The sequence below is a fragment of the Pseudomonas sp. LARHCG127 genome, from assembly GCF_052871455.1.
Genome location: NZ_JBIXJT010000009.1, coordinates 57,672 through 167,182 on the forward strand (window position 1 = coordinate 57,672; position 109,511 = coordinate 167,182).

110 protein-coding genes (2 of these 110 cut by a window edge) are annotated in these 109,511 nt (G+C 61.4%); 49 read left to right on the plus strand and 61 right to left on the minus strand.

The features are described from left to right. The 7 genes from ACIPQ1_RS16685 to ACIPQ1_RS16715 all read left to right on the plus strand — a co-directional run. A protein-coding gene (locus tag ACIPQ1_RS16685; RefSeq protein WP_250964614.1) for an isochorismatase family cysteine hydrolase crosses the window boundary here: on the plus strand, positions 1–494 show its 3' portion. It extends 151 nt beyond the left edge of the window; only the last 494 of its 645 coding nucleotides appear in the window; the start codon falls outside the window, past its left edge; its stop codon occupies positions 492–494. Further along, positions 491–1,843, plus strand: coding sequence for a glutamine synthetase (locus ACIPQ1_RS16690; protein WP_411385113.1), 1,353 nt, complete (start codon positions 491–493; stop codon positions 1,841–1,843). Before ACIPQ1_RS16685 ends, ACIPQ1_RS16690 begins: the two co-directional genes overlap by 4 nt. Further along, on the plus strand, positions 1,827–2,579 hold the full coding sequence (locus tag ACIPQ1_RS16695; RefSeq protein WP_186730699.1) for an N-formylglutamate amidohydrolase: 753 nt from the start codon (positions 1,827–1,829) through the stop codon (positions 2,577–2,579). Before ACIPQ1_RS16690 ends, ACIPQ1_RS16695 begins: the two co-directional genes overlap by 17 nt. Positions 2,580–2,644: 65 nt before the next feature. After that, the gene (locus ACIPQ1_RS16700) at positions 2,645–3,994 is read left to right on the plus strand and encodes an APC family permease (RefSeq protein ID WP_250964611.1); all 1,350 of its coding nucleotides are present in this window, start codon (positions 2,645–2,647) and stop codon (positions 3,992–3,994) included. Between the two features lie 110 nt (positions 3,995–4,104). Beyond that, positions 4,105–5,121 (plus strand): arginine N-succinyltransferase, encoded by a 1,017-nt coding sequence (locus tag ACIPQ1_RS16705; protein WP_186730701.1) that lies wholly within the window; start codon positions 4,105–4,107, stop codon positions 5,119–5,121. 61 nt (positions 5,122–5,182) lie between these two features. Next, on the plus strand, positions 5,183–6,217 hold the full coding sequence (gene astA / locus ACIPQ1_RS16710; RefSeq protein WP_411385116.1) for an arginine N-succinyltransferase: 1,035 nt from the start codon (positions 5,183–5,185) through the stop codon (positions 6,215–6,217). Between the two features lie 173 nt (positions 6,218–6,390). Further along, positions 6,391–7,260, plus strand: a complete 870-nt coding sequence (locus ACIPQ1_RS16715; RefSeq protein ID WP_250964608.1) for an isocitrate lyase/PEP mutase family protein — start codon at positions 6,391–6,393, stop codon at positions 7,258–7,260. Between the two features lie 142 nt (positions 7,261–7,402). Here ACIPQ1_RS16715 and ACIPQ1_RS16720 read toward each other — a convergent pair whose 3' ends face one another. Continuing rightward, complete coding sequence (locus tag ACIPQ1_RS16720; RefSeq protein WP_053120907.1) at positions 7,403–8,632, minus strand: acyl-CoA dehydrogenase; 1,230 nt, start codon at positions 8,630–8,632, stop codon at positions 7,403–7,405. A 177-nt stretch (positions 8,633–8,809) separates the two neighbouring features. Here ACIPQ1_RS16720 and ACIPQ1_RS16725 point away from each other — a divergent pair, with 177 nt between their 5' ends. The 3 genes from ACIPQ1_RS16725 to ACIPQ1_RS16735 all read left to right on the plus strand — a co-directional run bounded on the left by ACIPQ1_RS16725 (position 8,810) and on the right by ACIPQ1_RS16735 (position 11,384). After that, complete coding sequence (locus ACIPQ1_RS16725) at positions 8,810–9,739, plus strand: LysR family transcriptional regulator (RefSeq protein ID WP_250964607.1); 930 nt, start codon at positions 8,810–8,812, stop codon at positions 9,737–9,739. A 187-nt stretch (positions 9,740–9,926) separates the two neighbouring features. Then, positions 9,927–10,328, plus strand: a complete 402-nt coding sequence (locus ACIPQ1_RS16730) for a MerR family transcriptional regulator (RefSeq protein ID WP_186730703.1) — start codon at positions 9,927–9,929, stop codon at positions 10,326–10,328. A gap of 156 nt (positions 10,329–10,484) precedes the next feature. Then, positions 10,485–11,384, plus strand: coding sequence for a hydroxymethylglutaryl-CoA lyase (locus ACIPQ1_RS16735; protein WP_411385117.1), 900 nt, complete (start codon positions 10,485–10,487; stop codon positions 11,382–11,384). A 653-nt stretch (positions 11,385–12,037) separates the two neighbouring features. On the opposite strand, the gene ACIPQ1_RS16740 is transcribed toward ACIPQ1_RS16735, so the two are convergent. Continuing rightward, positions 12,038–13,735, minus strand: coding sequence for an AMP-binding protein (locus ACIPQ1_RS16740; protein ID WP_446534459.1), 1,698 nt, complete (start codon positions 13,733–13,735; stop codon positions 12,038–12,040). A 355-nt stretch (positions 13,736–14,090) separates the two neighbouring features. On the opposite strand from ACIPQ1_RS16740, the gene ACIPQ1_RS16745 reads away from it, so the two are divergent. From ACIPQ1_RS16745 to ACIPQ1_RS16760, 4 genes are read left to right on the plus strand one after another with little or no spacing between them, the layout of a single operon-like run. Then, complete coding sequence (locus tag ACIPQ1_RS16745) at positions 14,091–15,254, plus strand: isovaleryl-CoA dehydrogenase (RefSeq protein WP_250965215.1); 1,164 nt, start codon at positions 14,091–14,093, stop codon at positions 15,252–15,254. Between the two features lie 11 nt (positions 15,255–15,265). Next, positions 15,266–16,873, plus strand: a complete 1,608-nt coding sequence (locus tag ACIPQ1_RS16750) for a carboxyl transferase domain-containing protein (protein ID WP_446534460.1) — start codon at positions 15,266–15,268, stop codon at positions 16,871–16,873. 13 nt (positions 16,874–16,886) lie between these two features. Then, positions 16,887–17,705 carry a gamma-carboxygeranoyl-CoA hydratase gene (locus tag ACIPQ1_RS16755; protein ID WP_446534461.1) on the plus strand — a complete coding sequence of 273 codons (819 nt, stop codon included), beginning with the start codon at positions 16,887–16,889 and terminating at the stop codon, positions 17,703–17,705. Continuing rightward, positions 17,702–19,651 (plus strand): acetyl/propionyl/methylcrotonyl-CoA carboxylase subunit alpha, encoded by a 1,950-nt coding sequence (locus ACIPQ1_RS16760; RefSeq protein WP_446534462.1) that lies wholly within the window; start codon positions 17,702–17,704, stop codon positions 19,649–19,651. Before ACIPQ1_RS16755 ends, ACIPQ1_RS16760 begins: the two co-directional genes overlap by 4 nt. A gap of 29 nt (positions 19,652–19,680) precedes the next feature. Here the strand turns inward: ACIPQ1_RS16760 and ACIPQ1_RS16765 are convergent, their stop codons facing one another. Continuing rightward, positions 19,681–20,328, minus strand: coding sequence for a LexA family protein (locus ACIPQ1_RS16765; protein WP_250965211.1), 648 nt, complete (start codon positions 20,326–20,328; stop codon positions 19,681–19,683). A 130-nt stretch (positions 20,329–20,458) separates the two neighbouring features. Between ACIPQ1_RS16765 and ACIPQ1_RS16770 the strand changes: the two genes are divergently transcribed. Next, on the plus strand, positions 20,459–20,800 hold the full coding sequence (locus ACIPQ1_RS16770) for a DUF6124 family protein (protein WP_250965210.1): 342 nt from the start codon (positions 20,459–20,461) through the stop codon (positions 20,798–20,800). 493 nt (positions 20,801–21,293) lie between these two features. Beyond that, entirely contained in the window at positions 21,294–22,445 is a 1,152-nt protein-coding gene (locus ACIPQ1_RS16775) for a M14 family metallopeptidase (RefSeq protein ID WP_411385123.1), read from the plus strand. Between the two features lie 178 nt (positions 22,446–22,623). On the opposite strand, the gene ACIPQ1_RS16780 is transcribed toward ACIPQ1_RS16775, so the two are convergent. Together ACIPQ1_RS16780 and ACIPQ1_RS16785 are read right to left on the minus strand one after the other, a co-directional pair. Further along, entirely contained in the window at positions 22,624–23,160 is a 537-nt protein-coding gene (locus ACIPQ1_RS16780) for a cytochrome b (RefSeq protein ID WP_250965208.1), read from the minus strand. Then, a complete protein-coding gene (locus tag ACIPQ1_RS16785; RefSeq protein WP_250965207.1) occupies positions 23,157–24,239 on the minus strand; it encodes a catalase family peroxidase in 1,083 nt (360 codons plus the stop codon). The genes ACIPQ1_RS16780 and ACIPQ1_RS16785 overlap by 4 nt, the downstream gene beginning before the upstream one ends. A 168-nt stretch (positions 24,240–24,407) precedes the next feature. On the opposite strand from ACIPQ1_RS16785, the gene ACIPQ1_RS16790 reads away from it, so the two are divergent. Beyond that, positions 24,408–24,914 carry a sigma-70 family RNA polymerase sigma factor gene (locus tag ACIPQ1_RS16790; protein ID WP_250965206.1) on the plus strand — a complete coding sequence of 169 codons (507 nt, stop codon included), beginning with the start codon at positions 24,408–24,410 and terminating at the stop codon, positions 24,912–24,914. Beyond that, positions 24,911–25,663, plus strand: coding sequence for an anti-sigma factor family protein (locus ACIPQ1_RS16795; protein ID WP_250965205.1), 753 nt, complete (start codon positions 24,911–24,913; stop codon positions 25,661–25,663). Before ACIPQ1_RS16790 ends, ACIPQ1_RS16795 begins: the two co-directional genes overlap by 4 nt. Positions 25,664–25,805: 142 nt before the next feature. Here ACIPQ1_RS16795 and ACIPQ1_RS16800 read toward each other — a convergent pair whose 3' ends face one another. Next, positions 25,806–26,642: an IclR family transcriptional regulator gene (locus tag ACIPQ1_RS16800; RefSeq protein ID WP_411385124.1), complete on the minus strand. Its 837-nt coding sequence runs from the start codon at positions 26,640–26,642 to the stop codon at positions 25,806–25,808. A 246-nt stretch (positions 26,643–26,888) separates the two neighbouring features. On the opposite strand from ACIPQ1_RS16800, the gene ACIPQ1_RS16805 reads away from it, so the two are divergent. The 8 genes from ACIPQ1_RS16805 to ACIPQ1_RS16840 all read left to right on the plus strand — a co-directional run bounded on the left by ACIPQ1_RS16805 (position 26,889) and on the right by ACIPQ1_RS16840 (position 35,189). Next, positions 26,889–27,914 carry an ABC transporter ATP-binding protein gene (locus ACIPQ1_RS16805; protein ID WP_411385125.1) on the plus strand — a complete coding sequence of 342 codons (1,026 nt, stop codon included), beginning with the start codon at positions 26,889–26,891 and terminating at the stop codon, positions 27,912–27,914. Continuing rightward, positions 27,911–28,780: an ABC transporter permease gene (locus ACIPQ1_RS16810; RefSeq protein ID WP_446534463.1), complete on the plus strand. Its 870-nt coding sequence runs from the start codon at positions 27,911–27,913 to the stop codon at positions 28,778–28,780. Before ACIPQ1_RS16805 ends, ACIPQ1_RS16810 begins: the two co-directional genes overlap by 4 nt. Before the next feature lie 6 nt (positions 28,781–28,786). Continuing rightward, positions 28,787–29,581: an ABC transporter permease gene (locus ACIPQ1_RS16815; protein WP_186710008.1), complete on the plus strand. Its 795-nt coding sequence runs from the start codon at positions 28,787–28,789 to the stop codon at positions 29,579–29,581. A 7-nt stretch (positions 29,582–29,588) separates the two neighbouring features. Then, entirely contained in the window at positions 29,589–29,879 is a 291-nt protein-coding gene (locus ACIPQ1_RS16820; RefSeq protein WP_003199964.1) for a (2Fe-2S)-binding protein, read from the plus strand. A gap of 166 nt (positions 29,880–30,045) precedes the next feature. Continuing rightward, a complete protein-coding gene (locus ACIPQ1_RS16825) occupies positions 30,046–31,401 on the plus strand; it encodes an FAD/NAD(P)-dependent oxidoreductase (RefSeq protein WP_250965199.1) in 1,356 nt (451 codons plus the stop codon). Beyond that, positions 31,398–32,513 (plus strand): NAD(P)/FAD-dependent oxidoreductase, encoded by a 1,116-nt coding sequence (locus ACIPQ1_RS16830; RefSeq protein WP_250965198.1) that lies wholly within the window; start codon positions 31,398–31,400, stop codon positions 32,511–32,513. The genes ACIPQ1_RS16825 and ACIPQ1_RS16830 overlap by 4 nt, the downstream gene beginning before the upstream one ends. Positions 32,514–32,531: 18 nt before the next feature. After that, the gene (locus ACIPQ1_RS16835) at positions 32,532–33,593 is read left to right on the plus strand and encodes an ABC transporter substrate-binding protein (protein ID WP_411385128.1); all 1,062 of its coding nucleotides are present in this window, start codon (positions 32,532–32,534) and stop codon (positions 33,591–33,593) included. A 243-nt stretch (positions 33,594–33,836) separates the two neighbouring features. Then, positions 33,837–35,189, plus strand: a complete 1,353-nt coding sequence (locus ACIPQ1_RS16840; RefSeq protein ID WP_446534464.1) for a leucine-rich repeat-containing protein kinase family protein — start codon at positions 33,837–33,839, stop codon at positions 35,187–35,189. Positions 35,190–35,292: 103 nt separating this feature from the next. Here ACIPQ1_RS16840 and ACIPQ1_RS16845 read toward each other — a convergent pair whose 3' ends face one another. After that, entirely contained in the window at positions 35,293–35,997 is a 705-nt protein-coding gene (locus tag ACIPQ1_RS16845; protein WP_003199952.1) for a YebC/PmpR family DNA-binding transcriptional regulator, read from the minus strand. A gap of 218 nt (positions 35,998–36,215) precedes the next feature. Between ACIPQ1_RS16845 and ACIPQ1_RS16850 the strand changes: the two genes are divergently transcribed. Together ACIPQ1_RS16850 and ACIPQ1_RS16855 are read left to right on the plus strand one after the other, a co-directional pair. After that, positions 36,216–37,622: a type VI secretion system Vgr family protein gene (locus ACIPQ1_RS16850; protein WP_446534465.1), complete on the plus strand. Its 1,407-nt coding sequence runs from the start codon at positions 36,216–36,218 to the stop codon at positions 37,620–37,622. A 125-nt stretch (positions 37,623–37,747) separates the two neighbouring features. Beyond that, positions 37,748–38,296, plus strand: a complete 549-nt coding sequence (locus tag ACIPQ1_RS16855) for a cytochrome b (RefSeq protein WP_186710601.1) — start codon at positions 37,748–37,750, stop codon at positions 38,294–38,296. 6 nt (positions 38,297–38,302) lie between these two features. On the opposite strand, the gene ACIPQ1_RS16860 is transcribed toward ACIPQ1_RS16855, so the two are convergent. Beyond that, on the minus strand, positions 38,303–39,211 hold the full coding sequence (locus ACIPQ1_RS16860) for a 1-aminocyclopropane-1-carboxylate deaminase/D-cysteine desulfhydrase (protein WP_411385131.1): 909 nt from the start codon (positions 39,209–39,211) through the stop codon (positions 38,303–38,305). A gap of 191 nt (positions 39,212–39,402) precedes the next feature. Beyond that, positions 39,403–41,442 carry an oxidoreductase gene (locus ACIPQ1_RS16865; protein ID WP_446534466.1) on the minus strand — a complete coding sequence of 680 codons (2,040 nt, stop codon included), beginning with the start codon at positions 41,440–41,442 and terminating at the stop codon, positions 39,403–39,405. Between the two features lie 240 nt (positions 41,443–41,682). Between ACIPQ1_RS16865 and ACIPQ1_RS16870 the strand changes: the two genes are divergently transcribed. The 3 genes from ACIPQ1_RS16870 to ACIPQ1_RS16880 all read left to right on the plus strand — a co-directional run bounded on the left by ACIPQ1_RS16870 (position 41,683) and on the right by ACIPQ1_RS16880 (position 45,243). Beyond that, complete coding sequence (locus ACIPQ1_RS16870) at positions 41,683–42,900, plus strand: DUF3422 domain-containing protein (protein ID WP_446534467.1); 1,218 nt, start codon at positions 41,683–41,685, stop codon at positions 42,898–42,900. 172 nt (positions 42,901–43,072) lie between these two features. Then, positions 43,073–44,203 (plus strand): carbon-nitrogen hydrolase family protein, encoded by a 1,131-nt coding sequence (locus ACIPQ1_RS16875; RefSeq protein WP_250964285.1) that lies wholly within the window; start codon positions 43,073–43,075, stop codon positions 44,201–44,203. Between the two features lie 2 nt (positions 44,204–44,205). Beyond that, positions 44,206–45,243 (plus strand): AraC family transcriptional regulator, encoded by a 1,038-nt coding sequence (locus ACIPQ1_RS16880; RefSeq protein WP_250964284.1) that lies wholly within the window; start codon positions 44,206–44,208, stop codon positions 45,241–45,243. Positions 45,244–45,291: 48 nt separating this feature from the next. Here the strand turns inward: ACIPQ1_RS16880 and ACIPQ1_RS16885 are convergent, their stop codons facing one another. The 11 genes from ACIPQ1_RS16885 to ACIPQ1_RS16935 form a co-directional block, all read right to left on the minus strand. Further along, entirely contained in the window at positions 45,292–45,426 is a 135-nt protein-coding gene (locus ACIPQ1_RS16885; protein ID WP_264083855.1) for a hypothetical protein, read from the minus strand. Between the two features lie 118 nt (positions 45,427–45,544). After that, positions 45,545–46,435, minus strand: a complete 891-nt coding sequence (locus ACIPQ1_RS16890; protein WP_446534468.1) for a DUF2242 domain-containing protein — start codon at positions 46,433–46,435, stop codon at positions 45,545–45,547. A gap of 229 nt (positions 46,436–46,664) precedes the next feature. Next, positions 46,665–46,937, minus strand: a complete 273-nt coding sequence (locus ACIPQ1_RS16895) for a DUF971 domain-containing protein (RefSeq protein WP_446534469.1) — start codon at positions 46,935–46,937, stop codon at positions 46,665–46,667. Beyond that, a complete protein-coding gene (locus tag ACIPQ1_RS16900; protein WP_446534470.1) occupies positions 46,934–47,896 on the minus strand; it encodes a HEAT repeat domain-containing protein in 963 nt (320 codons plus the stop codon). The genes ACIPQ1_RS16895 and ACIPQ1_RS16900 overlap by 4 nt, the downstream gene beginning before the upstream one ends. Then, positions 47,893–48,741: an ABC transporter ATP-binding protein gene (locus tag ACIPQ1_RS16905; RefSeq protein ID WP_446534471.1), complete on the minus strand. Its 849-nt coding sequence runs from the start codon at positions 48,739–48,741 to the stop codon at positions 47,893–47,895. The genes ACIPQ1_RS16900 and ACIPQ1_RS16905 overlap by 4 nt, the downstream gene beginning before the upstream one ends. Further along, positions 48,741–49,523 (minus strand): ABC transporter permease, encoded by a 783-nt coding sequence (locus ACIPQ1_RS16910; protein ID WP_446534472.1) that lies wholly within the window; start codon positions 49,521–49,523, stop codon positions 48,741–48,743. Before ACIPQ1_RS16910 ends, ACIPQ1_RS16905 begins: the two co-directional genes overlap by 1 nt. Before the next feature lie 127 nt (positions 49,524–49,650). Continuing rightward, positions 49,651–51,057, minus strand: coding sequence for an ABC transporter substrate-binding protein (locus ACIPQ1_RS16915; RefSeq protein ID WP_411385138.1), 1,407 nt, complete (start codon positions 51,055–51,057; stop codon positions 49,651–49,653). A 238-nt stretch (positions 51,058–51,295) separates the two neighbouring features. Continuing rightward, positions 51,296–51,541, minus strand: coding sequence for a 4Fe-4S dicluster domain-containing protein (locus tag ACIPQ1_RS16920; protein ID WP_003180418.1), 246 nt, complete (start codon positions 51,539–51,541; stop codon positions 51,296–51,298). Between the two features lie 24 nt (positions 51,542–51,565). Beyond that, a complete protein-coding gene (locus ACIPQ1_RS16925; RefSeq protein WP_446534473.1) occupies positions 51,566–53,296 on the minus strand; it encodes a fumarate reductase/succinate dehydrogenase flavoprotein subunit in 1,731 nt (576 codons plus the stop codon). Further along, the gene (locus tag ACIPQ1_RS16930; protein WP_411385139.1) at positions 53,293–54,045 is read right to left on the minus strand and encodes a GntR family transcriptional regulator; all 753 of its coding nucleotides are present in this window, start codon (positions 54,043–54,045) and stop codon (positions 53,293–53,295) included. Before ACIPQ1_RS16930 ends, ACIPQ1_RS16925 begins: the two co-directional genes overlap by 4 nt. Before the next feature lie 84 nt (positions 54,046–54,129). Then, a complete protein-coding gene (locus tag ACIPQ1_RS16935) occupies positions 54,130–55,173 on the minus strand; it encodes an AraC family transcriptional regulator (RefSeq protein ID WP_446534474.1) in 1,044 nt (347 codons plus the stop codon). 207 nt (positions 55,174–55,380) lie between these two features. On the opposite strand from ACIPQ1_RS16935, the gene ACIPQ1_RS16940 reads away from it, so the two are divergent. After that, positions 55,381–56,325 (plus strand): SphA family protein, encoded by a 945-nt coding sequence (locus tag ACIPQ1_RS16940; protein ID WP_250964273.1) that lies wholly within the window; start codon positions 55,381–55,383, stop codon positions 56,323–56,325. 195 nt (positions 56,326–56,520) lie between these two features. Here ACIPQ1_RS16940 and ACIPQ1_RS16945 read toward each other — a convergent pair whose 3' ends face one another. The 3 genes from ACIPQ1_RS16945 to ACIPQ1_RS16955 all read right to left on the minus strand — a co-directional run bounded on the left by ACIPQ1_RS16945 (position 56,521) and on the right by ACIPQ1_RS16955 (position 59,530). Beyond that, entirely contained in the window at positions 56,521–57,915 is a 1,395-nt protein-coding gene (locus ACIPQ1_RS16945) for a D-arabinono-1,4-lactone oxidase (RefSeq protein ID WP_446534475.1), read from the minus strand. A 17-nt stretch (positions 57,916–57,932) separates the two neighbouring features. After that, positions 57,933–58,307, minus strand: coding sequence for a c-type cytochrome (locus tag ACIPQ1_RS16950; protein WP_411385141.1), 375 nt, complete (start codon positions 58,305–58,307; stop codon positions 57,933–57,935). 338 nt (positions 58,308–58,645) lie between these two features. Continuing rightward, entirely contained in the window at positions 58,646–59,530 is an 885-nt protein-coding gene (locus tag ACIPQ1_RS16955) for a LysR family transcriptional regulator (protein ID WP_186710588.1), read from the minus strand. 130 nt (positions 59,531–59,660) lie between these two features. On the opposite strand from ACIPQ1_RS16955, the gene ACIPQ1_RS16960 reads away from it, so the two are divergent. Both ACIPQ1_RS16960 and ACIPQ1_RS16965 read left to right on the plus strand, forming a co-directional pair. Further along, a complete protein-coding gene (locus ACIPQ1_RS16960; RefSeq protein WP_446534476.1) occupies positions 59,661–61,304 on the plus strand; it encodes a GMC family oxidoreductase in 1,644 nt (547 codons plus the stop codon). A gap of 281 nt (positions 61,305–61,585) precedes the next feature. Beyond that, positions 61,586–63,208, plus strand: coding sequence for an MFS transporter (locus tag ACIPQ1_RS16965; protein ID WP_446534477.1), 1,623 nt, complete (start codon positions 61,586–61,588; stop codon positions 63,206–63,208). A gap of 43 nt (positions 63,209–63,251) precedes the next feature. Here the strand turns inward: ACIPQ1_RS16965 and ACIPQ1_RS16970 are convergent, their stop codons facing one another. The 4 genes from ACIPQ1_RS16970 to ACIPQ1_RS16985 all read right to left on the minus strand — a co-directional run bounded on the left by ACIPQ1_RS16970 (position 63,252) and on the right by ACIPQ1_RS16985 (position 67,813). Further along, complete coding sequence (locus ACIPQ1_RS16970; protein ID WP_446534478.1) at positions 63,252–65,729, minus strand: TonB-dependent siderophore receptor; 2,478 nt, start codon at positions 65,727–65,729, stop codon at positions 63,252–63,254. A 96-nt stretch (positions 65,730–65,825) separates the two neighbouring features. Next, positions 65,826–66,785: a FecR domain-containing protein gene (locus tag ACIPQ1_RS16975; RefSeq protein WP_446534479.1), complete on the minus strand. Its 960-nt coding sequence runs from the start codon at positions 66,783–66,785 to the stop codon at positions 65,826–65,828. Further along, entirely contained in the window at positions 66,782–67,303 is a 522-nt protein-coding gene (locus ACIPQ1_RS16980) for a sigma-70 family RNA polymerase sigma factor (RefSeq protein ID WP_053184044.1), read from the minus strand. The genes ACIPQ1_RS16975 and ACIPQ1_RS16980 overlap by 4 nt, the downstream gene beginning before the upstream one ends. A 102-nt stretch (positions 67,304–67,405) precedes the next feature. Further along, positions 67,406–67,813, minus strand: a complete 408-nt coding sequence (locus tag ACIPQ1_RS16985) for a response regulator (RefSeq protein WP_186710484.1) — start codon at positions 67,811–67,813, stop codon at positions 67,406–67,408. Positions 67,814–68,053: 240 nt separating this feature from the next. On the opposite strand from ACIPQ1_RS16985, the gene ACIPQ1_RS16990 reads away from it, so the two are divergent. Both ACIPQ1_RS16990 and ACIPQ1_RS16995 read left to right on the plus strand, forming a co-directional pair. Beyond that, entirely contained in the window at positions 68,054–70,000 is a 1,947-nt protein-coding gene (locus ACIPQ1_RS16990; RefSeq protein WP_446534480.1) for a DNA topoisomerase III, read from the plus strand. Positions 70,001–70,674: 674 nt separating this feature from the next. Beyond that, positions 70,675–71,004, plus strand: a complete 330-nt coding sequence (locus ACIPQ1_RS16995) for a hypothetical protein (RefSeq protein ID WP_186710489.1) — start codon at positions 70,675–70,677, stop codon at positions 71,002–71,004. 217 nt (positions 71,005–71,221) lie between these two features. Here the strand turns inward: ACIPQ1_RS16995 and glsB are convergent, their stop codons facing one another. Beyond that, a complete protein-coding gene (glsB, locus tag ACIPQ1_RS17000; protein WP_186710491.1) occupies positions 71,222–72,130 on the minus strand; it encodes a glutaminase B in 909 nt (302 codons plus the stop codon). A 322-nt stretch (positions 72,131–72,452) separates the two neighbouring features. On the opposite strand from glsB, the gene ACIPQ1_RS17005 reads away from it, so the two are divergent. Further along, a complete protein-coding gene (locus ACIPQ1_RS17005; RefSeq protein ID WP_053123348.1) occupies positions 72,453–72,647 on the plus strand; it encodes a hypothetical protein in 195 nt (64 codons plus the stop codon). 9 nt (positions 72,648–72,656) lie between these two features. Here the strand turns inward: ACIPQ1_RS17005 and ACIPQ1_RS17010 are convergent, their stop codons facing one another. The 12 genes from ACIPQ1_RS17010 to ACIPQ1_RS17065 form a co-directional block, all read right to left on the minus strand. Beyond that, positions 72,657–73,661 (minus strand): hypothetical protein, encoded by a 1,005-nt coding sequence (locus ACIPQ1_RS17010; RefSeq protein WP_446534481.1) that lies wholly within the window; start codon positions 73,659–73,661, stop codon positions 72,657–72,659. Between the two features lie 215 nt (positions 73,662–73,876). After that, complete coding sequence (locus tag ACIPQ1_RS17015) at positions 73,877–75,283, minus strand: saccharopine dehydrogenase C-terminal domain-containing protein (RefSeq protein ID WP_446534482.1); 1,407 nt, start codon at positions 75,281–75,283, stop codon at positions 73,877–73,879. Positions 75,284–75,398: 115 nt separating this feature from the next. Beyond that, the gene (locus ACIPQ1_RS17020; protein WP_446534483.1) at positions 75,399–76,208 is read right to left on the minus strand and encodes a DUF3618 domain-containing protein; all 810 of its coding nucleotides are present in this window, start codon (positions 76,206–76,208) and stop codon (positions 75,399–75,401) included. Further along, entirely contained in the window at positions 76,205–76,636 is a 432-nt protein-coding gene (locus tag ACIPQ1_RS17025) for a phage holin family protein (protein ID WP_411385150.1), read from the minus strand. The genes ACIPQ1_RS17020 and ACIPQ1_RS17025 overlap by 4 nt, the downstream gene beginning before the upstream one ends. Beyond that, positions 76,636–77,289: a hypothetical protein gene (locus ACIPQ1_RS17030; protein WP_186710501.1), complete on the minus strand. Its 654-nt coding sequence runs from the start codon at positions 77,287–77,289 to the stop codon at positions 76,636–76,638. The genes ACIPQ1_RS17025 and ACIPQ1_RS17030 overlap by 1 nt, the downstream gene beginning before the upstream one ends. A 350-nt stretch (positions 77,290–77,639) precedes the next feature. Further along, positions 77,640–78,140: a YciE/YciF ferroxidase family protein gene (locus tag ACIPQ1_RS17035; protein ID WP_250964258.1), complete on the minus strand. Its 501-nt coding sequence runs from the start codon at positions 78,138–78,140 to the stop codon at positions 77,640–77,642. A 153-nt stretch (positions 78,141–78,293) separates the two neighbouring features. Beyond that, positions 78,294–79,223 (minus strand): ZIP family metal transporter, encoded by a 930-nt coding sequence (locus ACIPQ1_RS17040; RefSeq protein ID WP_250964257.1) that lies wholly within the window; start codon positions 79,221–79,223, stop codon positions 78,294–78,296. A gap of 64 nt (positions 79,224–79,287) precedes the next feature. After that, on the minus strand, positions 79,288–80,169 hold the full coding sequence (locus ACIPQ1_RS17045; RefSeq protein WP_411385152.1) for a manganese catalase family protein: 882 nt from the start codon (positions 80,167–80,169) through the stop codon (positions 79,288–79,290). Positions 80,170–80,427: 258 nt separating this feature from the next. Beyond that, positions 80,428–80,805: a general stress protein gene (locus ACIPQ1_RS17050; protein WP_186710506.1), complete on the minus strand. Its 378-nt coding sequence runs from the start codon at positions 80,803–80,805 to the stop codon at positions 80,428–80,430. A 525-nt stretch (positions 80,806–81,330) separates the two neighbouring features. Beyond that, positions 81,331–81,579, minus strand: coding sequence for a metallothionein (locus tag ACIPQ1_RS17055; RefSeq protein WP_411385153.1), 249 nt, complete (start codon positions 81,577–81,579; stop codon positions 81,331–81,333). A 26-nt stretch (positions 81,580–81,605) separates the two neighbouring features. After that, on the minus strand, positions 81,606–81,872 hold the full coding sequence (locus tag ACIPQ1_RS17060; protein WP_446534484.1) for a hypothetical protein: 267 nt from the start codon (positions 81,870–81,872) through the stop codon (positions 81,606–81,608). A 62-nt stretch (positions 81,873–81,934) separates the two neighbouring features. Next, on the minus strand, positions 81,935–82,444 hold the full coding sequence (locus tag ACIPQ1_RS17065; RefSeq protein ID WP_186710509.1) for a ferritin-like domain-containing protein: 510 nt from the start codon (positions 82,442–82,444) through the stop codon (positions 81,935–81,937). A gap of 177 nt (positions 82,445–82,621) precedes the next feature. Between ACIPQ1_RS17065 and ACIPQ1_RS17070 the strand changes: the two genes are divergently transcribed. Then, on the plus strand, positions 82,622–83,449 hold the full coding sequence (locus ACIPQ1_RS17070; protein WP_446534485.1) for an NAD-dependent protein deacetylase: 828 nt from the start codon (positions 82,622–82,624) through the stop codon (positions 83,447–83,449). A gap of 117 nt (positions 83,450–83,566) precedes the next feature. On the opposite strand, the gene ACIPQ1_RS17075 is transcribed toward ACIPQ1_RS17070, so the two are convergent. Then, positions 83,567–84,457, minus strand: a complete 891-nt coding sequence (locus tag ACIPQ1_RS17075; RefSeq protein WP_207966690.1) for a LysR family transcriptional regulator — start codon at positions 84,455–84,457, stop codon at positions 83,567–83,569. Positions 84,458–84,697: 240 nt separating this feature from the next. Between ACIPQ1_RS17075 and ACIPQ1_RS17080 the strand changes: the two genes are divergently transcribed. The 3 genes from ACIPQ1_RS17080 to ACIPQ1_RS17090 are packed head-to-tail and all read left to right on the plus strand — an operon-like array spanning position 84,698 to position 87,290. After that, the gene (locus ACIPQ1_RS17080) at positions 84,698–85,396 is read left to right on the plus strand and encodes a CoA transferase subunit A (protein WP_003200117.1); all 699 of its coding nucleotides are present in this window, start codon (positions 84,698–84,700) and stop codon (positions 85,394–85,396) included. Between the two features lie 35 nt (positions 85,397–85,431). Further along, entirely contained in the window at positions 85,432–86,097 is a 666-nt protein-coding gene (locus ACIPQ1_RS17085) for a CoA transferase subunit B (RefSeq protein WP_003180355.1), read from the plus strand. 11 nt (positions 86,098–86,108) lie between these two features. After that, entirely contained in the window at positions 86,109–87,290 is a 1,182-nt protein-coding gene (locus ACIPQ1_RS17090) for an acetyl-CoA C-acetyltransferase (protein ID WP_446534486.1), read from the plus strand. Between the two features lie 436 nt (positions 87,291–87,726). Here the strand turns inward: ACIPQ1_RS17090 and ACIPQ1_RS17095 are convergent, their stop codons facing one another. Genes ACIPQ1_RS17095 through ACIPQ1_RS17120 form a run of 6 tightly spaced genes read right to left on the minus strand, consistent with a single transcriptional unit; the run spans position 87,727 to position 93,680 of the window. After that, positions 87,727–89,469 (minus strand): ABC transporter substrate-binding protein, encoded by a 1,743-nt coding sequence (locus ACIPQ1_RS17095; protein WP_186707525.1) that lies wholly within the window; start codon positions 89,467–89,469, stop codon positions 87,727–87,729. Between the two features lie 50 nt (positions 89,470–89,519). Continuing rightward, positions 89,520–89,792, minus strand: a complete 273-nt coding sequence (locus tag ACIPQ1_RS17100; RefSeq protein ID WP_186707524.1) for a DUF2160 domain-containing protein — start codon at positions 89,790–89,792, stop codon at positions 89,520–89,522. 10 nt (positions 89,793–89,802) lie between these two features. Next, positions 89,803–90,603: a carbohydrate ABC transporter permease gene (locus ACIPQ1_RS17105; RefSeq protein WP_014337490.1), complete on the minus strand. Its 801-nt coding sequence runs from the start codon at positions 90,601–90,603 to the stop codon at positions 89,803–89,805. Positions 90,604–90,613: 10 nt separating this feature from the next. Beyond that, the gene (locus ACIPQ1_RS17110; protein ID WP_030142069.1) at positions 90,614–91,480 is read right to left on the minus strand and encodes a carbohydrate ABC transporter permease; all 867 of its coding nucleotides are present in this window, start codon (positions 91,478–91,480) and stop codon (positions 90,614–90,616) included. Further along, on the minus strand, positions 91,477–92,586 hold the full coding sequence (locus ACIPQ1_RS17115) for an ABC transporter ATP-binding protein (RefSeq protein WP_250964246.1): 1,110 nt from the start codon (positions 92,584–92,586) through the stop codon (positions 91,477–91,479). Before ACIPQ1_RS17115 ends, ACIPQ1_RS17110 begins: the two co-directional genes overlap by 4 nt. Further along, positions 92,586–93,680 (minus strand): ABC transporter ATP-binding protein, encoded by a 1,095-nt coding sequence (locus ACIPQ1_RS17120; protein ID WP_186730993.1) that lies wholly within the window; start codon positions 93,678–93,680, stop codon positions 92,586–92,588. Before ACIPQ1_RS17120 ends, ACIPQ1_RS17115 begins: the two co-directional genes overlap by 1 nt. A gap of 420 nt (positions 93,681–94,100) precedes the next feature. Here ACIPQ1_RS17120 and ACIPQ1_RS17125 point away from each other — a divergent pair, with 420 nt between their 5' ends. Continuing rightward, complete coding sequence (locus tag ACIPQ1_RS17125; RefSeq protein ID WP_411385157.1) at positions 94,101–95,945, plus strand: sigma-54-dependent Fis family transcriptional regulator; 1,845 nt, start codon at positions 94,101–94,103, stop codon at positions 95,943–95,945. A 257-nt stretch (positions 95,946–96,202) separates the two neighbouring features. Here ACIPQ1_RS17125 and ACIPQ1_RS17130 read toward each other — a convergent pair whose 3' ends face one another. Continuing rightward, positions 96,203–96,730: an anti-virulence regulator CigR family protein gene (locus ACIPQ1_RS17130; RefSeq protein WP_411385158.1), complete on the minus strand. Its 528-nt coding sequence runs from the start codon at positions 96,728–96,730 to the stop codon at positions 96,203–96,205. Between the two features lie 129 nt (positions 96,731–96,859). On the opposite strand from ACIPQ1_RS17130, the gene ACIPQ1_RS17135 reads away from it, so the two are divergent. Then, entirely contained in the window at positions 96,860–98,071 is a 1,212-nt protein-coding gene (locus tag ACIPQ1_RS17135; protein WP_446534487.1) for an MFS transporter, read from the plus strand. Positions 98,072–98,293: 222 nt separating this feature from the next. Then, the gene (locus ACIPQ1_RS17140) at positions 98,294–98,500 is read left to right on the plus strand and encodes a hypothetical protein (RefSeq protein WP_027912993.1); all 207 of its coding nucleotides are present in this window, start codon (positions 98,294–98,296) and stop codon (positions 98,498–98,500) included. Between the two features lie 53 nt (positions 98,501–98,553). Here ACIPQ1_RS17140 and ACIPQ1_RS17145 read toward each other — a convergent pair whose 3' ends face one another. Together ACIPQ1_RS17145 and ACIPQ1_RS17150 are read right to left on the minus strand one after the other, a co-directional pair. Beyond that, positions 98,554–98,862, minus strand: coding sequence for an AzlD family protein (locus ACIPQ1_RS17145; RefSeq protein ID WP_446534488.1), 309 nt, complete (start codon positions 98,860–98,862; stop codon positions 98,554–98,556). Then, positions 98,859–99,569, minus strand: coding sequence for an AzlC family ABC transporter permease (locus ACIPQ1_RS17150; protein ID WP_446534489.1), 711 nt, complete (start codon positions 99,567–99,569; stop codon positions 98,859–98,861). The genes ACIPQ1_RS17145 and ACIPQ1_RS17150 overlap by 4 nt, the downstream gene beginning before the upstream one ends. A gap of 58 nt (positions 99,570–99,627) precedes the next feature. Between ACIPQ1_RS17150 and ACIPQ1_RS17155 the strand changes: the two genes are divergently transcribed. Then, positions 99,628–99,885 carry a hypothetical protein gene (locus ACIPQ1_RS17155; RefSeq protein ID WP_446534490.1) on the plus strand — a complete coding sequence of 86 codons (258 nt, stop codon included), beginning with the start codon at positions 99,628–99,630 and terminating at the stop codon, positions 99,883–99,885. Further along, entirely contained in the window at positions 99,872–100,300 is a 429-nt protein-coding gene (locus tag ACIPQ1_RS17160; protein WP_250963110.1) for a DUF2628 domain-containing protein, read from the plus strand. The genes ACIPQ1_RS17155 and ACIPQ1_RS17160 overlap by 14 nt, the downstream gene beginning before the upstream one ends. Positions 100,301–100,428: 128 nt before the next feature. On the opposite strand, the gene ACIPQ1_RS17165 is transcribed toward ACIPQ1_RS17160, so the two are convergent. The 3 genes from ACIPQ1_RS17165 to ACIPQ1_RS17175 form a co-directional block, all read right to left on the minus strand. Further along, positions 100,429–100,698 (minus strand): YceK/YidQ family lipoprotein, encoded by a 270-nt coding sequence (locus ACIPQ1_RS17165; protein ID WP_446534491.1) that lies wholly within the window; start codon positions 100,696–100,698, stop codon positions 100,429–100,431. Positions 100,699–100,790: 92 nt separating this feature from the next. Further along, positions 100,791–101,456 carry a PDZ domain-containing protein gene (locus ACIPQ1_RS17170; RefSeq protein WP_446534492.1) on the minus strand — a complete coding sequence of 222 codons (666 nt, stop codon included), beginning with the start codon at positions 101,454–101,456 and terminating at the stop codon, positions 100,791–100,793. Positions 101,457–101,537: 81 nt separating this feature from the next. After that, positions 101,538–101,987, minus strand: a complete 450-nt coding sequence (locus ACIPQ1_RS17175; RefSeq protein WP_446534493.1) for a PACE efflux transporter — start codon at positions 101,985–101,987, stop codon at positions 101,538–101,540. Positions 101,988–102,091: 104 nt separating this feature from the next. On the opposite strand from ACIPQ1_RS17175, the gene ACIPQ1_RS17180 reads away from it, so the two are divergent. Next, positions 102,092–102,976 carry a LysR substrate-binding domain-containing protein gene (locus ACIPQ1_RS17180; protein WP_446534494.1) on the plus strand — a complete coding sequence of 295 codons (885 nt, stop codon included), beginning with the start codon at positions 102,092–102,094 and terminating at the stop codon, positions 102,974–102,976. Positions 102,977–103,252: 276 nt separating this feature from the next. Here ACIPQ1_RS17180 and ACIPQ1_RS17185 read toward each other — a convergent pair whose 3' ends face one another. Beyond that, a complete protein-coding gene (locus ACIPQ1_RS17185) occupies positions 103,253–103,465 on the minus strand; it encodes a hypothetical protein (protein WP_411385163.1) in 213 nt (70 codons plus the stop codon). Positions 103,466–103,605: 140 nt separating this feature from the next. Then, on the minus strand, positions 103,606–104,112 hold the full coding sequence (locus tag ACIPQ1_RS17190; protein WP_446534532.1) for an AAA family ATPase: 507 nt from the start codon (positions 104,110–104,112) through the stop codon (positions 103,606–103,608). A 140-nt stretch (positions 104,113–104,252) separates the two neighbouring features. Here ACIPQ1_RS17190 and ACIPQ1_RS17195 point away from each other — a divergent pair, with 140 nt between their 5' ends. Both ACIPQ1_RS17195 and ACIPQ1_RS17200 read left to right on the plus strand, forming a co-directional pair. Next, entirely contained in the window at positions 104,253–105,110 is an 858-nt protein-coding gene (locus tag ACIPQ1_RS17195) for an AraC family transcriptional regulator (protein ID WP_446534495.1), read from the plus strand. Between the two features lie 29 nt (positions 105,111–105,139). Further along, a complete protein-coding gene (locus ACIPQ1_RS17200) occupies positions 105,140–105,355 on the plus strand; it encodes a DUF6434 domain-containing protein (RefSeq protein WP_446534496.1) in 216 nt (71 codons plus the stop codon). Positions 105,356–105,459: 104 nt separating this feature from the next. Here the strand turns inward: ACIPQ1_RS17200 and ACIPQ1_RS17205 are convergent, their stop codons facing one another. The 6 genes from ACIPQ1_RS17205 to ACIPQ1_RS17230 all read right to left on the minus strand — a co-directional run. Continuing rightward, positions 105,460–105,660 carry a hypothetical protein gene (locus ACIPQ1_RS17205; RefSeq protein WP_250963102.1) on the minus strand — a complete coding sequence of 67 codons (201 nt, stop codon included), beginning with the start codon at positions 105,658–105,660 and terminating at the stop codon, positions 105,460–105,462. 106 nt (positions 105,661–105,766) lie between these two features. Continuing rightward, the gene (locus ACIPQ1_RS17210; RefSeq protein WP_250963101.1) at positions 105,767–106,192 is read right to left on the minus strand and encodes a hypothetical protein; all 426 of its coding nucleotides are present in this window, start codon (positions 106,190–106,192) and stop codon (positions 105,767–105,769) included. Between the two features lie 347 nt (positions 106,193–106,539). Then, positions 106,540–106,848, minus strand: a complete 309-nt coding sequence (locus ACIPQ1_RS17215) for a hypothetical protein (protein WP_411385165.1) — start codon at positions 106,846–106,848, stop codon at positions 106,540–106,542. 401 nt (positions 106,849–107,249) lie between these two features. Next, the gene (locus ACIPQ1_RS17220) at positions 107,250–107,795 is read right to left on the minus strand and encodes a hypothetical protein (protein WP_250963098.1); all 546 of its coding nucleotides are present in this window, start codon (positions 107,793–107,795) and stop codon (positions 107,250–107,252) included. A 480-nt stretch (positions 107,796–108,275) separates the two neighbouring features. After that, positions 108,276–109,037 (minus strand): hypothetical protein, encoded by a 762-nt coding sequence (locus ACIPQ1_RS17225; RefSeq protein ID WP_250963097.1) that lies wholly within the window; start codon positions 109,035–109,037, stop codon positions 108,276–108,278. 113 nt (positions 109,038–109,150) lie between these two features. After that, positions 109,151–109,511, minus strand: the 3' portion of a protein-coding gene (locus tag ACIPQ1_RS17230) for a TetR/AcrR family transcriptional regulator (protein ID WP_446534497.1). Its footprint extends 200 nt past the window's final position; 361 of the gene's 561 nt are visible here — the last part of the coding sequence; the start codon falls outside the window, past its right edge; the stop codon is at positions 109,151–109,153.

Genomic DNA, 109,511 nt, shown 5'->3' on the forward strand with positions numbered 1-109,511 from the left:
CCCGCCAGCAGGTCATTCCCAACCAGCAGCGCTTGCTCAACGCTATGCGAGAGGCGCGGCAAAACGTATTGCACACCCACATCGAAAGCCTCACCGCCGATGGCCGCGACCGCTCCCTGGATCACAAGCTGTCGGACATGCACCTGCCCAAGGGCAGCCCTGAAGCGCAGATCATTGCCGAGCTGACGCCGCAGGAAAACGACATCGTGCTGCCCAAGACCTCCTCCGGGGTGTTCAATTCCACCAACATCGACTACGTGCTGCGCAACCTGGAGACCCGGCACTTGATCGTCGCCGGAATCGTCACCGACCAGTGCGTCGACATGGCCGTGCGCGACGCCGCCGACCGCGGCTACCTGGTCACGCTGGTGGAAGATGCCTGCGCCACTTACACCGAACAACGGCACCTGGCGTGCCTGAACGCGATCAAGGGCTACTGCTGGATCACCGATACCGACACGGTACTCGCTCGCCTGCAGGAGATGCAGCCATGAGCCGCCCCGATGCCGCCGCCCTCCTCGCACCCCTGCCGGTCACGACCCTGGTGACCACCGACCTGATCGGCGTGACCCGTGGGCGCTCGTTTCCCAGCGATGAATTGCCCCACTACGTCGCTGCCGGCTGTGGCTGGGTGCCGGCCAACAGCGCGTTGACGCCCCAGGACATCATCGCCTCGACCAACCCCTGGGGCGCCTATGGCGACCTGCGGCTGGTACCGGACCTGTCCAGCCGGGTGACTGTCAATAATGGCCCAGACGCCCAGGCACCGGCCCTGGACTTCATCCATTGCGACATTCGAGAGACCGACGGCCGGCCCTGGAGCGCCTGTCCGCGCACGCTGCTGCAGGATGAAGTGGAGCGTTATCGCAGCGAACTGGGCCTGCAAGTTTTCGCCGCCTTCGAGCATGAGTTCAACCTGGCTGCCACCCCTGCGCAGCCTGATCGCCTGGCCTTCAGCCTCCAGGCCCAGCGCCAGCAAGCCGGGTTCGCCGGGTGGTTGCTCAGCGCCCTGCGGGCCGGCGGCGTCGAGCCGGAAATGTTCCTGCCCGAATACGGCAAGCAACAATACGAAATCACCTGCCGCCCGACCCTGGGCGTGGCCGCTGCCGACCGGGCGGTGAACGTCCGGGAAATCACCCGCGAGATCGCCCGGCAGATGGGCCTGGACGTGAGTTTCGCCCCCAAGACCTCGGAACATGCCGTGTGCAACGGCGTGCATCTGCACCTGAGCCTGCAGAACCTGAGCGCGGATCCGGTGCTGCATGACGCCGCCAGCAGCAATGGCTTGTCCAGCCTCGGCCAGCATTGGGCCGCGGGTATGTTGCATTATCTGCCGGCGCTGTGTGCGCTGACCGCGCCGACGCCGCTGTCCTACGAGCGCCTGCAACCTCATCACTGGAGCGCCTCTTATGCGTGCCTGGGACAGCGCAACCGCGAAGCGGCGCTGCGCATCTGCCCCACCGTGAGCCTGGGCGGGAAACCACTGGCGAACCAGTACAACCTGGAGTTCCGCGCCATGGACGCCACCGCCTCGCCGCACCTGGCGATGGCCGCGCTGTTGATCGCCGGGCGGCTGGGCATCCAGCAACGGCTGCCATTGCAGGCGGTCACCGATGAAATACCCGATGAGCTGGATGAAACACAACGCCGCGCCCGTGGCATTATCGCCCTGCCGACAACCCTGGCACAGGCACTGGACTGCCTGCGCCACAGCGGGGCATTGCTCGAGACCCTGCCCGGCCCGCTGGTCGAAACCTATTTCGCCTTGAAGGCCCAGGAATTGGCCTTGACCCAGGCGCTCTCACCTGTCGAGCGTTGCGAGCACTATGCACGAATCTATTGAATGTGCTGAAACGGGCCTCTACACCAGGCCAGCCTATCGATTGACCCGGGAAGACTCCGACCACCCGGTGCTGCTGGTGTGCGAACACGCCAGCCGTTTCATTCCCGTGGCGCTGAACGACCTGGGCCTGGATGAAACCGCGTCCCAGGAACACATCGCCTGGGACATCGGCGCCCTGCTGCTGGCCGAACGCCTGTCCGAAACCCTGGGCGCGACCTTGCTGTCGGCCAATTACTCACGGCTGTTGATCGACCTCAACCGCCCGCTGCACGTGCCCGACAGCATTCCGGCCCAGAGCGAGATCTACCAGGTCCCGGGCAACCACGATCTGGACGAGGCCACCCGCGAATATCGCCAGCAGTGCCTGTTCCATCCCTTCCATGATCGGTTGCGAGCGTTGATCGACCAGCGCCTGGCGGCCAACCGGCCGGTGCGCGTGGTAGGCATCCACAGTTTCACCCCGGTGTTCTATGGCCAGCCACGCGCACTGGAAGCCGGCGTGCTGTTCGGCGAAGCCAAGGAATACGCCCAGCACATCGTCGACGGGCTGAGCCGGCATTCGCTGCGGGCAGCGGGCAACCAGCCCTACAAGATCAACCCCCTGACCGACATGACAGTCCCGGTGCACGGCGATGGCCGTGGCCTGGATTCGGTGTTGATCGAAGTGCGCAACGACCAACTGCGCAGCCCAGAATCGGTACGGACCTGGAGCGCCTACCTGGCGCCCCTGCTGTAGCGGCAGGCTTCCAGCGACAGACAGCAAGCAAGCGCAATCCACACAGCTGAAAAGGAAAACGGCTCATGAGCATCGAGGCATTTGGCTACAAACAGGAATTGAAACGCGGCCTGTCACTGACAGACCTGGTGGTCTACGGGATGATCTTCATGATCCCCATCGCACCGTTCGGCGTGTATGGCTACGTCAACGCCGAAGCACCGGGGATGGTGCCGCTGGCCTACATCATCGGCATGGTGGCGATGCTGTTTACCGCGTTGAGCTACGGCAGCATGGCCCGGGCCTTTCCGGTGGCAGGTTCGGTCTATTCCTACGCACAACGGGGCCTTAACCCACACGTTGGGTTCATTGCCGGCTGGCTGATGCTGCTGGACTACCTGCTGATCCCGCCACTGCTCTATGTCTACGCCGCCATGGCGCTGAACCATTTGTACCCGGACATTCCCAAGGTCGGTTTCATCCTGGCCTTCCTGGTGAGCGCGACCTTCGTCAACCTGCGGGGCATCACCTTCACCGCGCGGATGAATATCATCTTCCTGCTGGCACAGCTGGTGGTGCTGGGGATTTTCCTGTTCTACGCCTGGAACGCCCTGCAGGGTGGGGCCGGTCACGGCCAACTGACCCTGGCGCCGCTGTACAGCCCGGAACACTTCAACTTCGCCCTGCTGATGCAAGCCGTGTCCATCGCGGTGCTGTCGTTCCTGGGGTTCGACGCCATTTCCACCCTGGCTGAAGAGGTCAAGGGTGACCCGGGGCGCAGCGTCGGCAAGGCGGCACTGGTGACCTTGCTGGTGATGGGGGCGATTTTCGTGGTGCAGACCTGGATCGCCACCGACCTGGCGGCCGGCATGGGCTTCAAATCCGCCGACACCGCGTTCTATGAAATCGCCGAGCTGGCGGCCGGCAGTTGGCTGGCCACGTTGACCGCGGTGGCCACGGCCCTGGCCTGGGGCGTGGCGGTGGCGATCACCTCCCAGGCAGCGGTGTCGAGACTGTTGTTCGGCATGGCCCGGGACGGCCAGTTACCCAAGGTGTTGGCCAAGGTCCATCCGAAACACAACACCCCCTACATGAGCATCTACCTGGTGGCGGTGCTGTCGTTGCTGATCTGCTACCTGTTCATCAACGCCGTGGACACCCTCACCTCCCTGGTCAATTTCGGCGCCCTGAGCGGCTTCATGTTGCTGCACATCACGGTCATCAACCATTACTGGCGCCGCCAACAGTCCGGCCAACTGATTCGCCACGTGATCTGCCCGCTGGTCGGCTTCGTGATCGTCGCGGCCATCATGTACAACATGGGCGTGGCTGCGCAGAAACTCGGCCTGATCTGGATTGCCGCGGGTGTGGTCTATCTGTGCCTGCTCAACAAATTCGGCAGTCGTACCGCCCTGCCCGATCCAGCAGGTCAATGAGGAGCGGCGGTCGAAAGGGTTCGGCCAGCCGTGGTTAAAACGCGTGGACATCGACAGTGATCGTCAAGCCCGGTGCCAGTCACGGGCTCCCTGGAACAGGAGTGCAATCCATGCTGGCCTTACGTCCAGTTCAATTAGCCGATCTGCCGCAGCTGCAACAATTGGCCCGTGACAGCCTGGTGGGCGTCACGTCGCTGCCGGACGATACCGGGCGTCTTGAGGAAAAAATCCTCGACTCGTGCGCCTCGTTCGCAGCCGATGTGCAGGGGCCGGGGGCGGAAAATTATTTTTTCGTCCTGCAGGACTTGGAGTCCGGGCGCCTGGTGGGTTGTTCGGAGATCCTCTCCAGCACCGGTTGCAACGAGCCGTTCTACAGCCTGCGCAACCGGCCGTTTTCCAGCGAGTCCCGGGAGCTGAACATCCAGCATGGCGTGCCCGCGCTGTCGTTGTGCCAGGACCTCAACGGGCAGACGCTGCTGCGTGGCTTCCACATTGACGCCGAGCGGGTGCGCACGCCGGCATCGGAGCTGCTGTCCCGAGCCCGGCTGATGTTCATCGCCGCCCACCCCCAGCGCTTTGCCGAATCGGTCATCACTGAAATCGTCGGTTTCAGCAGCGAAGACGGCCAGTCGCCCTTCTGGGACGCCATTGGCCAGCACTTCTTCGACCTGCCCTATGTCGAAGCCGAACGATTGTGTGGCTTGCAGAGCCGGACCTTTCTCGCCGAACTGATGCCGCAGTACCCGATCTACGTGCCCATGCTCCCGCCAGCGGCCCAGGCCTGCATCGGCCGGGTGCATCCCGACGGCCAGGAAGCCTTCGATATCCTCGAACGCGAGGGTTTCGAAACCAACAGCTACGTCGATATCTTCGACGGCGGGCCGACCTTGCATGCCCGTATCGCCCATATCCGTTCCATCACGCAAAGTCGCCTCACCACCGCCAGGCAGAGCCTGCAGATTGACGCCCGCGGCTTGTACCTGGTGAGCAACGAGCACTTGGGCAGCTACCGGGCCATTATTGCCGAGCTGGACGTCAACGCCGACGGCCCGGTGGCCCTGTCACCCGCCATGCTGACCGCCCTGGACATCCAGGACGGCGCACGGATCCGGGTGGTTGCCCTATGAGCCTCATTCGAACCCATGGCTTGCACCGACGTTTGGACCGACACGACAAAGGAGCTGCAGCATGATTGTTCGTCCGGTGGCCATCACCGATCTGCCTGCCTTGCTGGACCTGGCCCGTTGCGCGGGGCCCGGGTTCACCAGCCTGCCGGCCAACGAAGAGCGCCTCGCCCATCGTGTTCGCTGGGCCCAGCGGACCTTTGCCGGGCAAGTCGAACGCGCCGACGCCGACTACCTGTTCGTGCTCGAAGACGACGACCGGCAGGTGGTGGGCATCAGCGCCTTGACCGGGGCGGTGGGACTGCGTGAGCCCTGGTACAACTATCGGGTCGGGGTCACGGTCAGCTCGGCGCCGGAGCTGGGCATCCAACGACAGCTCCCGACGCTGTTTCTCAACAACGAGATGTCCGGGCAATCGGAAATCTGCTCATTGTTCCTGCACCCCGAGCAACGCCACGGCCACAACGGCCGCTTGCTGTCCCTGGCACGCCTGCTGTTCGTGGCCGAGTTTCCCCATCTGTTCGGCGAAAAACTGATCGCCGAACTGCGGGGCCACGCCGACGAACAGGGCTGTTCGCCGTTCTGGGACAGCCTGGGACGGCACTTTTTCAAGAAGGACTTCAGCTACGCCGACCAGTTGTCCGGCATGGGCAACAAGTCGTTCATCGCCGAGCTGATGCCACGCCAGCCGCTGTACACCTGCCTGCTCACCGAACAGGCCCAGGCGGTGATCGGCAAGGCTCATCCGAACACCGAGCCGGCCCTGAAGATCCTCAGTGCCGAGGGTTTCAGCCATAAGGGCTACATCGACATTTTTGACGGTGGCCCGGTGATCGAGGCGCCGGTGTCGAAGATTCGCAGTGTACGCGACAGCCAGGCGCTGACCCTGGCCATTGGCACCCCGGATGAACGCGCACCGGTCTGGCTGATTCACAACCGGCGCCTGGAAAACTGCCGTGTGACCAGCGCCCGCGCGCACTTGCATGGCCACACCTTGGTGGTCGATCGCCTCATCGCCAAACGCCTGCAAGTGCAACCGGGTGACACCGTGCGCGCCGTGGCATTGCCTAGGCAGGGACAACAGGCGGTGGCGGCATAGCCCGCGTATCCGTCGGCTACCGGCCTTCGGGACTTGGGACCGTTGCGCTGATGCCATAACGGCATCGTCCATACGCATTCGTCATCATCTTTGCGCTTGCCACGTGATAGCCTTTGGATCTTTCGGCGTTGACACTTTTGCTCAAGCCTTTCCATTCCATTGGTGGAACTCATATGTCCAGGCTTTCCCATCAAGATTTGCGTCGTAACTTTCGTCAACTACTGGCTTCCAAGACCTGCTACCACACCGCCTCGGTGTTTGACCCGATGTCGGCGCGCATTGCCGCTGACCTGGGTTTTGAAGTCGGCATCCTCGGAGGCTCGGTGGCGTCGTTGCAAGTATTGGGCGCGCCGGACTTCGCCCTGATCACCCTCAGCGAATTCGCCGAACAGGCCACCCGTATCGGTCGCGTGGCCCAACTGCCATTCATTGCCGACGCCGATCATGGCTATGGCAACGCCCTGAACGTGATGCGCACCATCATCGAACTGGAGCGGGCCGGCGTTGCGGCGTTGACCATCGAGGACACCTTGCTGCCGGCCCAGTTCGGGCGTAAATCCACCGACTTGATCGGCGTGGCCGAGGGCGTCGGCAAGATTCGGGCGGCGCTGGAAGCGCGAGTCGACCCCGAAATGGCAATCATCGCCCGGACTAATGCGGGGATCCTGCCGGTGCAGGAAATCATCAGCCGGACCCAGCAATATGAACGTGCCGGGGCGGACGGGATTTGCATGGTGGGCGTGCAAGACTTCGATCATCTGGAGAAAATCAGCGAAAACCTGACGGTGCCGCTGATGCTCGTCACCTATGGCAACCCATTGCTGCGCGACGACAAGCGCCTGGCCGAACTGGGCGTGCGCGTGACCATCGACGGCCACGGCGCCTACTTCGCCGCGATCAAGGCGACTTACGACAGCCTTCGCGAACAACGGCAGATCTTCACCCAGGCCTCGGACCTCAGCGCCACCGAGCTGACGCACACCTACACCCAGCCCGAGGACTACATCCGCTGGGCCGAGGAGTACATGAGCGTCAAGGAGTAAGCTGATTCAGCTGTCCTGGAGGCCGTCATCGCGAGCAAGCTCGCTCCCACAGTGGGTCTGCGGTGAGACGTATATCTGGCCCGCACGTCCATTCCTGTGGGAGCGAGCTTGCTCGCGATAGCGGTGCAAGCATGACGAACCTTCAGCGCCCGCTGCGCAGCATTTCCTTGGGCACGTACTTGCCGATCTCGAACTTGCCAATCGCGGCGCGGTGGACTTCATCCGGGCCGTCGGCCAGGCGCAGGGTGCGTTGCATGGCGTACATGTAGGCCAGCGGGAAATCGTTGGAAACCCCAGCGCCACCGTGGATCTGGATCGCCCGGTCGATGACCTTCAAAGCCACGTTCGGCGCGACGACCTTGATCTGGGCGATTTCGCTTTTCGCCACTTTATTGCCCACGGTGTCCATCATGTACGCCGCCTTCAACGTCAGCAGGCGCGCCATGTCGATTTCCATCCGCGAGTCGGCGATCTTGTCGATGTTACCGCCCAGGCGCGCCAACGGCTGGCCGAAAGCGGTGCGGCTGACGGCCCGCTTGCACATCAACTCCAAGGCGCGCTCGGCCATGCCGATGGAGCGCATGCAGTGGTGGATCCGGCCCGGGCCGAGGCGGCCCTGGGCAATCTCGAAGCCACGGCCTTCACCCAGCAGGACGTTTTCGTACGGCACCCGCACGTTATCGAACAGCACCTCGGCATGGCCGTGAGGCGCATCGTCGTAGCCGAACACCGGCAGCGGCCGGACGATCTTGACCCCGGGGGTGTCCACCGGAACCAGAATCATCGAATGCTGGGCATGCCGTGGTGCATCGGGGTTGCTCAAGCCCATGAAGATCAAGATCTTGCAGCGCGGATCGCAGGCGCCTGAGGTCCACCATTTCTTGCCATTGATCACCCACTGGTCGCCGTCACGCTCGGCGCGGGCCGCCATATTGGTGGCGTCCGAAGAAGCCACGTCCGGCTCGGTCATGGCAAAGGCCGAACGAATCTCGCCGCGCAGCAGGGGTTCGAGCCAGCGCTGCTTTTGTTCTTCATTGGCGTAGCGCACCAGCACTTCCATGTTGCCGGTGTCCGGTGCCGAACAGTTGAACGGCTCCGGCCCCAACAACGAGCGCCCCATGATCTCTGCCAGCGGCGCGTATTCCAGGTTGGTCAGGCCGGCGCCCAGCTCGGACTCTGGCAGGAACAGGTTCCACAGGCCTTCTGCCTTGGCCTTGGCCTTGAGCTCTTCCATGATGGCCGTGGGTTGCCAGCGGTCGCCTTCGGCCACTTGTCGTTCGAACACCGCTTCGGCCGGGTAGACGTAGGCGTCCATGAACGCTGTGACGCGTTCACGCAGTTCCTGAACCTTGGGGGAATAGGCAAAATCCATGGGCAGCACCTTCTTGGCAGAGGTTGTTTTAGGTCATGAAATCGATGCTAGTTCAGCTACGAAAATTTACCTAACCTATTCTCAGCGTGTATTAACATTCATCACCGATATATGTTTCACTGATTCTCATCGCCACCCGGCACCTCACAACAAGCCCAAGAACAAGAGTGCAGCGCCATGAATCTGAGCAAGGTCGACCTCAACCTTTTCATTGTCTTCGATGCGATCTACACCGAAGCCAACCTGACCCGCGCCGGGCAGATCGTCGGCATCACTCAGCCAGCCGTGTCCAATGCCCTGGCCCGTCTGCGCGAGACCTTCAACGACCCTCTCTTCGTGCGCACCGCCCAAGGCATGGTGCCGACGCCCATGGCCCAGAACATCATCGGCCCGGTGCGCAACGCCTTGTCATTGCTGCGGGTGTCAGTGCAGGAAAGCCGGATCTTCAACCCGCTGCAGGCCGTCAAGACCTATCGCATCAGCATGACCGACCTCACCGAAGGCGTGATCCTGCCGCTGCTGTTTCAACGCCTGCGCCGCCTGGCGCCGACCGTGGCGATCGAGAGTTTCCTGTCCAAGCGCCGTGAAACCACCAAGGAACTGGCCGCCGGCCGCCTCGATTTCGCCGTGGACGCACCGCTCAACACCGACCCGCAGGTGCGCCACGTCAAGTTAATGGAAGATCGCTACGTATGCGCCATGCGCAAGGGCCATCCCCTGGCGGGCAAGGAAAAGATCAGCCTCGACGATTACCTGGCCCAGACCCACGTGCACATTTCCAGCCGCCGTAACGGCCTGGGTTACGTTGACCTGGCCCTCGGCAAGATGGGCATCCAACGCAAGATCGCCTTGCGCTCCCAGCATTACTTGATGGCCTCCCAAGTGCTGCAGCAGACCGACATGGTCATGACCGTCCCCGAGCGCTTTGCCCGGCGTCACGATTTGCACGCCTTCCTGCTCCCGGTGAACGACGTGCCACCGGTGGAAACCCATCTCTACTGGCACGAAAGCACCGACCAGGACCCGGCCAACCGCTGGATGCGCGAGCAGATGATCGAGCTGTGCCAGCAGGTGACAGCCCATGAGAAGAAGCTCGATCAGGTTTAGCCTGATCCCATTGTGGGAGCGAGCTTGCTCGCGATAGCGTCAGATCAGTCGCCATTGATATTGACTGGTCTACCGCTATCGCGAGCAAGCTCGCTCCCACAGGTTTTATGTGCAAGAACCGCACTGCTTGACGCGCACGTCAACCTGCCTTTAGCTTAGCGCCAACCCTTTCGTTTCGAGCGCTTCCATGAGCAGCCAGACCTACAGCATCTCCGACCTCGCCCGCGAATTGGATATCACGACACGGGCCATCCGTTTCTACGAAGAACAAGGCCTGTTGAGCCCGGAGCGACGGGGTCAGGAGCGCATTTACTCGCCGCGGGACAAGGTCAGCCTGAAGCTGATCCTGCGTGGCAAGCGCATTGGTTTTTCCCTCGCTGAGTGCCGCGAGCTGATCGAACTCTACGACCCCACCAGCGGCAACCAGAAACAACTGCACAGCATGCTGGCAAAAATCGCCGAGCGCCGGGAACAGCTCGAACAGCAATTGCTGGACATCGAACAGATGAAGCTGGAACTCGACACCGCCGAAGAACGCTGTATCCAGGCGCTGGAGCAGACGCTCAAGGGCGAGGAAATCGCCCAGTAACACTTCATGCCCCTTGTGGGAGCGAGCTTGCTCGCGATAGCGGTAGACCGGCCAATATCAATGGCGACTGATCCGACGCTATCGCGAGCAAGCTCGCTCCCACAGGGGGACATCATCGCTCTCGATATTTTGGCAATTCATTACAGGTCACTCCCCATGCCCCTCCCCTCCTTTGTACGCTTGATCGAAGTCGGCCCCCGCGACGGGCTGCAGAATGAAGCCCAGCCCATCAGCGTCGCCGACAAGGTGCGCCTGGTGGATGCCCTGAGTGCAGCCGGCCTGGGTTACATCGAAGTCGGCAGTTTCGTCTCGCCCAAGTGGGTGCCGCAAATGGCCGGGTCCGCCGAGGTATTCGCGCAGATCCAGCGCAAGCCCGGTGTGACCTATGGCGCCCTGGCGCCGAACCTGCGGGGTTTTGAGGATGCACTGGCGGCCGGCGTAAAAGAAGTGGCGGTGTTCGCCGCCGCGTCCGAAGCGTTTTCCCAGCGCAACATCAATTGCTCCATCAAGGAAAGCCTGGAGCGCTTCGCGCCGATCATGGACGCCGCCAGACAGCACGGCGTCAGTGTGCGCGGCTACGTTTCTTGCGTGCTGGGCTGCCCTTATGAAGGGGCGGTCAAGCCTGAGCAGGTCGCGTGGGTCGCTCGGGAGTTGTATGCGATGGGCTGCTACGAAGTCTCCCTGGGTGACACCATCGGCACGGGCACCGCTGGCGCCACCCGCAGGATGTTCGAGGTGGTGGGCGCCGAAGTGCCGCGGGACAAACTCGCCGGACATTTCCACGACACCTACGGCCAAGCCATGGCCAATGTGTACGCCAGCCTGCAGGAAGGCATCGCGGTGTTCGACAGTTCCATCGCCGGCCTGGGCGGTTGCCCGTACGCCAAGGGTGCCAGCGGTAACGTCGCCACCGAAGACGTGCTGTACCTGCTCAATGGGTTGGGTATCGAAACCGGTGTCGACCTGGACGCATTGATCGCCGCGGGGCGGCAAATCTGTGACGTGCTCGGCCGCCCCAGCGGTTCGCGCGTGGCCAAGGCCCGCAGCGCACACTGAGGTGTTACCGCTGGCTTTGTAACAGCGGCGAAACGAGTAACACGGAAACAATTTGTCAGGTTTGGTCCGACAGGTTTTTCAGCTGAAAATCACAACATATTGATTTATATAGATTTTTAAAAGTTGGCACGCCACCTGCTATATCTCTGGCATAACAAGAATAAAAAAACGCAGCAAACCCAATAAAAACAAGACGAAACGACTCTGACATAACAAAAACAACACGGCAGAGACGCAGCTAACAGATTTTTTTGGAGAAGATGGGCTTTTCAGGGTGCTTTCAGGAGCAACCCGCAACCGGGCAGAGAACAATAAAACTACCTTCAGGTAGCTCCCGAATCGGTTGGATCGCAAAGCGAAAAAGCAAATCAGCGCTCAAAAAAATACGTTTGCTCTTGATCCCGGATGGGGATCGCCAAAAACAGCAGTAAAGGGCCACGGCTGCCAATAACAACAACAGGCCGCCCCTCAATAATAAAAAAGAGCACGCGACGACAAAATTAAAGGGGAGCTTCGGCTCCCCTTTGTGCTGTCTGGCGTTTGGGTTTTTCGTGTGGGAGCGAGCTTGCTCGCGAAGGGGCCCGGACAGTCAATATCAATGTCGACTGACACACCGCTTTCGCGAGCAAGCTCGCTCCCACAGGAGATTTTGCTCAGCCTTCTCTATCACGCAGTTCTTCGATGCTGATTTCGCGCATGCGGAATTTCTGGATCTTGCCGGTGACCGTCATCGGGAATTCTTCGACGAACTTGAAATGACGCGGCGTCTTGAAATGGGCGATGCGTTCCTTGCACCAGGCTTGCAGCGCTTGCTCGGAGGCGCTGTGGCCGGGGTGGAACTTGATCCACGCCACGATTTCTTCGCCATAGCGCGAACACGGAATGCCGATCACTTGCACATCCGCCACCGCCGGATGGGTGAAGAAGAACTCCTCCAGCTCGCGCGGGTAAATATTCTCCCCGCCACGAATGATCATGTCCTTGTTGCGCCCGACGATGCAGACGTAACCCTGCTCGTCCATGGTCGCCAGGTCGCCGGTGTGCATCCAGCCCTGGGCGTCGATGGCATCGGCGGTGCCCTTGGGGTTGTTCCAGTAGCCGAGCATCACACTGTAGCCACGGGTACACAATTCGCCGACCGCGCCATGCGGGACGACCTGGCCTGCCTCATCGATAATCTTGCTTTCCAGGTGTGGCTGGGTGCGGCCGACGGTGGTCACCCGCAGCTCCAGTTCGTCTGAAGGACCGGTCTGCAACGACACCGGACTGGTTTCCGTCATGCCGTAGGCAATCTGCACCTCAGCCATGTGCATCTCGTTGATGACCCGCCGCATCACTTCGATCGGACATGTAGCCCCAGCCATGATGCCCGTGCGTAGGCTGGACAGGTCGAAGTCGCCCCGCTGCGGCTGGTCCAGCAGGGCGATGAACATGGTCGGCACGCCATACAGCGCGGTGGCTTTCTCCTCGGCCACGGCCTTTAGCGTCAGCAACGGGTCGAAGGCATCGTTGGGGTAGATCATGGTGCTGCCATGGGTCATGCAGCCCAGGTTGCCCATGACCATGCCGAAGCAATGGTAGAGCGGCACCGGGATCACCAGCCGGTCGCCAGCCGTCAGGCCCAGGCTTTCGCCGACCATGTAACCGTTGTTGAGAATGTTGTGGTGGCTGAGGGTCGCGCCCTTGGGAAAGCCGGTGGTGCCGGAGGTGTATTGGATATTCACTGGCTGATCGAAGTGCAGGCTGGATTGGCGCTCGGCCAGTTGTCCTGGCGTCACCGCCGCCCCCAGGGCGGCCAGTTGTGACCAAGGCAGAAAGCCTGACGGGGGTTGGGGATCGAGGCTGACTACACCGCGTAAATCCGGCAGGCGTTCGCTCTGCAACTGGCCGATGGATTGTTCCGCCAGCTCCGGTGCCAGCGCTTGCAACATGGCGTGGTAATCCGAGGTCTTGAACGCCCCGGCACACACCAGCCACTGGCACCCGGACTGTTTGAGCACGTATTCGAGTTCGGAGACCCGATAGGCCGGATTGATATTGACCAGAATGACGCCGATCTTCGCACTGGCGAACTGGCTGATGCACCACTGGGCGCAATTGGGCGCCCACACGCCGAGACGGTCGCCGGTTTTCAAGCCCAGCGCCAACAAGGCCCGGGCGTGCAGATCGACGGCCTCAGCCAGTTGCCGCCAGGTGTAACGCAACGATTGATGACGAACCACCAACGCCTCGCCCTCTGGATAACGGGCCACGGTCTGGTCGAAAACCTCGCCAATGGTTTGTGCCAGCAAGGCCTTGTCCTGCGAGCCGCGGGTGTAGCTGAACTGCGAATGCGAACCGGGTTGATCCATGACGCCCCCTCTTGTCTTTATTAGTGGGTGTAGCGGTGGAACCTCATGCACAAATGCCGTTGTGGCTGGTAGGAGCTGTGTAGGAGCTGTCGAGTGCAACGAGGCTGCGATCTTTTCCAAAGACACTTGAATCCCAAGCGAAAGATCAAAAGATCGCAGCCTTCGGCAGCTCCTACACGCGCTCGAGCGGGAGCAAGCTCCCTCGCCACAAAAGCTGATCCAAAACACCCGTACTCTGGCTTAAGTTGACGTTAACGTAAAGGGCGATTGACAGCCTCTCGTCGCAGGCTTACGTTAACGTAAAGGTAGAGCATTTTCCGCTCTCCGCACCCGATAAAAAAGCCAAAGGTGTCCCATGAGCTACCCATCCCTGAATTTTGCCCTCGGCGAAACCATCGACATGTTGCGCGACCAGGTGCAGGCCTTCGTCAAGGCCGAACTGGCGCCTCGCGCAGCGCAGATCGATATCGACAATCTGTTTCCCGCTGACATGTGGCGCAAATTCGGTGACATGGGCCTGCTGGGCATCACCGTACCGGAAGAATATGGCGGCGCCGGCCTGGGCTACCTGGCCCACGTGGTGGCGATGGAAGAAATCAGCCGCGGCTCGGCCTCGGTCGCCCTCTCCTATGGCGCCCATTCCAACCTCTGCGTGAACCAGATCAACCGCAACGGCACTCACGAACAGAAAACCAAGTACCTGCCCAAGCTGATCAGCGGCGAACACATCGGCGCCCTGGCGATGAGCGAACCGAACGCCGGCTCCGACGTGGTCTCCATGAAACTGCGGGCCGACAAGCGCGGTGACAAATACGTCCTCAACGGCAGCAAGACCTGGATCACCAATGGTCCCGATGCCAACACCTACGTGATCTACGCCAAGACCGACCTGGAAAAAGGCGCCCACGGCATCACTGCTTTCATCGTCGAGCGCGACTGGAAAGGCTTCAGCCGCAGCAACAAGTTCGACAAGCTCGGCATGCGCGGCTCCAACACGTGCGAGCTGTTTTTCGATGACGTCGAAGTGCCGGAAGAAAACATCCTCGGCGCCCTCAACGGTGGCGTGAAAGTCCTGATGAGCGGCCTCGACTACGAGCGCGTGGTGCTGTCCGGCGGCCCGACCGGGATCATGCAAGCCTGCATGGACCTGATCGTGCCCTACATCCACGACCGCAAACAGTTCGGCCAAAGCATCGGCGAATTCCAGCTGATCCAAGGCAAGGTCGCCGACATGTACACCCAGCTCAACGCCAGCCGCGCCTACCTGTATGCGGTGGCCCAGGCTTGCGAGCGCGGCGAAACCACCCGCAAGGACGCCGCCGGGGTGATCCTCTACAGCGCCGAGCGCGCCACGCAAATGGCCCTCGACGCGATCCAGATCCTGGGGGGCAATGGCTACATCAATGAATTCCCCGCCGGTCGTCTGCTGCGGGACGCCAAGCTGTATGAAATTGGTGCTGGCACCAGTGAGATTCGTCGGATGTTGATCGGCCGCGAACTGTTTAACGAAACCCGCTAACGGAGCTGACCATGGCCACGCTGCACACTCAGCTCAACCCACGTTCGCCGGAGTTCATCGCCAACCGCGATGCGATGCTCGGACACGTCGAAGCCCTGCGCACCCTGCTCGCGCACATTCGCCAGGGCGGCGGACCCAAGGCTCAGGAACGGCATACTTCGCGAGGCAAATTGCTGCCCCGTGAGCGCATCAACCGATTGCTGGATCCGGGCTCGCCGTTCCTGGAGATCAGTCCATTGGCGGCCCATGAAGTCTATGGCGAAGACGTGCCGGCGGCCGGCGTGATTGCCGGCATTGGCCGAGTGGAAGGCGTCGAATGCATGATTGTCGCCAATGACGCGACGGTCAAAGGTGGCTCCTACTATCCGTTGACGGTGAAAAAACACCTGCGCGCCCAGACCATCGCCCAGCAGAATCGCCTGCCGTGCATTTACCTGGTGGATTCAGGCGGCGCCAACCTGCCGCGCCAGGATGAAGTGTTCCCGGACCGCGAGCACTTCGGCCGGATCTTCTTCAACCAGGCCAACATGAGCGCCCTGGGTATTCCGCAGATTGCCGTGGTCATGGGTTCCTGCACCGCTGGCGGCGCTTATGTGCCGGCCATGGCGGACGAGGCGATCATGGTCCGCCAGCAAGCGACGATTTTTCTTGCCGGCCCGCCACTGGTAAAAGCCGCCACCGGTGAAGTGGTCAGCGCCGAAGACTTGGGCGGCGCCGATGTGCACTGCAAGATTTCCGGCGTGGCGGATCACTATGCCGACAGCGACGAACATGCCCTGGCCCTGGCCCGGCGCAGCGTGGCCAACCTCAATTGGCGCAAACTCGGTGAGTTGCAGCGTCGCCAGCCCATCGCCCCGCTGTATTGCAGCGATGAGCTGTACGGCGTGGTGTCGGCCGATGCCAAGCAGCCGTTCGATGTGCGGGAAGTGATCGCGCGCCTGGTGGACGGTTCGGTGTTCGATGAGTTCAAGGCGCTGTTCGGCACGACCCTGGTGTGCGGTTTCGCTCATTTGCACGGCTACCCGATCGCAATCCTGGCCAACAATGGCATCCTCTTCGCCGAGGCCGCGCAGAAAGGCGCGCACTTCATCGAACTGGCCTGTCAGCGCGGGATCCCGCTGCTGTTCTTGCAGAACATCACCGGTTTCATGGTCGGGCAGAAATACGAAGCCGGTGGCATCGCCAAGCACGGCGCAAAACTGGTGACCGCGGTGGCCTGCGCCAAGGTGCCGAAATTCACCGTGATCATCGGCGGCAGTTTCGGCGCGGGCAACTACGGCATGTGCGGCCGCGCCTATGATCCACGGTTCCTGTGGATGTGGCCGAACGCGCGAATTGGCGTGATGGGGGCCGAGCAGGCGGCCGGCGTGCTGGTGCAAGTCAAGCGTGAACAAGCCGAACGCAGTGGCCAGCCCTTCAGCGCCGAGCAGGAAGCGGAGATCAAGCAACCGATCCTCGATCAGTACGAAGAACAGGGTCACCCCTATTACTCCAGCGCACGGCTGTGGGACGACGGCGTCATCGACCCGGCCCAGACCCGCGATGTACTGGGCCTGGCCTTGTCCGCGTCACTGAACGCGCCTATCGAACCGAGCCGCTTCGGCGTGTTCCGGATGTAAACGGGGAATGACCATGGAAAACTTCAACACCCTCGAACTGCACACCGACCCACGGGGCGTCGCCACCCTGTGGCTCAGTCGCGAGTCGAAGAACAACGCGTTCAACGCGGAAATGATCCGCGAACTGATCCTCGCCCTCGATCACGTCGGCAGCGATCCAAACCTGCGTTTCCTGCTGATCCGCGGTCGCGGCAAGCATTTCAGCGCTGGCGCCGACCTGGCCTGGATGCAGCAATCGGCCGAGCTCGACTACCACACCAATCTCGACGACGCCCGGGAACTGGCTGAGCTCATGTACAACCTGGCCAAGCTGAAGATCCCAACGCTGGCCGTCGTCCAGGGTGCGGCGTTCGGTGGCGCGCTGGGGCTTATCAGTGCCTGTGACATGGCCATTGGCGCCAATGAAGCACAGTTTTGCCTGTCGGAAGTGCGCATTGGCCTGGCGCCGGCGGTAATCAGCCCGTTCGTGGTGCAAGCCATCGGCGAGCGGGCGGCGCGTCGGTATGCCCTGACAGCAGAACGCTTCGACGGGCAACGTGCGAAAGAGATCGGTTTGCTGTCGGACAGTTACCCTGCCGAGACCCTGGCCCAGCAGGTCGAACAGTGGATCGACAACCTGTTGCTCAATAGCCCGGCGGCCATGCGCGCCAGCAAGGAACTGCTGCGTGAAGTCGGCAACGGCGCCCTGACCCCGGCGCTGCGACGCTATACCGAAAACGCCATCGCCCGCATCCGCGTCAGCCCGGAGGGCCAGGAAGGCCTGCGGGCCTTTTTGCAAAAGCGTGCGCCGAACTGGCAAGCCGAATCGAATAACAAGGAGTCGCGTCGATGAGCGCCCCTGCCCTCACCACGTTGCTGGTGGCCAATCGCGGCGAAATCGCCTGCCGCGTGATGCGCACCGCCAAGGCCATGGGCCTGGCCACCGTTGCCGTCCACAGCGCCACCGACCGTGATGCCCGCCACAGCCGTGAAGCCGACATTCGCGTGGACCTGGGCGGCAGCAAGGCTGCCGACAGTTACCTGCAAATCGACAAATTGATCGCTGCAGCGAAAGCCAGCGGTGCCCAAGCCATCCATCCCGGTTATGGCTTTCTGTCCGAGAACGCCGGATTCGCCCGGGCGATTGAAAACGCCGGGCTGATTTTCCTCGGCCCACCGGCCTCGGCCATCGACGCCATGGGCAGCAAATCGGCGGCCAAGGCCTTGATGGAGACCGCCGGCGTGCCGCTGGTGCCCGGCTATCACGGCGAAGCCCAGGACCTGGAGACCTTTCGCGACGCCGCCGAGCGCATCGGCTACCCCGTATTGCTCAAGGCCACCGCCGGCGGTGGCGGCAAGGGTATGAAAGTCGTCGAAGACGTCAGCCAACTGGCCGAAGCCCTGGCCTCGGCCCAGCGTGAAGCGCTGTCCTCGTTCGGCGATTCACGGATGCTGGTGGAAAAATACCTGCTCAAGCCGCGCCATGTGGAAATCCAGGTATTTGCCGACCAACACGGCAACTGCCTGTACCTCAACGAGCGCGATTGCTCGATCCAGCGCCGCCACCAGAAAGTCGTGGAAGAAGCCCCCGCGCCCGGCCTGACCCCGCAACTGCGCCGGGCCATGGGTGAAGCCGCGGTGCGCGCGGCCCAGGCGATCGGTTATGTCGGGGCCGGTACGGTGGAGTTCCTGCTGGATGCCCGGGGCGAATTTTTCTTCATGGAGATGAACACCCGGTTGCAGGTCGAGCACCCGGTCACCGAAGCGATCACTGGGCTGGACCTGGTGGCCTGGCAGATTCGCGTCGCCCAAGGCGAGCCATTGTCGCTCACTCAGGCGCAAGTACCGCTGCGCGGCCACGCCATCGAAGTGCGGTTGTATGCCGAAGACCCGGCCAACGATTTCCTGCCCGCCACCGGGCGGCTGGCGTTGTATCGCGAGTCGGCCGAGGGGCCGGGGCGGCGAGTCGACAGCGGGGTTGAAGAAGGCGATGAAATCTCGCCGTTCTACGACCCGATGCTCGGCAAGCTGATCGCCTGGGGTGAAGACCGCGAGCAGGCGCGCTTGCGGCTGTTGAGCATGCTCGACGAATTTGCCATTGGCGGGCTGAAGACCAACATCGGCTTCCTGCGACGGATCATCGCCCACCCCGCCTTCGCAACGGCGGAACTGGACACCGGATTTATCCCACGTTACCAGACGCAATTACTGCCAGAGCCCGGCGAATTGGATGACGCGTTCTGGTTCGCCGCCGCCCAAGGGTTCGCCTTGAGCCTGACCCCACGTGTACGCGGCGATGATGCCGGCTCACCCTGGGCCAGCACCACCGGGTTGCGTCTGGGGCTGCCCAGGGAAACCAGCTTGCACCTGAGCTGCGAAGGCCAGGATCGCGCACTGACGCTGGACAGCACCGTCTGTTGCGCGGAACTCAAGGGTGAGCAACTGACGGTCGAGCACCACGGCCTGCGCCGCAACCATCGGGCCATTCGCCAGGGCGACAGCTTGTACCTGCAATGGGAAGGTGACCTGCACCGGATCGACCTGTACGACCCGCTGGCCGTCGCCGAAGCCAGCCACAGCCATCAAGGCGGCCTGGTGGCGCCCATGAACGGCAGTATCGTGCGGGTATTGGTGAATGTCGGCCAGACTGTGGAGGCCGGGGCTCAACTGGTGGTGCTGGAAGCCATGAAAATGGAGAACAGCATTCGTGCGCCCCAGGCTGGCGTGATCAAGGCGCTGTACTGCCAGGAAGGCGAAATGGTCAACGAGGGTAGTGCCTTGGTGGCGTTCGAAGAATAGGCATCGGCCCGCTCCCCGGGCCGATCCAGTCAGAACCTGATGGTGGCCTGTACCACCACACCGATGATGCGGCATTGCTCGGTGTACAGGTTTTTCGGGTAAGTCGGATTGAGCGGAACCAGGTAACGCTGCCCGCTCTCTTCGATCAATTTGCGAAAGGTCGCGTCACTGCTGCCGGGTAGGCAGGCGACCACCAATTTGCCGGGCACCGCCTCGATGGCCGGATCCACCAGGATCGACATGCCCTCGGGAATGCTCAACCCGCTGGGTGCGGTCATCGCATCGCCCATCACCACCAGCCAGAATGCATCGCCCAGGGCGTGGTAGTCCGTCAGTTCGTAGCGCGCCTGGCTGTAAGCGCCAGGATCACCTTCACGAACTTCGCCCACCTCGTGCCACTCACTGACCGGGTAGCGGAAGTACGGGTTGTACTTCTGCGCCAGGGCCATGCCTTCTTCGGTGGAGGTGTCCGGCTCGCGGATCACCATCGCCACTTCCAGAAACTCCAGCCCCAGCTCCCGCAGGACCCGGTTCATGTCTGCGACACTGGGCTGCCGGCGCTTGGTCAGCCAATGGCCGACGCCGCCCTGGGACATGCCCAACCGCTCTGCGAGCACCACTTGCGTGATGTGCAGCTCCTTCATCTTGGCCTTGACCAACTCTATCCATTTATCCATGTGCGGCACGATACGTGGGTGACCCCGACCCTCAAAACACAAATTGTAGTATTTAAATTGTCGTCACAATTACGGTAAGTACTATTCTGGATTCAGGAGTTCAGCCCCACACACGGAGATTTTCATCACAATGGACACACCCAATACAGACCAGCCCAGCAGCCCTTTCGACGGTACATTCCCTTCGCTGCAGGATTGCCCGGCGGCCAAACGTGCCCTCGACTACTACTTGAAACCAGGTGTTTCACCAGCCCAGACAGAACATCGCTTCTTCGAGGTCAGCCGCAGCGTCAGCGCGGAAGAAGCCCTTGTGCACGCCTGCGACCTGTTGCGCTGCGCAGCGGCGACCGCCCATGAGTCGGCCAGCCAGTTGGAGGGTTCGAGTCGTGACCTGGCGTTTTCGGTGGTGCACATGATCGATCTGGTCAAGGTGATGCTTGACCGATCCCTGGATGGCTACCCTACTCGCTAGCGGTAACCCTTTGGAATGTCGTCGCGAATGCGGACGAAGAGAAAAAATTTCCAATCGATGCGATCAAATCATTTGACTTCCAAATGATAATGATTATTATTGCATCAGCTGGTCGCGAGATCAGTCGATAGGCCAGAAGACCTTAGGTCGGACTTCTGGAATATCTCCTCATCAGGCTAATCACGGTTTTTGACCCGGCTTTTTGCCGGGTCTTTTTTTGCCGATTTTTCGGCTTATGTCTTCAGGCTAATGAAGTCTTTCAGGGTGCTGCCAATTCGATGGCGGCGATCATAACAAATGAATATCTGTTTACAAGAGTCCCCTCGCCACACCGGCGAAACTATCGACAACCAGCACTTGAGAATCAATTGCAGACTCTCTAAGCTGGCTTCGCGTCCAGGGAGGACGCCCCCTCCTTTACCTGATGCAAATCGTCCCGGTTTCGCCTTTCTTGCGTGTAAAGTAACGGTCATGTAAATCCTTTCCAGGAACCGTGACCGTGGCTAAATCTTCCTTTGATATCAGTGCCAATTTCGACAGCGGCAACATCGAGGTCGTCGACATCAGCAACCCGTTGCAGTCGTTGCTCAAGATCAGGCCCGACACCCGCAGCGCCCATTTCCAGTGGTTCCATTTCAAGGCCAGCGGCTTGCACGTCGGCCAGGAATATTCCTTCCGCCTGCTCAACGCCAGTCAATCGTCCTATAACAAGGCCTGGACGGGCTACCAGACCGTTGCCTCCTACGATCACGTCAATTGGTTCCGCATTCCGACCCAGTTTGAAGGCGACGCCCTGCGCTTTCACCTGGAGGCCGAACAACCCCACGCCTGGTTCGCCTACTTCGAACCCTACAGCCGTGGCCGCCATGACTGGCTGATCGAGCAGGCGCAGCACAAGTCCGGCACCGAGCTGTTGGCCGTCGGTAAAAGCGTGGAAGGCCGGGACATTCAACTGCTGCGCAAGGGCAGCGGCGCCGAAGGCCGGCGCAAAGTCTGGATCATCGCCCAGCAGCACCCCGGCGAGCACATGGCCGAATGGTTCATGGAAGGCGTGATCGAACGCCTCCAACAGCATGACGATGCGCAACTGAACCGGTTGCTCGCCAAGGCCGATTTGTACCTGGTGCCGAACATGAATCCGGACGGCGCCTTCCATGGTCATCTGCGGACCAACGCAATGGGCCAGGACCTCAACCGTGCCTGGCAGAACGCCAGTCCGGAAATCAGCCCTGAGGTCTTTTTCGTCCAGCAGCAAATGGAAAAGTATGGCGTCGATCTGTTTCTCGATGCGCACGGCGATGAGGAAATTCCCCACGTCTTCACCGCCGGTTGTGAAGGTAACCCGGGCTACACGCCACGCATCGCTGAGCTCGAAGAGCGCTTTCGCAGCCAACTCAAGCACCAGACCAAAGACTTCCAGACCGCTCACGGCTACACCCGCGACGAACCGGGCCAGGCCAACATGACCCTGGCCTGCAACGCAATCGGGCAAAAATATGACTGCCTGTCCCTGACCCTGGAAATGCCATTCAAGGACCACAACGATCACCCGAACCCGATCACCGGTTGGTCCGGCAAACGCTCGATGCAACTGGGCAAGGATGTGTTGAGCACCATCGAGGCCATGGTTGACGAATTGCGCTGAGCCAACGACCTGATCATCTCCCTGGTCTAAGGTGAACACCTGTGGCGAGGGTGCTTGCTCCCGCTCGGCGGCGCAGCCGTCGTAAACCGGCTGACGCAATCTGCCTGAAAGATTGCGTCAGCCCATTTGGGGCGGCTGCGCCACCCAGCGGGAGCAAGCTCCCTCGCCACAGGGTTCATCAACCCTTGCCGCGCAACATACTGTCCAACACCTCATCCCGGCGCACCCACGCGTGAAACAGCGCCGCCGCCAGATGCACCACCACGGTCACGAACAACAAATAAGCCAGGTACCCATGGGCCTTGCGCAGCAGCGCGAACGTCTGGGCGTGGGCAGGCAGGATTGAAGGCAGTTGCAACGAGTCGCTGAGCATCACCGGGTCCCCCGCCGCCGAAATCATGCCCCAGCCCAACAGCGGCAGGATCAGCATCAAGGCGTACAACAACACATGGGAGGCGTTTGCCGCCAGCACTTGCCAGCCCGGCAGATCCGCCGGCAGCGGCGGTTGACGAGTGGTAAAGCGCACCAGCAGACGGACGATCACCAGCAGCAAAATCGCGATCCCCAATGGCTTGTGCAATTGCAGCAGCCATTCATGGCGTTCGGACACCGAGGCGACCATGCCCGCGCCGATAAACAGCATGGCGATGATCATCAGAGCCATCAACCAGTGGAGCAGTCGGGCCAGCGGAACAAAGTGACGAGGGGCGCTCATGGGCGGGACTCCTGGGTGGCGGGCAATTGGCTCACTTCGCTGGTACGGCGCAGATAGGAACTGGCATAGGCGGCGGAGCGCGCGACCAGCAGCGGATCGTCAGAACCTTCGATCCCTTGGGGCAGGATCAGCGGGTCATAGTTGATGTCGCGGCATTCGCCGTTGTCCTGGGCCTGGGTGCGCTCCAGCACCAGCGTGCCGGCATTGACCACCTTGCGGTCAGCGGGCCAGGCCTTGCTGGCGTCGTTCACCGGATCCCCCGGGTTGGCCAGGGTGATGTTCAACTGCCAACGCAACGGCCCGGCGGCAAGACGCTTCGCCAAGTCTTGTTCGAGGAAATCAGCACCCTGGGGCGGCGTCGCATCCGCTGCGTCCTGGCTCAGCGGCACCACGCCCCAGCGCACGGCCTGGCGCTGGCCGGCGGAGTTGACCAGATAGAACGCGTTAATGCCGTTGTAGGTTTCGGTGGCATAGCTGGCCGACGGCTTGGCGGTCTTGATCCATTGCAGGAACGGCACCGCTTCGGGGTGCGCGGCAAAAAACGCCGGCACGGCCGCAGGGTTCGGTTTTCCAGTGGCAGGGTCCGGCGACTGGGCTTGCTGGAATTGGTAGAACGCTTCGACCGTGCCCACCGGAAACACCGGCATGCTGTTCATGCCGGTGCGCCATTGTTGGCCGTTGGCCTGGGTAAAACGCAGCGCCAGGCTGCGAATCGGCACACTGCCGTCCGGTGCATAGGGGTTGCCACTGGGCAAGGCAAAACGCCCGATTACCGGCGTCTGCGGCTGCGTGAACACCTGGGCACTGGAATAGGCGCTGGCCTCGCCCGTGCTTTGGAAATAGCCCGCGACACAGACACCTTTGGAGTGGTTGCGTCGAAAGCCCGGATGCGTGCCATTGTTTTTTTCCAGGACATTGACCAGCGCGTCCGGCGTCAAGCGCTGCGGGTCGAGGCTGCCATTGACGTAGGCAAACGCCCCGGCCAGCGCGGCAACAATCACCGCGATACCGCTCAGACGCAGGGTCAGGGCGGCGGCACTCAAGGGCGGCCGGCTCGATGAGGGTGAAGGATCAACCATGAGAAAGCTCCAGGGCGTGAGGCCGTTCGTTGGAAAGGACCCGTCAGACGAAGGCCCGCCAGGTTTATTCCCACGCCTCGTATTTATTTTTCCTGCACTGGAATAATCTCGTTCGCGGGGCGTCTTTCCAGTCCCGGCGCAGTGACTGCCTACAGAAACCACACTTTCATGAACGCACTTGACGAACAGTTGCGCGAACTCATCCCCAGGCTACGGCGTTTTGCCGTGTCGCTGACGCGCAACCCGAGCAACGCCGACGACCTGGTGCAGATGTGCCTGGAACGGGCGTTGTCCAAATGGAACGACAAGCGCCCGGACGGCGATCTGCGGGCCTGGCTGTTTTCGATCCTGTATCGGCAGTTTCTCGACGGCCATCGCCGCTCCCGGCGCTATGCGCGCATGCTGGCGTTCTTCACCGGCCGCGACGACGCCCACCCTTCGGCCGAGCGCAGCGTGATCGCGCAATCGTCCCTGCAAGCCTTCGATCAGCTCACGACGGAACAGCGCGCGCTGTTGCTCTGGGTGTCGGTGGAAGGCTTGAGTTACCAGCAAGTCGCCGACATCCTCGGCGTACCGACCGGCACGGTGATGTCGCGCCTGTCCCGCGCCCGCCAGGCCCTGCGCCAACTCAGCGATGGCGAAATCACCCGCCCCACCCTGCGGATACTCAAATGATCAGCATGCCCCCCAGCGACAGCGACCTGCACGCCTACGTCGATCGTCAACTGAGCGAAGCCGACCAGCGCCTGGTCGAGACCTACCTGGCCAACCAGCCTGACGTCGCCGCCCAGGTGCGCGCCTGGCAACAGGACGCGCAGCACTTGCGCACGGCCCTAAGCGGCGCCTTGCAACAGCCACCCAACCCGGACCTCGACCCGGCCATGATTCGCCAGCGCCTGAAACATCGCTCCCGCCGCCACCTGGCCAACGCCGCGGTGTTGCTGCTGGCCGTCAGCGTGGGTGGCTTCAGTGGCTGGCAGGCGCGGCAGATGACCCTGCTCAGCGCCGCCGCTCCCATGGCCGATGCCCTGCAGGCGTACCGGTTGATTGCTCAACAGGGCATCCTCCCAGCCGACTACCAGAGCGGCGACGAACAACACATGCAAGATTGGCTCGACCGTTACTTCACCCAGGCCGACCGGTTGCCCGACCTGTCCAGCGCCGGGTTCAAGCCGGTCAGCGGGCGCTTGCTCAGCACCGAGCAAGGCGCGGCGGCGATGGTGGTCTATCAGGATCCGAGCGGCCAGAAGATCAGCTTCTACGTGCGCCCTCCCGGCCCGAAGAATTTCCTGCTGCCCCGGGGCAGTCGCCGCGATGGCGAGCTGCAGGCCGAGTACTGGTCCGGGCCGGGCTACAACTATGCGATGGTCATACCGAGTGATACGCCGACGACGCAGCGGCTCAAGCAGACCCTGAACTTCTGAACCCCCTGCCCTGTGGGAATCTCTGTGGGAGCGAGCTTGCTCGCGATGGCGGTGTATCAGTCGACATCATTTCTAACTGAACCACCGCCATCGCGAGCAAGCTCGCTCCCACAGGGGATACAGGCTGCTCTTGAGAGTGTATTCACCCCTGCCCAAACACCTGCGAAGGCCTTCGCAGCAACGGATCGAACGGGTTGATCCGCGGCCCGATCAGCGCCGCTTCGCGCTTGAGCATATCCACCACCGTCGGCAGGCGATCGGGGCCCAACCGGTCGCTCACGGTGGCCACGCTCAAGGCCGCCACAGCCCGACCTTCGCGATCAAGAATCGGCACGGCCACCCCGGCCATGCCCTGCAATACGCCGGTGTTGCGTCCGGCGTAGCCCAGCGCGCGCACGTTCTCCACTTCCGTGCGCAGGAAAACTTCGTCGTACAAATGGAAATCCTTGAGCCGCGGCAGGTTGTATTGAATCACCGTGTCGCGCTCTTCTTCCGGAAGGAACGCCAGGATCGCCAGGCTGCCCTGCCCCACGCCCAACGCCACGCGGCCACCGATGTCGCCGGTGAATGTGCGGATCGGAAACGGCCCCTCGCTGCGGTCCAGGCAGATGGCATCGAAACCACTGCGGGCGAGCAAAAACAGCGAGTCCCCCAAGGACGCCGACAACCGCAGCATGGCAGGGCGCACCAGCTCGCGCAGGTTGCCGGTGTTCCCGGCCCGGGCCGCCAGGGCGAAAAAATCCAAGCTCAGGCGATAGCGTTTGCTGCGCGCGTCCTGCTCGACCATGCCCTCGTCCATCAGGCTGCGCAGCAGGCGATGCGTGGTGGGCTGGGACAGGCCGATGCGCTGGGCCAGTTGCGTCACCCGCTCACCGCCCTCCACCGTGTCGCCCAAGCTGCGCAACACGGCAAACAGCCTGGAGACTGCGCCGACACCGACTTCGCCCCTCTCATTATTCCGATCAGTGGAATTATTCATCAAGTTTCTCATTCTTCAATTTATCCACTGAATGAAACTGAAAATAGTCTTCGCTTCAGTGAAATAGTCCATTGAGCCCATCCTATTCTTCGTCCTACTCTTCGTCCATACAGGGGCGATTCGAACAACAGCGGCAGCCGACTTGAGGTCGAGCGCCAACGCACCCCAGCAGCACCCTTTCGTATCTGCCCATACAAAAAAGCGCGCCTTGCGGCGACGCATAACAATCCCAGGTGGAGCGCAGCGATGGCTTTTTTGCAACTTGAAGGGCTTGGCAAACGTTACGGCGATATCGACGCCGTGGTCGCCACCTATCTGTCGGTGGAAAAAGGCGAGTTCGTCTCGCTACTGGGGCCTTCCGGCTGCGGCAAGACCACGACCTTGCAGATGATCGCCGGCTTCGTCGACGTCAGCAGCGGGCGCATCCTGCTGGACGGCCGCGACATCACCCACGCCAAGCCCGCAAGCCGCGGCCTGGGGGTGGTGTTCCAGAGCTACGCGCTGTTCCCCCACATGACCGTCAAGGACAACGTCGCCTTCGGCCTGCGCATGCGCAAAGTGGCCAACGCCGAGTTGCAACAACGGGTGGACCGGGTGTTGAAACTGGTCCGCCTGGACCGTCACGCCGACCGTTATCCACGCGAACTCTCGGGTGGCCAGCGCCAACGCGTGGCACTGGCCCGGGCGCTGGTGATCGAACCGCCGGTGCTGTTGCTCGACGAGCCGCTGTCCAACCTCGACGCCAATTTGCGCGAAGAGATGCAGTTCGAAATACGCCGCATCCAGCGCGAAGTCGGCATCACCACGCTGATGGTGACCCATGACCAATCCGAAGCCCTGTCGATCAGCGACCGGGTCGTGGTGATGCAGGCCGGGCGCATCACCCAGATCGACGCGCCGTACACCCTTTACGAGCACCCGCGCACCGAGTTCATTTCAGGTTTCGTCGGCAAAGCCAACCTGCTGGCCGGCAGACGCGACAGCGCGGGTATGGTTCAAGCCTGTAGCCCGGCCGAGGGTGAGCTGACACTGAGTTTGCGTCCGGAAAAGATCGACCTGTGCGAGGTCGGTTCAGGGCGACTGCAAGGCACCCTCACCAGCCGCTTCTTTCTCGGCAGCCAATGGCTGTACGGCGTCTCCACCCGCCTGGGTGAACTCTGCGTGGTGCGCCGCAACGATGGCTCCGCGCCCCTGGCCGAAGGCACGGCGGTGGGCCTGGATTGGGATCCGGCCCTGCTGCGGGTATTGAGCGCGGACGAGGTACCGGCATGAAGCTGATCGATGCGATGCGCCGCGGCCGGCAAGGCTACCTGATGTCCGCGCCGGCCCTGGCCCTGTACCTGGGCTTGCTGGTCATTCCCTTGGGCTTGACCTTGGTCTTGTCATTCAACGTATTCGACTACAGCTCGGGCATCAACGGCGATGCCTACACCTTCGAGCACTACACCAGCCTGTTGGGCGATCCGTACTTCTACGAGATCTTTTTGCGCACGTTCTGGATCAGCGCCCTGACCACCCTCCTGTGCGTGCTGATCGGCGTGCCCGAGGCGTACATTCTCAGCCGCATGGGCACACCGTGGCGCTCGATTTTCCTGATCCTGATCCTCACGCCGCTGCTGATTTCGGTGGTGGTGCGGGCGTTCGGCTGGAGCCTCTTGCTCGGTGCCGACGGCCTGGTCAACCAGGCCCTGCAAGCCCTCGGCGGCGCGCCGGTGAAGCTGCTCTATACGCCGTTCGCCGTGGTCATCGCCCTGGTCCACGTGATGTTGCCGTTCATGATCATTCCGGTCTGGACCTCGCTGCAGAAACTCGACCCGGCCGCCGAGCAGGCCGCGCTATCCCTTGGGGCGAGCCAGTTCACGGTGATCCGCAAGGTGGTACTGCCGCAGATCATGCCCGGCGTTCTGTCCGGCACGCTGATTGTGTTCGGTCTCGCCGCCAGCTCCTTCGCGATTCCCGGCCTGCTCGGCGGACGGCGCTTGAAGATGGTCGCCACGTTGATCTACGACCAGTACCTGTCGGAGCTGAACTGGCCGATGGGCGCGGCCATTGCCGTCGCGCTGCTGCTGCTCAACCTGCTGATCATGCTGTCGTGGAACCGGATGATCGAAGGCCGCTACAAGAAGTCATTGGGGTAATGGGTCATGTCTAGAAACGGTCCTTTCGCGCTGTTGTTCCACGCCTTGGTGGTGATCTTCATGCTCGCGCCGCTGGTGGTGGTCTGCCTCGTCGCCTTCACCCCGGAAAACACCCTGAGCCTGCCGACCACCGAGTTTTCCCTGCGCTGGTTCCGCGCGGTGTTCGAGCGGGCGGATTTTGTCGACGCGTTCTACAACAGCCTGGTCCTGGCGTTCTGCGCGGCCTCGCTGGCGACCTTGATCGCGGTGCCGGCGGCCCTGGCGATCACCCGGCTCGAGTTCCCGGGCCGGGACTTCTTCAACGGCCTGTTCCTGTCGCCGATCATCATTCCGCACCTGGTGCTCGGGGTGGCGTTGCTGCGCCTGTTTGCATTGATGGGCGTGAACGGCAGCTTCGCCTGGCTGATCTTCGCCCATGTGCTGGTGATCACGCCGTATGTGCTGCGCCTGGTGCTGGCCTCGGCCATCGGCCTGGACCGCAGCGCCGAGCAGGCCGCGCAATCGCTGGGCGCCGGACGCTTCACGCTGTTCCGGCAAATCACCTTGCCGATGATCCTGCCGGGGGTGGCCGGAGGCTGGCTGCTGGCGTTCATCAACAGTTTCGATGAGGTCACGCTGTCGATCTTCGTCACCTCGCCGGCCACGCAAACCTTGCCGGTGCGCATGTACGTGTACGCCACCGAATCCATCGATCCGATGATGGCGGCAGTGTCGGCGCTGGTCATCGGGCTCACCGCGCTGACCATGATTCTGCTCGATCGGGTCTATGGCCTGGATCGAGTCCTGGTAGGCAAACAATGAGGGTGTCATGGCACTGCTGAAACGACTGGCCGAAGGCGACCGCCCGGCCCTGGACTTTACCCTCGACGGCCAGCCTGCCACCGGCCTGCTGGGCGATACCCTGCTGACCGCCGTGCTGACCTGCAGCGAACACTTGCGCGGCAGTGACTTCAGTGCCGAACCCCGCGCCGGCTTCTGCCTGATGGGTGCCTGCCAGGATTGCTGGGTGCGCCTGGGCGACGGCCGTCGCGTACGCGCCTGCTCGACCTTGCTCGAAGCCGGACAGCACATCAGCCGCGAACCGGGGCGCCAGGTATGAAAAGTATCGACTGGCACGGCCTCATCGCGAGCAAGCTCGCTCCCACAGGGGAACTGCGGCGCTCACAAAACCAGCATCCACAACCGATTCAATGTGGGAGCGAGCTTGCTCGCGATGACGGCTTCGACAACAGCACAAATCCCCCGGCCCTGCCCGTGAGGTGGCGATGAAACCGATAACCATCATCGGCGCCGGCCCGGCGGGTATCCGTGCCGCGCAGGCCCTGGTCGCCCATGGCCTGTACCCCGTGCTGCTGGACGAAGCCGCCCGCGGTGGCGGGCAGATCTATCGACGCCAACCGGCCAATTTCAAGCGCCCGTCGAACAAGCTCTATGGCTTCGAAGCACACAAGGCCAACGCCATCCACCAGACCCTCGACCAATTGCGCGGACAGCTCGATTACCGTCCCGATACGCTGGTGTGGAATGCCGAGGCCGGCCTGCTCGATACCTTGCATGAAGGCCGCGCCGATCGCCTCGAATACTCCAGCGTGATTGTCGCAACCGGTGCCACCGACCGGGTCCTGCCCGTGCCAGGATGGACCCTGCCCGGGGTGTACAGTCTGGGCGCGGCGCAGATCGCCCTGAAGTTCCAGGGGTGCGCCATCGGCGAACGGGTGGTGTTCGCCGGCAGCGGCCCCTTGTTGTACCTGGTGGCCTATCAATACGCCCGAGCCGGCGCCAACGTGGTCGCAGTCCTCGACAGCTCACCTTTTAGCGCCCAGGTCCGCGCCCTGCCCGACCTGCTGGTACAACCGACCACCCTCGCCAAAGGCCTGTATTACCGTGCCTGGCTGACCGCCCATGGCATCGCCGTGCATCAAGGGGCGAGCCTGGCGCGAGTCGAAGGAGAACGCCGGGTGCAGTCGCTGGCATGGCGCAACGCAAGCGGCGAACACACGCTCGATTGTGACGCGGTGGCCTTCGCCCACGGCTTGCGCAGCGAAACCCAACTGGCCGACCTGTTGGGCTGCGAGTTTGCCTGGAATATCCTCAACCGCGCGTGGCTGCCCCAACGGGACCGCGCCGGACGCAGCAGCGTGCCGGGGGTTTATCTGGCCGGTGACGGTGCCGGCATCATGGGCGCCGACGCGGCAGAGCTGGCCGGTGAACGGGCGGCCCTGGCCTTGCTTGAAGACCTCGGCTACGCCACCGACCCGCAGCGTTGCACGCAGCTGGAACAAGCCCTTGAACGCATCGGCCGGTTTCGCGAAGGGCTGGAGCGCGCATTTGCCTTTCCTGAACAGTGGGCTGCCGACGCCGCCGATCAACTGATGATCTGCCGCTGCGAAGAAGTCAGCGTTGGCGACATCCGCCGCGTGGTGAACGAAGGCCATTGGGAAATCAATCGGGTCAAGGCCCATTGCCGGGTCGGCATGGGCCGTTGCCAGGGACGGATGTGCGGCAGCGCGGCTGCGGAAATCATTGCCTGCGAAAGTGGCCGCGCCATCGCCAGCATCGGCCGCTTGCGGGCCCAGGCGCCGATCAAACCCGTGCCGTTCGGCCTGGAGGTCGAGCCATGATCGAAGTGGATGCGGTGATCATTGGCGGCGGTATCGTCGGCGCCTCGGCGGCGCTGTTCCTGAGCCAGGCCGGACGCCGGGTGGCGCTGCTGGAACGCGACTTCTGCGGCTCGCACTCCAGCGGCGTGAACTACGGTGGCGTACGTCGCCAGGGTCGACCGCTGTCGCAATTGCCCTTGTCGCAACGGGCCCATGAAATCTGGCACCAGTTGCCCCAGTTGATCGGCATCGACGGCGAGTACCAGCGTAGCGGCCACTTGAAGCTGGCTCGCAGTGCCGCAGACCTGCAAGCGCTGCACGACTATGCGGCCGCCAGCCAAGGCTTTGGCCTGGATCTGCAACTGCTTGATCGCACGGCCCTGCGCGCGCGCTTTCCGTGGGTCGGCACCGTCGCGGTCGGGGCGTCGCTGTGCCCGGAAGACGGCCATGCCAATCCGCGCCTGGTGTCGCCAGCCTTCGCCCAAGCCGCGCGCCGACAGGGTGCGCAAGTCCACGAACAATGCGCCGTCAGCCATGTTGAGCACGACGGCCGGCGCTTTGTCGTACCCACCGCAACGGGCCTGACGTTCCACGCGCCCTGGCTGCTGAACTGCGCCGGTGCCTGGGCCAGCCAGTTCGCCGCGCAATTTGGCGAAGCGGTGCCGATGCACGCCGGGCACCCGGCGATGCTGGTCACCGAACCCTTGCCCTTGGTCATGGATGCCAGCACGGGCGTCGAGGGCGGTGGCATCTACGCCCGCCAGGTCTCGCGCGGCAATTGCGTGCTGGGAGGCGGCCAAGGTTTTGCGCTGGATGCCGCTCGCGCCCGGCCCGGCCAGAACGCCGTGCTGGACATCCTGCGCCAGGCCGTCGAGCTCTACCCGTTTTTGCAAGGCGCCCAGGCGATTCGTACCTGGAGCGGCACCGAAGGCTACCTGCCCGATCGCCAACCGGTGATCGGCCACAGCAGCACCCAGCCCGGTCTGTTGCACGCGTTCGGCTTTGCCGGCGCGGGCTTCCAGATCGGCCCGGCGGTGGGCCAGGCGCTCACCGAGATCATCTGCAGCGGGGCTTCGTCCACGCCGCTGGATGCGTTTTCCATCACCCGGTTTCACTCCATCTCCGTTGCTTGATAGAGGAAGGTCGCGCCAATGAATAACGTCAAACGCAGTGCACTGTTCGGTTTCTGCTCGCTGGGTTCCGCTTGCCTGGGCGCCCTGCTCCCGGTCACCCAGGCGTTGGCCGAGCCGACGCTTTACCTGGGCATGAACGGCGGCACCATGGAGCGGCTCTACGCCGACAAGGTCTTGCCGGCTTTCGAGAAAGCCAACAACGTCAAAGTGGTCATCGTGCCCGGCACCTCTGCCGACATCCTGGCGAAAGTCCAGGCCAGCAAGGGCAACCCGCAAATGCACGTGATGTTCCTCGATGACGGCATCATGTACCGCGCCATCGCGATGGGGCTGTGCGACAAACTCGAGGACAGCCCGACCCTGGCGCAGATCCCGGCCAAGGGACGCATCAAGGATCAGGCCGTGGCCGTCAGCCTCGGCGTGACGGGGCTGGCCTACAACACCCGGCTGTTCAAGGAAAAAGGCTGGAATACGCCCACCTCCTGGATGGACCTGGCCGATCCGCGCTTCAAGGACAAAGTGGTGTTCCAGTCGATGGCCTCGTCTACCTTCGGCCTGCACGGCTTCTTGATGTTCAACCGGATCCAGGGCGGCAGCGAAACCGACGTCGAGCCCGGCTTCAAGGCGTGGCCGAACACGGTGGGCCGCAACGTACTGGAGTACATCCCGAGCTCGGCGAAGATATCCGAAATGCTGCAGACCGACGAAGCCGCGCTGTTTCCGCTGACGCCGACCCAGGTAACCGCGTTGAAACTCAAGGGCATGCCGGTGGAATATGCCCAGCCGAAGGAAGGCGCCGTGGTCCTCAACGTCGCCGAATGCGCCATTGCGCAGAACACCCAACCGGAACTGGCGCAAAAACTTGCAGAGTTCCTGCTGACCCCGCAAGCCCAGGCCATCGCCCTGGAAGAAGGCGACCAGATTCCGTCCAACCCCAACACCCCGACCACCGACAAGACCCGTGGCCAGGTAGAGGCGATGAAGCAATACCTGGAGACAGCGATTGCCGTGGATTGGGACCAGGTCAACGAACAACGCCCGGCCTGGAACGCCCGCTGGAACCGCAGCATCGAGCGCTAGAACGCGCTTTGCAGTTATCATGCGGCCAATTCACACCGAATTGAACAGATAACCTGTGGCGAGGGAGCTTGCTCCCGCTGGGCTGCAAAGCAGCCCCCAAACCAGACACCAAGGTGTGTCAGACTGATTGCAGGGCCGCTTTTGGGGCTGCCATGCAGCCCAGCGGGAGCAAGCTCCCTCGCCACAGGTTCTGTGCTGGTTTCAGTATTTGTGCCCGCCCCTTGATCAACAGCGAACCCTCCCATGCACACCCTCGCCCAACTACGCGCCGGCCAGCTCTCGGGAATTACCCGGCTGGACTTGGCCTGCGGCTTGACGGAGTTTCCCCGGGAAATCTTCGAGCTGGCCGATTCCCTCGAGATCCTCAACCTCAGCGGCAATCAGCTGGACACGCTGCCCGACGACCTGCATCGGCTGCCCCACCTGCGTGTGCTGTTCTGCTCGGATAACCGCTTCACCGAACTGCCCGAATGCCTGGGCCGTTGCAGCGCGTTGACCATGGTTGGTTTCAAGGCCAACCGCATCGCCCGTGTCACGGGCGCCGCGCTGCCGCCAAGGCTGCGCTGGTTGATCCTGACCGATAACGACGTCGAAGAGTTGCCCGACGAGCTGGGCCAACGCCCACACCTGCAAAAACTGATGCTGGCCGGTAACCGTTTGCAGCAGTTGCCGGCGAGCCTGGGCCAGTGTCATCGCCTGGAACTGCTGCGCATCGCCGCCAATCAACTGACCGAACTGCCGCAATGGTTGTTGGAGCTACCGAGCCTCAGTTGGCTGGCCTACGCCGGCAACCCGCTGGAAGCCCAAGCGGAAGCGGCGGCCCTGAATACCACTGTGCCTATCGACTGGTCGCAACTGGCGCTGCAACAACCACTGGGTGAAGGGGCATCCGGGGTGATTCACCAGGCGCTCTGGCAAGCCCCCGGCCAGGTGGCGCGAAACGTCGCCGTGAAGCTGTACAAAGGCCAGATGACCAGCGACGGCTCGCCCCTGCATGAAATGCATGCCTGCATCACGGCCGGTCGACACCCGAACCTGATCGACGTGTTGGGCCAAGTCACCGGGCACCCCGAGCAACAGGCCGGGCTGGTGATGGCGCTGATCGACCCCAGCTACCGCAACCTCGCCGGGCTGCCGAGCCTGGCGTCATGCAGCCGCGACGTGTATGCCGATGATCTGCGCCTGAACGCCCCGGCGGCCTTGCGCATCGCTTACGGCATCGCCTCGGCGGCGGCGCACCTGCACCGCCAAGGCATCACCCACGGCGATCTCTACGGGCACAACATCCTGTGCAATGACCAGGGTGATTGCCTGCTGGGCGATTTTGGCGCGGCGTCGTTCCACGCCATCACGGATAACCTGCAAACCCGCGCACTGCAACGCATCGAGGTGCGGGCCTTCGGGATTCTGCTGGGGGAATTGCTGGCGCGGATCGAACCGGCGCTCGCGGCACAGGATCTTGCATGGCTGCAGGATTTGCAGGCGCGCTGCTGTCAGCCGGAGGTGCTGGCGCGGCCGGGGTTCGATGAGATTGAAGGTTTGCTCCGTGACCGTGGCGAGGGAGCTTGCTCCCGCTGGGCTGCGAAGCAGCCCTGATCCGGCACCGCGGTCTGTCAGTAAGACCGCGTCGGCCCATTTGCGACGGCTTCGCCGCCGAGCGGGAGCAAGCTCCCTCGCCACAGGGGTTGCGCGTATTCGCTTACCCCGCCAACCCGACAAACATGTCCTGCACGTCATCGTGGTTGTCGAGGCCTTCGAGGAAGGCTTCGACTTCGGCCATCTGCTCATCGGTCAAGCCGCTGACCGGGTTCTTCGGCTGGTAGCCCAGCTTGGCCGACAACACGGTGAAGCCTTGCTCCGGCAAGGCCTTCTGTACCGCATCGAGGTCGGCAGGGTCGGTGAGGAACAACGTCGCGCCTTCTTCACCCGGTTCGAAATCCTGGGCACCGGCCTCGATGGCGGCCATTTCCGGATCGGCATCCGGGCTGTCTGGCGCGGCTTCGATCATGCCGACATGGTTGAAATCCCACGCCACCGAACCCGAGGCGCCCAGTTGGCCCTTGCGGAAGGCGACGCGAATTTCGGCTACGGTACGGTTGATGTTATCGGTCACGCATTCAACGATCAGCGGCACCTGGTGCGGCGCGAACCCTTCGTAGGTGACACGGTGGTATTGCACGGTTTCACCGAGCTGGCCAGAACCTTTCTTGATCGCACGTTCCAGGGTCTCGCGGGGCATCGAGGCCTTTTTCGCCTGCTCGACCACCAGCCGCAGGTGCGCGTTGGTCGCGGTATCAGCGCCGTTGCGCGCGGCAATGGTGATTTCCTTCACCAGCTTGCCGAAGATCTTGCCCTTGGCGTTGGCAGCCGCTTCTTTGTGTTTAACCTTCCACTGTGCGCCCATTACTCACTCTCTTGTCTGACGCGCCGAGACATCTGCCGGCCGGCGCTGTGGCGCAAGTTTATACGGCCTAAACCGGCTGATCGACCAAAAAATCACCGTGCCGGATCGACATTTTCACAGTGTGTTGTAGGGCGTTTCTGAAATAGCGGCTCACAAGCACCATTTCCTCCCGTGGTTTCGTACCCTCTGTGCCTCTCTCCCCGCCAGTAGGAGGCGCGATGCGCAACGACACGGAAAGTCCCTTCAGCCTGACGCTCACGCAAAGCGACTTGCAGCTGCAAGTCTTGCGCTTCAATGGCCGCGAAGCCCTCAACCAGCCGTACCGTTTCGACCTCGAATTGATCGGCCTGGCCCCACCGATAGACCCCGACCTGCTATTGGGGCACCCGGCCTTCCTGCGCCTGGACCGCGACTCGGGTATCCATGGGATTATCCACAGCGTTTGCCTGAGCGCCCCGGCACCGCGGCGCATCGGTTATCGCCTGACCTTGGTTCCCTACCTGCAGCAATTGGAACAAGGCCCACGGCGCCGAGTTTTCCATCGACTCACCGTGGTGCAGGTGCTGCGACGCCTGCTGGAAGACAACGGCCTGCCCGCCGACAGCTACCGTTTCGAACTGCCCCACGGGCAGTATCCATGCCGCCCATTCTGCATCCAGTACGACGAAAGCGACCTGACCCTCCTGCAACGGCTGTGCGAAGAAGAAGGCATTCATTACCACTTCGAACACACCCCACAGGGCCACGTCCTGGTGTTTGCCGAAGACCCGAAGAGTTTTCCCACACGGCCCGTCGAACTGTCCCTGCGCCCGAACGACAACTCGATACCGGCCATTGAGCGCTTGTATTTGCGTCACCACGGAATGCTGCCTGGCTTGCCCGTCGGGTTCAGCGATCGGGCCACGACCGACGCCGAGGCCTGGGCGGCGAATCAACCCATTGAGCAAATCGACCATGAGGCCATGCACGGCGACCCGGCCTTGACTCACCGTTACCAGGTCGGTCGCCGCTACCTGGAACGGTTACGCTGTCGGCAACGGGAAATCCATGGCCACAGTGACCAACCCGCCCTGCACGGCGGCGACATCGTGCACATCTGCGAGCACCCGGTTTCCACGTTCAACGATCAATGGCTGATCACCGAGGTCCAGCACCGCGGCCGGCAGTTTTCGATTCTTGAGCCGGACCTCCCCACCACATCGTCGGCCCGTGACTACCACAACCGCTTCACCGCCATCCCCTGGGCCACCGTGTTCAGGCCGGCCCTTAAACACCCTAAGCCCTGCATCCCCGGGTATCACCTGGCCCATGTACTCGGCCATCCCGGCCAACCGGCCCAGGCCGATGAGCGCGGGCAAGTCAGCGTCAGCCTCTGGGCGCCGGACCAGGAAGGCATCACGCTGCCCGTGTCGCGACTGACGCTGAACAACAGCCCCTCGCTGAGGGCCGGCAGCGAAGTGCTGGTGAGTTTTCTCGATGGCGACCCCGACCGGCCGGTGCTGTGCCCAGGGGCTGTCGATACCGGCGCAGGACACGCCGCCGCCCCACCGAAACCGTCCCGTGGCAACCCTGATGCAGGATTGCTGTTGGACTGGCTGCTGAACCCGCCAAACTTCACACCCTGAGCCAGCGCATGGCTTCTTGCCGGCAAACCTGACCTGGCTCAAGCAAACCCAGCGAAACGGGCATACAGTGGAGACACAACGCCGCTCTAGACGGCGCTTTTGCCCTGATTGTTGGAGATACCGCGATGCCCTGGAAAAACTCGGAAAACCGCTACAGTACCGTCACGGTAACCTTGCATTGGCTGATGCTGGTGCTGCTGGCCGTGGTTTATGCCTGCATTGAGTTACGGGGAATTTTCCCCAAGGGCAGTGGTGGCCGGACTCTGATCAAGGAAGCGCATTTCATGCTTGGCCTGACCGTGTTCCTGCTGGCCTGGCTGCGCCTGTTCGCCCGCACCAGGGGCAAGGCACCGGCAATTTTCCCAGCCTCCCCCGCCTGGCAAACCCTCCTCGCCCGCCTGATGCACTGGGCGCTGTATGTATTCATGATCGCCATGCCGCTGCTGGGCTGGCTGATCACCAGCGCCGAAGGGCACCAGGTGATGTTCTACGGTTTCGATTTGCCGTTGCTCATCGATCAAGACAAGGACTTTGCCAAGCAACTGGAAGGCTGGCATGTGCTCGGCGGCACCATCGGCTATTGGTTGATTGGCCTGCATGCCTTGGCGGGGCTGTATCACCACTACGTGGTACGCGACAACACGCTGTTGCGGATGATGCCCAAACGCGGCTGATCGCCATCAGTCAAACCCTCGGCGGCCTTGCAGACCGCCGGTGTGGACAAAGATCAAACGGGTGCCAGGGGCAAACCTTCCGGCCTCGACGTGCGTCTTGAGCGCCATCAAGGCCTTGCCGGTGTACAACGGTTCCAGTTCGATGGCCGCCGTGGTTTCGATGAAGGCAGTCAGCTCGGCATCGACCCGGGCGAAACCACCACGGCTGCCGTCGAGCAATTCATAACGCGGATCACAAAGCCCCGCCTCCCCCACGATGCGCTCGACCTGCTGGGCCACGCCATGGTCCGGGGGCACCGCCAGCACACCGTAGACCGCACGCTTGCCCGCTTCGGCCAGCACCAGCCCGGCCAATGATGTTCCCGTGCCGCAGGCCAACCACCAGCCGTGATAATCCGCCCACCCCAACGCCCCCAATTGTTGATCGACACTGGCCGCCCAGGCCATGCAGCCTTGTGCCCCAGGCAATCCCGAACCGCCCTCGGGCACCGGGTGCAAATGTGGATAGCGGGCCTGCCACGGCCCCCAGAAACCTGGGGCATGTCGCTCTCGGTACCCGCCATAACCCAACCAATGCAATTCCATGCCGAATGCTGTCAGGTCGCGCACCGTCGGCGTGTCCTGGGGGTGACCGCGCAGCAGCCCGGCCGTGGGAAACCCGAAGCGCTTGCCGGCCGCCGCCAGCGCATGCAAATGATTGGAATAGGCCCCGCCCAGGCTGATGATCCCCTCGGCACCGGCTTCATGGGCGGCGCGCAGAGGGTGGACCAGTTTGAACCACTTGTTGCCGCTGATCAGTGGATCGATCCGGTCCAGGCGCAACACCGCCACTTCAACACCTGCATGGGCGAGCCAGTCCAGGTGAAGGGGTTCGAGTCGGGGTTGGGGATGCCAGTCGAGGGCGGGAAGCAGCATGGCGGCAGGCCAGGGAGAAAGATGTCCGGCATCTTAACAGCTTGCTCGCGGACTCCCTGACATCGAAAAAACTTGTGGGAGCGAGCCTGCTCGCGATAGCGGTGGGGCAGCCAGCATTTCTGAAACTGACTAACCGCCAGCGCGAGCAGGCGCGCTCCCACCGGGGCTGCGGGTGTCTACAGGGCTGTGCGTTACAACTGCGCCGCCAACCGCGAGCCCTGGTTGATCGCCCGCTTGGCATCCAGCTCAGCCGCCACATCGGCACCGCCGATGAGGTGAACGGTCTGCCCTGCCGCTTCCAGGCCTTCCTGCAACTCACGCAACGGATCCTGGCCGGCGCAGATCACGATGTTGTCCACCGCCAGCACTTGCGGCTCGCCGGTTTCGCCGATGCGAATGTGCAGGCCGTCGTCGTCGATCTTCAAGTATTCGACGCTGTTGAGCATCTGCACCTGCTTGTTCTTCAGGCCCGTGCGGTGAATCCAGCCGGTGGTCTTGCCCAGGCCGTCACCGACCTTGGACGCCTTGCGTTGCAGCAGGAACACCTGGCGCGCCGGTGCATGGGGTTCGGCCTTGATCCCGGCGACGCCGCCGCGCGCTTGGAGATGGGTGTCGATCCCCCACTCCTTCCAGAACGCCTCACGGTCCTGGCTGGTGGCGACGCCCTGGTGAACCAGGAATTCCGACACGTCGAAGCCAATACCGCCGGCACCGATCACCGCGACACTGCGCCCCACCGGCTTGCGTTCGAGGATCACGTCCAGGTAGCTCAAGACCTTGGCATGCTCCACCCCGGGAATCGCCGGCACCCGGGGGGCGATGCCGGTGGCGAGGATGATCTCGTCGTAACCGCCGGCCACCAATTGCGCCACATCCACCCGGGTGTCGAGGCACAGCTCGACATGACTGGTCTGCAATTTGCGCTTGAAGTAGCGCAGGGTTTCGAAGAACTCTTCCTTGCCCGGCACGCGCTTGGCGACGTTGAACTGGCCACCGATTTCGCTGGCCGAATCGAACAGCGTCACCTGGTGCCCGCGCTCGGCCGCCACCGTGGCCGCGGACAACCCGGCCGGGCCAGCGCCAACCACGGCGATTTTCTTCACCTGGGTCACCGGCAGGTAGTTCAGCTCGGTTTCGTGGCAGGCCCGCGGGTTGACCAGGCAACTGGTGAGCTTGCCGCCAAAGGTGTGGTCCAGGCACGCCTGGTTGCAGCCGATGCAGGTATTGATTTCATCGCTGCGACCGGCGGCAGCCTTGTTGACGAACTCCGGATCGGCCAGGAACGGCCGGGCCATGGAAACCATGTCGGCATCGCCTTCGGCCAGGATCTGCTCGGCCACTTCCGGGGTGTTGATGCGGTTGGTGGTGATCAGCGGGATGTTCACCGAACCGCGCAGCTTGGCTGTGACTTTGCTGAACGCCGCCCGTGGAACCTTGGTGGCGATGGTGGGAATCCGTGCTTCGTGCCAGCCAATACCGGTGTTGATGATCGTCGCGCCGGCCTGCTCGATGGCCTTGGCCAACTGGACGATTTCGTCCCAGGTGCTGCCGCCTTCCACCAGGTCGAGCATCGACAGGCGAAAGATGATGATGAAATTCGGGCCTACCGCCTCGCGCACCCGACGGACGATTTCCACCGGCAGGCGCATGCGGTTTTCATAGCTGCCGCCCCAACGATCGGTACGGTGGTTGGTATGGGCCGCCAGGAACTGGTTAATGAAATAACCTTCCGAGCCCATGATTTCGACGCCATCATATTCGGCCTTCTGGGCCAGGACCGAGCACGTGACGAAATCGCTGATCTGCTTCTCGATGCCTTCCTCATCCAGCTCCTTGGGCTTGAACGGGTTGATCGGCGCCTGGATCGCACTCGGTGCCACTTGCTTGGGGCTGTAGGCGTAGCGCCCGGCGTGCAGAATCTGCATGCAGATCTTGCCGCCGGCCTCATGCACGGCCCGGGTTACGATCTGGTGCTTGAGCGCCTCTTCTTCGGTGGTCAGCTTGGCCGCGCCGGAGTAGACACCGCCTTCGTCGTTCGGCCCGATCCCACCGGTGACCATCAGGCCCACGCCGCCCCGGGCGCGCTCGGCGAAATACGCCGCCATGCGTTCGAAGCCGCCGGGTTTCTCTTCCAGGCCGGTGTGCATCGAACCCATCAGGGTGCGGTTGCGCAACGTGGTGAAGCCCAAGTCCAGCGGGGCCAGCAGGTGCGGGTAATGAGAGGCGGTCATCGGTAACTCCACAACGGGCGATCACGGAATAAAGCGCAAGCTCTGCGGCTTGCGTCTGTCATGGCCCACAGCGTAAGAGTCCGGCTGCGGCTGCTCAATGACCGTAACTGACAACTTAATGATCCAAATGTGCAGGACGCCGATCAGCTGTGCGTGACTCTCGACGGGATGGGCCAGTCCTATGAACGCTGGCTCAGGTGCTCACCTCCAAAATAACGCCAATTACACGGTCGCCCTCGCATGCATCCCCAACGAAAAATGCTGCACAACGAGTTGCACGCCCGCCCGTCGTTGTATTTCGACGAACCGGCCCACGTCTTCCACTTGGCATTCCTGGGCGACAACGCCCAGTGCAACGCACTGCTCGAGCGACTGTGCCCCGATACCGTCGCAGCAGACGCCGCACAAGGCATCACCCGCCTGGAAGGCCATCCGCTGAAGTGGGAGCGCCACGCCGAATTTTTTACCCTGACCCTGGTCGTGCCTGCCAGCAGCAACGAGCTGCAATGGACGACACTGCCCGAAAGCCTTGCCCGGGGCATCGAAGGCCACACCCAGCACCTCATCAATGCCGTTCAGGTGGTGGTGCGTGCCGAAGCCGGCCTCGACCTGCCCAGCTACGGGTTCAAGGACCCTTGCGGCTCATGCGTGGGCGGTGGCGATGCGGTGGTCTGGAGCGATTTTCGCCTGACCGAGGACGGCACCAATCGCCTCTTGTTCATCAACCGACGGCTCAACGCCTATCGCCAGGGGCGCATGATCCGGCGCCTGTTGGAAATCGAGACCTATCGCATGATGGCCTCCTTGTCCCTCAGTATCGCCAAGGCACTGGACCCGCAACTGAACGAATTCGATCGCACCCTGGTGAGCCTCTCCGAGCGCAACGCCAACGCCAGTGGCGTGCATGCCAAGGCCCTGTTGGAGGATATCGCCCTGCTGTCGCGCCAGGTCGTCAGCAGCTCGGTCAGGACTCGCCACCGCTTCAGCGCGACCCGCGCCTACGCGCAACTGGTGTTCGAGCGCCTGGGGGAGTTGCGCGAAAGCCATTTGGGAGATTGCCAGCGTTTGGGCGTGTTCATCGAACGCCGTTTCAAGCCCACGGTGCGTTATTGCGCCGCCACTGAACAGCGCCTCGAACAACTGGCCATGAGCATCGCCAACCTGGGCGACCTGCTGCAAGCCCGCGTGCAAGTCGAGATGGAAGACCAGAACGCCGAGATCCTGCGCAGCCTCAATGCCCGCGCCGATGCCCAGATCAAGATCCAGCGCGCCGTGGAAGGCCTGTCGATCATCGCCATCACTTACTACCTGATCAACCTGTTCAAGTTGGTCTACAGCGGGTTGCACACCTTGGGCGCACACCTCTCGGCCCGTGACGCGCTGCTGGGCATGACGCCACCGGTGCTGTTGATCATGTTGCTGATTCTGATCCGGATCAGGAAGGCTAAAAGTCACTAGCCGCCCTGCCCAGCGCCAAGGGCGTCCACAGGTTCCATGGACGCCTTTGCGTACGCTTGCCGTGCGTACAAATCCTCACCCGCCCTTCGCTAATCCCTTGTTTTACCGTACCCTGCCCCGTGACTCTTGATGAAAAATCACGAACCTGAACACGGCCGCTGACTGTTCCCCCATGCGCAAATTTCTGTACTTGCTGTTTTCACTGGCCTTGATTGCCGCCCTGGTCACCTACGCACTGTGGACGACGGATCGGCCGGCCGGCCATTACCTGTCAGACCTGCGTATCACCCTGGCGGTCGACCAGGGCACGCCGGCCGACCGTGGCAATCTGCTGGGCATCCAGCCCGAACTGTTCCCCACCGACTACCAGAGCCCCGAGCGCCTGCATCGCAAACTGGCGGCCTATCTGCAGGCGGCCCGCGACCAGGGTTTTCTCAATGCCAAGACCGTCGTGGTCCTGCCCGAGCACATCGGCACCTGGCTGATGGTCGGTGGCGAAAAAGACGAGTTGTACCAGGCCACCTCCTTGAAGGAAGCCATGAACTGGCTGGCGGTGAGCAATCCGCTGGCGTTCGTCCAGGCGCTGGTCAGCGCCGAGGGCAATAACCGGTTGGACGATGCCTACCTGCGCATGAAAGCCGAGCGCATGGCCCGTGATTATCAAACACTGTTCGGCGGGCTCGCCAAGGAGTTCGGCATCACCCTGGTGGCTGGCTCCATCGTGCTGCCCGAACCCAGCGTCAACGAAGGCGAGCTGAAGATTGGCCGTGGCGCGTTGTACAACAGCAGCCTGGTGTTCGGCAGCGATGGCCGGCCGATCGGCCAGCCGCAACGCCAACGACATCCGGTGTTCGAGCAACAGGATGTGCTGGGCGCCGAACATCCGGCCGCCCCCCTGGTCATCGACACGCCTGCCGGGCGCCTGGGCGTGCTCATCGGCAGCGACAGCTGGTACCCGCTCCACTACCGCCAGCTCAATGAACAGGGTGCGCAACTGATCGCGGTACCCGCCTTTGTCATCGGTCGCGGCGCCTGGGACAAGCCCTGGAGCGGTTATAAAGGCCTGTCCACGCCGAGCGAAGTGAGCCTCAGGCCTGGCGAAGTGAGTGAGGGGCAAGCCTGGCATCGCCTGACACTGACCAGCCAGTTGCCTATCAGCCAGGCCCGGGGCGGCGTCAGCGTGTTCCTGCGCGGGCAGTTCTGGGACAGCGGCAGTGCCGGCCAGAGCTTTATCAGCCACAACGGCCAGCACTTCCCCGACAGCGAAGCCCGTGGCGCCCGCCTGTTGAACTTGTGGTTGTAAACATGAAACCGCAGCCGATGCGCCTGGGGGACCTGTCGGTAGGCTTCGTCCATAGCCTGGCTGACGCTGTCGCCAGCCATGGGCAGGACCCCAAGCCCCTGCTTGAACAGTACGGCCTCGACGCCGCGCGCCTGGCCGAGCCCGGGGCACGCCTGTCGATTCCACGGTACATGCGCCTGGGCCACGCCGCGATTCAGCAGACCCAGGACCCGGCCCTGGGCCTGCGCATGGGTCAGCTCGGCCGTTTGAGCCAGGCCGGGCTGGCCGGCGTCACCGCTGCCCAGGCGCCGACGGTACGCGAGGCGGCCCGCTGCATGATCCGCTTCGAGCCGCTGTACGGCTCCAACTATCGCGGCCAATCGAGTTTCCATGAGGATGCCCGCGGCGCCTGGCTGCGGTTCTATTCCATCAGCCCGTATAACGCCTACAACCGCTTCGTCGTGGACTCGATCATTGCCGGCTGGCTGGCGCAATTATCCAGCGTCAGCGGCGTCGCGCTGCGGCCCGAACGCATAGACATCGAATTCGAGGAACCGGCGTATCTGGAGGCCTACCGCACACTCGGTGACTGCCCGATCCAGTTTGGCGCCGAACAGAATCAACTGCGCCTGGGCCTGGACAGCCTCGCCCAGCGCAACCCGCAGCATTGCCCCAGTACCTGGCATCACCTGGTTCAGTTATGTGAACGGGAACTGGAACAGCTGACCCGCACCCGCAGCCTGCGCGAGCGCATCATCCAACTGCTGGGGCCGTTGCTCAGCGGCGGCCGGGAACCCGACCTGGAAGAAGTGGCGGCTCGCCTGAAGCTGCCGACCTGGACCCTGCGTCGCAAGCTGGCCGAGGAAGGCACGCAGTTTCGCGCCATCCTCAACGACACCCGTCGCGACTTGGCCATGACCTACATACGCGATACCGAACTGGCGTTCGGCGAAATCGCCTACCTGTTGGGGTTTGCCTCAGCCGAAGCCTTTCAACGGGCCTTCAAGCGTTGGAATGACCAGACGCCTGGGGAGTTTCGCCGTAGCCACAGAGGGCGTTGAATTTCAAGCGTTGGGCTTGTTGCTCAAACCTTGCTGCTTGCAACTCGCTTACAACTCCGTTGCATCTTCGGCGGGTTCCAGCGGGTCCAGTTCGTAGGCCTGGTATTCCAGCAGCTCTTCCTGATAATCATCCATTACGCGTCCTTCCCCTGTCGTTGAACCAATGCCTGATGGCGCTGGCATCAGCATAAAGCTGCTTTATGAACAAAACATGAAGCAAAGGCTTCATGAATTAAACGTAGCACAGGGTCGGGAAATTACTGCGTGAAGTGTGGCAGAAGTCACTTCCTGCCACTGGATCTCAGGAGGCCGGAAGCGGCTGGATCGGCTCGGTCGGGGCCGGCAACGAGCTGGACGGTGGTGGTGGCGGTGTCACGGTTTCTGTCGTCGGCGCAGACTCGAACGATTCAGGCGCAATCGGCGCGGGCTCGCTCGGCGGTGCGACAGGCTCCGACACCGCAGGAGCGGTTTCGACAGGGGCCGGCGCAGCCTCCTCGACGGGTGTGGCCGCTGCAGGCGCAGGCGCAACAGGCTCGGCCGCTGGAGCTGGAGCTGGAGCCGGATCTGAAGTCGGTGCAGGCATCAAGGCGGCCGACTCGGCCTTGGTTTCCGGTACACCCAACTCAGCCTTCGGTTTGTCGGCATTTTCCGCGGCTTTCTTCGCTTCGGGAGGCAGGAACAGCTCTACCAAGGCAAAGAAACGCTCATAGAACTTGGCCGCCGACACGGTTTCGCTGGCGACCTTGACCATCGAATCATCCGAGGAGCCGATCGGCATCGACACCGAACCCAGCACGCCCACGCCCAGGCTGGCGGAGTTGTTGGTTTTCTTCAGGGCATAACGGTCCTGCAAGGCGTTGGCGAACATGGTCGCCCGGTGCCCGGTACCGCCATCTTCGGCACAGACCAGGTTGAAACTGATCTCCATATGGGTTTCGCCGGTCTGCTGGAAACTCTTGTGACCGCTGACCAGCTTCGGATCGCTGCTGGTGATGATATAGCCCTGGCTGAGCAACGCCCGGCGCCCGGCTTCGCAGGTGGCCGCGTCACTCACCGGATACGTGCGCGAGAACGTGCCGGAATCATCGAAGTTCTCGTGCTCATAGATGGCGGTTTTCTTCGACGAGCAACCGGCTGCGGCGGCCAGCACCAATGCAAGCCCTACGGTGCGCATGGGAAATGATTTGAACATTGAACATCCTGAGAGAAACGGTCCGGGGCGTATTGTGCAACAGAACGCGACCAGGCAGCGTGGCTAATCTTGTTTCATGGGGGGTGCGAGTTTACTGGGGGTTGTTTGCAGGAAAAAGATGTCAATCCGGTAGATCGACGAACACCCGCTTCAGGCAACAAACAGACACAAAAAACCGGTGTTTTGGCCCAGTGCTGTTCACTTGAACGGTTAGCGGGAACTTTGATTGTCACAAACCCGCCAGATAAACCCAGGGGAAAATCCCCCGCTCATGCCCGTCACTGAACACCAACTGAACCCCATAGCCCTGGGCATTGATTCCAACCACCCGGACCCGCGGATCAACCTGAACCGTCAGCCCCTGCAAACGAAACGCCCGGCACTGGGAACAGGGACATTGCCGGCGCAGCAGGGCATGGTCCAGGTATTGTTCACGGCCGTCAGGCCAGTTGAGCTTCAGTTGCCCTTTGTCCAGGGAATTGCCCATCGCCAGCGGGCTCATTGCAACTGACCCAAGGCAATGCGCACGGCTTTGCGCACTTCCGGGTCACCATCGTCCCGGGCCGCTTGCAAGGCAGCAATGGCGCCGTGATCGTTCAGTTCTCCCAAGGCCAGGGCCGCTTCCTTGCGCAGGTTGCTGATGCGATGGCCCAGGGTTTCGATCAAGGCCGCCAGCGCCGGGACATAGCGCAAACGCCCCAGGCTGCGGGTCGCCCGCAAGCGCACTTGCCAGTAATCATCGGCCAGCGCCTCGACCAGGGCCGGGCCGGCATCGGCGTGACCGACCTTGCCCAGGGTCGTGGCGGCCTCTTCGCGCACCGCCCAGGCCGGATCCCGAAGGGCCTGGCGCAGCGCCGGCAAGACTTGCGCATCCGAAGCCAGGCCAAGGGCCCCGGTGGCGGCACGGCGCACATCGGTGTCTGGGTCATCACTGGCCAGCCGGGCCAGGGCCGGCAAGGCGTCGAGGTGCTTGAGCCAGCCCAGCACGCCGACCGCTTCGCGGCGCACGCTGGCCTCGCTGTCGACCAAAGCGGCGAGGGCCGCCGGCGCAGCGTCGGCCAGGCGCAATTCACGCAAGGCCCTGAAGGCCGCGACGCGCACACCGGCCTCGGCATGTGCCGTCCAGGGCAGGATCACCCTTCCCGCCGCCTCGCTCTTGAGCAGGCTCAGGCTCTGGGCGGCAGCGACCTGAACGCTCGGCGATGGATCGGTCAGGGCCTCGCACAGGGCCGCCACCACCGGCGCGTCCTCCCAGGCTTCGAGCAAGCGCGCGGCTTCGGCACGCACGTCGGCACTGGGGGCCCCGGCGAGGCGGTCCACCAGCCACAGCAGGCCTTCAGGTTCCTCAAGGTCGGCCAGTTCGATCAGGGCGATACGGCGCACGCCCGGGTCTTCGTCGGTCAGGCGTGGTTGCAGGGCGAGGATGTCGTCGTTGTCGGTGTTTTCGAATAGAGAGGTCATAGGGCAAATCGCGGCAAGGAGGTTTCAGGGGGAAGCCCGAGGGGATTGAGGCGCGGCAACTGCCGGCCGTCTTCATGACGCAGCAGGTCGAGGCAGTGGCGCTTCAAACGGGAAAATTCAGGACGGGTCACCAGTTCAGTCGTGCGTGGCCGTGGAAAGTCCAGGCGCAGGTCTTCGATGATCCGTCCCGGACGCGGGCTCACCACCAGCAAGCGATCGGCCAGGAACAACGCCTCGTCGATGTCGTGGGTCACGAACACCACCGTGGTACGGATGCGGGTCCAGATGTCCAGCAGCAGCGCCTGCATGTTCAAGCGGGTCAGGGCATCCAGCGCACCGAAGGGTTCGTCCATCAGCAGCAACCGTGGACGGTTGACCAGCACCCGGGCGATCTCCACCCGCTGCTGCATGCCCCCGGAGAGCTGGTCCGGCCAGTGCCCGGCGAAGCCTTCCAGGCCCACCAGCGCGAGGATTTCATCGGCGGCCCGGTGCCGTTCGACCCTGCCCAAGCCGCGCATCTTCAAGCCGAACGCGACGTTGTCACGCACGCTGCGCCAGGGGAACAACGTGTGTTGCTGGAATACCATGCCGCGTTGTGGCGACGGGCCGGAAACGCTCAAGCCGTCGACATTCAAACTGCCGGAATGCGGTTGCAGATGCCCGGCCAAGGCCCCGAGCAAGGTGGACTTGCCGCAACCGGACGGGCCAAGGACACAGACGAACTGGCCCGCCTCGATCTGGCAATCGAGGCCCTGGACCGCTTCGAACGCCTGGTTCCCCTGGCCAAGGACAATGGACAGTTGACGGATATCGATCCGCCCTTCGGGTGTTTGCATCACGCTCATCAGGCTTTCCCTCGTGGTCGATGCCAAGGCGTGAACAACCCGCCCAGGCGTTTGATCAACAGGCTGCTGCCCATGCCCAACACACCGATCAGTAACATGCCGACCACGATGTCGGCGTAGTTCTGCACGGTGTAGGAGGCCCAGGTGTAGTAGCCGATGCCGTATTGGCCGGCGATCATTTCCGCGGTCACCAGGCAGAACCAGGACGTACCCATGCCGATGGCCAGGCCGGTGATGATGCTCGGCGCGGCGCCCGGCAGAATCACTTCCAGCAGGATCGCCCGGCGTCCGGCCCCGAGGCTTTTCGCCGAGGCGATCAGCCGGCGGTCCACGCCTTCGACGCCGTGAACAGTGTTGAGCAGGATCGGGAACAGCGCGCCAGTGAAGGTGATGAACACCATCGACAATTCCGACGAGGGAAACATCAGGATTGCCAGGGGAATCCAGGCCACCGCCGGAATCGGCCGCAGCACTTCCAATGGCGGCAGCAACAGGTCTTCGGCCCATTTCGAACGGCCGATGGCCAGGCCCAGCGCCACGCCGATCAACAGCGCCGCGCCATAACCGGCAAAGACCCGGCCCAGGCTGCTGCCCAGGTGCCGGGCGAGATTGCCCGATTCACCCAGGCCGAGCGCCGCCTGGACCACCGCCAACGGGGTCGGGACGTTGGCGAAGGTCACCAGGCCGAGGTCCCAGTGGCCGTTGGCGGCGAGCTGCCAGAACAACAGGCAGAGCAGCAGTGAAGCGGCTCGCAGGAGCCAGTGTTTGGATGGTGGGTACACAAATCTTCCTCCAGAGTGGAATCCTTGTGGGAGCGCGCTTGCTCGCGATGGCGTCAGATCAGTTGAAGTTGATGTGACTGACACACCGCCATCGCGAGCAAGCTCGCTCCCACAAGTTATTTGCAAGTCAGCGGGCAGCGACCGCCTGGGTGGTGGCCTCGCTGAAGTCGAACACCTTGCCGCCCTGGGCCGTGGCAAATTGCTGGGCCTGGCCCTTGAGCAGGAACGCGCTGAGTTGGCCCTTGGCATCACTGGCGAACCACGCTTGCTCGGCCAGCAGCTTGATCCCGCTGTCGCTGGCCTGGGCATAGACGGCGCGAATGCCCTTGCCTTCCTGCTTGAGGCTCGCCAGCGCGGCGAAGGCCGATTGTGCCGAGGCGTAATGGCGCACTTTCGCCTCGCCGCGCACCCATATCTCGGCCACATGGCGGGCATCGGCGATCGCCTGGCCGGTCGACGCATCGCCGTTGCCCAGCGGCGTCTGGGCGTAGTTGGCCAGTTGCGCGGTGTAATCGAGGTTCGACGCCTTGAAGGCGGCGCGGATGTACTGGTCATCGATGAAGGTGTTGAGGTCCAGGCCGCGATCAGCCTTTTTCAGCAGCTTGAGGGTATCGATGGCCGTGCCGACGGCCTGGCGGTATTCCGGTTTCCAGGTCAGGTCGCGGGTCTGCACGCCCAGGGGTCCGTGGAACAGGTAATTGACCTCGGCATCCACCCCGGTGACCTTGGCGATCAGCTCGCTGTACTTCTCCGGCTCGGCGGCCAGCAGTTGATTGGCTTCGATGGTCGCGCGCAGATAGGCGACGACGATTTCCGGGTATTTCCTGGCATAGGCCTGGTCCACCAACGCGCCATGGAACGTCGGGGTGTTAGCCTGGGCACCGTCGTAGATCTTGCGGGCGAAACCCCGGCTGGGGAACAGTTCGGCGAATGGCACGAAGTCGGCGTGGGCGTCGATCTTGCCGGCTTGCAGCGCGGAACCGGCCACCTCCGGCGGCTGGGCAATGATGTTGACGTCCTTGAGCGGGTCCCAGCCTTGGGCCGCGACGGCGCGCAACAACATGCCGTGGGCGGTGGAGGCGAACGGCACGGAAATGGTCTTGCCCTTGAGCTCGGCCAGTGACTGCACGCCAGACGCGCTGGGCACGACGATGCCGTTGCCGCTGCCCTGGGTGCTGCCCGACAGCACGCTGATGAACAGGCTGTGCTTGCCGGCGGTTTCGAACGCCACGCCGTTGAACGCACCGGGGAAATCGGCCATGGCGCCGAAGTCGAGTTTGCCGGCGACCATCTCGTTGGTCAGTGGCGCACCGCTGGTGAAATTCTTCCACTGGATATCGTATTGGGCGTCCTTGTAGGCGCCCTCATGGGGCAGGTATTTATCCAGCAGGCCCAGTTCCCGGATCAGCAACCCGCCGGCGGCGCAGTTGATGGTGGTGTCCTGGGTGCCGATGGCGATACGGATGGTTTCTGCCTGGGCAGGCAAGGTCAATGAAGCCAGTACCAGACCGGCGAGTGCTGCACGCAATAGCATGGGTATGTCCCCTCGAATCATTTATTGGTTTTTCGTCTCCGCCGCGATCAGGGCGCGGTGGGAAACGAGGGGTGTTCTGGGTTTGGCGTCCGGGGGTGGCCGGATGGCCTTTTGTGGTGTCTGTGGTGGCCTCATCGCGAGCAAGCTCGGCTCCCACAGGTTTATAGGCGTGCAGAACAATCGCGGCTGGCTTCGATCCCCTGTGGGAGCGAGCTTGCTCGCGATAGCGTCCTGTCAGTCAGCGCAACAGATACGGAATTTCCACTTTCACCGCCCCGGTCGGGCAGTCCTTTTCACAGGGCATGCAGTACCAGCATTCGTCGAACGCCATGTAGGCCTTCTGGGTCGCCGGGTTGATCGCCAGCAGGTCCATGGGGCAGACATCCACGCAGACGGTACAGCCCTTGTGGGCGATGCATTTGTCCTCGTCCACGGTGACGGGGGCATTGGAGCGAAAAAAGATTTCCTGGGGTTGATAGGCCATGGGCGTTTTCTCTGGGTGAAGGGGTCACGCCGCGTCGGCACCGACCCGCAGCCGGTCGTAGGCCTGCAGTTCGTCGGCATCGAGGGCGATGATGTAGGGTTCGACAGCTTTCTTGAATGAGGTCATCGCGCCGTCATCACCCTTCTTCAAATGGCAATGGCAAAACCAGTCGCTGTCGTTGCGTTGCGGATGATCAACCCGATAGTGGTACAAGCCCCAACGACTTTCGGCGCGAAACAGCGAGGCGCGGGCGGCCATTTCGGCGCAGTCGCGGATCATGCTGACTTCCATGGCCCGCATCAGTTCATGGGCGTTGTGGGCCTTGATCTGATCCAGGTCACGCTGGATATCGCTGAAGCGTTGCAGGCCGATCTGCATTTTCTTGGTGACTTTGGGCGGTTGCAGGTAATCGTTGACGAAGCGGCGCAGCTTGTATTCCACCTGGGCCGGCGGCAGGCCATGCTCGCGCTCCAGCGGCGCGTAGACACGTGTTCTCTCCCGTTCGATCTGCCCGGCATCCAACGTCGAGAATTCCTTGCCTGCCACAAAGTCCGCGGCATTGTTGCCGGCAAACCAGCCGTAGGTGAACGCACCGAGCATGTAGTTGTGCGGCACCGCCGCCATGTCGCCGGCCGAGTACAGGCCCTTGACCGAGGTCTCGGCCCGTTCGTTGACCCATACCCCCGACGCCGAATGACCGCTGCAAAAACCAATCTCGGAGATGTGCATCTCCACCATCTGCGTGCGGTAGTCAGTGCCACGGTTGGCATGGAATTGACCGCGACTGGGTCGTTCGTTGCTGTGCAGGATCTCTTCGATGTTCTGGATGGTTTCCTCGGCGAGGTGATCGAGCTTGAGGAACACCGGACCATTGCCGCCTTCGAGTTCCTGGTGGAACTCCCACATCATCTGCCCGCTCCAGTAGTCACACTCGATGAAGCGCTCGCCCTTGTTGTTGGCGGTGTAGCCGCCCAGGGGGCCGGTGACATAGGCGCACGCCGGGCCGTTGTAATCCTTGATCAGCGGGTTGATCTGGAAGCACTCCAGGTTCGCCAGTTCGGCACCGGCGTGATAAGCCATCGCATAACCATCACCAGCATTGGTCGGATTCTCATAAGTGCCCATCAGATAGCCCGAGGCCGGCAATCCCAGGCGCCCCGCCGCGCCGCAGCAGAGAATGACCGCCTTGGCCTTGATCACATGAAAGTCGGCGGTGCGGCAATCGAAGCCCATCACACCGTTCACCGCACCCTCCTCGTCGGTCAGCAGCCGCGTGCAGACCAGCCGATTGGTAATACTCACCCGCGCCCGTTTCAGTTGGCGATAAAGCACCTTCTTGATGTCGTGCCCTTCCGGCATCGGCAGCACGTAGGCGCCCATGTGATGAACCTTTTTCACCGCATAGTCGCCGGTTTCGTCCTTCTCGAACTTCACACCCCAGCGGTCCAGTTGCTCGATCGTTTCGAAACTGTGGGTCGCGTAGGCGTAAACCGCCGCCTGGTTGACGATGCCGTCGTTGGCGATGGTGATTTCCTTGGTGTACTGCTCAGGGGTGGAATGGCCGGGGATGATCGCGTTGTTCAAGCCGTCCATGCCCATGCTGATGGCGCCGCTGCGCTTGACGTTGGCCTTGTCCACCAGCAGCACGCGCAGATCACGGTTGCGCTCCTTGGCCTTGATCGCCGCCATGGGGCCAGCCGTACCGCCGCCGATGACGACGATGTCGTATTCCTGTTCCAGGGTGTTCCGAGTCATGCCTGCGTTCCTTTTTGCCGGTCGATCCGCAGGCGGTACTGGAAGGCATCGCCACGGTAGTAGAGGTGTTCGAAGTCCAACGGCTGGCCGTGGGCGTCATGGGTCAGCCGCTCGATGCGCATGATCGGCGAGCCTGGTTCGACCTCCAGCGCCTGGGTCAGGTCGCTGTCGGCCAGTACCGCATCGATGGCCAGGTCGGCATGTCCCAAGGTCAAGGCGCAGTCGTTTTCCAGGATCAGGAAAATGTCCCGGGTGACCAGGTCGGCCTTTTCCAGTCGTTCACCGAGGACCTTCGGCAGGTAGGTGATCTCCAGGGAAACCGGCTCGCGGTTGATCAAGCGCACCCGTTTGATCTGCGCCACTACTTCCCCTTCGACCAACTTCAGGCGCTCGGCCACGAGTTTGTCGGCCGCGATGAACTTGAAACTGATCAAGCGGTTGATCACCTCGAACCCACGCCCGGTCATGGACTCGGCCAAGCCTTGGAGGGTACTGACGTTCTGGAAGGTCTTGGGCTTGGCCACGAATGTGCCTTTGCCGTGGATCTTGAAAATCAGGCCTTCCTTTTGCAGATCGCCCAAGGCCTGGCGCACGGTGATGCGACTGACCCTGAACAACGCGCCAAGCTCGCTTTCCGAGGGCATCTGGCTGCCTTGGGGGTATTCACCGTCGAGAATCCGCGCACGCAGCACGTCTCGCAGTTGCGTGTGCAGCGGTACGCTATTGAGGGAAAGAACGTTGTCGGACATGGCCCTTATCACTTGTCATAACGAGTTATGACGTGATCTTAGGGAAAGCCCACGCGACTTGAGAAATACCGTGTGGACATATCCTTAGAGCCGAGCGTCAGTACTCTCATTGCGAAACGCGCTGGGGCTCATGCCAGTCCAGCGCCGGAACGCCCGGCGGAAGCTGCGCACATCGCTGTAGCCGACCTCTTCGGTAATGCGCTCGATGGACAGCTCGGGGTTGGCCAGCAGGTTCAGGGTGCGGCCGCGGCGCACTTGTTCGAGCAAGGCCTCGAAGGTCAGGCTGTGTTCGGTCAGGCGCCGACGCAGGGTGCGACTGCTCATGTTGAGGTCGCTGGCGATTTTCTCGATGTGGCTGCCCCGGGTCAGGTCCCGGGCAATCGCCCGTTCCACGGTCTGGATCAGGTCGATCTTCTGGTGGACCTCGCAGGCCTCCTGCTCGAGCAAGGCCAATGCCTGGCGCAGGGCCAGCGGGTGATGATTGGGCAAACGCATGTCCAGCCAGCGCACGTCGATCAGCATGCGGTTGTGCCGGCAACCGAAGCGCACCTCTGGCCCCAGGATCCGCTGGTACGCCTGGGCATAGGACGGCGCGGCGTGCATGAATTCCACGGCCTGGGGCTTGAAATCGGGCCCCGCCAGCGCCCGGCCGTAGACCATCAGGCTGGCGAAGAACTCTTCCACGGAAAACACCTGGATCTCGGCGAAAGGCAGGCGACATGTGGTCTCGACCATGATCAGGTCAGTGGCCTCTTCGACACGGGTCACGGCGATGCCGCCGGTGGTGTGCTGGTAACGAACCCCGAGGGCGAAGGCATCGCGCAGGGTTTCGCACAGCGACAAGACGTGACCCAGCAGGCCGAGGGTGCCGAGCACGTTGCGATCGCCCACCCATAACCCCAGCCCCTGGTCAGGCAACAGCTTCAGTGCACGTTGGATCATGACCACGGCCTGGCGATAGGAAATACGCTGGGCGGGATCTTGCAGGTCATCGAGGTCGAACCCCAGGCCGCGACACAGGCTGGCGGCATCGAAGCCTTTGTCCGCCACCACCTCGGCCAACGTTTGCAGCAAAAATGGCGATACCAGCGCCAATTCATAGGTGGGGTCGATGACTTTCATCTGCATGGGGCGGGTTCCGGAGCACGTTAGGTGGCGTTTTTGTAACCGGTTATTTCATAAAGTTAGCATGAGCCGCTGAATAGAGGGGTAGAAAAATCTGGCCGCCCAAGTCCCCTGTCTGGCCGCCAATACCCTGCCCTGTCGGCGGCGAACGGCTTATTTGTATGACTCGGACCTCCGGTGCATTTCCAACAATAATAATGAGCCCCCCACATGAACCCGATCCGCACGACATTCGCCTTGCAATTGACCCTCGGCCTGGCCTGCGGCGCAGCCCTGCCCGCCTTGGCCACCGAATCGGGGGTCGACAACATCGGCCCAGGCACCGATGGCTTTTTCGTGTTGCCGCTGGAAGTCGACAGCCTTCCCGACCACATGGTCGCGTTCAACCTCTACTACAACCATTACAAGGCCCGGAAATTCAACATCAGTTCGTTGGGCGGCGAAGTGCCGGACGTCGAAATCGAATCCACGGCTGTGGTCCCGCGTATCGATTACCTGAGCCCGTTGCGAGTGGCCGGTGGACGCGCGGGGATCTACATCGCCCAGCCCTGGCTCAAGCAGGAAGTCTCGGTGTTCGGCCTGCATGACACCCGCGAGGGCATGGGCGACACGACCATTTCGCCCATCGTGCTCTGGGACATGGGCAAGCACCTGACCCTGGCCGCGGCGGTGGAAATCACCGTACCCACCGGCGAATACAGCACCGATCGACTGGCCAACACCAGCAACAATTTCTACACCTACAAGCCGCTGTTTTCCTTCACCTGGTTGCCCACGGAAGACACCGAGGTGTCGATGAAGACCACCTACAGTTTCAACCGCAAGAACAAGGACACCGACTACCGTTCCGGGCAGATTTTCCACTTCGACTATTCCGCCAGCTACCGCGTGACCGACAACCTGAGGCTGGGACTCAACGGCTACTACCTCAAGCAGACCACCGACGACAAACAGTACGGCCGCACCGTGCAATTCGCCGGGCAGGATGTGGACGACGGGGTCCGCGGCCAAGTCTTCGCCATCGGCCCGGCGCTGCACCTGACCTTCCTCAAGTACGCCAGCGCCGAGATCCGCTGGGCCAAGGAGTTCGAAGTGGAGAACCGCACCGAAGGCGAAATGCTCTGGGCCAAGATCAGTATTCCGTTTGCGTTCTAGAGGGTCTTTGGGCTTTTGTGGCGAGGGAGCTTGCTCCCGCTCGGCGGCGTAGCCGTCGTAAGCCGGCTGAGGTGATCTGTCTGGAAAATTGCGTTATCCGATTTGGGGCTGCTGCGCAGCCCAGCGGGAGCAAGCTCCCTCGCCACAAGGGTTGTGCCTGGCAGGATAGAATCAGCCAACCAGCCATTTGAAACCTCAGCTCACCCCCAGAATCGATGCAAGATGCCCATTGAGAAACTTGCCGCCAGGGTCCAATACCTGGCGCACCTGGGTGAATTCGGTCCAGCGCGGGTACAACGCCTGGAGTGCCTTGGCGTTCAGCGAGTGCAGCTTCCCCCAATGCGGACGGCCCTGGTATTTCCAGAAGATCGGCTCGATGGCGGCAAAGAAATTGTGGTGGTCCATCTGGTAATGCTGGTGCACGGAGATTGAGCAACTGTCCCGGCCTTCGAACATGCTCAAGGCGATGTCGTCGGCCTTCACGTAGCGGTATTCAATGGGAAACCAGGTGCGCAGGTCCTTGTCGCGGATCAGCGCGAGGATTTCCCGCAGGCACGCCGGGCCGTGTTCGGCCGGGATCGAATATTCCATCTCGTTGAAACGCACGGTGCGGGCGTTGGCGTAGATGTCATGGGAATCACCGACGCGGTCATCGAAATCGGCCACCAGCCGCAGGCTGTTGAGCAGCGCGCGCCGGGCCGCTGGGAAATCGCTGCCGTACTTGTCGAGGTTTTCAATCAGGGAGACGAACTCGTTGCCGCCCTCCTCCTCGGGACTGATCGGCGGCGTGGCCGGATCGGTGGTCTCGTTCAGGGTGATCGACAGCGCATAGTCGGAATGGGTGACGACTTGCATTTCCCAGTGCTGGTTGTCCCGGGTGTTGGTGTGCACGTCCTCGAGCAACTCCTCGGTTTTCGCCACCCACTGGTGCTCGCGCAAGCGATAGGCCGCGCGGTTTTGTAGCCGCACGCGGGTCACCAGCCCCAGCGCGCCAAGGGACACCCGGCCGGCCTGGAACACGTCGGGATGACGCTGGGCATCGCAATCGAGGACCTCGCCATTGGCCGTCACCAGTTGCAGGCCGACCACTTGGGAGGCGTATGAGCCAAAGGCCTTGCCAGTGCCATGGGTCGAGGTGGCGATGGCACCGGCCAAGGTCTGGTAATCGACGTCGGCCATGTTCGGCAGTGCCTGGCCGATGGCCTTGAGCGCCGGGCCCATGCGGGACATGGGCGTGCCGCCGCCAAACTCGGCTTGCAGGCTGGCGCCGTCGTGGTCCAGCAGGCCACTGAAAAAACTCAGCGACAACAAGGTGCCGTCGGTGGGCACCAGGGCGCTGAAGGAATGCCCGGAACCCACCGGCCGAATCCGCCCTTCGGCGCGGCGCACCACCTGCACCAGTTCGTCGAGGTCCTTGGGGGCCAGGCGCGCCGCCGGCAGGCAACTCTGCGCACCGGACCAGTTGCGCCACGGGATCAAGCGAGGCGCGCGCGTCAGCTCGGCCAGGGCGCCCTGGCTGCCCAGTGCGGTAAAGGCGGCGACAACGCCGGCCTGTTGCAGCAACCGACGCCGTGAGTAGTCCATCGTCATGCCGAAAGTACCCGTATTTATTGTTGGAAGTGTTGGCCGGACATGAAGGCGATCAGGGCCAGGAACTGCTCTTCGGAACAGTGCATGCACAGGCCCATCGGCGGCATGCCGTTGTAGCCGTTGATCGCGTGGTCCAGCAGGGTCTCGGCGCCCTGGGCGACCCGCGGGGCCCAGGCGTTCGTATCGCCGGTCAACGGCGCCCCGGCGCCGGGGTTGGCGTGGCAGAGTTTGCAACTGCTGTCGTAGACCTGGGCCAGCGCCGCATCGCTGGGCATGGCTGTGAACACCGTGGGCGCGGGGGGCTTGGGCTCTTCGCCGCAGCCGGCGAGCAGGCTGCCGAGCAGCACGATGACGGCGGAGTGAAGCAAGGTTGAAGGCGAGATTGCCAACATAGGGCCCCTCTTGGCTGCGCTTTTCTTGTTGTGGCTCAACACTAAGGCACGCCAGCGCGTCGGCTGAGGTCATTGGGGGCCAGAAAAGGGGGCTTGGGCGGCCAGGGCATTCACTGAGCCCCCTGTGGCCAGAGATTGCTCCCGCTGGGGTGCGAAGCAGCCCTGAGCCTGTCGCCTCGGAAAACGGCGGGTCGAGATTGAGCAACCAGCACTGCCCTCTGTGGGAGCGAGCTTGCTCGCGATAGCGGTCTGTCTGTCACCCTATGTGTTGAATGCGCCGACGTCATCGCGAGCAAGCTCGCTCCCACAGTTTTTGTTTTGGGGCTGTCGCATAAAGCTCAGGGCAACAACAACCCCTGCTCCCGCTCGCACAACTGCACCACGTAATCCCACAACACCCGCAGGCGGACGGACTTGTGCAGTTCGCGACGGGTGCTGATCCAGTAGCTGCGGCGGATGGTTTCGTCCGGCAGCAGCGGCACCAGCGTCGGGTCGCCGCTGGCCATGTAGCACGGCAGCACCGCGATCCCCAGGCCCGAGCGCGCGGCCTGTTGCTGGGCGATGACGCTGGTGCTGTGAAACACCACTCGAGGGTTGCGGCAAAAGCTGTTGAGAAACATCAGTTCCTGGCTGAACAACAGGTCGTCGACATAACCGATCCAGGCATGGCGGCCCAGGTCCTCGCGGCTGCGCAGCGCTGGCGAGCGATCCAGGTAGGCCTGGCTGGCGTACAGCGCCAGGCTGTAGTCGGTGAGTTTGCGGGTCACCAACAGGTCGGCCGCCGGGCGTTCGAGGTGGATGCTGATTTCCGCCTCACGGTTGAGGATGCTGACAAAGCGCGGCACCGCCACCAGTTCCACCTCCAGCCCCGGGTAGCGCTGGAACAGCCCGTCCATGCGGCTAGCCAGGAACATGATGCCCAGACCTTCGGTCACTCCCAGGCGGATCTTGCCCAGGGGTGCGCTGGACTGGGTGATGTCCTCCTGGGCCAGCAACGCCACGTTCTCCATGGCTTCGGCGTGTTTGAGCAAGGTCTCGCCGGCCGGGGTCAGTTCATAGCCCTGGGCATGCTGGACGAACAGCGCAGTGCCGAGGCTTTTCTCGATGGCCTCGATGTGCCGGGCCACTGTGGCGTGGGTGGTGTTCAGCCGTCGGGCAGCCGTCAACAAACGCCCGCTGCGTTGCAGTTCCAGGAAATAGCGCAGGTCATTCCAGTCGAACATGGGGCGATCCTTGAACGCGCCTGAAGGCAGGGTTGTTTATAAACGCACAGCGGCTGCGCAAAAACTAACATTCTTTTGACGAAAACTAACAACTAGGATGGCTCCCACAACAACAAGAATGAGGTCGCGAATGCAACCTGTCGTCGATGAATACGATTACGTGATCGTGGGCGCCGGCCCTGCCGGGTGCTTGCTGGCCAATCGGCTTTCGGCCAACCCGCAACACCGGGTCCTGCTGCTCGAAGCCGGTGGGCGCGACAATTATCCGTGGATTCACATTCCGGTCGGCTACCTGTTCTGCATCGGCAACCCGCGCACCGACTGGTGCTTCAAGACCGAAGCGCAACCGGGCCTGCAAGGCCGCGCCCTGAGCTACCCGCGCGGCAAGGTCCTAGGCGGTTGTTCCTCCATCAACGGCATGATCTACATGCGCGGCCAGGCTGCCGATTACGACGACTGGGCCGCCGAAGGCAATCCCGGCTGGGCCTGGAAAGACGTCCTGCCGCTGTTCCGCCAGAGCGAAAACCACTTCGCCGGCGCGTCTGAATTCCACGGTGCCGGCGGCGAGTGGCGGGTCGAACGCCAGCGCCTGTCATGGCCGATTCTCGATGCCTTCCGCAGCGCCGCCGAGCAGAGCGGCATCCCCAACGTCGACGATTTCAACAGCGGCGACAATGAAGGCTGCGGCTATTTCCAGGTCAATCAGAAAGCCGGGGTGCGCTGGAACGCGGCCAAGGCGTTTCTCAAGCCGATTCGCCAGCGCGCCAACCTCACCGTATTGACCGACGTCGAGGTCGACCGGGTGTTGCTGCGTGACGACCGCGCCCATGCCGTCAGCGCTCGCTGGCAAGGCAAGGGCATGACCTTCAAGGCCCGCAAGGAAATCGTCCTGTGCGCCGGCGCCGTGGGTTCGCCGGGGATCCTGCAACGCTCCGGGATCGGCCCGCGCAGCTTGCTGCAACGCCTGGGCATCGGCGTGACCCATGAGTTGCCCGGTGTCGGCGGCAACTTGCAGGACCACCTGCAACTGCGGCTGATCTATCAGTTGGAAAATGCCCGCACCCTGAACCAGATCGCCGGCAGCCTGTGGGGCAAAATGGGCATGGGCCTGCGCTACCTGTACGACCGCAGCGGCCCGCTGTCCATGGCCCCCAGCCAACTCGGCGCATTCGCCCGCTCGGGCCCGGAGCAGGCCTCGGCCAACCTCGAATACCACGTACAGCCGTTGTCCCTGGAACGCTTCGGCGAACCGCTGCACAGCTTCCCGGCGTTCACCGCGTCGGTCTGCGACCTGCGCCCGCAAAGCCGTGGCCGGGTGGACATTCGTTCGGCCGACCCACACGAGGCGCCGCTGATCCAGCCCAATTACCTGGGTCACCCCGAAGACTTGCGAATCGCCGCCGACGCCATCCGCCTGACCCGACGCATCGTCGCGGCACCGGCCCTGAGCGCGTTCAAACCGGTGGAATACCTGCCGGGCCCCAGCCTGCAGACCGAAGAGGAACTGCACCAGGCCGCCGCCCGCATCGGCACGACGATCTTCCACCCGGTCGGCACATGCCGCATGGGCCAGGACGGCCACGCCGTGGTGGATGCGCAACTGCGCGTGCATGGCATCAAGGGCTTGCGCATCGCCGATGCCTCGATCATGCCGCGCATCACCTCGGGCAATACCTGCTCGCCGACGCTGATGATTGCCGAGAAGGCGGCGCAGATGATGCTCGAGGCAGACACCCGAATCACCACGCCGCAAAAGGAGCCTGCCACGGTCTGAAAAACAAGTAAGCCCCCCTGTGGGAGCGCGGCGGGGGGCGGGGGGGGGGGGGGCGGGGGCGCGGGGGGGGGGGTAGCCCCCCCCCGCGCCGGCCGGGGCGCGACCAGCCTGCTCGCGAAGGCGGAGTGTCAGCTAACGATGATGTCGACTAGCACACCGCCTTCGCGAGCAGGCTCGCTCCCACAGGGGAATGCGTGTAAGCAAGGAACGTGTCAAATCAGGAGACGCCACCCCGGCGTCGCAGTGGAACAACAAAAACAATCACTGTGAGGGATACCGCTATGTCCGAGCATGTTCAGCCCCTGGAAGCCACGCGCAGCGCCGGCACCAGCCAGGAAACCCAGAAAGTCATCTTCGCCTCGTCCCTGGGGACGGTGTTCGAGTGGTACGACTTTTTCCTCTACGGCGCCCTGGCGGCGGTGATCAGCAAGCAGTTCTTTGCCGGGGTCAACGACACCACCGCGTTCATCTTCGCCCTGATGGCCTTCGCCGCCGGTTTCATCGTGCGGCCGTTCGGGGCCCTGGTGTTCGGGCGGTTGGGGGACATGATCGGGCGCAAGTACACGTTCCTGGCCACCATCGTGCTCATGGGCCTGGCGACGTTCTGCGTCGGCCTGCTGCCCAACTACGCCAGCATCGGCATCGCCGCGCCGATCATCCTGGTGGTGTTGCGCATGCTCCAGGGCCTGGCCCTGGGCGGTGAGTACGGTGGCGCGGCGACTTATGTCGCCGAGCACGCGCCAATGGGCAAGCGCGGTTTTCATACCAGTTGGATTCAGTCCACGGCCACCCTCGGGCTGCTGCTGTCGCTGCTGGTGGTTTTGGGCTGCCGCTACTTCACCGGCGATCAGTTCGAAGTCTGGGGCTGGCGCATTCCTTTCCTGCTGTCGATCCTCCTGCTGGGCATTTCCACCTGGATTCGCCTGAGCCTGCATGAGTCGCCGGCCTTCCTGAAAATGAAAGAGGAAGGCAAGTGCTGCAAGGCGCCGATTCGCGAATCCTTCGGCAAATGGGAAAACCTCAAAGTGGTGCTGATCGCCCTGTTCAGCATCAACGCCGGGCAAGCGGTGACCTTCTACGCCGCGCAATTCTATGTGCTGTTTTTCCTCACCCAATTCCTCAAGATGGACCCGGCCCTCGCCAATAGCCTGCTGATTGTCAGCGTGGTGATCGGCGCACCGTTCTTCATCTTTTTCGGCTGGCTGTCGGACAAGGTCGGGCGCAAACCGGTGCTGATGATCGGCCTGCTGCTGGCGACTGTCCTGTACTTCCCGATCTTCAAGACCTTGGCCCACTATGCCAACCCGGCCATCGACCTGGCGAGCCGCCAGGCACCCATCACCGTGATCGCCGATCCGGCCACCTGCACCTTCCAGTTCGACCCGGTGGGCAAGGCGCGTTTCGACAGCCCTTGCGACAAGGTCAAGACCTTCCTGGTCAAGCAAGGCCTGCCCTACAGCAGCGTCGCGGCCCCGGTCGGCAGCACGGTGCAGATCAGCGTCGGTGACGTGAAACTCGAAGGCTACGACGAGGCGGCCCTGCGCGGTGCGGTGACCCTGGCCGGCTACCCGCAACAGGCCGATGCGCAGCAGATCAACCGCCCGATGATCGTGGCCTTGATCGTGGCGCTGATCATCATCTCGGCGATGTGCTACGGACCGCTGGCGGCGTTGATGGTCGAACTGTTCCCGACCCGCATTCGCTACACCTCCATGTCCCTGCCCTACCACATCGGCAACGGCTGGTTCGGCGGTTTCCTGCCCACCGTGTCGTTTGCCCTGGTGGTCTACACCGGGGATATCTTCTATGGGCTGTGGTACCCGGTGGTGATCACCGGGGTGAGCCTGGTGGTGGGCATGATCTGCCTGCGGGAAACCAAGAACGTGGACCTGGATACCAACTGAGGGGCAGAACCGTGGCGAGGGCACTGGCGCCCTCGCCACCGCCTCAGAAGCGCGCCTTCATCGTCATGGTGAAGTTGCGCGGCTCACCGTAATAGTTGCCGAAACCCTCGGTGCCGATGGTGGTGTAGTAGCGCTTGTCGAACAGGTTGTTGCCATTGAGGGCCACCGACCAGGTGTCATCGATGCGGTAGCCAACGCGACCGTTCCACACCGCATAACCGGCCTGGGTGATCTTCTCGCCGCTGACCGGCGATACACGGAAGTTGTCGCTTTGGGCATTGACCCCGGCGCCGACACTGAACCGTTCCAATGCCCCGCCGAGGGCATAATCGCCCCACAGGCGCAGCACATGGCGCGGCACGTAGCTGTTGAACGAGCCGCCGTTGAGGCTGGTATCAATGTCGTCGAGGGTCTTGGTCTGGGTGTAGGTGTAGCCGGCCAGCAATTGCAGGCGCTCGATGACTTCACCGCTGATCTCGGCTTCGAAACCCTGGGCGCGCACCTTGCCGGCGTTCTCATAGCAGTAACCGTCCGAGGACGCACAGCTGGAGGCGTAGTCCGTCTGGGCCTGGTCTTTCTGCACTGTGCGGAACAGGTTGAAGGCACTGTTCAGGCGTCCCTCGAACCACTCGCCCTTGATCCCCAGCTCATAACTCTCGCCCACCAGGGGCTTGAGTGCCGAGCCGCTTTCGGAGCGGTAGTTGCCCTGGGGCGTGAAGATATCCGAATAGCTGGCATAGGCCGTCAGGTGCTCGTTGAGGTCCAGCAACACGGCGGTAAACGGCGTGACCTGGCCCGTCTCCGTGCTCTTGGCGTGCTCCGAACCGCCGGTGAGGAACTCCGAATCGGTCTTGGAGCTGTACCAGCTCACCCGGCTGCCGACGACAAACGTCAACGGGTCCGCCAGTTTCAGCCGCAGGGTCGAATACATGCCGTGCTGCTCGGTCAGGGTCTTGACCGGTCCACCGCGCGTCGAGTTTTCGATGAAGTAACTGTCGTCCGGTTCGGGAATATGCCGATCTGGCTCGAACACATTCTGCTTCTGGGGCAGCAGTGCCACCGAGAAGAAGTCATCCTTGTCCGAGCGGCTGGCGTTGAAACCGACGATCAACTCATGTTGTTGCCCCAGGGCGTCGAACTTGCCGTCCAGGTAGGCGTCGAGGCCGTAATCGACCTGGTCATAGTCGTACATGCTGCCCAGCATGTTGGTGGTCGAGGTACCGGGCGCCACCGAGCCCGATGCAAAGGCATATTTGATGTCCTGGGTATTTTTGGTATAGACCCCGGCGACCTTCACGGCCCAATCGTCATTGAGGTGATGGGCGATATCACCGAACACCGTGGTCCGCTGGCTACGCCAGGTGTTCCACGACGGGTCCAGGCAGGTGGAGCGGCTGAGTTTCAGGTCGCTGCCGTCCCGGTAGCGCGGCAGCCCGCCCCAGCAGGGGCTTGCATCGACGTCTTCATAGGCAACACCCAGGCCGAGCGTCGTGTCGGGCGACAGGTCGAAGTCCAGGGCGCCGTAGTAGATCTGGTCCTTGCGCCGGGCATCGTCGTAGAAATAATGCCGGCTCTGCTCGGCGATCACCGCCCTGCCCCGCACGGTGCCGGAGTCATTCAACGGGCCACCGGTATCGACTTGCCCACGGTAGTTGTCCCAGGTGCCACCGGACAGGCTGAGTTCGGTCTGGGCCGTGGTCTGGCCGCGTTTACGCACGAAGTTGACGCCGCCGGACGTACCGCCCGCCCCCTTCATCATCCCGGCGGCGCCGCGCAGGACTTCGACACGGTCGTAATAAGCCATGTCGCTGCTGAAACTGTCGGCCTGGACATAGCTGTTGCCCATGTCCAGCGGAACGCCGTCGTATTGATACTGGCCAGACATGCGGAACCCGCGGGAATAGAAATACTTGCCGCCCATGGTCGAGTCGTAGACGGTGATGCCAGGCGTCTTCTCCATGACTTGTTCGATGGTATTGAGGTTCTGGTCATCGAGCATCTTGCGGGTGATCACCGTCACCGACTGCGGCGTTTCGCGCAGGGAGTGCTCGCCCTTGCTGATGGTGACCGCCCCCGTCGTGTAGGAATTGCTCTGCTCGGTGGTCGCCCCGAGCCGCTGTGCCTCGATGCGGGTGGCGCCCAGTTCCATGGCCGAACCGTTGGCAGGCAGCCGGCGCAGCACGTACGTGCCGTTGGCCTGGGGCTCGGCTTGCAGGCCACTACCGCCAAGAATGCGAGCAAAGCCCTCGCCCACGCCGAAAGAACCTTTCAGGCCGGGCGATTGCAAACCTTCGAGTTGCCGAGCGTCAAACGAAAGGGCAATACCGGCGGCACTGGAAAAACGGGTCAGCACATCCACCAGGCGGCCGGCGCCGATATCGTAGGCCTGCACCGCACTCTGCTGCGCCGCAGCCGCTGCAACCGGACTGGCATTCACGACCGTGGCGCCAGCGGTCGTGACCGCCAGCAAGCCGATTTTCACTGCAAACACCAGACGGCCTGGCGCACTCACCCACGTCATATTTCCCCTCCCCCAAACGGTCGATAAAAACTCACTGAGGAAGAGCCGAACGATGAGGATGAAAAGTGCAAGGGTTGGTTTTTTTATTACGCAGCATCAGCGCCGATCGCCACCGGCGACCTGGACCCAGAATCGGCTGTAGCGGGTCACCCGCAACGAAAAGCCACTTTCCAGCGCGGCCAGGGCGAGATCAGTGTCATCGACGGGAAATACACCGGACACCTTCAAGTCGCCAATCGCCGGGTCCCAACGCAGCACGCCGGGACGGTAACGCGACAGTTCATCCAACAGCGCCGCCAGGGGACGGTCAATGGCGATAATGCTTCCCTTCTGCCAGGCCCCCACCGACACATCGTTGCCGCGTAGCGTCCCTAACGAACGCTCATTGAAATCCAGGCGCTGGCCGGCCTCGACGCGCATCCTTGCTCCACGTGCTGGCAGGCTCACCTCGACCGCTTTCTCCAGCACCGCCACTTCACCGCCCCGCGCCTGGCTACGGACAATGAAACGCGTGCCCAGGGCCAGCACCTCGGCCGGCCCCGTGACCACCTTGAACGGACGGCGCTGGGGATCGACCGCCGTCGTCACGAGCACCTCACCCCGCAACAGTTCCAGGCGCCGCTGCTGTCCATCGAAACGAACATTGATCGAGGTGTCGGTGTTGAGCATGAGCGTGCTGCCATCGGCCAACTGGACCTCGCGACGCTCGCCCACCGCCGTGCGGTAATCGCAAAGCAGGTTCTGCGTGGCCTGGCTGCGCCAGCTCAACCAACCCAGGCCGCCAGCGGATGTCAGCAGCAAGGCGCTGCGCAACACTTGGCGGCGGGAGCGCTGGTGGGTGTCGCTCAAGGTCGGTGCCGCCAGGGCGCCCGGCACACTCGCCATTTGCTCGGCCACCGCGGCCATGCGCTGCCAGGCCTGGCCGTGCAACGGATCGGCAGCCAGCCAGGCGCGCCAATCGGCCCGGTCCGCGTCGGTGGCAATCCCGGAATTCAGCCGGGCGTACCACCGTGCCGCCACACGGATGGCTTGCAATTCTTCGGGCGGCAGGTTCATGAAAGCTGCAATTGAATTTGCATGAGGCAGCAATGCTCCATGGCCTTGGCCATGTGATTGTTGACCGTGCGGACGCTGACGCCCAGGCGCTCGGCAATTTGCGGATAGGTCAGGCCATCGAACTGCGACAGGATGAACGCCTGCCTGACGCGCGGCCCCAATCCCAGGAGCAGACGATCGATCTCCATCAGGGCCTGGAGCAGGATCGCCTGCTCTTCCAGCGAGGGGTGCTGCTCTTGCGGCATGGCGGCCAATGCTTCGAGGTAGGATTGTTCCAGCGAGCGGCGGCGAAACAGGTCGATCAACAGCCCTTTGGCGATCATCGACAGGTACGGGCGCGGCTCGCGGATATCCAGCGCCGTGCGCGCCTTGATGACCCGCACAAACGTATCCTGGGTCAGGTCAGCCGCATCGAAGGCATTGCCCAAGCGCTTGCGCAGCCAGCCCTGGAGCCAACTGTGATGATCACTGTACAGAACGTCGACAGCACTGCGTAGGGACAGATCGTTGGCGGGCATGGCAATGGAATAATTCGCGACTGATAATGACTCGCATTGTCATAGACGCCATCGTCGCTTGCAACCCAAACGTGCACGGACACTCCCCCTCGCTGGAATCACTCAGTTGATCGAGTGGTTTTTCACCGTGCTCTCCACCAGGTCCAACATCTGTCCCAACGCCCAAGGCTTGGCAATGAACGACGCGTGGTGCTTGATTCCGGCGCTTTCCGGCGTCTCGAAACCGGACATGATCAACAGCGGGATCTGCGGCCAGCGATCCCCCGTGAGGTTGGCCAGCTCCGCACCGTCGATCTTGCCGGGCATGGTGATGTCCGTGAGCAACAGATCGACGTAGTGGGCGCTTTCTTCGAGGAACGTCAACGCCGCATCGGCGCTTTCCCGAGGCTCCACGACGAACCCTTCGTCCTCGAGGATTTCACAGAGGAACTCCAGAATGGTTGGATCATCTTCCACAACGAGAATCAAACGTGTAGTCGCCTGGCCGTCGCCATTTGGCATCGAATTCATGAAAGTGACTCTCCTTGACCTCATAAACCTTCTTTGCGGTTTCAACCGCCTTGAAGTTATGAGCGATACCCTTTCGAGAAATTCATTCTGCGTGCCAACCGACCGCCGAATGTCACGCCAGCCCCCTTGGCAACGCAGCGCAACGCTTTTATCTGTATATCCATACAGATAAAACTTGCCCTGGCGCGCATCCATGACCATGCTACAAGCCCATGGAATCTGCTTCAGGAAAAGGGCGCTATGCAGCTGTACCTGTGTGAAAAACCGTCCCAGGCCAAGGACATCGCCGCCGTACTCGGCGCCACGCGCCGTGGCGACGGTTGCTGGCTGGGCCCGGGCATCACGGTCACCTGGTGCATCGGCCACCTGCTGGAAACCGCTCCACCCGATGCCTACGACGCGCGCTACAAGCGCTGGGTCCTGGCCGACCTGCCCATCGTGCCGGCGCAATGGAAAATGACCGTCAAGCCGAAAACCGCCAGCCAGTACAAGGCGGTCAAGCGCCTGTTGGGAGAAGCGAAAGAACTGGTGATCGCCACCGACGCCGACCGTGAGGGCGAAATGATCGCCCGGGAGCTGGTAGAACATTGCCGTTATCGCGGGCCGATCCAGCGGTTATGGTTGTCGGCCCTGGACGAAGCGTCGATCCGCAAGGCCCTGGCCGCCCTCAAACCGGGGGTCGAAACCTTCAACCTGTATCACTCGGCCCTGGGTCGCTCCCGGGCCGACTGGCTGATCGGCATGAACATGAGTCGCCTGTTCACGTTGCTGGGGCGCCAGTCCGGCTACCAGGGCGTGTTGCCGGTCGGTCGCGTGCAGACACCGACGCTGCGACTGGTGGTGGACCGCGACCGCAGCATCGCCCACTTCGTGCCCGTCGCCTATTGGGCCATCGACGTGCAGCTCAGCCACGACGGCACGGCGTTTACCGCCCAGTGGCGCGCCGACCCGGATGCCTGCGACGACCATGAGCGCTGCCTGAACCAGGCCCTGGCCCGGGACGCCGCCCAGGCCATGGGCAACGCCACCACCGCCCGGACGCTGAAAGTACGTACCGAGCGCCTGCGCGAAGCGGCGCCGTTGCCCTTCGACCTGGGCACCCTGCAGGAAGTCTGCTCGAAGAAGCTCGGCCTCGGCGCCCAGGAAACCCTGGACATCGCCCAGTCGCTCTACGAGACCTACAAGCTCATCACCTATCCGCGCAGCGATTGCGGTTTCCTGCCCTTGAGCCAGCACAGCGAAGCACCGGCCATCCTGGCCGCCCTCGCCACGGCCGACCCCAGCCTCGCGCCACTGCGCGAGCATTTGCAGGCGCAGCGCAAGTCCCGGGCCTGGAACGACGCCAAGGTCAGCGCCCACCACGGCATCATTCCCACCGCCGCCGCCAGGAACCTGGACAAACTCGCCGGCAAGCAGCGCGCGGTCTATACGCTGATTCGCGCGCGCTACCTGGCGCAGTTCCTGCCCAACCACGAGTACGACCGGACCCAGGCCGACTTCGACTGTGCCGGCCAGGCGCTGCGTGCCGTGGGCAAGCAGATCGTCGAGCCCGGCTGGAAACGCGCCCTGCCCGAAGCACTGGCGCCGGCCAGGGGACGTGAAGCACCGGCGCCGCAGGTCCTGCCGGCATTGGCCGAAGGTCGCGATTGCGCGGTGGACGAAGTGAAACCCAAGGACCTCTGGACCCAGCCACCCAAGCCCTTCACCGAAGGCGACCTGATCAAGGCGATGAAGAACGTCGCCAAGCTGGTGGAGGACCCGTTGCTCAAGCAGAAGCTCAAGGACACCACCGGCATCGGCACCGAAGCGACCCGGGCCTCGATCATCCAAGGGCTGCTCGACCGCGGTTACCTGGTGAAAAACGGCAAGGCCCTGTCCGCCACCCCGGCGGCCTTCAGCCTCATCGACGCCGTGCCCCGGGCCATCGCCGACCCAGGCACCACCGCTATCTGGGAACAAGCCCTGGACATGGTGCAAAGCGGAGAAATGAGCCTGGAAGAATTCGTCACCCGGCAAGCCGCCTGGATGAGCAAGCACGTCGCCCGCTGCCAGGGCATGAGCCTGACCATCAGCGGCCCGGCCAGCCCCGCCGGGCGTGGCGCAACACCGTGGAAAAACAAGCGCAAGCCGGCCAAGCGCAAGGCTAGCGGTGCACCGCGCAAGGCCACTAAAGCCAGGGCAACCTGAGGGAAGCCGAACCCAGCGATAACCCCTTGTGGCGAGGGAGCTTGCTCCCGCTGGGCTGCGCAGCAGCCCCAAAAGTCTATATGCACACCCGGATTGAAACCCGAAGGCCTGGTTTCAAGGGCCGCTTCGCGCCCCAGCGGGAGCAAGCTCCCTCGCCACGGGTGATCACTCGCGGCCATTTTTCATACCCAAACCGTTTTGTCCGACAATATGTAGTGACCAAAAATAATCACTACAAAACCGTTGACGCCTCCGATTTGCCCTTGCATGATGCAGACGTCTCCCCGATCGGGAGTACAGGCAACTGTTTGAGCAAGCTCGTCTGACCGCCGAGCTGTTTTTTGGATAAGGGACTGCCCACAAGGCAGATTGAAGGTGCTGACCTGGCATGACCGTCCGGTAACGAGGACGAGAAACGCTAGCGAAGATCCTCATGACGCGCGTGGTCGACCCTCGAAAGTTGACACTGCCTGAGATTCTTCGCTGTTTCTCTTCGTTGTAGCGCATTTGCGTAGCAGCCCTTCGATAACACTACACAACCGATGCACGACACCGTCGAAGTCAGACGGACGAACGCTGACGGCCTGGTTTCGGTAGCAGGCAGGCACTTACCGAGTAGCGAAGTTTTTTGCGAACCACCAGACAGATCAACCAAATGGTCAAGGGGCTTACACATGAATCTGAACAATCAACCATCTATTGATGAACTGGCTCGCATGTTCGCCGCACACAAGGACACACTCGACAGCCATATCCTGTGGATCAGCAAGACTGGCCAGGTGCGTATGGACTGCCTGTCGCCCTACACCCAAGAAGACGAGTTCGAAAAGAACACGCAAGAGCTGTGCGCCCGGCTGAAGATGTACCGCCGTGGCCAGGGCTACGTGGGCAAGAAGGCCGCGGCTGACAAAGACTTCATGGGCCGCGTGCTGCAAACGCTGACCCAGGCCTGGCAATCGATGCAGAACACGTCCGAGGTCCGGGTTATCGACCGCCTCTGCTGAAATCCCCTAACAAAAGGGCCCGCGCCTGAACCAGGAGCGGGCCCTTTTTTTGTGAGACTAGTGGCCTGTACGGTTAATTCGAGTACTCAAATTCGAGTGCCAGGGCTTGCCAGGCAAGGCGCCATGACGAGTCGTAGCCCGCTACGGCGAGGAATGGCAACGCAGGCTGGCAAGTTCTGGCGCCGAAGTTGAGTGCACGAATTAGCCACACAGGCCACTAGAACACCGACCAGCCAATGCGCTGGCTCATCATCTCCAGCGCCGCCATGCCGGCCAGGGAGTTGCCGGCGGCGTTGAGTTCCGGCGACCAGACGCAGACGGTGAACCGGCCCGGCACCACGGCGACAATCCCGCCACCGACACCACTCTTGCCCGGCAGGCCGACGCGATAAGCGAAATTGCCGGCCTCATCGTACAGACCGCTGGTGGCCATGATGGAATTGACCTGCTGGGTCTGCCGGGCGCTGAGGATCTGTTCGCCGCTGTGTTTGCAGAACCCATCGTTGGCCAGGAAGCAGAACGCCCGCGCCAGGTCGATGCAGCTCATCCGCAGGGCGCAGTGGCTGAAATAACTGCGCAGCACCGCTTCCACGTCATTGTGGAAGTTGCCGAATGATTGCATCAGGTACGCCATCGCCGCGTTGCGGGCGCGGTGCTGGTACTCCGACTCGGCGACCTTGCCGTCCACCATCACCTGGGGGTTACCCGACAGGCGGCGCACGAAATCGCGCATCGACAGCGCTGGCGCGGCGAAACGGGACTGGTTGATATCGCAGATCACCAACGCACCGGCATTGATGAACGGGTTACGCGGGCGGCCGCGCTCGAATTCCAATTGCACCAGGGAGTTGAAAGGCTGGCCGGAGGGCTCATGGCCCAGGCGCTCCCAGATCGCTTCGCCGGAATGCCCGATGGCCTGCACCAGGCTGAACACCTTGGAAATACTCTGCACTGAAAACGCTGTTTCAGCGTCGCCGGCGTAATACAACTCGCCATCATTGCCGTACACGGCAATGCCCAACTGATTGGGCACCACGGTGCCCAGGGCAGGAATGTAGTCGGCTACCTTGCCCTGACCGATCAGGGGGCGAACCGCATCGAGGATCTCGTTCAACAGTGCTTGCATATGCGCGGGGTCCAGTCATTCCCCGTTCGAGTGCGGGGATACAGACGCTAGACGCTGGTGGGCGGGGTCAGAGCACACTGAGTTGCGAGGAAAAAACGTGGCGAGGGAGCTTGCTCCCGCTGTGCTGTGAAACAGCCCCATCGATGATCGCTGCAACCTGACGGACCGAGTGGATGGATCAGGGCCGCTACGCGCCCCAGCGGGAGCAAGCTCCCTCGCCACAACAGCCGTGTTCGCCGCAATGAATGCAAGCATTTTCAGTGGCGCTGGTGGTCGAATCGAGCGGTCTATAGTTCAAAGGATCAATCGGCAGGAGTAGACGATGCGTCAGATCATGCAAAAAGAACCCTGGTGGGCCTCGCCGCCCCAGCCCGGGCAGGATGAAAGCGAACTGGAATGGGGCTGGCTGGTGATCTACAGCGAAGGCGAACCGCGCTTCGAGTTCATCAAGGAGCGTCCATCGGACGAACAGATCCGCCATCGCAAGGGTTGTCGCGTCACCCTCGGCTCGGAATGAGTCGGCCCGTCATGGCTTGAGGTCCGGCAAGACCACCGCGCGATTGGCCAGGTCCGCCTCCACCAGGTTGCCTTTGATTTCCTCGTCCAGGTAATACACCGGTGCCATCACCCCGCTGAGGGGATGCTTGAGTGACTTGAACCAGGCTTCGTCGAACGCCGCGCTCAGGCTCTTGCGGATCTGCGCCTCCATTTCCGGCCGCTCACCCTCGTGGATGATCGCGCGAATACCCGCCACGCCCACCGAGATCAACGCCCCGGCCGCCTTCCCGGCCACGGCCGCCGCCGCACCGGTCGCCCCACGCGTGGCGAACTGGGCCTCGATTTTTTCGCTGGTGCGTTGCGCCACCGTTGCAATCACCGCCTCCGATGGCCCGGCCCCCGTGCTTGCAGCCTTGTTGACGTGATCGATCAGGGCCGCATAGGCCGGCAAGGTGTTCAGCGGCTCGGCGTGAACCATCTCGTACAACGAAGCATCACGCGCCGCCGGCGGACCCAGGCGGATGGCAGGGATGCCATGCAGGCGTCGGTTCATCAGCTCGTTCGGGATTCGATGCCGCTGGGCGATGACCTGGGCCTGTTGATTGAGCTGACGGATGTAGTAGCCCGTCGCGTTGGCCCTGATCGCCTCGGGATCGATTTCCACCGCCACCGGCGCCAGCACCTGCTCGCGATATTGCTCCTGCAGGTAAACCGCCAGGCGCTTGGCCGAAGAATCCGCCTCGCCCTCGGCACTGGCCGCGTACCAACTGACCTTCACCGCCAGCCATTCCTGGGTCCAGTAGCTGCTGAACCAAGGGATGAATTCAGCCTCGGTGCGTTCATACACCAACACGCGCCAATGCTCCATCGACCCGCGTGCATAGACGGCCGCCTGTTCGAGGGCGCTCTTCGACGCCGCGATGATCTGCTGGTCTACCTGTCGCCAGGTGTCCTGGGCAATCATCACCGTGGCAACCGGTGGACCGCGCTGTGGCGTGGCGCACCCCGCCAGAACGAGCACAACGGCCAACATCAGCGAACGCCGCACAGTCGCGCCACCCCGGATTCCTGTCATCCATGGGGGTGAGTATAGGTCGCGATGAACAGGGATCCGGCCCAAACACGCCAAAACACCGCGATTCCCTGTGGGAGCGAGCTTGCTCGCGATGGCGTCCTGTCAGTCACTTCATCATCGACTGAACTGGCGCTATCGCGAGCAAGCTCGCTCCCACAGGGATTGTGTATCTCTCAGAACCGGGTGAAATGCTCGAATTGCCAATCATCGGCCGCACCATCCCCGCGAGCCTTGTGAAGGGCACCGGTCGGCGTCCAATCGGTGCGTTTGCCCACCAACGTCCCCAGGTAAGGCCGGGCGACTTCCAGCACGCGCTCATAGTCCATTTGTTCCGGCTCGACGATGCCACGATCCGGATGTTCAATGGCCCAGACGATTCCCGCCATGACACCGGCCGCCACTTGCAGGCTGGTGGCGTTATTGAAAGGCACCAGGGCCCTCGCCTCGTCAATGCTCAACACCGAACCGAACCAGTAGGCGTTCATTTCATGCCCCATCAACAAGACCCCCAGGGCATCCACCCCACCGGGGGCGATTTCGCCGTTGAGAATCCGCTGCCGGGCCTGGGTTTCCCAGCCACGACCGATCAGCTCATGGACAGAAAGCCAGGCATCGTTGCAGGGGTGATAGGCGTAATGCAGGGTCGGTCGATACACCAACTTGCGCTGGTCTTTCACGGTCAGCAAATCGGCCGTCGAAGCGGTTTCGTGGTGGGTGATCATCAGCCCCAGGCAGGGCCCGCCCACCGGCGTCCAGGTCTTGATCAAGACGCTGGCGCTCGGGCGTTCCAGATAGATCGCGTTGCGGCTCCCGAAACTATGACGCCGGGCAGCCGTTGGCCAATTCCGTTCATGGGACCCCCACCCCAACTCGGCCGGCTGACGGCCCTCGCTGATGAACCCCTCCACCGACCAGGTGTTGACGAACTCGTCGTCTGTCTTGGGACGCTGGGAGCGTTGGCTGTCGCGTTCGGCAAAATGAATGACCTTGATCCCCAACGCCATGCTCAGCCTGGCCCAGTCCACACCGCCCGGTTTTTGCGGCAGCGGCTGCTTCAATTGCGTCGCCAGTTCAACCAGCCCGGCCTTGAGCAAATGGGTGATCAAACCGGGATTGGCGCCATGGGCCACCACTGCCGTCGGGCCTCTGCCCAGTTTTTTGCGCAGGCCCAGCACTTGATAGCGCAACGCGTAGTTGGTCCGATGGGAAAGGTCCAGGTGCGGATCCTCGTAGCCTCCCGCCCATGGCTCGACGCAGGTGTCGAGGTACAGCGCGCCCTTCTCGAACGCGTACGCCATGAGGTCCAGGGAGCTGGCCTCGACGGACAGGTTGACGATGAAATCACCACGCTTGACGAAGCGATCGAGGATTTGTGCATAGGTTTTTCGGGTCAAGGCCTTGGGGATAAAACGGATTCCCCGCTCCTTGAACCAGATGTTGTGGTCGATCACCGGTGCGATGACGGTGATCTGCTTGATCTCGACGTGATCCTGCCCCAGCAGCAAGGGCAACGTGGCCCGGGCGATGGAGCCGAAGCCGATGAAGATCAGACGGCCGGTGAACGGGACCTGACGTTTCATGTGCTGCCTCCTTGAGAAGGGTGTACGGCCCATGAAATAACCGAACGGTGATCGAGGCTACTGTCAAGGTTGACAGGTGCGGCGCAGATCGCCCTGCGCCGCACCTCGCGTGCGCCTACGAAGTGCCCAGCCCGCCGGACAGATCCGTGCCGGAGTGGGCCCGCCCGTTGGCCGGCGTAACGGCGGGCTCGTCACGGTGTTCGGTGGTCTTGCTCACCGTATCGCGCACCGTTTCATAACCCTCCCGCGCCGTGCGCTTGACCTTGTCGGCCAGGTCGGCGCTGGTCTTGCCCATCGTTCGCTGTTCGGTAGAGGTGCTGGGCAACGCCGCGCCCAGCATTGCCCCGAGGGCGATACCCGCCGCCGCCATCATCAACGGCTGCTCCTTGAGCAGACGGCTGAACTCATCGCCCAGGTGCTGCGACCCTTGGGCCACGCGCTCGCCCGCCTGATGAGCGCTGTGCCGGGCATGCCGGGCGCTGGCGCCCACGTCGTCCGCCAGGTGCGCAGCTTTGTCCTTGAGATGGTGAAAGCCTTCGCGCAATGACTCACTGCCGCTGTGCAGGTGCTCTCGCGCATTGTCCAGGCCACCGGCAAGCCCTTCGCTCCAACCGCTGGAATCCTGGTCCGGCCCGACGCGATAACCGACCCGCGGCGGATGGTTCTGCCCAAGCATCAGCCAGCACAAGCCAACCGTGGTCAACACGGTGGGTACCGGGTTGTTGCGCACCGTAGTGCCCAGGTTGCCGAAAAACTCGGCGCCATTTCCCTTCACGAGCCCCAGGGCCTGATCCAGCATTTGCCCTGGCGTGAACTTGCTGCCCAAGGCGTCGACGATATGGCTGATATGGGCGCGCTGCTCGTCGATTTCACGCTCGATGGCCTCTGGGCTCTTTTCGGATTCGGTTTTGAATTCATCCTTCATGAGGCTTTCCTCCGCAGGGCTTCCTGGTCTTTGTTCAAGGCATCGAGCGTTCGGTCAGGCTTGAAGTGGGACGGTTCGAATTGTTTCTTGCCCGACTGGACCATGACAAAACCAATGATCATGACCACGACGCCGACGATCAGCGCCGCCAGCCAGGGCGCCATCATCGTACTCAGGCCATACACCGCCGCCATCAACAGGATGATGAAGCCGGCCATGAGTACCATGGCGCCACCGGCCACCGCAGCAATGCCCGCCTTGAGCGTGTTGAGGCTCGCCTGGAATTCAGCCTTGGCCAGCGCCAACTCCTTGGTGAAGAGCGAGGGGACTTCGTGGGTCAATTGCCTGAGCAACCCCATGACCGAGGCATCGCTTTCGGGCGTCGAGGCGCTGGCGGTACGCTGCATATCTGGGTCTGGTCGATTCATCACAACTCTCCTCTGGTATTGGCCGAACCCGGCAGCGAGCCGGTGGCTGAATCACTGGGATGGTCCTGGACACTCGGTGAGGTCGGGGTGACACCGGTGGCCAGGCCGCTGCGGGTAGCGGCACCGGGGCCGATGGGATCAGGGGTCGATTCAAAAGGCCGCTGGGCGCCGAATCCTCCGGCGGGAGGGTTTGAATGCCCGGCGGCGGGTTCGTCGGCCTCGGTGGCGACCGGCGAGGCACCGGCCTTGAGGAATCGCGACAGCCCAAAGCCCACCGCGATGCTGCCGGCGAGGAACAGACCGGGGTTATCCCGCGCCAGGCGAGAACCGTCATGCAGCAACTGTTCGGCACTCTTGTTGCGCAATTTGCCGGCCAGGCCGCTCATGCAGTCGGCCATGTCCGCCAGATAATGGGATAAGCCGAGGGTGTCGTTGGCTTCGAGCTCCGACATGGCGGATTTGGCGCCACGGGCCAAGGCATCGATCTGGTCCGCCGCGGTATCGCGGTACTGGCCGAAATGCGCATCGGCCTTCTCGCGGGCGCTGCCGATCGCTTCGTTCACGTCCTCCTTGATGTGGTTCAGGGATTCCTCAGGCCGACCTTGGCTTGAAGTGCCGCTTTGTCGCTCGGGGTTGTTGTCCGGGATAGTCATGTCTGTCCATCGCCTCCGTGATGAAAAACTCAACGACAGGCAGTCGCTTAGCGACGCCTGGATAAGTGCCTCTCAGAACAAATGACGGGACGCGATGCGGGCTAGTTCCAACGAGTTTCAAGGCTGGACGCTGTGTGGTCGTTGAAGCCGCTTGATGGGTTTTTACGGCGAAAAAAAAGGCACTGATGTGAACATCGATGCCCGATTCACGTAGAACCTGTGGCGAGGGAGCTTGCTCCCGCTGGGGTGCGCAGCAGCCCCAATAATTTCTGCGTTCAACCCCAAAACCTGGGACTGCTGCGCAGTCCAGCGGGAGCAAGCTCCCTCGCCACAAAAAAGCGACGTCGAACTCAGGACGCCATCGTCGCCGCCTGGTTGCCGCCCTGCTCGGCAATCTTCGAGAGTTTCTCGTCGGTGGCTTTTTCTTCCTTGAGGGTCGCCAACAGCAGGCCGACCACTTCATCGCCCAGGTTCAAATGCTTGGCCATGGCGATCAAGGTGCCGTAACTGGCGATTTCGTAGTGCTCGACTTTCTGCGCCGCGCCGATCAGCCCCGCGTCGAGCACCGCGCCTTTTTCGATTTCCTCGATCAGCTCCTTGGACTCTTCCACCAGTCCTTCCATGGCGATGCATTTCATGCGCTTGAGCTTGATCCCCGCCACTTCGACGAGGGTATCGATGCGCTCAATCTGGCCTTGGGTTTCCTCAAGGTGATCGTGAAAGGCTTGTGCGAGCAAAGGGTTGGTGGTGGCCCGAGCCATGCGCGGCAAGGCACGGGTGATCTGTTTTTCAGCACTGTAGACATCGGACAGTTCGTGGATGAACAGGTCTGTCACGGTTTTTCTGGCCATTTCAATCTTCCTCTGTTCAGAAGGCGAGCCTCGAAAGGTTGATGGGGTGAAGCCGGCAGAGGCGGCTTCACCTGTCATCAACACTGACCCAGGGGAAATTTCGGATGTTCCAGAAATTTGCCGAAACGTTGACAGAGGGTATCGGTGACGCGCTCAACCCAACGCCGTGTCGAGAAACATCATCACCGCAAAGCCCATCATCAAGCCGAGGGTGGCCGGGGTTTCATGGCCGTTGCGATGGGTCTCGGGAATCACCTCGTGGGAGACCACGAAGATCATCGCCCCCGCCGCCAGCCCCAGGCTGATGGGGTACGCGACGGCTACGCCCGACGACATGCCCAGGCCGATCACCGCCCCCAGTGGCTCCATCAGCCCTGAACCGACCGCGATGAGCGCGGCACGCAAGGTGCTGATACCGGTGACGCGCAGCGCCATGGCAATGGCCAGGCCCTCGGGAATGTCCTGGATGGCAATAGCGGTGGTCAGGGGTAAGCCGACCTTGAAATCGCCGTCGGCAAAACTGACGCCGATGGCCATGCCTTCTGGCAGGTTGTGCAAGGTGATGGCAAGTACAAACAACCAGACACGATTGATCCGCTCGGCCTGGGGACCACGCCGGCCACTGAGTTCATGTTCGTGCGGCACGAAACGGTCCAGGCCGATCATCAGGGCGACGCCCAGCCCCAGGCCCACCACGACGACAAGCGCGGCGAGCAACTGATTGCCACAGATTATCTGTGCCGCTTCGATGCCCGGCAGGATCAATGAGAACGAACTGGCGGCGAGCATCATGCCGGCGGCAAACCCCAGCATGATGTCCTGGGTACGCGAGGAGATATCCCGCAGCACCACCGCCATCATCGCCCCCAGCGCGGTGGCGGCAAAACCCGATGTTCCGCCCAACACGGCGTAGCCGAGGTTTTGGCGATTGGCGCCCACCAAGGCGTTGTAGCCACTGTAGAGCAACAACGCCGCCACCAATGCCAGCCCGAGCCAGAACGTCACCCCCAACAAGAGATTCTCTTGCACGGGGTTCAGCCAAGTGCGCCAGGGCGATCGAATCCGGGAAGTGGGCTGGTCCATCGAATGTCCTTACGGGTCTTGGCTCGAAATATCAGGCGAGGGAGTCGCCTCCCTCGCCATTCGTTTACAGTTTGTCACCTTGTATCCCCGAACCCAAGTCGGCGCCCGTGGTGGGGTTGCTTTCAGGGTTGGACATCGTCCGCGCCTTCATGTCCATCAACAGTGCTTCGTCCTTTTCACTCAACTGCACGCTGGCCAGGCCATCGCCACCGTCGACCGCCGGAACCGGATTCTCGACGAACTCCCAGTCCTCGCCCTGGTTCCATGGGCCACGTACGGTAGGTTCACCTTGGGACATGTTGAAGTACACGTTAGTGAACTCCGGCATGCCGGGCAGCTTGCCTTGTGGGAAGTTGGGCTGGATGGCATGCAAGGCTTTTTCGAACGACAACTGATGGGCGATTTCACGGGTCATCAAAAAGCCCAACGCTTCCTTTACCCCCGGGTCGTCAGTGACGTTCATCAATCGCTCATAGACAATTTTTGCCCGGGCTTCAGCGGCGATGTTGGAACGCATGTCCGCCGTCGGCTCACCGATCGTGTCCACATAAGCGGCAGTCCACGGCACCCCGGCAGAATTGGTCAATGGCGAACCGGCACCGTACAGGAGGCTGGTGATATGAGAGTCGTTACCGGCACCGTTGATGTCCCGGTACAGTTGGCCCTCCTTCTCCACCCCTTCAGCCATCTTGCCCTTGGCACCCTTGTTCAACATCACGATGATCGAGCCAATCACTTCCAGATGGCTGAGTTCTTCGGTGGCAATGTCCATCAGCAGATCCTTGCGTCCTGGATCGTCCTCGGACAAGGCCTGGGTGAAATAACGCGATGCCGCCGCCAATTCCCCCTGGGCGCCACCGAACTGCTCGAGCAGCAGGTTGGCGAGTCCAGGATTAGGCTCAGCGACACGCACGGTATACTGCAATCGTTTGTTATGTAGAAACATGATTGAACTCCTCGCTCAGGCACACATCATGAGAACACTGCCGACCGGCAGGCTCATGAAAATCTGAAGAAGTTAAATGAATAAAATTTAGTTTTTATTCAAGACGGAAGACGAATGGTTAATTGCAACTCAAACCCCTCACCCATCTCTTGAACAATCAATAGCGCAGCGAAGCCGGGCATGAAATACCCGACTTTTAATATCAAGGTCGGAACAGGTCCCATGCCAACGGCACGGGACCTGCGCGACCACGGGACATTACGATTTACGACCGCCACCGTGGCTATTTTCACCGCCTTTCTTGCCAGCTTCGGAGGCTTTTTCCCGGTCGTTGGCAAAGTTGCCACCCGAGGCCTGGCCACCTTTGCGGCCGGCTTCCGAAGCCCGCTCAGGGTCGTTGGCAAAATTACCACCCGAGGCTTGCCCGCCTTTACGGCCGGCCTCTGCAGCACGTTCCGGATCGTTGGCGAAGTTACCGCCCGACGCCTGGCCACCCTTGCGTCCAGCCTCGGATGCGCGTTCCGGATCGTTGGCAAAGTTGCCGCCCGATGCCTGGCCGCCTTTTTTCCCGGCTTCCGATGCCTTCTCACGATCGTTAGCGAAATTGCCAGGGTTGTTATTACCTGTGTTAGCCATTTCATTCACCTCGTTAGTTGATGTCAACGAACCTGTTGGCTCGTCCTATTCGGAAAATTTGACGCCGTTAAGGTTTTAAAAAAGAGCTGCAAACGGCGACGAACGGTCAACAGCTTTATTTATATCCCCGCTGCCCACGTATTTATTGCGCCAGCCTATTAAACAAGCGGCGATTGATAAGCAGCGTTAAATACCGAAACTTCATCCAGCGAAGAAACCTGTGGGAGCGAGCTTGCTCGCGAGGGCGTCGGATCAGCCTGAATTGATAGTGACTGACACACCGCCATCGCGAGCAAGCTCGCTCCCAAAACTGCTCCGCTTCACCCGCAAAACAGTGCGTGTCTTTCCACGCCGTCCGCCAAGGGCCCGGTGGCGCCGGCACCCCATTGCACCGGTCTCGTCACCCAAGCCTCGCGCCGTTCCAGGAAGCCAAAACTCGCGGGCTGCCGGTGTTGTCTTGCACCACCGCACTGACCGGCTTGCGGTGTCCGGGCACCCTGTCGCCGATGCCCGGATAGAGCAATGTCAGGGTGAAATCGGGTCACTGGCCGGGAACGTTTCTTCCAGTGCTTCATCCAGTTGGTTGTTGGTAATGTCCCGCTCGCCGACCTTGCCACTTCGTTCGCAATGACAATCCGCCGCCGGACACGGCTCGCCATTGGGGTGTTGTTCTGCGCAGGCCTGGCTGCAATAGGCCTCGCCGTCATGATTGAACACCCGCTCGGGATCTACCTCGCAATGGCAGCCGGGGCAGCCACAACGCAGTTCGCTCATGTCGTCCTCCTGGGGACCGGGTGTCGTCACGATCCCACCAGTAATTGAACCTCCAGGCTGGCCGCCGCGACGCCGTGCTTCGCTACATACACCTCGTCGGTCCAACCTTTGGTCAGGTTGCGATACGTCTGGGTGCCAAGGGCCGTTGTGTCCCATTCCATGACATCGCCGATGTCGACGTCATTGGCGGGCCCCAGTTCAAGCACTGTGTGGCCCTCCTCTTCCGACACGTAGACACCCACCCTGGCGCTCTGTCGATTGATGGCTCTTACCTCACCGGTGGTCTGCTTCATACCTGTCCTCTTTTCTTTTGACGGCAGGTTTGGCGCGGTCGGGCCGCGCCACACTTTTCACCTCAGCGCTTGGCTTCGGTATGCGGATTGGCCGAGCGTTCCAGGAACGCTGCGGTAATCTGCGGCAGGTGATCGCGCAGCCATTCAGCCATGGCGATTTCCTGGGGCAGAATCTGCTCGCAAGCCCTTTGGGTTTCCACATCGCCGGCCACTTTCGCCGCCTCGATCAACACGGTGTAGGACGCGATCTCCAGGTTCTCGAAGACGTAGCCACTCATGGCGCCCTTGACCACTTCGTCACTCATCGCCATGCCGCCCATGGCTTGGCCGAACGCCATCAGCTTGCCGGCCATGTCCTTGAGCATCGACGGGCTGCCGCCCAGCCGCTGGATGCACTGTTCCACCAGCTTCTGCTGCCCGAGCGTCTCCTCGATGTGCTGTTCGATCCGGGCCTTGAGGACCGGGTAATGTTCCAGGCGCTCGGCCTGGGCCTTGAGCATTTTCTCCGCTTGCTGTTCCATGGCATGGGCATCGTTGAGCCAATCCAGCAGGTTCTCTTTAGGGGTTGCCATTGCGTTCTCCTTATCAGTGACATTGGCGCACTGCAGTGCGAGAGCTTTGAGATAGCGCACATAAGGTGGATGTCCCACGCCCGGGGAAAGTTTGAAGAAACACCTGCGCAGGGCGACGAAAGGCGTGCGGCTAGCCCGCTGCTAACCTCAACGATTCCAGGCCAGCGGAGAACCCACATGCCCGACGATCTTCAGCGTGACCCCGTCGAACAACTGCAGCAGTACATGGCCGGGCGCCGTTTCCTGGTGCTGACCGGCGCGGGCATCAGCACCCCGTCCGGCATTCCCGACTACCGCGACAGCGACGGCGTGCGGCGGGGCAAGCAACCGATGATGTACCAGGAGTTCCTCGCCAAAGCCGAGGCGCGACGGCGCTATTGGGCGCGAGCGATGCTGGGCTGGACACGCCTGCGTCAAGCCCGGCCGAACCAGGCCCACGAGGCCTTGGCGGCGTTGCAGGGACAGGCCCGCATCAGTGGCCTGATTACCCAGAATGTCGACGCCTTGCACGACCAGGCCGGCAGCCAAGGCGTCATCGAATTGCACGGCAGCCTGCACCGTGTGCTGTGCCTGGACTGCGGCCAGCGCAGCGAGCGACAGCAGATTCAACACTTGATGGAAGCTGAAAACCCTTACCTGGCCGGCGTCGATGCGGTGCAGGCACCCGATGGCGACACCCTGCTCGACCCGGCGTTCGAGGCGCGCTTCCAGGTGCCCCATTGCCCCCATTGCGAGGGCGAACGCTTGAAACCCGATGTGGTTTTCTTCGGTGAAAATGTCGCCGCCGCCACCGCGACCCGCGCCACCCAGGCGGTGGAACAGGCGGATGGGCTGTTGGTGGTGGGCTCATCGTTGATGGCGTATTCGGCGTTCCGCCTGTGCCGGGCGATCAAGGACCAGGGCAAACCGCTGCTGGCGATTAACCGAGGCAAGACCCGGGCTGATGAGTTGCTGGACTTGAAGGTTGAAGTACCGTGCGAAGAACTGCTGCCCTTGCTGATTTGACGATCACAAGCCCCCTGTGGGAGCGAGCTTGCTCGCGATGGCGGCGGATCAGCCAGCATTGATATTTACTGACACACCGCCATCGCGAGCAAGCTCGCTCCCACAGGGATTGGGTGGTTAACGTACGGGCAAATCCTGATCCCTCAGCGTATCGAACAGCGCCTGCGCCGCCGCCGACAGCTCATGCCCCGGCTTGGTCAGCACCCCGATGGCCCGTTCGATCACCGGATCGCTCAACGTGATGCAGCGAGCCCCCAGCTCATGCATCTGCCCGACACACAGGGCCGGCACGGCACTGACGCCCAGGCCGCTGGCGACCATCCGCCCGACGGTCGCCAGTTGATGGCTCTCGAACTCCACGGGCAGTTTCATACCTCGGGCCTGCAGATGTTCCTCCAGCATCACCCGAACGGTGGAGGGTCGTTGCAAGGTGATGAATGGCTGCTCCAGCAAGGTTTCCCAGTGGACTTCGTCGCGCTGGGCAAGCGGCGAGTCCAGCGGCACCACCGCGACGAAGCGATCGAGATACAAGGGCGTGAACGCCAACGATGAACCCTGCATCGGTTCGAACGCCACGCCCAGTTCCACATGACGATCACGGACCATTTCCAGCACCTGTTCGTTGATCACGTCGTTGACCGTGACGTTGACATTCGGATAGCGGGCGCGGAAGGTCTTGAGGATCGGCGGCAGCAAGTTGCCGGCAAATGACGGCATCGCCGCTAACGTCACGCGACCGCGCTGCAAGGTGAAGCGCTGGCGCATTTCGTCCTCGGCGTTGTCCCAGTCGGCCACCAGCCGGCGGGCCAGGGGTAGCAAGGACTCACCTTCGGGGGTCAGCGCCACGTTACGGGTGTTGCGGCTGAACAGGCGGCCACCGAGGCCTTCTTCCAGGGCCTTGATGGTCAGGCTCAGGGCCGATTGGGACAGGTGCAGCCGCTCGCAGGCCACGGCGAAGCTCAGGCTCTGGGCCACGGCGAGGAAGGCGCGGATTTGCTTGAGGGTCATGGTCGTTCTATGTCCGGTTACGTAGGAGCTGCCGAAGGCTGCGATCTCTTGATCTTATCTTTCGCTTGAAACTTAAGTGTCTGGGGAAAGATCGCAGCCTCGTTGCACTCGGCAGCTCCTACGGGGTAAGCACTATTGAGTTTTATCAATCAATCCAATTTAAAAATCAACTTAACAAATATATGACTTGGCGCAACACTGCATCCCATTGCGACCCCATCAAGAATAAAAGAGGTGTCTATGGCAGGTTTCGACAAACGCGTGAGCTCTTATGAGGAAGCGCTGGAAGGCTTGAAGGATGGCATGACTGTCATCGCCGGCGGCTTCGGCCTGTGCGGTATCCCGGAAAACCTGATCGCCGAGATCAAGCGCAAGGGCATCCGCGACCTCACCGTGGTGTCCAACAACTGCGGCGTCGACGGTTTCGGCCTCGGCGTGCTGCTGGAGGACCGGCAGATTCGCAAAGTAGTCGCCTCCTACGTCGGCGAAAACGCCCTGTTCGAGAAGCAGCTGTTGAGCGGCGAAATCGAAGTCGTGCTCACCCCCCAAGGCACCCTCGCGGAAAAAATGCGCGCCGGTGGCGCAGGCATCCCGGCGTTCTTCACCGCCACCGGCGTCGGCACGCCCGTGGCCGAAGGCAAGGAAGTGCGTGAATTCCACGGCCGCCAATACCTGATGGAAGAATCCATCACGGGCGACTTCGCCATCGTCAAAGGCTGGAAGGCCGACCATTTCGGCAATGTGATCTATCGCCACACCGCGCAGAACTTCAACCCGCTGGCCGCGACGGCGGGCAAGATCACCGTGGTGGAAGTCGAAGAAATCGTCGAACCCGGCGAGCTGGACCCGACGCAGATCCACACCCCTGGCATCTACGTCGACCGGGTCATTTGCGGCACGTTCGAAAAGCGCATCGAACAGCGCACCGTGCGTAAGTGATCCCCTGCCCCCGGCCCGAATGAAGGAATAACACCATGGCACTTTCCCGCGAACAAATGGCTCAACGCGTCGCCCGCGAAATGCAGGACGGCTACTACGTGAACCTGGGCATCGGCATTCCGACCCTGGTCGCCAATTACATTCCCGAAGGCATGGAAGTCATGCTGCAATCGGAAAACGGCCTGCTCGGCATGGGCGCGTTTCCCACCGAAGCCGAAGTCGATGCCGACATGATCAACGCCGGCAAGCAGACGGTCACTGCGCGCATTGGCGCGTCGATCTTCTCTTCGGCCGAATCGTTTGCCATGATCCGTGGCGGCCACATCGACCTGACCGTGCTGGGTGCGTTCGAGGTGGATGTCGAAGGCAACATCGCCTCGTGGATGATCCCCGGCAAACTGGTCAAGGGCATGGGCGGCGCGATGGACCTGGTGGCCGGTGCCGAGAACATCATCGTCACCATGACCCATGCGTCCAAGGACGGCGAGTCGAAACTGCTGCCCCGTTGCAGCCTGCCGTTGACCGGTGCCGGTTGTATCAAGCGCGTGCTGACCGACCTCGCCTACCTGGAAATCCAGGACGGCGCCTTCATCCTGAAAGAACGTGCCCCGGGCGTCAGCGTCGAGGAAATCGTCGCCAAGACCGCCGGCAAATTGATCGTGCCGGACCACGTCCCTGAAATGCAGTTCGCTGCCCAGTGAGGAGAGATTCGATGCAAGAAGTCGTGATTGTCGCCGCCACCCGTACCGCCATCGGCAGCTTCCAGGGTTCGCTGGCTGCCATTCCCGCACCGGAACTCGGTGCCGCGGTGATTCGTCGCCTGCTGGAACAGACCGGTTTGTCCGGCGAACAGGTCGATGAAGTGATTCTTGGGCAGGTGCTAACCGCAGGTTCCGGACAGAACCCGGCGCGCCAGGCGTCGATCCTCGCCGGCCTGCCCCATGCGGTGCCGGCCCTGACCCTGAACAAAGTCTGCGGCTCGGGCCTCAAGGCGTTGCACCTGGGCGCCCAGGCGATCCGCTGTGGCGACGCCGAGGTGATCATCGCCGGCGGCATGGAAAACATGAGCCTGGCCCCGTACGTGTTGCCGGCCGCCCGCACCGGCCTGCGCATGGGCCACGCGAAGATGATCGACAGCATGATCACCGACGGCCTGTGGGATGCCTTCAACGATTACCACATGGGCATCACCGCCGAGAACCTGGTGGACCAGTACGGCATCAGCCGCGAGGATCAGGACGCCTTCGCCGCCGCGTCCCAGCAGAAGGCGGTCGCCGCCATCGAAGGTGGACGGTTCGCCGATGAGATCACGCCGATCCTGATTCCCCAGCGCAAAGGCGATCCCGTGGCGTTCGCCGCGGATGAACAACCGCGCGCCGGTACCACCGCCGACTCCCTGGGCAAGCTCAAGCCTGCCTTCAAGAAGGACGGCAGCGTTACGGCGGGCAATGCCTCCTCGCTCAACGATGGCGCCGCCGCGGTGATCCTGATGAGCGCGGAAAAAGCCAAGGCCCTGGGCTTGCCGGTGCTGGCGAAAATCAGTGCGTACGCCAATGCCGGCGTCGACCCGGCCATCATGGGCATTGGCCCGGTCTCGGCCACCCGTCGCTGCCTGGACAAGGCCGGCTGGTCCCTGGAGCAGTTGGACCTGATCGAAGCCAACGAAGCCTTTGCCGCTCAATCGCTGGCCGTGGCCCGAGAACTGAAATGGGACATGGACAAGGTCAACGTCAACGGCGGCGCCATCGCCTTGGGCCACCCTATCGGCGCCTCGGGGTGCCGGGTCCTGGTGTCGCTGCTGCATGAAATGATCAAGCGCGACGCCAAGAAAGGCCTCGCGACCCTGTGCATCGGCGGCGGCCAAGGCGTGGCCCTGGCGCTGGAACGGGCTTAACCGACACGGGTTCAACAGGGGTTGTGCGGACCCACGAATATCCGCGCGGCCCCTGGCACCACCCCCGGCGCGACCTCGGTTGCGCCGGTTTTTTTTGCCTGATTTTAATCTGTATGGCTGCCACCGCCATCGCGAGCAGGCTCGCTCCCACAGTGGACTTGTGGTGCCAGCCATATCTGCGTTCACCACAAAACCCTGTGGGAGCCGAGCTTGCTCGCGATGGCGGCGGGACATTCAGCATTCCCGTGACAGGCATACCGCTTTCGCGAGCAAGCTCGCTCCCACAGTGGACTTGTGGTGTCAGCCATATCTGCGTTCACCACAAAACCCTGTGGGAGCGAGCCTGCTCGCGAAGGCGGTGGTCCTGTCTGTCGCCGTAAGCCCAGGCAAAAAAAAACGGCACCTTTCGGTGCCGTTTTCACGCTCACAGGGGGAGTTACTTGCGGGCCGCCTCCCACGACTTCAGCAGCTCGGTGTAGCTCACGGTTTCGCCTTTCGGCTTCTCGTTCGCCAGTTTCGGCTTCGGAGCACCCGGCTGGTCGAACCAGTATTGCGCGTCGCGCTCAGGGTTCATCTTAGGTGCGCAGGTGGCTTGGGCCTTGGAGCGTTCCAGACGCGTCATGATCGCGTCCTGGTCCTTGGCCAACCCGTCGAGGGCCTGCTGAGGGGTCTTCTCGCCGCTGGCGGCTTCGGCGATGTGGCTCCACCACAGTTGCGCCAGGCGTGGGTAGTCCGGCACGTTGGTCCCGGTCGGGGTCCATTGCACGCGGGCCGGGCTGCGGTAGAACTCCACCAGGCCACCGAGTTTCGGTGCCAGGTCGGTCAGGGCCTGGGAGTTGATGTCCGACTCACGAATCGGCGTCAGGCCGACGATGGTCTTCTTCAACGATACCGTCTTGGACGTCACAAACTGCGCATAGAGCCAGGCCGCGAGTTTCTGCTTCTCAGGCGTGGACTTCATGAACGTCCAGGAACCCACGTCCTGATACCCCAGCTTCATGCCCTCTTCCCAATACGGACCGCGTGGCGAAGGCGCCATGCGCCATTTCGGCGTGCCGTCGGCATTCACCACCGGCAGGCCCGGCTTGGTCATGTCGGCGGTGAAAGCGGTGTACCAGAAAATCTGCTGGGCGATGTTGCCTTGGGACGGCACCGGGCCGGATTCGGAGAAGGTCATGCCCGCCGCTTCCGGTGGCGCGTACTTCTTCATCCAATCCACGTATTTGGTGGTGGCGAACACGGCCGCAGGACCATTGGTGTCGCCGCCACGGGTCACGCTGGAACCGACCGGATGGCAGTCCTCGACGCGAATGCCCCACTCGTCCACGGGCAAACCGTTGGGCAGGCCCTTGTCGCCGCCGCCAGCCATGGAGAACCAGGCATCGGTGAAGCGCCAGCCCAGGGACGGGTCTTTCTTGCCGTAGTCCATGTGGCCGTAGACACGCTTGCCGTCGATCTCCTTGACGTCTTCGGAGAAGAACTTGGCGATGTCCTCATAGGCCGACCAGTTCACCGGTACGCCCAACTCGTAGCCGTACTTTTCCTTGAACTTGGCCTTCAGGTCCGCACGCTCGAACCAGTCGGCGCGGAACCAGTACAGGTTGGCGAACTGCTGGTCGGGCAGTTGATAGACCTTGCCGTCCGGCGCGGTGGTGAAGGAAATACCGATGAAGTCCTTGAGGTCCAGGGTCGGCGAAGTGAAATTCTTGCCTTCGTTGGCCATCAGGTCGGTGATCGACTCGGTCTTGCCGTAGCGAAAGTGCGTACCGATCAGGTCCGAGTCGTTGACCCAACCGTCATAGATGTTCTTGTCCGACTGCATCTGGGTCTGCAACTTCTCCACCACGTCGCCTTCCTGCAGCAGGTCGTGAGTCAGCTGGATCCCGGTGATTTCGTTAAAGGCCTTGGCCAATACCTTGGATTCATACTCGTGGGTGGCGATGGTTTCCGACACCACGTTGATTTTCATCCCGCGAAACGGTTCGGCGGCCTTGATGAACCACTTCAATTCTTCAAGCTGCTGCTCGGCTGTCAGGGTCGACGGCTTGAATTCACTGCCGATCCATTTTTTAGCGGCGTCTTCATAGGCGTCGGCCCAGGCCGTAGCGCTCAGCCCGCTGAGTGCCAGCATGGCTGCCAATGAAACGCTATGTCGCAGCTTATTGTTTTTATCGAACATAGAGACCTCTCCTGTTTGGGTTTAAGAGCCTGATCGTCGCGTTGTCGCGATTAGCCCCACCGCATCACTGCCAACAGCCACACCAAAGACAACGCGAACGCTATCCAGATGCTCCAGTCGGTCACGCCAATCACCAGCAGGTGCAGGTAGGCGCTACCGAGAAGACCGATAAACAACCGATCGCCACGGGTCGTGGCAATCGGCAGGAAACCACGCCGAGGGATACTCGGCGAACGCAATTCCCACGTCGTCATGCCCACCAGCAGCAAGGCGATGACACCAAAAAAAGCCGCCGTCGGGACGGTCCAGTTCATCCATTCCATCATCGACTCCTCAGACCCGGCCCAGGGCAAAGCCCTTGGCCACGTGGTTGCGAACGAACCAGATCACCAGCATGCCCGGCAGGATGGTCAACACCCCCGCCGCCGCCAGCACCCCCCAGTCGATACCCGACGCCGACACCGTACGGGTCATGACCGCCGCGATCGGCTTGGCATTCACCGAGGTGAGCGTACGGGCCAGCAACAGCTCGACCCAGGAAAACATGAAGCAGAAAAATGCCGTGACGCCGATGCCGGAGCCGATCAACGGAATGAAGATCTTGGCGAAGAACTTGGGGAAACTGTAGCCGTCAATGTAGGCGGTCTCGTCAATTTCTTTCGGCACCCCGGACATGAACCCTTCGAGGATCCATACCGCCAACGGCACGTTGAACAGGCAGTGAGCCAGGGCCACGGCGATATGGGTGTCGAACAAGCCGATGGACGAATACAGCTGGAAGAACGGCAACAGGAACACCGCGGGTGGCGCCATCCGGTTGGTCAGCAGCCAGAAGAACAGATGCTTGTCCCCCAGGAACCGATAACGGGAAAACGCATAGGCCGCCGGCAACGCAACGCCCAGGGAAATCACCGTGTTCAGGCTCACGTAGTACAGCGAGTTGAGGTAACCGGTGTACCAACTCGGGTCGGTGAAGATCACCTTGTAGTTGTGGAAGGTGAAATCGTGGGGCCACAGGGTCAGGCCGCCAAGGATCTCGGTGTTGCTCTTGAACGACATGTTCAGCAGCCAGTAGATGGGCACCAGCAGGAACAGGATGTAGATCAACAGCGGAATCAGCTTTCTCTTGCTCATTGTGCGGGCCTCAACGGTTGGCGTCGGAGTGCGTCATGGCGGTGTAGAACAGCCAGGACACCAACAGAATGATCAGGAAGTACACCAGGGAAAACGCCGCCGCCGGGCCCAGGTCGAATTGGCCGATGGCCATCTGCGTCAGGGTCTGACTGAGGAACGTGGTGGCGTTGCCCGGCCCGCCGCCGGTGAGCACGAACGGCTCGGTGTAGATCATGAAGCTGTCCATGAAGCGCAGCATCACGGCGATCAGCAGCACGCTCTTCATCTTCGGCAACTGGATGTGCCGGAACACCGCCCAGTTGGATGCCCGGTCGATCCGCGCCGCTTGATAATAGACATCGGGAATCGCCCGCAGCCCCGAATAACACAGCAGCGCCACCAACGACGTCCAGTGCCAGACGTCCATCACCAATACGGTGACCCAGGCGTCCATGGTGTTGGCCGCGTAGTTGTAGTTGATGCCCAGGCCGTTAAGGGTGGAGCCCAGCAAACCGATGTCGGCGCGGCCGAAAATCTGCCAGATGGTGCCCACCACGTTCCACGGGATCAGCAGCGGAATCGCCAGGATGATCAGTACCAGGGACGACCATTTGCCCTTGGTCGGCATGGTCAGGGCGATAGCGATGCCCAGGGGGATTTCAATCAGCAGCACGCACGCCGAGTAGATGAACTGGCGCAGCAGAGAATCGTGCAGCCGTGGATCGAGCAGCACCTGCTTGTACCAATCGGCGCCGACGAAGTAGCGGCTGGATTGATCGAAGATGTCCTGCACCGAATAGTTGACCACGGTCATCATCGGGATCACGGCGCTGAAGGCCACCAGCAGGAACACTGGCAACACCAGCCACCAAGCCTTGTTGTTCTGCACCTTGTTCATGGCTGCACCTCGCTCAACGGTTCCAGCAAATACTCATCGGCATAGACCATCAGCCATTGGGCCGGGAAACTGATGTACGCCGTGCCTTCCGGTACGGGCTTGTCTTCGGCCAGGCGGACCTTCAGCGGTGCGCCATCGAGGTTGAGGGTCAGGATCTTGTAGGTGCCCAGGTCTTCGACGTGGACCACGTCGGCCCGCATCGCGTCGTCGTAAGGGCCATCCCAGACATGCACGAACTCGGGGCGGATACCGACCTTCAGGCTTTTGCCCTCGGCTTCGGCGATACGCCGTTGCAAGGTGTCCGACAGGGGCAAATGGGTCGAGGCGAAGCCGACGCCACCGGGCTGCGCCGTGACTTCGATCAGGTTCATCCCCGGGCTGCCGATGAAGTAGCCGACAAAGGTGTGGCTGGGGCGCTCGAACAAATCCCGAGGCGTGCCGAACTGCACGATCTGGCCGCCGTACATCACCGCGATCTTGTCGGCGAACGTCGAGGCTTCCAACTGGTCGTGGGTGACGTAGACCATGGTGATGTTGAACTGCTCGTGGATCTGCTTGAGCTTGCGCCGCAACTTCCATTTCAGGTGCGGGTCGATCACCGTCAGCGGTTCGTCGAACAGGATCGCCGACACATCGTCGCGCACCAACCCGCGGCCCATGGAGACTTTCTGTTTCTCATCGGCGGTGAGGTTGCGGGCCTTTTTGTCCAGCAGGTTCTGCAGGTCCAGGACCTCGGCGATTTCCTGCACCTTGGTGTGGACCTTCGCCTCGGCCATGCCCTGGTTGCGCAGCGGGAACGCCAGGTTGTCAAACACCGTCATGGTGTCGTAGACCACCGGGAACTGGAACACCTGGGCGATGTTGCGGCGTTCCGGGGTCAGGTCGTTGACAACTTTGCTGTCGAACATCACTTGCCCTTCGGAAGGGCTGAGCAAGCCGGAAATGATATTGAGCAAAGTGGACTTGCCGCAGCCCGAAGGGCCGAGCAGCGCATAGGCACCGCCCTGCTCCCAGATATGGTTCATCTCGCGGATCGCGTAGTCCTCGGGGCCCGCCGGGGTGCTGGTGTAGCTGTGGGCAAGGTTCTGCAAACGAATTTCAGCCATCAGGCAACCCTCGCAATACGCAGGCCAGGGGCCTGGACCAGCTTGCCTTGGGCATCGAAGACAAACAGTTTATGGGTCGGAATGTAGATGCGGATCGGCGCGTCCACGTCGTACTCATGCACCCCTGGCAAGTGCAGCACCAGCAGGAAATGTTCGTTGCGCACATGCAGGAACGTCTCCGAGCCGCTGATCTCGGCCACCTCGACGGTCACCGCCAGTTCGAGGTCGTCGTCGTTGCTCGGCACCAGGGAAATATGGCTGGGGCGCACGCCGAAGCGGAACTCACCCTCGCCCACCGGGCGCAGGTCGACGTTCAGCGGGAAGTGCACGAAATTGGCGAAGCTGACTTCATTACCGGCAATACGACCCGGCATGAGGTTGATCGGTGGTTCGGAAAACAGCTCGGCGGCCAGCACGGTTTGCGGCTGGTGGTAGACGGAAGACGACTTGCCGCTCTGAATCACCCGGCCCTCGTGGAGGATCGTGGTGGTGCCGCCCAAGGCCAGCGCCTCGTTAGGCTCGGTGGTGGCGTAGACGGCGATGGTGTGGCGGGCCTGGAACAGCTCGCGCATTTCCTGGCGCAGCTCTTCGCGCAGCTTGTAGTCGAGGTTCACCAAAGGCTCGTCGAACAGGATCAGCTCGGCGTCCTTGACCAGGGCCCGGGCCATGGCCGTGCGCTGCTGCTGGCCGCCGGACAATTCCAGTGGATGGCGCTTGAGAAACTTCTCGATCCGCAACATCTTTGCGGTTTCCAGGACCTTGCTTTGGATGATTTCTTCGGACACACCGGCCTGGCGCAACGGCGAGGCGATGTTTTCGAAAACGGTCATGGTCGGGTAGTTGATGAACTGCTGGTAAACCATCGACACGTTGCGCAACCGCACCGGACGGTGGGTGACGTCGACGCCGTTCATCAGGATGCGGCCGCTGTCGGGCTTGTCCAGACCCGCCATCAGGCGCATGAGGCTGGTCTTGCCGGACAGCGTGCGGCCCAACAGGACGTTGAAGGATCCGGGTTCGAAACTCAGATTGGCATCGTCGATCCAGGTCTGGCCTTCGACGGTGCGACAGATGTGCTCAAGCTTTAATGACATGGCTCGGCCTTTTTATTATTTGGAGTCAAGCGACCCGAGCTTCAAAGCGAAAGCCGTGCCAGAAATCACAAACCCTTGATCAGGTTGATTTTTTACTGGATTGGCAGGCAAAAGGCGTTCGTTGATGAACAGAAGTGAACAATCAGGAATGAACAACTGAACAATGGACGGGTTGACAATGAACAATTTTGAACAACACTGAAAGAACGTTTTCGGCTAGCCTGGCCATGCCCCCTGTGGGAGCGAGCTTGCTCGCGATAGCGGTGTTTCAGCGGCATTGATGTGGCTGACATACCGCTATCGCGAGCAAGCTCGCTCCCACAGGGTTGATGTATGAAGTGGTATTCAGGCCTGCCCCAGCACAAGGAGTCTGTGCGAGACTTGCCACAACAATAAAAACAGCTCCTGCGAGAGTGCCCCATGGCCGCACCTGCTCCTGCCTTGTCCCACGAGGCCATCATCCAGGCTTCCTGGTCCCGTTGCCGCGCCTTCGGCCTGAATCACCAGAGCGTGCCGGCCTTCGATCAGTTGCCCGCCCAAGGCATCGCCCACTTGCTGGAAAGCCAGCATTCGCTGGTGCAGACCACCCATCAGGAGGTCTTGCCGTATTACGAGAACATCCTCAGCAACTCCAATTGCCTGATCATGCTGGCCGACAACCAGGGCCAAGTGCTGACCTCCTGGGGCACCCAGCGCTTCATCGAGCCGAAACTGGCCCATGGCTTCAGCGCCGGGGCGAGCTGGATGGAGCGCTGCACCGGCACCAACGCCATCGGCACCGCGCTGGCCTGCGAACAGGCGGTGCACATCGAGCACGATGAACACTTCCTCAAGGCCAACCGCTTCATGACCGGCTCCGCCGCGCCGATCTTCGATGCCGAGCGCAAGGTCATCGCCGTGCTGGACGTCTCCAGCGACAGCTACCTGCCGCCGTCCCACACCCTGGGCATGGTCAAGATGATGAGCCAGACCGTGGAGAACCGGTTGATCCTCAACCTGTTTCGCGGTGAACACTTCCAACTGACGTTCAACACCGGTTTGAACAACCTCGACAGCCAGTGGGCCGGGCTGTTGATTTTCGATGAAAGCGGCCAGGTGCTCTCGGCGAATCGACGTGCGGATAACCTGCTGGGCCTGAGCTTGTCGCGGGTCAGCATCGAAAGCCTGTTCAAGGTGTCGCTGCTGGAACTGCTGAACCAACCCGACGGCCTGCCATTCGCCCTGCAAGCGTCTGGCAGCAATCGATTCCAATGTCTGCTCAGGCGCCCGAGTCAGGTGTCGATCAGGGCACGCGTGTTCACCGAAGCAACGCCTGCGCCGGCCCCCGCCAGCAACACCATCGGCCTCAACACCCTGCACTTCGGTGACAGCCGCGTGGAGAAAGCCGTGCGCCAGGCCGAGCGCTTGCTGGAGAAGGACATTCCACTGTTGATCCATGGCGAGACCGGCGTCGGCAAGGAAGTGTTCGTCAAGGCCCTGCACCAGGCCAGTTCGCGCGCCAAGCAGCCATTCATTGCCGTGAACTGCGCCGCGATCCCCGCCGAGTTGGTGGAGTCGGAATTGTTCGGTTATGAGAAAGGCGCGTTCACCGGCGCCAACCAGAAAGGCAGCATCGGCCTGATCCGCAAGGCCGACCGCGGCACGCTGTTTCTCGACGAGATTGGCGACATGCCCCTGCCGACCCAGGCCCGGCTGCTGCGGGTCTTGCAGGAACGTTGCGTGCAACCGGTGGGCAGCGCCGAGCTGTTCCCGGTGGACATCCGCATCATCTCCGCCACCAACCGCTCACTGCGCGAACAGGTGCAACTGGGGCGGTTTCGCGAAGACTTGTACTACCGCATCGGCGGCCTGACCCTGGAACTGCCGCCCTTGCGCGAACGCAGCGACAAGCAGGCCCTGTTCAAGCGCCTGTGGGAACACCACCGCGAACCGACCCAATGGGCCGGCCTGAGCCGTGAGGTATTGGACCTGTTTGAACGCCACCCCTGGCCGGGCAACCTGCGACAGGTCAGCAGCGTGCTGCAAGTGGCCCTGGCGATGGCCGAGGAACAGCCGATCCGTCCGGAACACCTGCCCGACGACTTTTTTGTCGACCTGGAAATGGAACCGGTGGAAACGCCTGAACCACTGACGGTGGACCTCAACGATGCCGAGGATTTGAACCGCCAGTTGCAAGCCGTGGGCGGGAATATCTCGCACCTGGCGCGACGACTGGGGGTCAGCCGCAATACCTTGTACAAACGCCTGCGGCAGCTGGAAAGCTGATACAAAACCTGTGGGAGCAAGCCCACTCCCACAGGGGGAAATGCGCTACCCGAGAACACCTGGAAAAAAATGTGGGAGCGAGCCTGCTCGCGAAGGCGTCGGGTCAGCCAACCTCAATGCTGAATGACACACCGCTTTCGCGAGCAGGCTCGCTCCCACAGGGAATTTGTGTGAACGCCGATTGCTTGAACACCTACGAAACCTGTGGGAGCGAGCTTGCTCGCGATAGCGTCAGTTCAACCGAGAATGGCACCGGCTCAGTCGAACGCACCGTTGAGCACTTCATAAATGATGCCAGTGGCAATCGCCACCAGGATCAGGTCCGTGCCGACCTGCTGCCATTCATAACCGTCATAGTGCGGCAAGCGTCCCAACAGCCGGCCATCGAGCTTCTTGGCAATGCCGGGTGGCAACGGCTTGCCTCGGGCCAGGTTTTTCTGGATGCCCGGCGGCAATGCCGGGCCGGGGCTCCAATAATCGCGATAACCGCCAATCACACCCAGGATGCCGCCACGGTCGATGCTGGGGCCGTTATGCCAATCACTGCCACCGCCTTGGTTTCCCTTGCCGCCTTGGTTGCCTTTGCCGCCCTGGCCACCCTTGTCACCAGGATTCCCTTGCCCCCCCTTGTTGCCCTGCCCGCCCTTGCCTCCTTGCCCTTGACCGGGACCTTGATCAAATTGAGCGTTTCCCTTGCCGTTTCCCGGGTCCGCGACAACAATGCCAGGGCCCGCCGCCAAGGCGAAACAGGTAACAGCAGCAATCAACGAGCGCGATTTGAACATGGCAGTTCTCTCGAAAAGGGGACATCCCCTGTAAAGATATAGAGACTAACGGTGATATTAGTTCCATATCACGCTTCGCGTCGTTTGCCTGGACCGGATAACACCTGAACACCGCAATCAAGGAGCTCCATGCGCAAGGATTACCTGGCTTTTTTCGTCTCGATGTTCCTCTCGCGGTTGGCCGATCAGATCTTGCTGTTCATCGTCCCGCTGATTGTTTTCCAGACCACCAACAGCGTCTCCTGGGCGGGCCTGGCGTTCTTTGTCGAATCCTTGCCACGCTACCTGGCGTTCCCGATCTGCGGCGCGCTGTGCGACAAGTTCCCGCCGATTCGCATCCTGCACATCAGCCAGGTCTATCGCGCCGCAGCCTGCGCCGTCGCAGTCGTGCTCTATGGCGTCTTCGGCGGTGTCTATTGGATCGTGGCGCTGTCGGCCCTCTGTGGCGTGCTGACCACCCAAGGCATCATGGCCCGCGAAGTGGTCTTGCCTTACATCTTCAAGCACTACACCTACACCAAGACGCTGTCTTATTCGCAAATCGCCGACCAGACCGGCTTGGTACTGGGACCACTAATCGCTGCGCTGCTGCTCGAGGTGTGGGCGTGGCACTGGGTGGTGCTGGCGATCGCCGGGCTGTTCCTGCTGGCAGACCTGGCCATGTTGTACTGGCAGCGCAGCAGCTCGGTCACCCTTGAGTCCTTCGAGCAACACCATGATCTCTGGTTGAACCCGCTGCGCATTGCCCTGGGCCACATCCGCAACCTGGCGGAACTGAAAAAAGTCATCAGCCTCGCGGTGGGCGTCAACCTGATCATCGGCGTTACCCTCGCCACGTCGGCGGCCATGGTCATCGGCCACTATGGCGCCGGAAAAGATGATTACGCCGGGTTGCAGGCGGCCGGTGCCGTGACCACCATCGTCATCCTGTTTCTCCTGGCCCGGGTCACCTTGCCCTTGAAACTTCTCGGCGCCCTCTCCTACACGCTGATTGCCGTCGGCGCTTTCATCACCGCATTCAGCCCAAACATCTGGGGCTACGTCGTCGGTTTCCTGCTGATCGTCGGCTTCGACAAGATGTTCAACGTGTACATGCGCAGCATCCGTCAGCAGGTCATTCCCCCACAGGACTTTGGCAAGACCGTCGGCGTGATCACGCTGCTCAACAACCTGTCGCAACCGTTCGCGGGCTTGCTCGTCGCGGTGTTGGCAGCGCCTGTTGGGACGCAGGAGGTGATTCTGCTGCTGGCGGTGGTCACCAGCCTGATCGGAGTCGGTGTGGTCGTGATGAACAGGCAATCAACACAGGGGACAAGGGTCTACCGTACCGATTCAGATTGACCCTCGGCTTGTATTATCAGTGACTTATTCTTGAGGCATGGTTGCATCGTTGCCAGCGTCGATGCGCATCTTCCCACCATTCGTCACCTGTTAAATGTTGGAATCTACAGGCGGCCATGTCTGGCTCAGGGTTTGCACTGGCCTGTCTCAGCAGCCAAGAACGACATAATTCTGACGCGGCGGCAAATTAATCAATGCTTGGTCAGCAAACGGAGATGTACCGTGTCAACTCTCAACGAAATCGCAGCGAACCACGCGAGAATGGCAAAGTTAAAGGAAGAAGAGTCGATGCGGTTGAGTGCGCTTCAGGGACAGGTGGTGGGAAGTTTTGAAATTCCCCCCATCGAGGCGCCCCAAGAGATGTCGCTGCATTTTATGACAGGAGTACAAGATCACTCGTTCGGGGAAGCGGCTGCGCTGAGTTTTTGACCTGGGCGTTGATGAGCCTCCGTCGCCCGTTAGTAAGCGGGCGACTCGGCCGTTCAAAACTGTCTGGCTAAAGCCGCTGCAAGTATGCCGGCCGCAATTGCCGGCAGCGGCTTTTTAAGGGTCAGCATGATGATTGCGGTGGCCAGCAAAGCCAGGCGTGCGCCGTTGTCGCCTTTAACCGCCAGCGGAGCCAGCACCGCCACCAACACCGAGCCGGACATGGCCGTGATGAACTGCTGCACCCGATAGTTGATCGGCACGAACGACATCACGAAAACACCGCCCCACCGAGTGGCCAAGGTCACTGCGGCCATGATCAAGATGACAAGCAAGGTGCCATAACCCGCCGTTTCAATGTTCATCGTTGTTTCTCCATCCACACGGCGCCCAGAACGCCTCCCGCCAAAGCGCCCACCACGACATGGCTGTTAGCCGGCAAATACCAGAAGGCCAACAGCGATGAGCAGGCCGCCACCGTCCAGATGATGAACATGCGCAGGTTCTTTTTCCCGCCCACGACCATCGCCAACAAGAAACAGCCCATCACCATATCGAGCCCGAAACTGACCGGGTTCTCGATGGCGCTGCCAAAGTGTAGCCCCAGCCAACTGCCCAGGATCCAAGTGACCCAGAGCGCAATGCCGCCGCCGAATAGAATCCCCAGCCCCGGCTTGTCCCGACTGAACGCCTGCATCGCCATCGCCCAGTTGGCGTCCGAAACAACCAGCATGACACCGTAGCGTTTGGCGACGGGCAGCTCCCGCAGCCACGGGTAAAGTGTCGCGCCCATCAATAGGTGCCGGGCGTTGATCGCGAAAACGGTGATCATCAGCGGAACGACCGGCACTTGCTGCCCCCACAGATCCAGCGCGGCAAATTGAGAAGCGCCAGCAAAAACCAGGGTGCTCATGAGCACAGCTGACGCATCGCTCAAGCCCGTTTGTGCAGCCGCCAGGCCGAAAGCAACGCCGAACACGACGACAAAAAGAGAGAGGGGGATCAGTTGCTTGAAACCGTCGTAAATGTGCTTCAGCGTTAGCTCACGCAAATGGGGTTGATCGCTCGACAAAACATCGCCTCTTCTGGTTATCCACGGTGTAAAACTGGGAGTATGAAGCTGATTCTGTATGCCGAAAACTTTTTACCGGACAATCCAGCGAATCAATAGAGTGAAGCCCGTCACAGACCAGGCGACCGCACAAGCGGCCAGTGCGGAATGTTCCACACCTCCAGCCATAAAGCGGCAAAATGGGCACCCTGAAGATTCACGCGCGTTCTTCGACAAAACCAAAGCAGCCAATGCTCTAAACCAGAGCACAGGATTTCTTGGAAGAAAGAAAAAATTAAGTATGGAAAACAGGAGCCTTGAAAATGAGCACGACTGAACAAGTACAAAGCACCGGTAAATACAGCGCCAAGTGGCAGGAACGCTTCGACTTCTTTGACACCTACGGTGCGCCAAGCGACCCGCGCTACAAGGAAGCCTTCAAGGCGCTGCCTGGCTTCAAGAAAAAAATACTCATCAATGCAAACGTGATCGCATTTTTCTTTGGCCCTATCTACCTGTTCGTCCTGGGGCTCTGGAAGAAGAACCTGGCCCTGCTGGGTATTTTCCTGGCGATCAACATCGCCTTGAGCGTCATTTTCGCCATCATTGGCATGGAGTTTCCGCGGCCGTTGAGCACGGGGCTGAGCATTGCCATGTCGATGATGTACACGCTGATGGCCAACTACGCGTACTACCTCAAGGAAGTGAAAGGCGAGCAAGGCTGGAACCCGTTCAAAGGCATGCGTCTCTGATTGCACCCTTGAATCATCAAGAGCCCGCACCTCGTCATGAGTGTGCGGGCTCTTTGTTTCCGGGTCGTGGGAATGTGGATGGCCCAGCCTTTAGACCTCCGCAGCCCCGAATTTCGGGGCCGGTCCAACTAATTCCGAGTCGGTTCTTTAGCAAACAGGGTATACGGCAAAAATAACGTATCGGCGACCAGGCTGAACGGCAGGTCAATCAATGCCAGTGGCGCCAAGACACGAAATACCCCGGCGCTTTCGTCCGTGGCGGCCTTGATCACTTCAATATCGGTAGAGGTTCCGCAATACGGATGGGGGCCACAGCGTGGACGATCATCGAAGGTTTCAGAGAGCGTCGAACAACCTGCCAGCAGAGCAACGGCGAATATGCCCAGGAAGAATTTCATGCGATTACTCAAGAATACGGGCCGGAAGAAGAGCAATCCGCACTCTACTCCAAGCCTTGTGACGCGGGCGACATAAGGTTACGTGTCTTGCATCAGAGTGCCGCACTTCCGTCAGAAACAACAACCCGAACATCCGTCACCGCCCGATAACGCCAGACCTTTATCGAGGCGCTGTCACCCGGCGTCATGCGACCGATGATGGCCGTGACCTCGGAAGGACTGTTCACCACCGCCCCGGCGATCTCCAAAATGATGTCCCCCGCCAAAAGCCCCATTTTCGCGGCATCGGCGCCTGCTTCCGGACCAAACACCAACACCCCTTTCTCGGAAGGCAAACCGAAGCTCTTAACAACAGCAGGGGTGACTGCGCCGAGGTGCGCCCCTAGGTGTCCAGCCGCGACGGGCATGGAAGCAGCAATGCTGTTGGCAGGTATCGGGGCTGGCGTGGCCGTCGCAGTGGGAACAGGATTGGCGGCGACACTTGGCTGGGTTGCGCTGCTGCGGGAACAGTCCCGCTGAGCGACCACTTGATGAATCGCTTGCCGGATTCTTTCAGTCCGAGGCGTGGGGTACTGGTCATAGCTGTCCCGAGTAATCAACAACGTATTGCAGTCCATGGCCTCATAGGTGGCAGGAGACTCGGTAGTACGATGGTACTCGGCGTACTTCGCCTTTTCCTCTGCGCCCATGGGCAGAAAAATACAGCCCACGAGCAATGGGGAGGCTACTGCCATTAACGAAACGAGTCTGAGTGACATAGCCGTCCCTGGAGTTTTTGAGTTGGGGATTGAACGCTACTGTTTTGCCATGCATCTGTCCAATCCGTCCTCCTACTCCTCTCAACGGACGTTGGAGACGGAACCCTGATCGGCCTGCGCCGAAAGCGGAACATCAAACACTCGATCAAACACCCACTGAAAAACCAGCGAGTAAAAAAAGAAAAACACGAACAACCCCAGGTTGGTCACCAGCGCCAGCCACAGGCTGATGCCCAACCATGCGCTAATCACCGGCGTGAGGATCAGCGTCAAGCCGCCCTCAAATCCCAGGGAATGCAGCAACCGCCGCTGCCAGTTGCGATGGCGGCTGGGTTGGCGACGCTCCCACCCTTCGAAAAGGCCGTTGAAAACCATGTTCCAAGCCAGCGCAACGGCGGAAATCACCAGGGACAGCAGGGTTGAATAGCCCATCCCTTGTTTGTACGTCAGCGCCAGCGCCGGTGCCACGAACAGCACACCACCAGCTTCATAGAGGATGGCCTGGAGAATTTTACGGGGTGTGCCTTGCATTGCAGGGCTCCTTGGCTGGGTTGGAAGACCACAGCCTGGCAAGTTGAGCCCCCGCGCACAATTGAGCTAAATTGAGCCACGCTCAACCTGAGTAACCCACCCGCATGTTTGCCAAACTGCCCCTCACCGCCTTGCGCGGCTTCGAGTCCGCCGCACGGCTGGGCAGCTTCAAGGCCGCGGCCCAGGAACTGAACGTCAGCCCGGCGGCGATCTCCCATCAAGTCAAAAGCCTTGAAGCCTTCCTGGGTGTGCGCCTGTTCGAACGCTCCAGCCAAAACGTGCGCCTGAGCGCCGACGGCGAGCGCCTTCACCCTTACATGCACCGTGCCCTGCTCGATATCCAACAGGGCCTGCAAATACTGTCGCCCTTGTGTGCCGCCCAGTCGCTGGTGGTGAGCACTACGCCGGCGTTCGCCAGCCTGTGGCTGATCCCTCGGCTCGGGGATTTCCATCGGTTGCACCCGGAGATCGACGTCAGCCTGCACAGCAGCTACGACGTAGTGGACCTGCGACGTGACGCCAGCATCGACCTGGCGATCCGCGCCCTGTTCACGCCGGATCCACAACTGTTCGAACAGCCTTTGCTGGACGAGTATTTCGGTGTGTATTGCCGCCCCGGCTGGCAACCACCCGCAGCGGGCTCGCCTGTTGAACTGATCGACGTGCCATGGCTGAGCAGCGCCAAGGTGGCGGTCGACTGGCCGGCATGGTGCGCCAAGGCCGGCACCCTGGGCTGGCTGGAAAATGCGCGTTTTCGGCGTTATGACGAGGAACAGCACGCCCTGCAAGCGGCGATCGCCGGGCATGGGCTGGTGCTCGCCAGCAATGTGCTGGTTGCCGACGCGGTTGCGCGGGGGGAGTTGATTGATTACCGGCCTGAGGTTCGTTTGGCGGGCGCGCGATATACGGTGGTGTGCGTGCCGGGGCGGGAGCGGCAGGTGGAGGTGAGGGCTTTTAGTGAGTGGTTATTGGGGTGGAGTATTGGTTGAATTGGATCAGCATGAAAGATCGTTTGCTGTCCGATTAAAGAGCGGCTTTTTGGATCCCTGCATAGGAAGCCGCATCAGATCGTAGGATGTGGACAGATTTGTTTGAGCGCGCAGCACACGCCTGACGATAAACCGGATGTTCCTGCCAGCCCACCCCAGGCCAAGAAGGAAAATCCATCTTCTGAATCTGTAGCCGTCCGAGCACAACGGATCACTGTAGCGCCTTCAACGCAGTAGAACAGCGGAGCGCGACTCGCGCCCCTTCTTTCCTCGCCCTCAGGGAAGAGGTGGACGCGCCGCGAAATCCGTAGGGATATTGAGAAAGGAATGCCAGGCGTCTACAGCGTCATGATGCCGCTGGGCGGCATCTTCCCAAAAAGGACCGGATACCTCTTTCGCAGAAACCAACATCATCATCTTAATCGTCGCGGCATCCAGCTCTTTGAGAAGCTCATGGGATGTGGCCCTGAATTCTTCGAACGACGTCATTCCATTTGCCTCGGGCGGTGTTCACCGCCATTGAGGAATACATATTCCTCGATGAATGGAGTTCACCCGGCGGCGGTAATTCCAAACGGTCGGACCGCCGGTCAATTCATTTCGAAGCCAACCTTCTACCGGTCCCAATCCTACTCCCTGGACAGAAATCGATTGATGATCATCGAGATCGCTTGCGCCGCAGAGGCCATGGCTGTGTCTATGCAAAACGGAGCTTCGTCCCATGGCTCATATTCATGATCCAGTACAGATTGCCAGCTGGGTGGCGTCAGCCCGGGAATGTCACCTTCTCTCGTTTCTACCCGGCGCTGGTGTTCATGTTTATCGGAGCAAATCACTTGGATATTTACCAACCGACTACCCGCCCGTGAGGCAACTGCGCTCCACGCGGTTCGGCTGTCGAGGACTGGATTGACACAATCAACGACGACCGCATGGCCCAAACGAAGATTACTCAGGGCCAGCTCGTTGGCAGCCATGTAACCACTGCGCCCCACATCTTGCGCAAGCGCCCCCGAGTTTCGAATCGCCTGCTCAATCGTGTCGATCCGTAGGTACACGGCACCTGTCGCAGCGGCGAGATCATGGGCGATAGTCGTTTTCCCGGTGCCGGGCAGGCCGCTGAAAACAATGAGCATTCCAGGTCCTTGAATGAGTGAGTTAATCCAGTGTAGGCAGCAGCCCGTTATACGGCAGTAGAAAGCAAAAACCGCAAGAACGATCAAATGTTCTTCCCATGCATTTGATAACGTCGCTTTCAGCATTCATGGAGACCGTCATGCTGAATATCGAGAGGGCCCTGTGGTACATCGAGTTGGAGCTGGGATCCCAACTCGATCTGGAACGTGTCGCGCGCCATTGCAACCTGTCTCCCTTTGCCTTGGCCCGTTTGTTTGCGTTGTCGACGGGCTGGTCGGTGATGCGGTACATCCGTGCTCGGCGGTTGAGCCAAGCAGCACTGGCCTTGCGTCGAGGTGCGCCGGACATTCTGCAAGTAGCGCTGGATGCCGGCTACGGTTCCCATGAAGCCTTTACTCGCGCCTTCTGCGATCTGTTTGGAGTCACGCCGAAGCAGGTGCGTGGAAACGAGGATGAACATCTCTCGCTAGTGGAACCGTTACGTATGAAAGAAAGGAAGCTCATAACACTCTCCGAACCTCGCTTTGAAACCAGGGCAGCGTTTTTCATCGCAGGTATGGGGGATCGTTATACCTTCGATAAGAACGAAGGCATCGTCGGTTTGTGGCAAGCGTTCTCCCCCTACCTGGGACGGGTCCCCGATCAGGTGAACAACTGGAGCTATGGCCTGTGCTGTAACCCTGGACTGGACGGTAGTTTTGAGTACATTGCCGGCACAGAGGTGTCCTGCATCGACAGTCTTCCTCCGCCTTTTCGTTATTTCAGGGTGCCGCAGCAAAACTATGGAGTGTTTCGACACCAAGGCCATATCTCGACGATCCATCAGACGTTCTTCACCATTTTCAATCATTGGTTGCCTGAGTCTGAATATGAGATAGCCGACGCGCCTGAGTTCGAGCAGTACAGCGCGGATTTCGAACCCTCCCGAGGGAGGGGTTACGTGGACGTGTGGATACCGCTTGCAAGACGCCAAGCATCCGATGTCATGGATTTATAGGTCTGACCATCCAATACGGAGCCCGCCCCATGAGTTTTAATTGGCACAGTGATCAGCTCACAAGAGATACGCCAGTTTGCAAGGATTATCGAAACACACAGAACGTCCGCCGATTCATGGTGGTGCACTGCGGCGACAACTTCAAATTTGACCGAGACTTCATGGCCTGGATACGTGATGGCGTGCCTAAGACGCTTGGAGAGGTCGTTGACGAGTGGCTGCAGCGCAATCGCGACGGTCATTGAATGACCAACAAGCATCAGGTCAGTGGAGCCAGGGACAGACCACGATTTGGGCCCCGTGTAATCGGCCCGACTCATATCGTGAGCGTCCCCATTTCCCTCAAGCATTAATGAAGAACCCTGCGGCTCTCCCCAATCCTGATCCTGTCGAGCGCCCTGTTTAAGGCATCCAAGGCATCAAGCAGAGCTTTCGCCTCAGTCTCCCGACCATCCCCCCAGAGGCGTTCAGCCATTTTGTTCAGTGCCTGGATAGAGCGCTCAATGTCAGCAGCTGTCGCTGTTTTGCTTTCCTGAAGTTTCTTGGACATTGATCAATCGTCCTCGGACGCGTTGCTTCATCAGCTTCGACGCGAATACATCGCACGGCAGACGCTATGGAGGGTTCCATACCCATTCCGCCGCCGATGCCCCCAATCAGCGCTTCATGGACTCACACTGAGCACGCAGATCACGATTGTCGATACTCCCGCAACTACTGCCGCCGGTCGTGGCATTGCAGTAGGCGCGCTGGTCACGGTCATCAATGTTGCCGCAGGAACTATTACCCATCTCCGCGTTGCATCGCGCACGCAAGTCACGATTATCGATGCTGCCGCAACTGCTGCCGCTCTGCTTGGCATTGCAATAGGCACGCTGGTCACGATCATCGATGTTGCCGCAAGAACTGCCTCCCAGCTCTGCGTTACATGCCGCACGCAAGTCGCGATTATCGATGCTTCCGCAACTGCTGCCGCTTACCCTGGCATTGCAGTAGGCGCGCTGGTCACGGTCATCAATGTTGCCACAACCGGCAAAGGCGTAACCGCTGAACATCAATACCATCGCAAGAATCACTTTCATTTCATACGTTCCTGGGCCTGCCAGGAAACAGCCTGGCACTGGTTGATCCTGTTTTATTGAGCATCGCGACACGCTATCAAATTGACATCATTTTAAGGAAAAGTTCCGAGGCAGGATTGTGTGAAGCTGGAGGGATGCAGCCGGGCATGAGATGGGAAACTGGGAACTGACCGCGACTCTGATAACCGTGGTTTCCCCGGTCCCTCTCCGGCCCGGGCTCGATGGCACGCTGACCTACACCCGAAAGTGGCCACATGACGCGCATCTACCTCAGCGGCCAGTGCGCTGCCGAGGATGGCCCTAATCCGGGATAATCCAGAAAGACCAAAAAATAAAGCATCCGCAGCTTAAGGAAGTTTCTTCTTTCCGATTACCACAGCTCCTCGCGTAACCGAGAACGCAACATCTCCAACGTAGGCCCCGCCTCTCTGAGTACATTCCTCTGATAGAGCCACGGAAATCGGAACTACGTTCACAACGTCATACCCCTGCTCATCGAATGTCTCATACGTCTCCAGAAGCAAATCCGCATAATTATCCAAGTCCACAGTTTTTTTGTCATAAACCGTTTCGGTTTTGCTTCCAGGCAAACCGGTCGGCCTGGTTGTACTTTCCATCGAAGCATAGAACCAAGCCGATATGAATTTTTCAGACATCTGAAAGCCCTTAATTTTAGAGAAACCAAAAAGATAACAAAAAACTCATATCAAAGAATAGCCACTGGCCACTACCGCTCATTAAAACTCAACCGCTATAGCGGCAAAGGAATCGCTATGCCTCATCTACTCGCACCATAGAAATGATTTAGCACGATCAGTTCAAACACAGCCACCAACGCACAGAATGCTATGAAGCCAGGGCTGAAGACCTGCTTGGGCTTGGATGAGCCGTCGCCCAACCAGGTCGCATCGGAGTAAAAGGTAAACACTGCGAGAAATACCAGCAGCGCAAAGGTCCACGCCCTGCTCCAGAATCCCTGTGTTTTCCATTGACTCATCCGTGCTCTTCCGAAACCCGCTTTATTCATCGACTCATGACGCCGGTTAACCAGATCGCATTACTTGGCTTTTGCGCTCTTGATGTCACTTATGATTTTCTGAGAAATAGCCTGAACCTGCTCTTGAGTCATGGCCGACATGACACCTTCCCAAGCAGACGATGACGTGTCGTATGTCCGAGTTCCAATCAGGCGGCCTGATTTCAAGTCCGAGTAATCTGCACTGGAATTGACCCACGCATTCCCCACCATGACCCCTGCTCCGTAGCGAGCGCCTGGGGTCAGGTAACGGAAATTGGTCACGTTGATCTTGATACCGACACCGTCCTTGGCCTCCTGGCTTGATGCCTGAGCCCCTGTAAGCCTGTAGCCGGCGCGAGTCGCTTCGACTTGCAGGGCGTCATTCCACTCCCGCTTCAAGCGAGGCCAGTCCTCGTTTTGTTGAACCTTGCTATTCCCCTCGAAGTTTACGACCAGGTTCTGCTTGGCTGACTCCTGAATGACGAGCGTTTCAGTTCCGCCGCTTTTTACAGAGGCAGCGCATCCGCTCAACATCAAAACTGCAACAGCACAGGACAGCGCAATCGAAAGCTTAGGTGTGTTCATTGAATTTCCATATCCACAAAATCGGTTGAGAGAGGCGTTAAATATCCCCGCCGAGCCAGATGGGCCCACACGCTGGATGCGCAGAATTTAGCACCATTGCTTCGCTGCTACGAGCCAAGGGCGGGAGTCAGAACAACTGGGACAGCCCTCGATATTGCGTACATTAATCTGGCGGTCTCAAATCGTGGGTTGTCCCTCTTCCCGACGCGAAGTCGGCCCTTACACAGGCGCCTATGGACAGGCAACAGGCTCTCGAGACTGCCGCTTCTTCCACAGAATACGACCGTTGATTCTACTGTCAGACCATGACTCGGTAATCAAAGAGCAATCGCCGCTTAGGTTCTCGACAAACGTCCTCGGATAGCCTTCAGGTTCATATCCACCCAGACGCATCCAATTTGGATCTGGCGAGCTCACTGATTGATAAGGCATACAGGCTGCCAATGTGACCAGCGAAAGTGCCAACACTACCTGTTTCATTTAATTCCCAATCAATTTGACGAGTGTCCGGACAAAACGCGGAGTATAGATTGACTGGATGTTTTCCCAGCGCGAGTTACGACGAGGACGTCCTGCAAGTGCAGCTATAGAACCCACCTCAAACGGCGGACACCAGAAGGCTGAGGACAGACCGCGATTTGAGTTTATGTGTAATCGGACCGCCTCATAATCGTGGTCTGCCCGCGTTTTCCTTGCGTCCGCAGCGCACAAAACCATTGTCGCGAGTGACGATGAAGAGACATTCGATTTGAGCTCATGACCACTTTCCAACCCACTGTAACGCCACCCTGGTGATGTGCGCTCCCTACGGGCTCGGCTCGTCAAGAAGGTACGAAAACGGCGGAAAAGATTTAAATTGGACCAGGCCATATCCAAGCGTGCCTGCACCATCTCATTTTTCGCCTGGACGATCTGCCCTGCCAAACTTAACGCCCTTTTTTTGAATTCCCTGTGAAGCGCCTCCTCCTCGGTCTCGTTTCCCTGTGGCTTGACCGTCATCTCGGAAAATGTGAAAAGAACTTTGTCGCCGAGCACATAAAACGTGCCGCTACATTTTTGTATACCGCCTTGAAAGATAAAATCGACCGAAACGAACGCATGTTCGTCCGTGTTTACGTAATACAGCGGCTCACCCTGAAGATTTCGAACTATTCCGTCCTGGTGAATCCGACCCAAGGGCGCCCCATCGCTGCCCCGGCCTTTGAAGACCAAGTACCGGCCGTTCGTGTAGTTGTACGGCATTATCGGTCCTCATCCCGAATAGACATCGGAACACACGGTTTGCCCATTCGCGGCCCATTCATGGCCCTTTTCCACGACGCTATCAAGTCAGGCACTCCCCTGCTCATTTCTTCTTACGACCTGGACCGCCACGGTGGGAGAACCCCTTCGAAAAGCGAAAAGGCTCGATGCACGAAACGGTTGAAACGAGCGGCATCACGCCGCAGCCCTGCCTGTTGCCCCCCAATCAAGCACAAGTGGGCCACCTGCCCCATCACTTCTGCTTCGCCTGGCCTATGGGCCAAGCGACGACACGTCCGTATCGCGAAGTCCAATCGTCGTGTGTCAACACGCTGCTGAAACTCGCCTACCAACGGATCGTGCAGCGACCAGGCTCGGATGGAAACTTCTCGCCCAGGTTGTTTCTCAGCGGCAACACTCAAGTAGCGTTTCAAGATTTCGCCCGCGCTACGACCCTGGGCCGCAAAAGCGAGC

What these genes read in the sequence shown, in the direction of transcription:
- ACIPQ1_RS16970 (WP_446534478.1), bottom strand. Translation starts at nt 65,729, where the DNA reads ATGACGTGGGTGAGTGCGCCAGGCCGTCTGGTGTTTGCAGTGAAAATC.
- ACIPQ1_RS16930 (WP_411385139.1), bottom strand. Translation starts at nt 54,045, where the DNA reads ATGTCCGACAACGTTCTTTCCCTCAATAGCGTACCGCTGCACACGCAA.
- ACIPQ1_RS16825 (WP_250965199.1), top strand. Translation starts at nt 30,046, where the DNA reads ATGAAACCGATAACCATCATCGGCGCCGGCCCGGCGGGTATCCGTGCC.
- ACIPQ1_RS16950 (WP_411385141.1), bottom strand. Translation starts at nt 58,307, where the DNA reads ATGTTGGCAATCTCGCCTTCAACCTTGCTTCACTCCGCCGTCATCGTG.
- ACIPQ1_RS16885 (WP_264083855.1), bottom strand. Translation starts at nt 45,426, where the DNA reads ATGCCAGCGCCATCAGGCATTGGTTCAACGACAGGGGAAGGACGCGTA.
- ACIPQ1_RS16995 (WP_186710489.1), top strand. Translation starts at nt 70,675, where the DNA reads ATGAATCTGAACAATCAACCATCTATTGATGAACTGGCTCGCATGTTC.
- ACIPQ1_RS16810 (WP_446534463.1), top strand. Translation starts at nt 27,911, where the DNA reads ATGAAGCTGATCGATGCGATGCGCCGCGGCCGGCAAGGCTACCTGATG.
- ACIPQ1_RS16715 (WP_250964608.1), top strand. Translation starts at nt 6,391, where the DNA reads ATGTCCAGGCTTTCCCATCAAGATTTGCGTCGTAACTTTCGTCAACTA.
- ACIPQ1_RS16690 (WP_411385113.1), top strand. Translation starts at nt 491, where the DNA reads ATGAGCCGCCCCGATGCCGCCGCCCTCCTCGCACCCCTGCCGGTCACG.
- ACIPQ1_RS16905 (WP_446534471.1), bottom strand. Translation starts at nt 48,741, where the DNA reads ATGAGCGTGATGCAAACACCCGAAGGGCGGATCGATATCCGTCAACTG.
- ACIPQ1_RS16980 (WP_053184044.1), bottom strand. Translation starts at nt 67,303, where the DNA reads ATGCCCGCCAACGATCTGTCCCTACGCAGTGCTGTCGACGTTCTGTAC.
- ACIPQ1_RS16730 (WP_186730703.1), top strand. Translation starts at nt 9,927, where the DNA reads ATGAGCAGCCAGACCTACAGCATCTCCGACCTCGCCCGCGAATTGGAT.
- ACIPQ1_RS17060 (WP_446534484.1), bottom strand. Translation starts at nt 81,872, where the DNA reads ATGAAGCAGACCACCGGTGAGGTAAGAGCCATCAATCGACAGAGCGCC.
- ACIPQ1_RS17165 (WP_446534491.1), bottom strand. Translation starts at nt 100,698, where the DNA reads ATGAAATTCTTCCTGGGCATATTCGCCGTTGCTCTGCTGGCAGGTTGT.
- ACIPQ1_RS16850 (WP_446534465.1), top strand. Translation starts at nt 36,216, where the DNA reads ATGCGCAACGACACGGAAAGTCCCTTCAGCCTGACGCTCACGCAAAGC.
- ACIPQ1_RS16750 (WP_446534460.1), top strand. Translation starts at nt 15,266, where the DNA reads ATGGCCACGCTGCACACTCAGCTCAACCCACGTTCGCCGGAGTTCATC.
- ACIPQ1_RS16985 (WP_186710484.1), bottom strand. Translation starts at nt 67,813, where the DNA reads ATGAATTCGATGCCAAATGGCGACGGCCAGGCGACTACACGTTTGATT.
- ACIPQ1_RS17005 (WP_053123348.1), top strand. Translation starts at nt 72,453, where the DNA reads ATGCGTCAGATCATGCAAAAAGAACCCTGGTGGGCCTCGCCGCCCCAG.
- ACIPQ1_RS17040 (WP_250964257.1), bottom strand. Translation starts at nt 79,223, where the DNA reads ATGGACCAGCCCACTTCCCGGATTCGATCGCCCTGGCGCACTTGGCTG.
- ACIPQ1_RS16765 (WP_250965211.1), bottom strand. Translation starts at nt 20,328, where the DNA reads ATGGATAAATGGATAGAGTTGGTCAAGGCCAAGATGAAGGAGCTGCAC.
- ACIPQ1_RS17145 (WP_446534488.1), bottom strand. Translation starts at nt 98,862, where the DNA reads ATGAACATTGAAACGGCGGGTTATGGCACCTTGCTTGTCATCTTGATC.
- ACIPQ1_RS17105 (WP_014337490.1), bottom strand. Translation starts at nt 90,603, where the DNA reads ATGAGCAAGAGAAAGCTGATTCCGCTGTTGATCTACATCCTGTTCCTG.
- ACIPQ1_RS16700 (WP_250964611.1), top strand. Translation starts at nt 2,645, where the DNA reads ATGAGCATCGAGGCATTTGGCTACAAACAGGAATTGAAACGCGGCCTG.
- ACIPQ1_RS16920 (WP_003180418.1), bottom strand. Translation starts at nt 51,541, where the DNA reads ATGGCCTATCAACCCCAGGAAATCTTTTTTCGCTCCAATGCCCCCGTC.
- ACIPQ1_RS16960 (WP_446534476.1), top strand. Translation starts at nt 59,661, where the DNA reads ATGCAACCTGTCGTCGATGAATACGATTACGTGATCGTGGGCGCCGGC.
- ACIPQ1_RS17065 (WP_186710509.1), bottom strand. Translation starts at nt 82,444, where the DNA reads ATGGCAACCCCTAAAGAGAACCTGCTGGATTGGCTCAACGATGCCCAT.
- ACIPQ1_RS17050 (WP_186710506.1), bottom strand. Translation starts at nt 80,805, where the DNA reads ATGGCTAACACAGGTAATAACAACCCTGGCAATTTCGCTAACGATCGT.
- ACIPQ1_RS17215 (WP_411385165.1), bottom strand. Translation starts at nt 106,848, where the DNA reads ATGTCTGAAAAATTCATATCGGCTTGGTTCTATGCTTCGATGGAAAGT.
- ACIPQ1_RS17055 (WP_411385153.1), bottom strand. Translation starts at nt 81,579, where the DNA reads ATGAGCGAACTGCGTTGTGGCTGCCCCGGCTGCCATTGCGAGGTAGAT.
- ACIPQ1_RS17125 (WP_411385157.1), top strand. Translation starts at nt 94,101, where the DNA reads ATGGCCGCACCTGCTCCTGCCTTGTCCCACGAGGCCATCATCCAGGCT.
- ACIPQ1_RS17135 (WP_446534487.1), top strand. Translation starts at nt 96,860, where the DNA reads ATGCGCAAGGATTACCTGGCTTTTTTCGTCTCGATGTTCCTCTCGCGG.
- ACIPQ1_RS17190 (WP_446534532.1), bottom strand. Translation starts at nt 104,112, where the DNA reads ATGCTCATTGTTTTCAGCGGCCTGCCCGGCACCGGGAAAACGACTATC.
- ACIPQ1_RS17010 (WP_446534481.1), bottom strand. Translation starts at nt 73,661, where the DNA reads ATGTTGGCCGTTGTGCTCGTTCTGGCGGGGTGCGCCACGCCACAGCGC.
- ACIPQ1_RS16705 (WP_186730701.1), top strand. Translation starts at nt 4,105, where the DNA reads ATGCTGGCCTTACGTCCAGTTCAATTAGCCGATCTGCCGCAGCTGCAA.
- ACIPQ1_RS16925 (WP_446534473.1), bottom strand. Translation starts at nt 53,296, where the DNA reads ATGACTCGGAACACCCTGGAACAGGAATACGACATCGTCGTCATCGGC.
- ACIPQ1_RS17210 (WP_250963101.1), bottom strand. Translation starts at nt 106,192, where the DNA reads ATGAAAGTGATTCTTGCGATGGTATTGATGTTCAGCGGTTACGCCTTT.
- ACIPQ1_RS17020 (WP_446534483.1), bottom strand. Translation starts at nt 76,208, where the DNA reads ATGAAGGATGAATTCAAAACCGAATCCGAAAAGAGCCCAGAGGCCATC.
- ACIPQ1_RS17025 (WP_411385150.1), bottom strand. Translation starts at nt 76,636, where the DNA reads ATGAATCGACCAGACCCAGATATGCAGCGTACCGCCAGCGCCTCGACG.
- ACIPQ1_RS17095 (WP_186707525.1), bottom strand. Translation starts at nt 89,469, where the DNA reads ATGTTCGATAAAAACAATAAGCTGCGACATAGCGTTTCATTGGCAGCC.
- ACIPQ1_RS16990 (WP_446534480.1), top strand. Translation starts at nt 68,054, where the DNA reads ATGCAGCTGTACCTGTGTGAAAAACCGTCCCAGGCCAAGGACATCGCC.
- ACIPQ1_RS16720 (WP_053120907.1), bottom strand. Translation starts at nt 8,632, where the DNA reads ATGGATTTTGCCTATTCCCCCAAGGTTCAGGAACTGCGTGAACGCGTC.
- ACIPQ1_RS17170 (WP_446534492.1), bottom strand. Translation starts at nt 101,456, where the DNA reads ATGTCACTCAGACTCGTTTCGTTAATGGCAGTAGCCTCCCCATTGCTC.
- ACIPQ1_RS16940 (WP_250964273.1), top strand. Translation starts at nt 55,381, where the DNA reads ATGAACCCGATCCGCACGACATTCGCCTTGCAATTGACCCTCGGCCTG.
- ACIPQ1_RS16880 (WP_250964284.1), top strand. Translation starts at nt 44,206, where the DNA reads ATGAAACCGCAGCCGATGCGCCTGGGGGACCTGTCGGTAGGCTTCGTC.
- ACIPQ1_RS17090 (WP_446534486.1), top strand. Translation starts at nt 86,109, where the DNA reads ATGCAAGAAGTCGTGATTGTCGCCGCCACCCGTACCGCCATCGGCAGC.
- ACIPQ1_RS17130 (WP_411385158.1), bottom strand. Translation starts at nt 96,730, where the DNA reads ATGTTCAAATCGCGCTCGTTGATTGCTGCTGTTACCTGTTTCGCCTTG.
- ACIPQ1_RS16890 (WP_446534468.1), bottom strand. Translation starts at nt 46,435, where the DNA reads ATGTTCAAATCATTTCCCATGCGCACCGTAGGGCTTGCATTGGTGCTG.
- ACIPQ1_RS16835 (WP_411385128.1), top strand. Translation starts at nt 32,532, where the DNA reads ATGAATAACGTCAAACGCAGTGCACTGTTCGGTTTCTGCTCGCTGGGT.
- ACIPQ1_RS16870 (WP_446534467.1), top strand. Translation starts at nt 41,683, where the DNA reads ATGCATCCCCAACGAAAAATGCTGCACAACGAGTTGCACGCCCGCCCG.
- ACIPQ1_RS16955 (WP_186710588.1), bottom strand. Translation starts at nt 59,530, where the DNA reads ATGTTCGACTGGAATGACCTGCGCTATTTCCTGGAACTGCAACGCAGC.
- ACIPQ1_RS17110 (WP_030142069.1), bottom strand. Translation starts at nt 91,480, where the DNA reads ATGAACAAGGTGCAGAACAACAAGGCTTGGTGGCTGGTGTTGCCAGTG.
- ACIPQ1_RS17100 (WP_186707524.1), bottom strand. Translation starts at nt 89,792, where the DNA reads ATGGAATGGATGAACTGGACCGTCCCGACGGCGGCTTTTTTTGGTGTC.
- ACIPQ1_RS17175 (WP_446534493.1), bottom strand. Translation starts at nt 101,987, where the DNA reads ATGCAAGGCACACCCCGTAAAATTCTCCAGGCCATCCTCTATGAAGCT.
- ACIPQ1_RS16895 (WP_446534469.1), bottom strand. Translation starts at nt 46,937, where the DNA reads ATGAGCCCGCTGGCGATGGGCAATTCCCTGGACAAAGGGCAACTGAAG.
- ACIPQ1_RS16735 (WP_411385117.1), top strand. Translation starts at nt 10,485, where the DNA reads ATGCCCCTCCCCTCCTTTGTACGCTTGATCGAAGTCGGCCCCCGCGAC.
- ACIPQ1_RS17185 (WP_411385163.1), bottom strand. Translation starts at nt 103,465, where the DNA reads ATGACGTCGTTCGAAGAATTCAGGGCCACATCCCATGAGCTTCTCAAA.
- ACIPQ1_RS17195 (WP_446534495.1), top strand. Translation starts at nt 104,253, where the DNA reads ATGCTGAATATCGAGAGGGCCCTGTGGTACATCGAGTTGGAGCTGGGA.
- ACIPQ1_RS17160 (WP_250963110.1), top strand. Translation starts at nt 99,872, where the DNA reads ATGAGCACGACTGAACAAGTACAAAGCACCGGTAAATACAGCGCCAAG.
- ACIPQ1_RS17200 (WP_446534496.1), top strand. Translation starts at nt 105,140, where the DNA reads ATGAGTTTTAATTGGCACAGTGATCAGCTCACAAGAGATACGCCAGTT.
- ACIPQ1_RS17205 (WP_250963102.1), bottom strand. Translation starts at nt 105,660, where the DNA reads ATGTCCAAGAAACTTCAGGAAAGCAAAACAGCGACAGCTGCTGACATT.
- ACIPQ1_RS16745 (WP_250965215.1), top strand. Translation starts at nt 14,091, where the DNA reads ATGAGCTACCCATCCCTGAATTTTGCCCTCGGCGAAACCATCGACATG.
- ACIPQ1_RS16740 (WP_446534459.1), bottom strand. Translation starts at nt 13,735, where the DNA reads ATGGATCAACCCGGTTCGCATTCGCAGTTCAGCTACACCCGCGGCTCG.
- ACIPQ1_RS17180 (WP_446534494.1), top strand. Translation starts at nt 102,092, where the DNA reads ATGTTTGCCAAACTGCCCCTCACCGCCTTGCGCGGCTTCGAGTCCGCC.
- ACIPQ1_RS16900 (WP_446534470.1), bottom strand. Translation starts at nt 47,896, where the DNA reads ATGACCTCTCTATTCGAAAACACCGACAACGACGACATCCTCGCCCTG.
- ACIPQ1_RS16875 (WP_250964285.1), top strand. Translation starts at nt 43,073, where the DNA reads ATGCGCAAATTTCTGTACTTGCTGTTTTCACTGGCCTTGATTGCCGCC.
- ACIPQ1_RS16965 (WP_446534477.1), top strand. Translation starts at nt 61,586, where the DNA reads ATGTCCGAGCATGTTCAGCCCCTGGAAGCCACGCGCAGCGCCGGCACC.
- ACIPQ1_RS17155 (WP_446534490.1), top strand. Translation starts at nt 99,628, where the DNA reads ATGCCGAAAACTTTTTACCGGACAATCCAGCGAATCAATAGAGTGAAG.
- ACIPQ1_RS17115 (WP_250964246.1), bottom strand. Translation starts at nt 92,586, where the DNA reads ATGGCTGAAATTCGTTTGCAGAACCTTGCCCACAGCTACACCAGCACC.
- ACIPQ1_RS16830 (WP_250965198.1), top strand. Translation starts at nt 31,398, where the DNA reads ATGATCGAAGTGGATGCGGTGATCATTGGCGGCGGTATCGTCGGCGCC.
- ACIPQ1_RS16915 (WP_411385138.1), bottom strand. Translation starts at nt 51,057, where the DNA reads ATGCTATTGCGTGCAGCACTCGCCGGTCTGGTACTGGCTTCATTGACC.
- ACIPQ1_RS17220 (WP_250963098.1), bottom strand. Translation starts at nt 107,795, where the DNA reads ATGAACACACCTAAGCTTTCGATTGCGCTGTCCTGTGCTGTTGCAGTT.
- ACIPQ1_RS16795 (WP_250965205.1), top strand. Translation starts at nt 24,911, where the DNA reads ATGATCAGCATGCCCCCCAGCGACAGCGACCTGCACGCCTACGTCGAT.
- ACIPQ1_RS16760 (WP_446534462.1), top strand. Translation starts at nt 17,702, where the DNA reads ATGAGCGCCCCTGCCCTCACCACGTTGCTGGTGGCCAATCGCGGCGAA.
- ACIPQ1_RS17035 (WP_250964258.1), bottom strand. Translation starts at nt 78,140, where the DNA reads ATGGCCAGAAAAACCGTGACAGACCTGTTCATCCACGAACTGTCCGAT.
- ACIPQ1_RS17085 (WP_003180355.1), top strand. Translation starts at nt 85,432, where the DNA reads ATGGCACTTTCCCGCGAACAAATGGCTCAACGCGTCGCCCGCGAAATG.
- ACIPQ1_RS16785 (WP_250965207.1), bottom strand. Translation starts at nt 24,239, where the DNA reads ATGGTTGATCCTTCACCCTCATCGAGCCGGCCGCCCTTGAGTGCCGCC.
- ACIPQ1_RS16695 (WP_186730699.1), top strand. Translation starts at nt 1,827, where the DNA reads ATGCACGAATCTATTGAATGTGCTGAAACGGGCCTCTACACCAGGCCA.
- ACIPQ1_RS17120 (WP_186730993.1), bottom strand. Translation starts at nt 93,680, where the DNA reads ATGTCATTAAAGCTTGAGCACATCTGTCGCACCGTCGAAGGCCAGACC.
- ACIPQ1_RS16845 (WP_003199952.1), bottom strand. Translation starts at nt 35,997, where the DNA reads ATGGGCGCACAGTGGAAGGTTAAACACAAAGAAGCGGCTGCCAACGCC.
- ACIPQ1_RS16840 (WP_446534464.1), top strand. Translation starts at nt 33,837, where the DNA reads ATGCACACCCTCGCCCAACTACGCGCCGGCCAGCTCTCGGGAATTACC.
- ACIPQ1_RS16975 (WP_446534479.1), bottom strand. Translation starts at nt 66,785, where the DNA reads ATGAACCTGCCGCCCGAAGAATTGCAAGCCATCCGTGTGGCGGCACGG.
- ACIPQ1_RS16815 (WP_186710008.1), top strand. Translation starts at nt 28,787, where the DNA reads ATGTCTAGAAACGGTCCTTTCGCGCTGTTGTTCCACGCCTTGGTGGTG.
- ACIPQ1_RS16790 (WP_250965206.1), top strand. Translation starts at nt 24,408, where the DNA reads ATGAACGCACTTGACGAACAGTTGCGCGAACTCATCCCCAGGCTACGG.
- ACIPQ1_RS17080 (WP_003200117.1), top strand. Translation starts at nt 84,698, where the DNA reads ATGGCAGGTTTCGACAAACGCGTGAGCTCTTATGAGGAAGCGCTGGAA.
- astA (WP_411385116.1), top strand. Translation starts at nt 5,183, where the DNA reads ATGATTGTTCGTCCGGTGGCCATCACCGATCTGCCTGCCTTGCTGGAC.
- ACIPQ1_RS16725 (WP_250964607.1), top strand. Translation starts at nt 8,810, where the DNA reads ATGAATCTGAGCAAGGTCGACCTCAACCTTTTCATTGTCTTCGATGCG.
- ACIPQ1_RS16755 (WP_446534461.1), top strand. Translation starts at nt 16,887, where the DNA reads ATGGAAAACTTCAACACCCTCGAACTGCACACCGACCCACGGGGCGTC.
- ACIPQ1_RS16865 (WP_446534466.1), bottom strand. Translation starts at nt 41,442, where the DNA reads ATGACCGCCTCTCATTACCCGCACCTGCTGGCCCCGCTGGACTTGGGC.
- glsB (WP_186710491.1), bottom strand. Translation starts at nt 72,130, where the DNA reads ATGCAAGCACTGTTGAACGAGATCCTCGATGCGGTTCGCCCCCTGATC.
- ACIPQ1_RS17015 (WP_446534482.1), bottom strand. Translation starts at nt 75,283, where the DNA reads ATGAAACGTCAGGTCCCGTTCACCGGCCGTCTGATCTTCATCGGCTTC.
- ACIPQ1_RS16800 (WP_411385124.1), bottom strand. Translation starts at nt 26,642, where the DNA reads ATGAATAATTCCACTGATCGGAATAATGAGAGGGGCGAAGTCGGTGTC.
- ACIPQ1_RS17225 (WP_250963097.1), bottom strand. Translation starts at nt 109,037, where the DNA reads ATGCCGTACAACTACACGAACGGCCGGTACTTGGTCTTCAAAGGCCGG.
- ACIPQ1_RS16945 (WP_446534475.1), bottom strand. Translation starts at nt 57,915, where the DNA reads ATGACGATGGACTACTCACGGCGTCGGTTGCTGCAACAGGCCGGCGTT.
- ACIPQ1_RS16780 (WP_250965208.1), bottom strand. Translation starts at nt 23,160, where the DNA reads ATGAGCGCCCCTCGTCACTTTGTTCCGCTGGCCCGACTGCTCCACTGG.
- ACIPQ1_RS17070 (WP_446534485.1), top strand. Translation starts at nt 82,622, where the DNA reads ATGCCCGACGATCTTCAGCGTGACCCCGTCGAACAACTGCAGCAGTAC.
- ACIPQ1_RS16935 (WP_446534474.1), bottom strand. Translation starts at nt 55,173, where the DNA reads ATGCAGATGAAAGTCATCGACCCCACCTATGAATTGGCGCTGGTATCG.
- ACIPQ1_RS16820 (WP_003199964.1), top strand. Translation starts at nt 29,589, where the DNA reads ATGGCACTGCTGAAACGACTGGCCGAAGGCGACCGCCCGGCCCTGGAC.
- ACIPQ1_RS17030 (WP_186710501.1), bottom strand. Translation starts at nt 77,289, where the DNA reads ATGACTATCCCGGACAACAACCCCGAGCGACAAAGCGGCACTTCAAGC.
- ACIPQ1_RS16860 (WP_411385131.1), bottom strand. Translation starts at nt 39,211, where the DNA reads ATGCTGCTTCCCGCCCTCGACTGGCATCCCCAACCCCGACTCGAACCC.
- ACIPQ1_RS17045 (WP_411385152.1), bottom strand. Translation starts at nt 80,169, where the DNA reads ATGTTTCTACATAACAAACGATTGCAGTATACCGTGCGTGTCGCTGAG.
- ACIPQ1_RS16805 (WP_411385125.1), top strand. Translation starts at nt 26,889, where the DNA reads ATGGCTTTTTTGCAACTTGAAGGGCTTGGCAAACGTTACGGCGATATC.
- ACIPQ1_RS16855 (WP_186710601.1), top strand. Translation starts at nt 37,748, where the DNA reads ATGCCCTGGAAAAACTCGGAAAACCGCTACAGTACCGTCACGGTAACC.
- ACIPQ1_RS17075 (WP_207966690.1), bottom strand. Translation starts at nt 84,457, where the DNA reads ATGACCCTCAAGCAAATCCGCGCCTTCCTCGCCGTGGCCCAGAGCCTG.
- ACIPQ1_RS16770 (WP_250965210.1), top strand. Translation starts at nt 20,459, where the DNA reads ATGGACACACCCAATACAGACCAGCCCAGCAGCCCTTTCGACGGTACA.